The sequence below is a fragment of the Leptolyngbya subtilissima AS-A7 genome (assembly GCF_039962255.1).
GTDB lineage: Bacteria > Cyanobacteriota > Cyanobacteriia > Phormidesmidales > Phormidesmidaceae > Nodosilinea.
Window position 1 is genome coordinate 57,672 of sequence record NZ_JAMPKY010000006.1, and the last position, 111,647, is coordinate 169,318.

At 56.8% G+C, this 111,647-nt stretch carries 109 protein-coding genes (2 of these 109 cut by a window edge); 59 read left to right on the plus strand and 50 right to left on the minus strand.

The genetic code is table 11. The features are described from left to right. Both moeB and NC979_RS13995 read left to right on the plus strand, forming a co-directional pair. On the plus strand, positions 1-309 hold the final stretch of the coding sequence (gene moeB, locus NC979_RS13990; protein ID WP_190515610.1) for a molybdopterin-synthase adenylyltransferase MoeB. Its footprint begins 864 nt before the window's first position; only the last 309 of its 1,173 coding nucleotides appear in the window; its start codon lies off the left edge, out of view; its stop codon occupies positions 307-309. A 117-nt stretch (positions 310-426) separates the two neighbouring features. Then, positions 427-1,062 carry a hypothetical protein gene (locus NC979_RS13995; protein WP_348253723.1) on the plus strand — a complete coding sequence of 212 codons (636 nt, stop codon included), beginning with the start codon at positions 427-429 and terminating at the stop codon, positions 1,060-1,062. 2 nt (positions 1,063-1,064) lie between these two features. Here the strand turns inward: NC979_RS13995 and NC979_RS14000 are convergent, their stop codons facing one another. The 3 genes from NC979_RS14000 to NC979_RS14010 all read right to left on the minus strand — a co-directional run bounded on the left by NC979_RS14000 (position 1,065) and on the right by NC979_RS14010 (position 3,504). Further along, positions 1,065-1,940, minus strand: a complete 876-nt coding sequence (locus NC979_RS14000) for a M56 family metallopeptidase (RefSeq protein ID WP_190514980.1) — start codon at positions 1,938-1,940, stop codon at positions 1,065-1,067. Next, positions 1,940-2,383 (minus strand): BlaI/MecI/CopY family transcriptional regulator, encoded by a 444-nt coding sequence (locus tag NC979_RS14005; RefSeq protein ID WP_190514981.1) that lies wholly within the window; start codon positions 2,381-2,383, stop codon positions 1,940-1,942. The genes NC979_RS14000 and NC979_RS14005 overlap by 1 nt, the downstream gene beginning before the upstream one ends. A gap of 212 nt (positions 2,384-2,595) precedes the next feature. Further along, positions 2,596-3,504 carry an alpha/beta fold hydrolase gene (locus tag NC979_RS14010; protein WP_190514982.1) on the minus strand — a complete coding sequence of 303 codons (909 nt, stop codon included), beginning with the start codon at positions 3,502-3,504 and terminating at the stop codon, positions 2,596-2,598. Between the two features lie 133 nt (positions 3,505-3,637). Here NC979_RS14010 and NC979_RS14015 point away from each other — a divergent pair, with 133 nt between their 5' ends. Next, the gene (locus tag NC979_RS14015) at positions 3,638-5,122 is read left to right on the plus strand and encodes a hypothetical protein (RefSeq protein WP_190514983.1); all 1,485 of its coding nucleotides are present in this window, start codon (positions 3,638-3,640) and stop codon (positions 5,120-5,122) included. Positions 5,123-5,327: 205 nt separating this feature from the next. After that, entirely contained in the window at positions 5,328-5,921 is a 594-nt protein-coding gene (locus NC979_RS14020) for a hypothetical protein (protein WP_190514984.1), read from the plus strand. 237 nt (positions 5,922-6,158) lie between these two features. Here the strand turns inward: NC979_RS14020 and NC979_RS14025 are convergent, their stop codons facing one another. Continuing rightward, positions 6,159-6,428: a hypothetical protein gene (locus NC979_RS14025; protein WP_190514985.1), complete on the minus strand. Its 270-nt coding sequence runs from the start codon at positions 6,426-6,428 to the stop codon at positions 6,159-6,161. A gap of 502 nt (positions 6,429-6,930) precedes the next feature. On the opposite strand from NC979_RS14025, the gene NC979_RS14030 reads away from it, so the two are divergent. Further along, entirely contained in the window at positions 6,931-8,193 is a 1,263-nt protein-coding gene (locus NC979_RS14030; RefSeq protein ID WP_190514986.1) for a DEAD/DEAH box helicase, read from the plus strand. A 203-nt stretch (positions 8,194-8,396) separates the two neighbouring features. Here the strand turns inward: NC979_RS14030 and ppk1 are convergent, their stop codons facing one another. Beyond that, entirely contained in the window at positions 8,397-10,556 is a 2,160-nt protein-coding gene (gene ppk1 / locus NC979_RS14035) for a polyphosphate kinase 1 (protein WP_190514987.1), read from the minus strand. A 265-nt stretch (positions 10,557-10,821) separates the two neighbouring features. Here ppk1 and atpD point away from each other — a divergent pair, with 265 nt between their 5' ends. Together atpD and atpC are read left to right on the plus strand one after the other, a co-directional pair. Then, entirely contained in the window at positions 10,822-12,276 is a 1,455-nt protein-coding gene (gene atpD, locus NC979_RS14040) for a F0F1 ATP synthase subunit beta (RefSeq protein ID WP_190514988.1), read from the plus strand. Positions 12,277-12,347: 71 nt separating this feature from the next. Continuing rightward, the gene (gene atpC / locus NC979_RS14045; protein ID WP_190514989.1) at positions 12,348-12,755 is read left to right on the plus strand and encodes an ATP synthase F1 subunit epsilon; all 408 of its coding nucleotides are present in this window, start codon (positions 12,348-12,350) and stop codon (positions 12,753-12,755) included. 164 nt (positions 12,756-12,919) lie between these two features. Here the strand turns inward: atpC and NC979_RS14050 are convergent, their stop codons facing one another. Further along, complete coding sequence (locus NC979_RS14050; RefSeq protein WP_431191071.1) at positions 12,920-13,261, minus strand: 30S ribosomal protein PSRP-3; 342 nt, start codon at positions 13,259-13,261, stop codon at positions 12,920-12,922. Between the two features lie 44 nt (positions 13,262-13,305). Between NC979_RS14050 and NC979_RS14055 the strand changes: the two genes are divergently transcribed. Next, a complete protein-coding gene (locus NC979_RS14055; RefSeq protein ID WP_190514990.1) occupies positions 13,306-14,118 on the plus strand; it encodes a TIGR01548 family HAD-type hydrolase in 813 nt (270 codons plus the stop codon). Positions 14,119-14,212: 94 nt separating this feature from the next. Here the strand turns inward: NC979_RS14055 and NC979_RS14060 are convergent, their stop codons facing one another. Further along, a complete protein-coding gene (locus NC979_RS14060; protein WP_190514991.1) occupies positions 14,213-15,019 on the minus strand; it encodes a DUF4114 domain-containing protein in 807 nt (268 codons plus the stop codon). Positions 15,020-15,420: 401 nt separating this feature from the next. Between NC979_RS14060 and NC979_RS14065 the strand changes: the two genes are divergently transcribed. Further along, positions 15,421-16,374, plus strand: coding sequence for a LysR family transcriptional regulator (locus NC979_RS14065; RefSeq protein ID WP_190514992.1), 954 nt, complete (start codon positions 15,421-15,423; stop codon positions 16,372-16,374). 156 nt (positions 16,375-16,530) lie between these two features. Here NC979_RS14065 and thrC read toward each other — a convergent pair whose 3' ends face one another. Beyond that, complete coding sequence (thrC, locus tag NC979_RS14070; protein WP_190514993.1) at positions 16,531-17,643, minus strand: threonine synthase; 1,113 nt, start codon at positions 17,641-17,643, stop codon at positions 16,531-16,533. Between the two features lie 290 nt (positions 17,644-17,933). On the opposite strand from thrC, the gene NC979_RS14075 reads away from it, so the two are divergent. The 3 genes from NC979_RS14075 (at position 17,934) to NC979_RS14085 (ending at position 19,967) form a co-directional block, all read left to right on the plus strand. Continuing rightward, on the plus strand, positions 17,934-18,236 hold the full coding sequence (locus tag NC979_RS14075) for a hypothetical protein (protein WP_190514994.1): 303 nt from the start codon (positions 17,934-17,936) through the stop codon (positions 18,234-18,236). A gap of 175 nt (positions 18,237-18,411) precedes the next feature. Continuing rightward, positions 18,412-19,263, plus strand: coding sequence for a hypothetical protein (locus NC979_RS14080; RefSeq protein WP_190514995.1), 852 nt, complete (start codon positions 18,412-18,414; stop codon positions 19,261-19,263). A 191-nt stretch (positions 19,264-19,454) separates the two neighbouring features. After that, positions 19,455-19,967: a DUF2396 family protein gene (locus NC979_RS14085; RefSeq protein WP_190514996.1), complete on the plus strand. Its 513-nt coding sequence runs from the start codon at positions 19,455-19,457 to the stop codon at positions 19,965-19,967. A 34-nt stretch (positions 19,968-20,001) separates the two neighbouring features. Here the strand turns inward: NC979_RS14085 and NC979_RS14090 are convergent, their stop codons facing one another. Together NC979_RS14090 and NC979_RS14095 are read right to left on the minus strand one after the other, a co-directional pair. Further along, positions 20,002-20,937 (minus strand): hypothetical protein, encoded by a 936-nt coding sequence (locus NC979_RS14090; RefSeq protein WP_348253729.1) that lies wholly within the window; start codon positions 20,935-20,937, stop codon positions 20,002-20,004. Positions 20,938-21,178: 241 nt separating this feature from the next. Then, a complete protein-coding gene (locus tag NC979_RS14095) occupies positions 21,179-22,156 on the minus strand; it encodes an RluA family pseudouridine synthase (protein WP_431191066.1) in 978 nt (325 codons plus the stop codon). Positions 22,157-22,183: 27 nt separating this feature from the next. Between NC979_RS14095 and NC979_RS14100 the strand changes: the two genes are divergently transcribed. Together NC979_RS14100 and NC979_RS14105 are read left to right on the plus strand one after the other, a co-directional pair. Continuing rightward, a complete protein-coding gene (locus tag NC979_RS14100) occupies positions 22,184-22,648 on the plus strand; it encodes a VOC family protein (protein WP_190514998.1) in 465 nt (154 codons plus the stop codon). Between the two features lie 243 nt (positions 22,649-22,891). Next, positions 22,892-23,302: an ExbD/TolR family protein gene (locus tag NC979_RS14105; RefSeq protein ID WP_190514999.1), complete on the plus strand. Its 411-nt coding sequence runs from the start codon at positions 22,892-22,894 to the stop codon at positions 23,300-23,302. A gap of 60 nt (positions 23,303-23,362) precedes the next feature. Here NC979_RS14105 and dxs read toward each other — a convergent pair whose 3' ends face one another. Next, entirely contained in the window at positions 23,363-25,270 is a 1,908-nt protein-coding gene (gene dxs / locus NC979_RS14110; protein WP_190515000.1) for a 1-deoxy-D-xylulose-5-phosphate synthase, read from the minus strand. A gap of 297 nt (positions 25,271-25,567) precedes the next feature. On the opposite strand from dxs, the gene NC979_RS14115 reads away from it, so the two are divergent. After that, on the plus strand, positions 25,568-26,011 hold the full coding sequence (locus NC979_RS14115; protein WP_190515001.1) for a hypothetical protein: 444 nt from the start codon (positions 25,568-25,570) through the stop codon (positions 26,009-26,011). Here the strand turns inward: NC979_RS14115 and NC979_RS14120 are convergent. Beyond that, on the minus strand, positions 26,008-26,790 hold the full coding sequence (locus tag NC979_RS14120) for a DUF362 domain-containing protein (RefSeq protein ID WP_190515002.1): 783 nt from the start codon (positions 26,788-26,790) through the stop codon (positions 26,008-26,010). The two genes, NC979_RS14115 and NC979_RS14120, sit on opposite strands and share 4 nt — an antisense overlap. A gap of 357 nt (positions 26,791-27,147) precedes the next feature. Here NC979_RS14120 and rpsN point away from each other — a divergent pair, with 357 nt between their 5' ends. Continuing rightward, positions 27,148-27,450, plus strand: a complete 303-nt coding sequence (rpsN, locus tag NC979_RS14125) for a 30S ribosomal protein S14 (RefSeq protein ID WP_190515003.1) — start codon at positions 27,148-27,150, stop codon at positions 27,448-27,450. Positions 27,451-27,577: 127 nt separating this feature from the next. On the opposite strand, the gene NC979_RS14130 is transcribed toward rpsN, so the two are convergent. Continuing rightward, positions 27,578-28,153 carry a Uma2 family endonuclease gene (locus NC979_RS14130; protein WP_190515004.1) on the minus strand — a complete coding sequence of 192 codons (576 nt, stop codon included), beginning with the start codon at positions 28,151-28,153 and terminating at the stop codon, positions 27,578-27,580. 30 nt (positions 28,154-28,183) lie between these two features. Then, on the minus strand, positions 28,184-28,582 hold the full coding sequence (locus NC979_RS14135; protein WP_190515005.1) for a DUF8822 family protein: 399 nt from the start codon (positions 28,580-28,582) through the stop codon (positions 28,184-28,186). Positions 28,583-28,720: 138 nt separating this feature from the next. Between NC979_RS14135 and aat the strand changes: the two genes are divergently transcribed. Beyond that, entirely contained in the window at positions 28,721-29,308 is a 588-nt protein-coding gene (gene aat / locus NC979_RS14140) for a leucyl/phenylalanyl-tRNA--protein transferase (protein ID WP_313887290.1), read from the plus strand. Here aat and NC979_RS14145 read toward each other — a convergent pair. Continuing rightward, complete coding sequence (locus tag NC979_RS14145; RefSeq protein ID WP_190515006.1) at positions 29,282-29,671, minus strand: winged helix-turn-helix transcriptional regulator; 390 nt, start codon at positions 29,669-29,671, stop codon at positions 29,282-29,284. The two genes, aat and NC979_RS14145, sit on opposite strands and share 27 nt — an antisense overlap. A gap of 178 nt (positions 29,672-29,849) precedes the next feature. Here NC979_RS14145 and NC979_RS14150 point away from each other — a divergent pair, with 178 nt between their 5' ends. Further along, a complete protein-coding gene (locus NC979_RS14150; protein ID WP_190515007.1) occupies positions 29,850-30,458 on the plus strand; it encodes a flavodoxin family protein in 609 nt (202 codons plus the stop codon). 96 nt (positions 30,459-30,554) lie between these two features. On the opposite strand, the gene NC979_RS14155 is transcribed toward NC979_RS14150, so the two are convergent. Continuing rightward, positions 30,555-30,890: a winged helix-turn-helix transcriptional regulator gene (locus NC979_RS14155; RefSeq protein ID WP_190515008.1), complete on the minus strand. Its 336-nt coding sequence runs from the start codon at positions 30,888-30,890 to the stop codon at positions 30,555-30,557. A 116-nt stretch (positions 30,891-31,006) separates the two neighbouring features. Here NC979_RS14155 and NC979_RS14160 point away from each other — a divergent pair, with 116 nt between their 5' ends. Next, positions 31,007-31,750, plus strand: coding sequence for an SDR family oxidoreductase (locus tag NC979_RS14160; RefSeq protein ID WP_190515009.1), 744 nt, complete (start codon positions 31,007-31,009; stop codon positions 31,748-31,750). A 22-nt stretch (positions 31,751-31,772) separates the two neighbouring features. Here NC979_RS14160 and NC979_RS14165 read toward each other — a convergent pair whose 3' ends face one another. Further along, positions 31,773-33,062 carry a Glu/Leu/Phe/Val family dehydrogenase gene (locus NC979_RS14165; RefSeq protein ID WP_190515010.1) on the minus strand — a complete coding sequence of 430 codons (1,290 nt, stop codon included), beginning with the start codon at positions 33,060-33,062 and terminating at the stop codon, positions 31,773-31,775. Between the two features lie 134 nt (positions 33,063-33,196). Further along, positions 33,197-35,110: a putative bifunctional diguanylate cyclase/phosphodiesterase gene (locus NC979_RS14170; RefSeq protein WP_190515011.1), complete on the minus strand. Its 1,914-nt coding sequence runs from the start codon at positions 35,108-35,110 to the stop codon at positions 33,197-33,199. A gap of 349 nt (positions 35,111-35,459) precedes the next feature. Between NC979_RS14170 and NC979_RS14175 the strand changes: the two genes are divergently transcribed. Then, entirely contained in the window at positions 35,460-35,666 is a 207-nt protein-coding gene (locus tag NC979_RS14175; protein WP_190515012.1) for a hypothetical protein, read from the plus strand. Positions 35,667-35,807: 141 nt separating this feature from the next. On the opposite strand, the gene NC979_RS14180 is transcribed toward NC979_RS14175, so the two are convergent. Continuing rightward, complete coding sequence (locus NC979_RS14180; protein ID WP_190515013.1) at positions 35,808-37,286, minus strand: SGNH/GDSL hydrolase family protein; 1,479 nt, start codon at positions 37,284-37,286, stop codon at positions 35,808-35,810. A gap of 72 nt (positions 37,287-37,358) precedes the next feature. After that, complete coding sequence (locus tag NC979_RS14185) at positions 37,359-38,252, minus strand: DMT family transporter (RefSeq protein WP_190515016.1); 894 nt, start codon at positions 38,250-38,252, stop codon at positions 37,359-37,361. Positions 38,253-38,448: 196 nt separating this feature from the next. Here NC979_RS14185 and groES point away from each other — a divergent pair, with 196 nt between their 5' ends. The 3 genes from groES to NC979_RS14200 all read left to right on the plus strand — a co-directional run bounded on the left by groES (position 38,449) and on the right by NC979_RS14200 (position 43,016). Continuing rightward, complete coding sequence (gene groES, locus NC979_RS14190) at positions 38,449-38,760, plus strand: co-chaperone GroES (RefSeq protein WP_190515018.1); 312 nt, start codon at positions 38,449-38,451, stop codon at positions 38,758-38,760. 198 nt (positions 38,761-38,958) lie between these two features. Beyond that, positions 38,959-40,590 (plus strand): chaperonin GroEL, encoded by a 1,632-nt coding sequence (groL, locus tag NC979_RS14195; protein WP_190515021.1) that lies wholly within the window; start codon positions 38,959-38,961, stop codon positions 40,588-40,590. A gap of 287 nt (positions 40,591-40,877) precedes the next feature. Further along, positions 40,878-43,016, plus strand: a complete 2,139-nt coding sequence (locus tag NC979_RS14200; RefSeq protein WP_190515024.1) for a cation:proton antiporter domain-containing protein — start codon at positions 40,878-40,880, stop codon at positions 43,014-43,016. A gap of 98 nt (positions 43,017-43,114) precedes the next feature. Here the strand turns inward: NC979_RS14200 and NC979_RS14205 are convergent, their stop codons facing one another. Then, positions 43,115-43,564, minus strand: a complete 450-nt coding sequence (locus tag NC979_RS14205) for an SRPBCC domain-containing protein (RefSeq protein WP_190515026.1) — start codon at positions 43,562-43,564, stop codon at positions 43,115-43,117. 188 nt (positions 43,565-43,752) lie between these two features. Between NC979_RS14205 and NC979_RS14210 the strand changes: the two genes are divergently transcribed. Then, positions 43,753-45,144, plus strand: coding sequence for an NAD-dependent malic enzyme (locus NC979_RS14210; protein WP_190515029.1), 1,392 nt, complete (start codon positions 43,753-43,755; stop codon positions 45,142-45,144). Positions 45,145-45,219: 75 nt separating this feature from the next. On the opposite strand, the gene NC979_RS14215 is transcribed toward NC979_RS14210, so the two are convergent. The 4 genes from NC979_RS14215 to NC979_RS14230 all read right to left on the minus strand — a co-directional run bounded on the left by NC979_RS14215 (position 45,220) and on the right by NC979_RS14230 (position 49,117). Further along, positions 45,220-45,687 (minus strand): GNAT family N-acetyltransferase, encoded by a 468-nt coding sequence (locus tag NC979_RS14215; RefSeq protein WP_190515031.1) that lies wholly within the window; start codon positions 45,685-45,687, stop codon positions 45,220-45,222. 7 nt (positions 45,688-45,694) lie between these two features. Next, positions 45,695-46,369 (minus strand): VOC family protein, encoded by a 675-nt coding sequence (locus NC979_RS14220; RefSeq protein WP_190515033.1) that lies wholly within the window; start codon positions 46,367-46,369, stop codon positions 45,695-45,697. Between the two features lie 26 nt (positions 46,370-46,395). Next, positions 46,396-47,619 carry an ABC transporter permease gene (locus NC979_RS14225; protein WP_190515036.1) on the minus strand — a complete coding sequence of 408 codons (1,224 nt, stop codon included), beginning with the start codon at positions 47,617-47,619 and terminating at the stop codon, positions 46,396-46,398. Between the two features lie 157 nt (positions 47,620-47,776). Beyond that, on the minus strand, positions 47,777-49,117 hold the full coding sequence (locus tag NC979_RS14230) for an efflux RND transporter periplasmic adaptor subunit (protein WP_190515038.1): 1,341 nt from the start codon (positions 49,115-49,117) through the stop codon (positions 47,777-47,779). A 148-nt stretch (positions 49,118-49,265) separates the two neighbouring features. Here NC979_RS14230 and NC979_RS14235 point away from each other — a divergent pair, with 148 nt between their 5' ends. The 3 genes from NC979_RS14235 (at position 49,266) to hppD (ending at position 52,661) form a co-directional block, all read left to right on the plus strand. Next, complete coding sequence (locus NC979_RS14235) at positions 49,266-50,366, plus strand: Gfo/Idh/MocA family protein (protein ID WP_190515041.1); 1,101 nt, start codon at positions 49,266-49,268, stop codon at positions 50,364-50,366. A gap of 136 nt (positions 50,367-50,502) precedes the next feature. Then, positions 50,503-51,300 carry a hypothetical protein gene (locus tag NC979_RS14240; protein ID WP_190515043.1) on the plus strand — a complete coding sequence of 266 codons (798 nt, stop codon included), beginning with the start codon at positions 50,503-50,505 and terminating at the stop codon, positions 51,298-51,300. Positions 51,301-51,548: 248 nt separating this feature from the next. Next, on the plus strand, positions 51,549-52,661 hold the full coding sequence (gene hppD / locus NC979_RS14245) for a 4-hydroxyphenylpyruvate dioxygenase (protein ID WP_190515046.1): 1,113 nt from the start codon (positions 51,549-51,551) through the stop codon (positions 52,659-52,661). A gap of 138 nt (positions 52,662-52,799) precedes the next feature. On the opposite strand, the gene NC979_RS14250 is transcribed toward hppD, so the two are convergent. Then, on the minus strand, positions 52,800-53,408 hold the full coding sequence (locus NC979_RS14250) for a CPP1-like family protein (protein WP_190515047.1): 609 nt from the start codon (positions 53,406-53,408) through the stop codon (positions 52,800-52,802). A gap of 270 nt (positions 53,409-53,678) precedes the next feature. Between NC979_RS14250 and NC979_RS14255 the strand changes: the two genes are divergently transcribed. Next, a complete protein-coding gene (locus tag NC979_RS14255; protein ID WP_199308655.1) occupies positions 53,679-55,307 on the plus strand; it encodes a cation:proton antiporter in 1,629 nt (542 codons plus the stop codon). 34 nt (positions 55,308-55,341) lie between these two features. Here the strand turns inward: NC979_RS14255 and NC979_RS14260 are convergent, their stop codons facing one another. Then, positions 55,342-56,019, minus strand: coding sequence for a potassium channel family protein (locus NC979_RS14260; protein WP_190515050.1), 678 nt, complete (start codon positions 56,017-56,019; stop codon positions 55,342-55,344). A 183-nt stretch (positions 56,020-56,202) separates the two neighbouring features. Between NC979_RS14260 and NC979_RS14265 the strand changes: the two genes are divergently transcribed. The 3 genes from NC979_RS14265 (at position 56,203) to NC979_RS14275 (ending at position 59,368) form a co-directional block, all read left to right on the plus strand. After that, a complete protein-coding gene (locus tag NC979_RS14265; RefSeq protein WP_190515053.1) occupies positions 56,203-57,012 on the plus strand; it encodes a glucose 1-dehydrogenase in 810 nt (269 codons plus the stop codon). A gap of 209 nt (positions 57,013-57,221) precedes the next feature. Continuing rightward, positions 57,222-57,650 carry a photosystem I reaction center subunit II PsaD gene (gene psaD / locus NC979_RS14270; protein ID WP_190515055.1) on the plus strand — a complete coding sequence of 143 codons (429 nt, stop codon included), beginning with the start codon at positions 57,222-57,224 and terminating at the stop codon, positions 57,648-57,650. A gap of 188 nt (positions 57,651-57,838) precedes the next feature. After that, positions 57,839-59,368 carry an anthranilate synthase component I family protein gene (locus tag NC979_RS14275; protein WP_190515058.1) on the plus strand — a complete coding sequence of 510 codons (1,530 nt, stop codon included), beginning with the start codon at positions 57,839-57,841 and terminating at the stop codon, positions 59,366-59,368. 25 nt (positions 59,369-59,393) lie between these two features. Here the strand turns inward: NC979_RS14275 and NC979_RS14280 are convergent, their stop codons facing one another. Next, the gene (locus NC979_RS14280; RefSeq protein WP_190515061.1) at positions 59,394-60,134 is read right to left on the minus strand and encodes a hypothetical protein; all 741 of its coding nucleotides are present in this window, start codon (positions 60,132-60,134) and stop codon (positions 59,394-59,396) included. Between the two features lie 227 nt (positions 60,135-60,361). On the opposite strand from NC979_RS14280, the gene NC979_RS14285 reads away from it, so the two are divergent. Next, entirely contained in the window at positions 60,362-61,270 is a 909-nt protein-coding gene (locus NC979_RS14285) for an S-layer homology domain-containing protein (RefSeq protein ID WP_190515063.1), read from the plus strand. Between the two features lie 50 nt (positions 61,271-61,320). On the opposite strand, the gene NC979_RS14290 is transcribed toward NC979_RS14285, so the two are convergent. Both NC979_RS14290 and rpsF read right to left on the minus strand, forming a co-directional pair. Beyond that, positions 61,321-61,866 carry an Npun_F5560 family protein gene (locus NC979_RS14290; protein WP_313887080.1) on the minus strand — a complete coding sequence of 182 codons (546 nt, stop codon included), beginning with the start codon at positions 61,864-61,866 and terminating at the stop codon, positions 61,321-61,323. Positions 61,867-62,149: 283 nt separating this feature from the next. Beyond that, positions 62,150-62,536, minus strand: a complete 387-nt coding sequence (rpsF, locus tag NC979_RS14295; RefSeq protein WP_190515065.1) for a 30S ribosomal protein S6 — start codon at positions 62,534-62,536, stop codon at positions 62,150-62,152. A gap of 159 nt (positions 62,537-62,695) precedes the next feature. Between rpsF and NC979_RS14300 the strand changes: the two genes are divergently transcribed. Beyond that, a complete protein-coding gene (locus tag NC979_RS14300) occupies positions 62,696-63,472 on the plus strand; it encodes a fumarylacetoacetate hydrolase family protein (protein WP_190515067.1) in 777 nt (258 codons plus the stop codon). Here NC979_RS14300 and NC979_RS14305 read toward each other — a convergent pair. The 4 genes from NC979_RS14305 to rimO form a co-directional block, all read right to left on the minus strand. After that, positions 63,469-63,963, minus strand: a complete 495-nt coding sequence (locus NC979_RS14305; RefSeq protein ID WP_190515070.1) for a Tic20 family protein — start codon at positions 63,961-63,963, stop codon at positions 63,469-63,471. The genes NC979_RS14300 and NC979_RS14305 overlap by 4 nt on opposite strands. Positions 63,964-64,112: 149 nt before the next feature. Then, complete coding sequence (locus tag NC979_RS14310; protein ID WP_190515072.1) at positions 64,113-64,310, minus strand: hypothetical protein; 198 nt, start codon at positions 64,308-64,310, stop codon at positions 64,113-64,115. Between the two features lie 197 nt (positions 64,311-64,507). Then, entirely contained in the window at positions 64,508-65,917 is a 1,410-nt protein-coding gene (locus NC979_RS14315; protein ID WP_190515074.1) for a DEAD/DEAH box helicase, read from the minus strand. Positions 65,918-65,963: 46 nt separating this feature from the next. Then, entirely contained in the window at positions 65,964-67,316 is a 1,353-nt protein-coding gene (rimO, locus tag NC979_RS14320) for a 30S ribosomal protein S12 methylthiotransferase RimO (RefSeq protein ID WP_190515076.1), read from the minus strand. A gap of 354 nt (positions 67,317-67,670) precedes the next feature. On the opposite strand from rimO, the gene btpA reads away from it, so the two are divergent. The 4 genes from btpA to NC979_RS14340 all read left to right on the plus strand — a co-directional run bounded on the left by btpA (position 67,671) and on the right by NC979_RS14340 (position 70,769). Continuing rightward, positions 67,671-68,516 carry a photosystem I biogenesis protein BtpA gene (btpA, locus tag NC979_RS14325; protein ID WP_190515079.1) on the plus strand — a complete coding sequence of 282 codons (846 nt, stop codon included), beginning with the start codon at positions 67,671-67,673 and terminating at the stop codon, positions 68,514-68,516. Between the two features lie 117 nt (positions 68,517-68,633). Continuing rightward, the gene (locus NC979_RS14330) at positions 68,634-69,548 is read left to right on the plus strand and encodes a vitamin K epoxide reductase family protein (RefSeq protein WP_190515081.1); all 915 of its coding nucleotides are present in this window, start codon (positions 68,634-68,636) and stop codon (positions 69,546-69,548) included. Between the two features lie 192 nt (positions 69,549-69,740). Continuing rightward, entirely contained in the window at positions 69,741-70,127 is a 387-nt protein-coding gene (locus NC979_RS14335) for a ribosomal maturation YjgA family protein (RefSeq protein WP_190515083.1), read from the plus strand. Positions 70,128-70,217: 90 nt separating this feature from the next. Further along, complete coding sequence (locus NC979_RS14340) at positions 70,218-70,769, plus strand: tellurite resistance TerB family protein (RefSeq protein ID WP_190515086.1); 552 nt, start codon at positions 70,218-70,220, stop codon at positions 70,767-70,769. 152 nt (positions 70,770-70,921) lie between these two features. On the opposite strand, the gene NC979_RS14345 is transcribed toward NC979_RS14340, so the two are convergent. The 3 genes from NC979_RS14345 to NC979_RS14355 all read right to left on the minus strand — a co-directional run bounded on the left by NC979_RS14345 (position 70,922) and on the right by NC979_RS14355 (position 75,353). Continuing rightward, on the minus strand, positions 70,922-71,320 hold the full coding sequence (locus NC979_RS14345) for a hypothetical protein (protein ID WP_190515088.1): 399 nt from the start codon (positions 71,318-71,320) through the stop codon (positions 70,922-70,924). A gap of 387 nt (positions 71,321-71,707) precedes the next feature. Then, positions 71,708-73,318, minus strand: a complete 1,611-nt coding sequence (locus NC979_RS14350; protein WP_199308656.1) for a CapA family protein — start codon at positions 73,316-73,318, stop codon at positions 71,708-71,710. Between the two features lie 325 nt (positions 73,319-73,643). Beyond that, positions 73,644-75,353 (minus strand): serine/threonine-protein kinase, encoded by a 1,710-nt coding sequence (locus tag NC979_RS14355; RefSeq protein ID WP_190515091.1) that lies wholly within the window; start codon positions 75,351-75,353, stop codon positions 73,644-73,646. Positions 75,354-75,707: 354 nt separating this feature from the next. On the opposite strand from NC979_RS14355, the gene NC979_RS14360 reads away from it, so the two are divergent. After that, on the plus strand, positions 75,708-76,187 hold the full coding sequence (locus NC979_RS14360; RefSeq protein WP_190515093.1) for a GNAT family N-acetyltransferase: 480 nt from the start codon (positions 75,708-75,710) through the stop codon (positions 76,185-76,187). 88 nt (positions 76,188-76,275) lie between these two features. Here NC979_RS14360 and NC979_RS14365 read toward each other — a convergent pair whose 3' ends face one another. Then, positions 76,276-78,129, minus strand: a complete 1,854-nt coding sequence (locus NC979_RS14365; protein ID WP_190515095.1) for a tetratricopeptide repeat protein — start codon at positions 78,127-78,129, stop codon at positions 76,276-76,278. Positions 78,130-78,390: 261 nt separating this feature from the next. Here NC979_RS14365 and tilS point away from each other — a divergent pair, with 261 nt between their 5' ends. Beyond that, on the plus strand, positions 78,391-79,401 hold the full coding sequence (gene tilS, locus NC979_RS14370; RefSeq protein WP_190515098.1) for a tRNA lysidine(34) synthetase TilS: 1,011 nt from the start codon (positions 78,391-78,393) through the stop codon (positions 79,399-79,401). A gap of 72 nt (positions 79,402-79,473) precedes the next feature. Continuing rightward, positions 79,474-80,478, plus strand: a complete 1,005-nt coding sequence (locus tag NC979_RS14375) for a hypothetical protein (protein WP_190515101.1) — start codon at positions 79,474-79,476, stop codon at positions 80,476-80,478. Between the two features lie 163 nt (positions 80,479-80,641). Here NC979_RS14375 and NC979_RS14380 read toward each other — a convergent pair whose 3' ends face one another. Beyond that, positions 80,642-80,989: a DUF6679 family protein gene (locus NC979_RS14380; RefSeq protein ID WP_431191067.1), complete on the minus strand. Its 348-nt coding sequence runs from the start codon at positions 80,987-80,989 to the stop codon at positions 80,642-80,644. A gap of 308 nt (positions 80,990-81,297) precedes the next feature. On the opposite strand from NC979_RS14380, the gene NC979_RS14385 reads away from it, so the two are divergent. The 3 genes from NC979_RS14385 to NC979_RS14395 are packed head-to-tail and all read left to right on the plus strand — an operon-like array spanning position 81,298 to position 82,602. Next, positions 81,298-82,047, plus strand: a complete 750-nt coding sequence (locus tag NC979_RS14385) for a creatininase family protein (protein ID WP_190515104.1) — start codon at positions 81,298-81,300, stop codon at positions 82,045-82,047. Positions 82,048-82,066: 19 nt separating this feature from the next. Next, a complete protein-coding gene (locus tag NC979_RS14390; protein ID WP_190515107.1) occupies positions 82,067-82,369 on the plus strand; it encodes a hypothetical protein in 303 nt (100 codons plus the stop codon). Continuing rightward, entirely contained in the window at positions 82,360-82,602 is a 243-nt protein-coding gene (locus NC979_RS14395; RefSeq protein WP_190515110.1) for a DUF2283 domain-containing protein, read from the plus strand. The genes NC979_RS14390 and NC979_RS14395 overlap by 10 nt, the downstream gene beginning before the upstream one ends. 191 nt (positions 82,603-82,793) lie before the next feature. Here the strand turns inward: NC979_RS14395 and NC979_RS14400 are convergent, their stop codons facing one another. Next, positions 82,794-83,441, minus strand: coding sequence for a GNAT family N-acetyltransferase (locus NC979_RS14400; protein WP_199308658.1), 648 nt, complete (start codon positions 83,439-83,441; stop codon positions 82,794-82,796). Between the two features lie 116 nt (positions 83,442-83,557). Here NC979_RS14400 and purH point away from each other — a divergent pair, with 116 nt between their 5' ends. Together purH and NC979_RS14410 are read left to right on the plus strand one after the other, a co-directional pair. Then, positions 83,558-85,105: a bifunctional phosphoribosylaminoimidazolecarboxamide formyltransferase/IMP cyclohydrolase gene (gene purH, locus NC979_RS14405; RefSeq protein ID WP_190515112.1), complete on the plus strand. Its 1,548-nt coding sequence runs from the start codon at positions 83,558-83,560 to the stop codon at positions 85,103-85,105. Positions 85,106-85,205: 100 nt separating this feature from the next. Then, positions 85,206-85,874: an MOSC domain-containing protein gene (locus tag NC979_RS14410; protein WP_190515115.1), complete on the plus strand. Its 669-nt coding sequence runs from the start codon at positions 85,206-85,208 to the stop codon at positions 85,872-85,874. A 39-nt stretch (positions 85,875-85,913) separates the two neighbouring features. On the opposite strand, the gene yidD is transcribed toward NC979_RS14410, so the two are convergent. From yidD to NC979_RS14430, 4 genes are all read right to left on the minus strand, one after another. Next, positions 85,914-86,159, minus strand: coding sequence for a membrane protein insertion efficiency factor YidD (yidD, locus tag NC979_RS14415; protein WP_190515117.1), 246 nt, complete (start codon positions 86,157-86,159; stop codon positions 85,914-85,916). 95 nt (positions 86,160-86,254) lie between these two features. Then, positions 86,255-86,614 (minus strand): hypothetical protein, encoded by a 360-nt coding sequence (locus NC979_RS14420; RefSeq protein ID WP_190515120.1) that lies wholly within the window; start codon positions 86,612-86,614, stop codon positions 86,255-86,257. 91 nt (positions 86,615-86,705) lie between these two features. Then, on the minus strand, positions 86,706-87,755 hold the full coding sequence (locus NC979_RS14425; RefSeq protein WP_190515123.1) for a serine hydrolase domain-containing protein: 1,050 nt from the start codon (positions 87,753-87,755) through the stop codon (positions 86,706-86,708). Beyond that, positions 87,727-88,566, minus strand: a complete 840-nt coding sequence (locus NC979_RS14430; protein ID WP_242023854.1) for a LysR substrate-binding domain-containing protein — start codon at positions 88,564-88,566, stop codon at positions 87,727-87,729. Before NC979_RS14430 ends, NC979_RS14425 begins: the two co-directional genes overlap by 29 nt. Before the next feature lie 200 nt (positions 88,567-88,766). Here NC979_RS14430 and NC979_RS14435 point away from each other — a divergent pair, with 200 nt between their 5' ends. From NC979_RS14435 to NC979_RS14450, 4 genes are all read left to right on the plus strand, one after another. Then, positions 88,767-89,213 (plus strand): ester cyclase, encoded by a 447-nt coding sequence (locus NC979_RS14435; RefSeq protein ID WP_190515124.1) that lies wholly within the window; start codon positions 88,767-88,769, stop codon positions 89,211-89,213. Positions 89,214-89,375: 162 nt separating this feature from the next. Next, positions 89,376-90,275: an SMP-30/gluconolactonase/LRE family protein gene (locus tag NC979_RS14440; protein ID WP_190515127.1), complete on the plus strand. Its 900-nt coding sequence runs from the start codon at positions 89,376-89,378 to the stop codon at positions 90,273-90,275. Further along, positions 90,272-90,823, plus strand: a complete 552-nt coding sequence (locus NC979_RS14445; RefSeq protein ID WP_190515129.1) for an antibiotic biosynthesis monooxygenase — start codon at positions 90,272-90,274, stop codon at positions 90,821-90,823. Before NC979_RS14440 ends, NC979_RS14445 begins: the two co-directional genes overlap by 4 nt. Positions 90,824-90,850: 27 nt before the next feature. Beyond that, the gene (locus NC979_RS14450; protein ID WP_190515132.1) at positions 90,851-91,501 is read left to right on the plus strand and encodes an SDR family NAD(P)-dependent oxidoreductase; all 651 of its coding nucleotides are present in this window, start codon (positions 90,851-90,853) and stop codon (positions 91,499-91,501) included. A gap of 93 nt (positions 91,502-91,594) precedes the next feature. Here NC979_RS14450 and ffh read toward each other — a convergent pair whose 3' ends face one another. Then, a complete protein-coding gene (ffh, locus tag NC979_RS14455) occupies positions 91,595-93,067 on the minus strand; it encodes a signal recognition particle protein (RefSeq protein ID WP_190515134.1) in 1,473 nt (490 codons plus the stop codon). A gap of 293 nt (positions 93,068-93,360) precedes the next feature. On the opposite strand from ffh, the gene NC979_RS14460 reads away from it, so the two are divergent. Then, positions 93,361-95,652, plus strand: coding sequence for a GAF domain-containing protein (locus tag NC979_RS14460; RefSeq protein ID WP_242023855.1), 2,292 nt, complete (start codon positions 93,361-93,363; stop codon positions 95,650-95,652). Between the two features lie 105 nt (positions 95,653-95,757). Here the strand turns inward: NC979_RS14460 and NC979_RS14465 are convergent, their stop codons facing one another. Together NC979_RS14465 and NC979_RS14470 are read right to left on the minus strand one after the other, a co-directional pair. After that, positions 95,758-96,168 (minus strand): hypothetical protein, encoded by a 411-nt coding sequence (locus tag NC979_RS14465; RefSeq protein WP_190515137.1) that lies wholly within the window; start codon positions 96,166-96,168, stop codon positions 95,758-95,760. Between the two features lie 90 nt (positions 96,169-96,258). Continuing rightward, positions 96,259-96,669, minus strand: coding sequence for a thiol-disulfide oxidoreductase DCC family protein (locus tag NC979_RS14470; RefSeq protein ID WP_190515139.1), 411 nt, complete (start codon positions 96,667-96,669; stop codon positions 96,259-96,261). A gap of 278 nt (positions 96,670-96,947) precedes the next feature. On the opposite strand from NC979_RS14470, the gene NC979_RS14475 reads away from it, so the two are divergent. Next, positions 96,948-98,897, plus strand: coding sequence for a tetratricopeptide repeat protein (locus NC979_RS14475; RefSeq protein ID WP_190515141.1), 1,950 nt, complete (start codon positions 96,948-96,950; stop codon positions 98,895-98,897). Here the strand turns inward: NC979_RS14475 and NC979_RS14480 are convergent. Next, on the minus strand, positions 98,894-99,100 hold the full coding sequence (locus NC979_RS14480; protein ID WP_190515143.1) for a hypothetical protein: 207 nt from the start codon (positions 99,098-99,100) through the stop codon (positions 98,894-98,896). The genes NC979_RS14475 and NC979_RS14480 overlap by 4 nt on opposite strands. 308 nt (positions 99,101-99,408) lie before the next feature. Here NC979_RS14480 and hpxO point away from each other — a divergent pair, with 308 nt between their 5' ends. Next, positions 99,409-100,569, plus strand: a complete 1,161-nt coding sequence (hpxO, locus tag NC979_RS14485; protein WP_190515145.1) for an FAD-dependent urate hydroxylase HpxO — start codon at positions 99,409-99,411, stop codon at positions 100,567-100,569. A gap of 45 nt (positions 100,570-100,614) precedes the next feature. Here the strand turns inward: hpxO and NC979_RS14490 are convergent, their stop codons facing one another. Further along, the gene (locus tag NC979_RS14490; protein ID WP_199308659.1) at positions 100,615-102,459 is read right to left on the minus strand and encodes a CASTOR/POLLUX-related putative ion channel; all 1,845 of its coding nucleotides are present in this window, start codon (positions 102,457-102,459) and stop codon (positions 100,615-100,617) included. 743 nt (positions 102,460-103,202) lie between these two features. Next, positions 103,203-105,887 carry a DNA mismatch repair protein MutS gene (mutS, locus tag NC979_RS14495; RefSeq protein WP_190515149.1) on the minus strand — a complete coding sequence of 895 codons (2,685 nt, stop codon included), beginning with the start codon at positions 105,885-105,887 and terminating at the stop codon, positions 103,203-103,205. Positions 105,888-106,011: 124 nt separating this feature from the next. Here mutS and NC979_RS14500 point away from each other — a divergent pair, with 124 nt between their 5' ends. The 7 genes from NC979_RS14500 to NC979_RS14530 form a co-directional block, all read left to right on the plus strand. Continuing rightward, complete coding sequence (locus tag NC979_RS14500) at positions 106,012-106,215, plus strand: hypothetical protein (protein ID WP_313887081.1); 204 nt, start codon at positions 106,012-106,014, stop codon at positions 106,213-106,215. 124 nt (positions 106,216-106,339) lie between these two features. Further along, positions 106,340-107,116 carry an MOSC domain-containing protein gene (locus tag NC979_RS14505; protein WP_190515153.1) on the plus strand — a complete coding sequence of 259 codons (777 nt, stop codon included), beginning with the start codon at positions 106,340-106,342 and terminating at the stop codon, positions 107,114-107,116. A 36-nt stretch (positions 107,117-107,152) separates the two neighbouring features. Next, on the plus strand, positions 107,153-108,370 hold the full coding sequence (gene hemW, locus NC979_RS14510; protein WP_431191068.1) for a radical SAM family heme chaperone HemW: 1,218 nt from the start codon (positions 107,153-107,155) through the stop codon (positions 108,368-108,370). Between the two features lie 232 nt (positions 108,371-108,602). After that, complete coding sequence (gene serA / locus NC979_RS14515; protein WP_190515155.1) at positions 108,603-110,183, plus strand: phosphoglycerate dehydrogenase; 1,581 nt, start codon at positions 108,603-108,605, stop codon at positions 110,181-110,183. A 156-nt stretch (positions 110,184-110,339) separates the two neighbouring features. Further along, positions 110,340-111,242 (plus strand): 50S ribosomal protein L11 methyltransferase, encoded by a 903-nt coding sequence (gene prmA, locus NC979_RS14520; protein ID WP_199308660.1) that lies wholly within the window; start codon positions 110,340-110,342, stop codon positions 111,240-111,242. 4 nt (positions 111,243-111,246) lie between these two features. Further along, positions 111,247-111,456 carry a hypothetical protein gene (locus NC979_RS14525; protein ID WP_190515158.1) on the plus strand — a complete coding sequence of 70 codons (210 nt, stop codon included), beginning with the start codon at positions 111,247-111,249 and terminating at the stop codon, positions 111,454-111,456. Positions 111,457-111,464: 8 nt separating this feature from the next. After that, on the plus strand, positions 111,465-111,647 hold the 5' end (the start) of the coding sequence (locus NC979_RS14530) for a homocysteine biosynthesis protein (RefSeq protein WP_190515161.1). The gene runs 1,002 nt beyond the window's last position; the window shows 183 of its 1,185 coding nt (coding positions 1-183); it begins with the start codon at positions 111,465-111,467; its stop codon lies off the right edge, out of view.

The window sequence follows — 111,647 nt, forward strand, 5'->3', positions numbered from 1 at the left end:
CTGAAGCAGGTGCTCGACAGCGGGGCCGACGACGTAGTGCTGCTCGACGTGCGCAACCCCAACGAGTACGAAATTGCCCGCATCCCTGGCTCGGTGCTGGTGCCTCTGCCCGATATCGAGAACGGCGACGGGGTTGATAAGGTCAAGAGCCTAGTCAACGGCCATCGCCTGATTGTGCACTGCAAAATGGGCGGACGATCGGCCAAAGCTCTAGGCCTTCTCAAGCAGCACGGCATTGAGGGCACCAATGTGAAAGGCGGCATCACCGCCTGGAGCAAAGAGGTAGACGCCTCAGTTCCCGAATACTAAGCTGCTCACGTTAGCCAAATGCCCCGGGGGAATTTTTCTCCGGGGCATTTCTGTTGATTCGTTCTATTCCAGAGTTGTTATCATCGGGAACGGGTTCCTTGGGAGGCAGGATAGATGATGCGGTTTAAACGTAGTCTTGGGGGTGCGATCGCTCCGAAAATGGGGTCTTCGGCGATCGCCATAAAGAGCGGATCTCTAGCTCTCGCTGCCCTCGTCCTCACCGCCCATCCCGGCTGGGCACTGCCAGGGCAAACGGTGAACCTAACCGAGTCGTGGATTCGCAACAACCCTACCCTCAAGCCTACCCCCAGCGATCGCTTAGCGATCAATCGCCTGGTTGCCCCTGGGCAGCGGTTCACCTTCCAGGCGTCTGTGTTTCCGATCAGTGGCGTATCGCCCAATCAAGACCCTCGCCAGATTCGCTCTGAGCGCTTTAGTTTGTCCGACCACGCCAACCCTATTACCGTTGACCGGCTCGATGAGTCGTTGCGGGCTATCTACGGGCAGGAGATTTTCAACGATTATCGCCAAGCAACGGTGCTGCTACGCTACCCGGCTCGAGGCAGCAGGACCAATCTTACTGACAACCCCAACCTGGTACTGCGGGGTGAAGTGCGGCAGGGAGAGCGCTTTGCCTACTGGCAGGAAATTGCCTACGATCGCGCCGGCACCGCCTATTTAGGCCGCATGGCCGTTTTCGTTAAAGAAGACCTGCCCACTTTACAAACTCAGCTGGCTCCCTACGGGGAATGAGCTTACGTGTGCAGCCAAGTGACCACCAAGGGCAGCATCGCAACCATCAGCCAAGCCAATTTGACCTGACGTTGTTCAGAAACTTTGGCCACGGGGTCTGGGGTTACCAGAGCGTTGACGCGCTGCTCCAGGCGAGTGAGCGACAAAGCCTGATTGAAGCCCACTCCGGTCTCAAGCCAGTGCTCTGAAGACTGTGAATAGGTGACCAGGGCCATCTGTCGAGCAAATTTTACTAGCAGCTCTGCCAACACAAGGGGATCACTGGTGTTGGCAGCCTGGCGATCGGCACGCAGCTCTCGCAGCAGCAGCAGTTCTTCCCACAGCGCTTCGGTGTTGGGTAGCCAGCCGGTGAAGCGCCGCACAACACCTAACCAGAAAAACCAGAACGGGTCACGATGATCAGCGTGGGCCTGTTCGTGGGCTAACATGGCCTGCTGTTCGATCGCCGTCAGCTGCTCTAGCCAACCCCGACTAACCAGCAATGACGATCGCCACAGCCCGACCTGAGCTGCCAGCGGTAGGTCGATGGGCAAACAGCGGGCCTGCTCTCCTTGGGGAAGCGAGACCATGGCGTACTGGCGCAGCCCCCAGGCGGTATGCGTCGCTCGACCTAGCGAGTAGGCTAGGATGCCAGTGGCAAAGGACAATATCCCAAGGCTAACCCAGCACCCTACTGGGCTGACCACCTGACCCATCATGGTGCCGTGGTGGCCCATGGAAAGCACCGCCGCCGCGGCCAGCATAATCATCAGTGGCGGCAGGCAAAAGGCGCTGAGGGCAGACTCCCAGCGGACTAGCCAAGGGCCATCGCACTGTCGCCATCGCCACCGCCAAACTGCGGCCACCACAATCGTGAGCACCAGTAGACTGCTGTGCATTACGCATCCTCCCCTTGGGTCTGGGTATGGCGCAGGGCGCGTAGACGGGCGGCGATCGCATCTATCTTGTCCAGCTCAGCGACATCTAGGCTATCGGCAAAGGCGGCCACTAGATCGGGGCTACCCACCGCCAAAAAGCTTTGGAGTTGCTGGTGAGCAGTCAGCAGTTCAGCCTCTTGCTGCGAAACTATAGGCTGCCAACGGAAAGCACGACGGGGTTTTTCTGGCTGCACGGCCTCGCGCCGCAGCCAGCCTTTCTTAGCTAAGCGTTGAAGCACCGTCGTCACCGAAGCCTGGGTCAGGTCGCGATCGGGGTCGGACAGAATGTGGTCGTGAATATCTTTGACGGTGGCTCCGTTTTTTTCCCAAACGATGGCCAGAATCTCAGCCTCTAGGGGGCCTAGGGAAAGATGTCGGGGGCGATGGCGCGGAAGGGGAGACATGGGTGGATGGTTGGGGAGGATAAGCCCCAGTTTAGGGGAAGCGGGAGGCACTGCCCAAAGCGCGGGTTTGTATTCTGTAATAGTCGACCAGCTATCTTCCGACTACGCCTGATCCCAAGGCCAACCTCATTTGCACTACTACATCTTGATCCTGCTTATCAAGCGACAAGTTCTCGCCCTGTCCCTAGGGTAAACGCGAGATAGGCACAACTTTACGCTCTCTCAATTACCGTCTTTAACACCCAATCTCGCAGTAGGCTATTGACTTGGTCGGGAACCTCATCGTGGGGGCAGTGACCGGCCTGTAGGTAGTGTTCTGTCAGTCTGGGGTAGTGCTGACGGAACTGCGCCCCCTTCACGCGACAGTTCATCCAGGGGTCGCCTTCGCCCCAGAGCATGAGCAGGGGGCAGCTCATTTTTTGCAGCAGCACGTCTACGTTCTCGCCCTGGCGCGACTTGAAGACCGAAGCGAACACTCTGGGGGCACCGGGATCAAGGGCGGGGCGGCGAATGTCTTCGACTAGTTGGTCGGTAATGACCGATTTATCGAGATAGACCTGCTCCAGGGTGCGCCGAATGATGGCAGGCTGGCGCACATACTGAAACAGCACCCAGCTCGGCAGCGGCTGCAGCATGAGCGATTGAATCAGCTTTGCGATCGGGTTTGGCGCTGGGGGAGGGGTTTGAGCGGGGGAAGAAAATGGGCCAGCGCTATTCAACAGCACCAGTCCAACAGCTGACTCAGGATGGTTGGCTGCCACACAGAGGGAGGCATAGCCGCCGAGGGAATTGCCTGCCAGCACTACCGGACGACCGATCACCTCAGTGATGAAATCGTGGAGCTGCGCCTGCCACAGGTCACCGCTGTACTGCCAGTCGGGCTTGGCCGATCGCCCAAACCCCAGCAGGTCGATCGCCCACACCTGAAAGTCGGCCTGTAGGCCCTGAATATTTTTGCGCCAGTGGTCGGTAGACGCACCAAAACCATGCACCAGCAGTAGGGGAGGGCGATCGCTATGGGCATCTCCGGCCACCACGTAGTGAATGGCCTGGTCACGCCAGGTCCAGTAGGTGCTGGGGGGATTGTTGAGGGGCTGAGGGGCAAAGACGGTAGCGGTCATGGTGGCTTCAGGGGATCAGCTTGTAAACATATATTAATTATGATGGTAGCGAATCTGAGCCGCCCCAACCCTAATGGTGACAAACGGGCGAATACCAGGCATTGTTGCAGAGGAATGCGTTAAGCCTGGTGCCATGGCTGCCCTATCTCGCCCTCGCCGATCGACTAACGGCCGCGAATTTTCTAAACACGATGCCCGTCGTTTAAGGCGACGCTGGTTTGAGCGGATTATGGCGACGATGGCTCTGCTCAACCTAGTGCTAGTGATTGGCGACTTGAGCTACATTCCCCTGCGGGATCTGTACTTGCGATTGCTGCCGGGCTTGACAACCTGGTATGGCGAAACCTTCAAAGGCATTGAGCCCCACCGCTTCACGGCCAACTACCTCGACACGGTTGACGCCCTTGAGGAGCAGGTATCCCAAACCGGGCTGACCTCAGCTCAAGCGCAGTCGATCTTGAGCGATTTGCAGCAGCAGAGCAGAGCGATGATTTCGGAGAATCCATTTCAAATTGCCAATCGCTCGGGCAATCTGGAGCAGATTAAAAACGAGATGCGCGATCGCATCGGGTTAGAATCCGCCACCGAATCCATGACCGAGTTTTGGAGCGTCGACCACCTCAGCGAAGCTGGATTTTCTGACGAGATGGCCTTCTTTAGAAGCGAAGTGCAGCCTCTGGTCGAAACCAACTTTTTTCGGCGCATTGCTGTCCACGGCGGCTTTGTAAACCAGTTTTGGCTTATCGACATCTGGTTCAACCTGCTGTTTGGCTTAGAGCTACTGGCTCGTAGCGTTTACCTCGATCGCCGCTACAAAAATTTCACCTGGCGCGATGCGATTTTGTGGCGCTGGTACGACATTCTGCTGATCATTCCTTTCAGCGCCCTGCGATTGCCCTGGCTGGCCCTAGCGCGCCTGATTCCAGTCACCATTCGCATCAACCAGTCAAACTTAATCAACTTAGAGCCCATTCAAAGCCGCATTAGCCGCTTTGTCATCAGCCAGGTTGCCGTCGAAATTACCGAAATTGTGGTGCTGCGCATTATTGACCAAATGCAGTCGCTGGTGCGCGATGGCAGCGTGGCCAAAACGCTACTAGCCCCTAAGCCACAGCGCTACATCGATGTCGGTGACGTCAATGAATTAGAGGTGATTTCCCAGCGGCTGGCTGCGCTCACGGTCTACAACGTGCTGCCCCAGGTCAAGCCCGAAGTAGATGCCCTGCTCAAGCACACCGTTACCCAAGCCTTCGATCGCACCCCCGGCTACCAGGGGTTTCGCCAGCTGCCCGGCATCGGCGACCTCCCCGATCAACTGACCGAACAGGTTGTTTCTCAGCTTTCGGCCAACCTCTACGATGCAATGAAGGGGGCTTTAGAAGACAAATCTGGCGGCGATCTGACCCAAGCCCTCGTGCAAAAGCTCGGCGAAACCTTCAGAGCTCAGCTCAAAGAGAACGAGAACGTTGAAGAGATCGAAGCTCTAGTCGTAGATTTTCTCGAAGAATTTAAGCTCAACTACGTCAAACGCCTAGCAACTGCGGATGTCGATCGCCTAATCGAAGAGCGCTACCAGCTCTACAACGTTTCCCAGGGCAACCTCAAAGGCGATCGCTGATATAGCCTTTGCAACCCGCTTCATCTACCCAGAGCCTATCTTCCCTAGGGTAGACGGTCCGAGCGCCTATCTATTCCTCTTACCTCTCCACCTGGGTAGAGGGAGATGCACTGTGGCCATTGTTACATTTGACACAGCTGACAAGGGCATCTACAGATAAGAACACCTATCTAAATCGTCTATTAACTTGGAGTTCAATACTATTATGGCTACTCGCAATACCAATCCTCGTAACCGAGATTTCGACACATCAATCAATGCTCGACCAGCAACGCCGGACGAAGTTGCCTACCGCGATGGCTATGTCAGTGGTAAGTCGACCGAGCAGCTAGAGCAGGAGCGCCGCCGGACCGAGGAAGCCAGAATTTATGAAGAAAACGCCAGGCTACGGGCCGATAACGGAATCTCTACCGGTCTCATTCTAGGTATGGTACTAGCCGCTGTAGCCGCTATAGTTGGTGCGGTCGCCTACGTCTACAGTGACGCCAACGACGGCAGAATAATTCCTGTCCCTCAAGCCCCGGCACCCGAAGCCCCAGCTCCAGAACCAACTAACGAGACCACCATCATCGAGCGCACTATCGAGCGCACCCAAGAAGCTGTGCCTGTCCCTACCGCCCCCGCGCCCAGCGCCCCCGCTCCCGCTGTCCAGCCCCCCGACATCAACGTTGAGCTGAACAATCCTGTCGCACCGGCTCCTAGCGAAGCCCCCGAAGCTCCCAGCGCGGCTCCCGAAGGCCAAGCCCAGCCTGAAGCTGAGTCCAATCAACCGGCGACCCAAGATACTGAGCCCCAATAGCTGCACTAAACTTGGCCTCTTGACCGGCCAAGCCCAAGGCATTCGAAGAGAAGTCACTATTAGTTGCGACTTGCACAAGCTAAGGAGAACTGTCTATGACGGTTCTCCTTTTTGCTGTGGTGAGAATTTCAAGGCTGCAGCTATGGCGGAGTGAAATTCATTGAGACCGTTGCCCATGAGGTTCTAGAGCCAGAACCCTAGGGGCGAACAGCTATAGACTCCGAGCTGATCTAAGCGTTAAGAGTCAGCGAATACGTAGCGAGTCAGCACCCGCATTGATTCCCGCTGGCGATCGGTTGGAATAGGTTTGCTCCACTCGATTGAGTCGGAGAAACCCACATGGCTCATTTCTGAAATCACTCGATTTACGGCTGTGGGGCGGCCAATCACAAGAATGCGAACTTTGTCGCGATGGTCGGAAGCCGGCCCTTTGGGCTGCTCATCTCCCGAAGAAGACGTAGCCTCATGCTCTGACGAGGCGCTAGCATACAAAAAAGTTTTAGGCATAGTGGGTTATGGGACAGGGAGTTCAACATACATCTGCGGTGACGACTCAGGCAGCGATCAAGACGTTGAATACCCAGTTAGGAAATGGCTAAAGCCGTATTCCCAAGGCATGGAGGTACACCTATCCCCAGCGTATTCACAGTAATAGCTAACGGTATTTCTCATCAGTGAATTTACGGAGACTTTAAAATTGGCGAAGGCGGCTTTCGGGTCGAATTAGGCCAATAACTCTTTCTAAAGATGAAATCTGCTCTGAAGCTAGCGGTGGCCCTGAGCTTGTGGCCTCATCAGAGCTTTGCAAGAGCTGGCGGAGTAGGGCGTTTACCTGCCTGGCGTCAATCTTTCGACTTATCTGCTAGGATGTAGCTTCGTCCAGCCATCCGGTCTGCGCTGGCCAACAGAATTTGCTTAGCAGCCGTTCTTTTGATTAAATTCACTGCTCTTATGACTGGGCCCAGGTACTTGATTTGGGATAGGGGCACCATTCGGAGCAAAAAACTAAATGACATTTGAGCAACTCGGTCTTGCGGCCGGTCTACTGCGCGCGGTTGCCGATCAGGGTTACACAGAACCCACGCCGATTCAGCTAAAGGCAATCCCTGCAATTTTAGACGGGCAAGACATTTTAGCCAGCGCCCAAACGGGTACAGGCAAAACCGCAGGCTTTACTCTGCCTATGTTGCAGCGGTTAGCCGAAAACAAGAGCACAGGGCGACGCCTGCCTCGCGCACTGATTCTCACTCCTACCCGTGAGCTGGCCGCTCAGGTGGGCGACAGTGTAACGACCTACGGTAAGCACCTGCCCTTTAGAGCAGCCATGATCTACGGCGGCGTTAGCTTTGGCGGCCAAATTCGCCAGCTGCGCCAGGGCGTCGATATTTTGATTGCCACCCCGGGCCGTCTACTTGACCACGTCAGCCAGGGCACCATTGACCTCAGTGCAGTGGAGATTTTGGTGCTGGATGAGTGCGATCGCATGCTCGATATGGGCTTCATCCACGACATTCGCAAAATCATGGGTCGCCTGCCCGACGAGCGCCAGACGCTGATGTTCTCGGCCACCTTCTCTAAGCCCATTCAGCAGCTGGCTCACACGTTGCTGAAGTCGCCGGTGCAGATCGAGGTTGCTCAGCGCAACACCACCGCCGAGCGGGTCGAACAGGTTGTCCATCCCGTCGATCGCCACCGCAAGCGGGAATTGCTGTCCCACATAATTGGCTTTCACAACTGGCAGCAGGTGTTGGTGTTTACCCGCACCAAGCACGGTGCCAACCGTCTAGCTGAGCAGCTGGCCAAAGACGGCCTTAAAACTGCCGCCATCCACGGCAACAAGACTCAAGCGGCTCGCGCCCGTGCCCTGAAAGATTTCAAACAGGGTCGAGTGCGGGTGCTGGTGGCCACCGACGTAGCCTCCCGCGGCATTGACATCGATCAGCTGCCCTACGTGGTCAACTTTGAGATGCCCAATGTGCCCGAAGACTATGTGCACCGCATTGGCCGCACCGGCCGGGCGGGCAACGAGGGTCGTGCTGTGTCGCTCATTAGTGATGATGAGCTACCCCTGCTGATCAGCATTGAGCGCATGCTCAAGCAGACAATCACCCAAGACATAGTGGCTGGCTACGAGCCGTCCTTTTCCTCTGATACGACTAGGGTTAAAGCTGCCGCGGCTCCGGCTAGCCCTCGTCGCCAACGTCCCCGTCGCCGCAGTGGTGGCAGCAGCCCTAGCGCGCCCCGCCGAGCTGGTGCTGGTGCCAGAGGCTAATTGACCTTGCCTGGGGACGAATCAAACCTTTCCTGGCAAGCTAAACCGCACTGACTAAGATCCCCTTTGCCTTTTCATTGAGAAAGCAGAGGGGATTTTTGATGACAAGCAGATTAGAGGACGCACGGGGCGATCGCATCTTTTCCCCAAGCCAAGTTCGAACTCAATAGGGCGTTGTTGAATTGAGGAATGAACTTAAACTCCTATGTTATGCTGTCGCGCTTTAGGGCGTAGGCCATAAGCGTGGCGTGGGTGCCGCGTTCCTCCTGATCGAGGGGGCGGCGCTGGGTATACGTCCCGTCAGAGGACATCTCCCAGGCCTGGCGGTTATCGGCCTGTAAAATATCGAGAATGTTTTGCAGCTCCTTGATTAACTTCGGGTCTTCAATCGGTACGACCGCCTCCACTCGGCGATCGAGGTTACGGGTCATCCAATCGGCGCTGCCGATGTAGTACTCGGGCTGTCCACTGTTGTGGAAGCAGAAAATGCGGGAGTGCTCTAAAAACCGACCAATGACGCTAATCACGCGAATGTTCTCGCTGACGCCAGGCATACCGGGTCGCAAACAGCAGGTGCCGCGCACAATTAAGTCAATTTCCACCCCTACCTGGGAGGCTTCGTAAAGCAGCCTAATAATGCGACCATCAACCAGGGAATTCATCTTGGCGACGATTTTGCCCTGGCCGCCGCTCTGGGCATGATCGATCTCGCGGCGAATTAGGTCTTCCATGCGATCGCGCAGCGTCAGCGGTGCCACCAGCAGCTTGCGGTAAGCCTTCTGGCGCGAGTAGCCGGTGAGAAAGTTGAACAAATCGCTGAGGTCAGCCCCCAACTCCTCCTGACCGCTAAACAAACTGAGGTCAGTGTAGAGCCTCGAAGTTTTGGAGTTGTAGTTGCCGGTGCCAATATGCACATAGCGGCGAATGTTGTCGCCCTCTTCGCGCACTACCAGGGTAGTTTTAGTGTGGGTTTTAAGCCCCACAATGCCGTAGACCACGTGCACCCCGGCGTCTTCCAGCTTTTTAGCCCACTCTATATTGTTGGCCTCATCGAAGCGAGCCTTGAGTTCGACCAGAGCCACCACCTGCTTACGATTTTCTGCCGCTGTGATTAGCGCTTTGATAATGGGTGAGTCACCGGATGTGCGATAGAGCGTTATTTTGATGGTCAGCACCTTGGGGTCGACGGACGCCTGGGTGATAAACTCCTGCACCGAGGCTCGAAACGACTCGTAGGGGTGGTGCACCAAGATATCGCCATCTCGTAAGGCGGCAAAGAAATTGGGCGGGTGTTCAGAATAGTTTCGGTTGCCCTCGTCGTCGAGCATCATCACCGGCTTGAGCCGCGGGGGGACTAGGGGCGTCCAAGGTTTATCTTTGAGCTCCGGCAAGGGCAGCGATAGAAAGAAGAATAGATCTCTCAGATTCAATAGGCCGTCAATTTCATAGATGCGATCGCTGCCTACCCCTAGCTCGCGCATTAATCCTTCTTTTAGATCAGCGGGCATAGTGCTTTCGATCTCAACCCGACAGATAAAACCCTCTAGTCGCCGCTTGCTGATTTCTTTTGCGATCGCCAGCAGCAAGTCATCGGCTTCATCCTCCAGCACTGGAAAGTCGGCATCACGGGTAATTCTAAATAGGTGATGGCTGACAATCGTCATGCCCGGAAACAGATAACCCAAATTTTCGGCAATCACCTGCTCCAGGGGCACTCCAATCCAGACGCAGGGTTTGCCCTTATAGGTGCACAGCGGCTCAGGCATCCCCACAAACCGAGGCAGGTTACTGGGCACTTTAACGCGGGCAAAGCGCTCCACCCCGGTTTCAGGATCGGTGACCTTGACCGCCAGGTTCAAGCTCAGGTTCGACATGCGCGGAAATGGGTGCGACGGGTCCACGCTAAGCGGCGTCAGCACCGGAAAGATCCGCTTCTCAAAGTAGTCTTTCAGAAAAAAGAGCTGCTCCTGGGTGAGGTCGTGATAGTTTCGCAGATAAACCCCGTGCTTGGTCAAAGCCGGTCGCAGCTCGTGCTCAAAGGTTTGGTTCTGTAGCGCGATCTTTTCAAGCAGGTGCGATCGCATAATCTCCAGCTGCTTGACCGGCGTTACCTTGTCCGGCGTCTCAGGATGCACACCCGCCTCAGCCTGCTCCATCACGCCTGAGATGCGCACCATAAAAAACTCGTCCAAGTTGTCGCTGTAGATCGCCAAAAGCTTTAGCCGCTCCAGCAGAGGAGTGCGAGGGTCAAGGGCCTCGTGAAGTACCCGCTCATTAAACCCCAGCCAGCTGATCTCGCGGTTGATGTAGTACTGCGGGGCACTCAAATCAGCGCTCTGGTCGGCCACCTTCACTTTAGCCATGGCTTTCCTTACCCCCCCAAGATTGTTGTCAGGGCATTTTAGCGATGCAACCTAATGGTTTGGTTAAGGCGCAGCGCTGCACCAGCCATAGAAACCTCGTAGCAACCCAGTCGTGTCTTAACCAAACCAACCCAAGGTTCAGATAAAGTCAGTGCGATCGTCGTAGGCGGTAACGCTCTAGTGATACTCTGAATGATGGCGCTTTAGAATGTAACAGTTAATTAAAAGCGACCGAAACAGCTGATCATACGGAATAGGCGCAAGCATGGTCACCACAGCAGAACAAACCAACGTTGGCTACATTACTCAAGTTATTGGCCCAGTTGTAGACATTAAGTTTACGGCTGGTGAAATGCCAAAGATCTACAACGCTCTCAAAATTCAGGGCACAAACCCCGCTGGCAACGAAGTTGCCGTTACCTGCGAAGTGCAGCAGCTCCTGGGCGATTCCCAGGTGCGGGCCGTTTCGATGAGCACCACCGACGGTCTAGTGCGGGGCATGAAAGTTGTCGATACTGGCCTTCCCATTAGCGTGCCCGTAGGCGCTGCTACCCTGGGCCGAATTTTCAACGTGCTGGGTGAGCCCGTAGACGAAAAAGGGCCTGTCAATGTTGACACCACTTCCCCTATTCACCGCTCTGCTCCTAAATTCACCGAGCTAGAGACTCAGCCCACGGTGTTTGAAACCGGCATCAAGGTGATTGACCTGCTGGCTCCCTACCGTCGCGGCGGCAAAGTCGGTCTGTTTGGCGGTGCGGGCGTGGGTAAAACCGTATTGATTCAAGAACTGATCAACAACATCGCTAAAGAGCACGGTGGTGTTTCAGTGTTTGGCGGCGTCGGCGAGCGCACTCGCGAAGGCAACGACCTCTACAACGAATTCATCGAGTCCGGTGTGATCAACGCCGACGACCTGGGCAAGTCTAAGGTAGCCCTAGTCTACGGCCAGATGAACGAGCCCCCCGGGGCACGTATGCGTGTAGCGCTATCGGCTCTGACCATGGCCGAGTACTTCCGCGACGTCAACAAGCAGGACGTGCTGCTGTTCATCGACAACATCTTCCGGTTTGTGCAAGCTGGTTCTGAAGTATCTGCACTGCTGGGCCGGATGCCCTCCGCTGTAGGCTACCAGCCCACCCTGGGCACCGACATGGGTGACCTGCAAGAGCGGATTACCTCTACTCTAGAGGGCTCTATCACCTCCATTCAGGCCGTGTACGTGCCAGCGGACGACCTCACCGACCCCGCTCCGGCAACGACCTTTGCCCACCTAGACGCCACTACCGTGCTGTCTCGGGCCTTGGCTTCTAAGGGTATCTACCCAGCTGTGGATCCCCTCGACTCTGCTTCCACCATGCTGCAGCCCAGCGTTGTGGGCGAAGAGCACTACAGAACCGCTCGTGCCGTGCAGTCCACCCTCCAGCGCTATAAAGAGCTTCAGGACATCATCGCCATTCTTGGTCTAGATGAACTCTCTGAAGATGACCGTCTGGTGGTAGCCCGCGCCCGCAAGATCGAGCGCTTCCTTTCCCAGCCCTTCTTTGTGGCTGAGGTGTTTACCGGTGCCCCTGGTAAGTACGTTTCTCTGGAAGACAACATCAAAGCCTTCAACCAGATTCTCTCTGGCGAGCTAGATGATATTCCTGAGCAGTGCTTCTACCTCAAGGGCGGCATCGAAGAAGTGCTCGAAGCTGCCGAAAAGATCAAGGCTGAGAAATAGCTTCTGCTGTTGGGGGCTTGGCGTAGTTCTGGCCCCCAACATCCTGTCATAATCCCTATTGCATTCTTGCTATGGCATTAACCGTTCGTGTGATTGCCCCAGACAAAACCGTCTGGGACTCTGAGGCAGAAGAGGTCATTCTGCCCAGCACCACTGGTCAGCTGGGCATTTTAGCTGGCCATGCGCCCCTCCTCACCGCCCTCGACATCGGGGTGATGCGGGTGAGAGCTGATAAAGAGTGGGTGCCCATCGCGCTGATGGGTGGTTTTGCTGAAGTTGACAGCAACGAAGTGATTATTCTGGTTAACGGCGCCGAGCGGGGCGATGCCATCGATCTCGCCCAGGCCCAAACCGCTTATCAGGAAGCTGAGGCTCGTCTGAATGAGGTTAACTCAGAAGATAAGTCGGCCACGATGCAGGCTCGTCAGGGCCTCAAGCGCGCCAGAGCTAAGCTTCAAGCAGCTGGCGGACTCAAGTAGCCCGTTGGCAACAATCACTCATTCACATTCAAAAGCCCACCGGTTGCTCAACCGGTGGGCTTTTGAATGAGTTCATAACTTCAGTGGAGGTTTAGCAGCGAGGGATATTCTAAACCGAAGCTCCTAGCCAGAATTTGATTCCTAGCTGAACGCTGATCAAACCATCACGAACTACCGGTAAAGGTAATTTCGGGAAAGCGATCCTGGGCCTCGGTCAGGGGCTTGCCCTTACCTTCTTCCTGCCAATAGTTAATGATTTCGGTAGCCTGGTTGAGAATTTCAACCCGCTCCTCCTCTTCGATCCAGGGCTTGCTCTCAAGCTCTGTTTTCATTTGTTCCCAGGCATCGTTACGGGGCCAGAAGAAATAAGAGGTGAGCGGGCTAGTGCCCTTGCCTACCACCTGATCAACCGCCAGCGCAACGTCGCCTTCTAGCCAGAGTACTTTTAGGACAAATCTGGACAAGTAAACCTCCGCTGCAATTCCAAAAATACTACAGTCTATAATTCTATCACCTTGCTTCCCTGCTCTCTACCCTAAGTCTGCATTCTATGACCTCTTTGGCTGCCCCTCGGGCGATCGCGGTGTTTGATATTGACGGCGTACTGCGGGATGTAAGCAATTCTTATCGCCGCGCCCTGGCCGATACTGTAGAAAAGTTTACCGGTGGTCAATATCGACCTACATCGGAGGATATTGACGAATTGAAAGGCGAGGGACAGTGGAATAATGACTGGGAAGGCTCCCAAGAGCTGGTCTATCGCTATTTTGAGCGTCGGGGCAAGGGTCGAGATGCGATCGCTCTCGATTACGACCAGATTGTCGAGTTCTTTCAGCAGCGCTACCGGGGGCCTAACCTCGAAGATCCTAACCAATGGACCGGCTACATTACCCAGGAGCCGCTGCTGGTGGATGCGGCTTACTTTAATGGGCTGACGCGCGATCGCATTCCCTGGGGATTTTTTAGCGGGGCTACCCAGGGGTCGGCTCGCTTTGTGCTGGAGCGGCGTCTGGGACTGAGCAATCCGGTGCTCATAGCTATGGAAGATGCCCCTGGTAAGCCTGACCCCACCGGGCTGCTAGCCGTGGCAGAGCACCTGACCGAGCTGCACGGGCTCCCCGCTGACCTGCCTGTGATCTACGCTGGCGATACCGTCGCCGATATGCAGACCGTTGTGCAGGCCCAGGCCAACTATGCCCAGCGGAAGTGGCTAGGGGTGGGGATTCTGCCGCCCCATGTGGTAGCGGGGGCCGCCTCCTACCGCGATGCCTACCGCGATGCCCTCAAAAAGGCTGGGGCTAACGAAGTGGTTAGCAGCATCACAGAGCTAACGGCCAGCGTTATTCATGCACTGGAGTGCTAAAGAAAACGGGAGGTGAGATGTCTCACCTCCCGACTACCATCAGGGTGTATGCCAAAAACTAACCCAGCGGTTCTATTCACCGGGGCCAGCCAAACTACGCGGCGGTGGCCTTGCGGCGGCGCAGGGTGGTAAACCCACCGATACCTAGGGCCGCGATGCCGAGCAGGGCAGAGGGCTCAGGAACGTCCTCAGCGGGAGGTGCCCCATGCTGAATGCCGCGCACTGCGAAGATCACGTCGTTGTAGTCGCGATCGCCGCCGCCGACAATATCCTCAAATCCCAGGATGATCCAGTCTTGGTGCTGGAAGGCAACCACGTGCTGTAGCCCGTTGGGGTTAGCCGCAGCGTCGGTGCCTAGCATCGTGTTGCCGCCGTTTTTGCCGTTCGACTTAATCATAAAGTCGAGCTGAGTAGCACCGACGAACGCCCCGAGGCTAGCACCTTGGCCTAGGGCCAGGGGACCATTGCTCTCGCTCAGTTTGCTATCGCGAGACGAAATGTCATCGAAGATTTTGCCACTGCCGGTCAGGCCGCCGTTGGCATCGGTAGCGGTGTAGAAGAGCTGGTTGCGGTAGCCCGCGCCTTCGTTGATGAAGTAGACCTCAACCGGGTCAACCCCATTCCAAAACAGCTTGCTGGTATCGAGCTCATACTGGGCCAGAAAGCCTTGAGATAGGGCGTTGGCCTCGTTATTGATGAGTTTTTTGAGCTCCTCTAGGCTGGTAGAGGGCTTGGTAATGTTGAGGCTCTTGAGGTTGTCAAACCCGAGGTCAGTGGAAAACTGATCGGGGGTGAGGCCGGCAGCAGGTAGCTGAGCCTGGGCCGGAGCTGTGGCCATGACGCTGACACACACTGCGGCCGCCGCGAGTCCGGCTTCTAAAAGGTGACGGTTGATGAACATCTCCTGGTACCTGGCTAAAAGGTGGATGGGTTACATAGAACACCTGCCCCTAAGGGAGGATCTGGGGGCAAGCAGACTACATCGCAGTGGCGAGTTAGGCTGCCCTAGGGCCAGTGATAGTTGCACGGCTTGGGTCTAATCTATCTGGCTACTGTGGGAAGAGCCTGAGTAGATCCCCTGGACGTCAGATAAAGATTCAGTAATTCGAGTGGGATCAGGTCATAAAAATTGCCAAAAACACTGAGGCCATTGCCCTGGCAGTTTAAGACCGCCGGGGCAGTGGCTAAAACACGTTATGGGCTAGGAAGACTGGAGAACCGCAGAAATTGCAGGGGGTCTCTTTCGCTTAGCGGCAATCAAGGGTTAGTGTCTAGCTTATCCACGTCGAGTAGGACAGCCCCATGGCTAAAGCTGACCCCCATCGCCTAAAGCTCTCTCAACTGCGAGCGCTCGTGGCTATTGCCGATCGGGGTTCGTTTAGTGACGCCGCTCTGCACATGGAGCTTTCCCAATCGGCGGTAAGCCACGCCATCGCCACTCTGGAAGAGGAGCTGGGAGTGTCATTGCTCAGCCGAGGCCGCCAGGGGGCGGTGCTGACGCCAGTGGGTGAACAAATCACTGAGGAAGCCCGGCAGGTGTTGCGATTGCTCTACACCCTATGCAATCGAGCTAACGAAGCGAGGGGGCTGCAAACGGGTGAAGTGCGAATTGCGGCCTTTCGCAGCGTGGCGACCCACATTTTACCGGAGGTGATCCGCCAGTTTCGGCAGCAGTACCCTGGGGTAGCCATTGCCATTGATGAAAAATCCCACTATGAAATGGTGGAAAGCGATCTGCGCCAGGGAAGGGCCGATGTGGGGTTTACCTATTTGCCCAGCCGCGATGAGTTTGAGCAGTGGGAACTACTGCGCGATCGCTACATCATCATCCTGCCGCCTAGCTCCCAACCCCATGCTCCCCTTCCCCAACCCTTCACCTGGCAGGACCTGGAGGCTTATCCACTGATTTTGACCCCAACTGACGATGGCGATCGCCAGTACCTCGATCGCCTGTTGCACAGCTGGGATCAGCAGTTGCAGCCCGCCTACGCCGTCCGCGAAGACTCGACTATTCTCAGCATGGTGGAGCGAGGGTTGGGGGCCACAATCATGGCATCTTTGGCAGCGGAGCCTATCCCCCCAGGGCTACGGGTAGCGGAGTTGCCCCAGCCTCTAGAGCGTGTGATTGGGGTGATTGTGCTGCGGGATGCGCTCTTGCCACCGCCAGTGTATGCCTTTTTGGAGCGGCTTAAGGCGGTTTGGCTCCAGTCCCAGGCGGCTCAGTCTGCCTCTGATCTGGCCTCAGGAAGCCGATAATCCGACATCCCACTGAAACAAAAAATGCCTCGGCGCTAGGCCGAGGCAAACAGGTCGTTGTTGCTCTGGAAGGACGTTGAACGCGGTTCACATTCTCCAGATATTTCTACAGCAGCACACCTACCGATTTCGGACGGTAGCAAATATTAACCGGCATTAAAAGCCCATGGCCTTGGCTAGGATATCAGGGTCTGGATTCAGCCCCCCTTTGACCTGGTTGTTGCTGTGGGCGATCGCGGTGTCAGGGTCTTTCAAGCCGTTGCCGGTCAACACACAGACAATATCGATACCAGCGGGCACCTGGTCTTTGACCTTCAGCAGCCCTGCTACCGAAGCGGCGCTAGCGGGTTCACAAAACACCCCCTCTAGGGCTAGTAGGCGGTAGGCGTCCAAAATTTCTGCATCGGTAACGGCGTTAAACTCACCCTGGCTGGCATCGCGCACCGCTTCGGCCTTGGTCCAGCTAGCGGGGTTACCGATGCGAATAGCGGTGGCGAGGGTTTGTGGGTCGCGCACCACGTGACCATTCACCAAGGGGGCGGCCCCGGCGGCTTGGAAGCCCATCATGCGGGGTAGGCGACTGCACTTGCGCTGCTGATGGTACTCACAAAATCCCATCCAATAAGCGGTAATGTTGCCCGCGTTGCCCACTGGAATACACAGCCAGTGGGGGGCATCGCCCATGGCGTCAATGATCTCAAAGGCCCCGGTCTTCTGCCCCTCTAGGCGGTAAGGATTGACTGAGTTGACCAGGGTAATGGGGTAATCCTTCGCCAACTCCTGCACCATGGTAAGCGCATCGTCAAAGTTGCCGTTGATGGCTAGCACTTCGGCTCCGTAGAGCAAGGCCTGGGCCAGCTTGCCGAGCGCCACATAGCCATCGGGAATCAGCACAAAGGCACGCATCCCGCCTCGGCGGGCGTAAGCGGCAGCGGCGGCAGAGGTGTTGCCCGTGCTGGCGCAAATTACCGCTTCGGCCCCGGCCTCTTTGGCCTTGGAGATAGCCATGGTCATGCCCCGATCCTTGAAGCTGCCAGTGGGGTTGAGGCCATCGTACTTGACCCACACCTTTACATCTTTACCAATGTGTTGGGCTAGGACTGGCATGGGAATCAGCGGCGTGTTGCCCTCGCACAGGGTAACCACCGGGGTCTGATCGGAAACAGGTAAATACGATCGATAGGCCTCAATCAAACCTGGCCAGGGCTGGAGCCCGGCGGTGAGAGAGCGGGAAACGGCTGTGGCGGCTGGGTTTACGCTTAGGGTCACGGTAGGTTGACGATAGGGATAGAAGGCTAGAGACCTAGGGAGTGAGACCTAGCCCAAGGCTCAGCCTTTGTTTTCTAGTTTACCGTGAGCCTTGACCCCAACCGCTCAAGAGCGGTGTTTTTAGCACCAATGGAGCTGAGATTTGTGCCCCGCGGAGGATTTCCAGTTCACGAACTGCCCCAGGCCGACGCTGCGGTTTGCGATCGCCTGGTTTAAGATTGGTTGCTGGACAGGACGGTTAAAATGTCTTAACTTTCTGACTGAGTACAATTCTCTACCCAACTTCGCCCATGAACGCCTCCGTAGACCGCGCTAACGTTCAGGCAACAGCTCTATCCAATGGAGCAGACCTAGAACCAGCGGCAGCCCCCCAGGAAGCTCTAGGAGCTGTAGCCCCAGTTGCCCTTGAAACAGTCCCCGCTGCCAACGATAAAATTTGCTGGATTGAAGTGCGCCAGGCTCCCTACCACCCCAATCAACAGGTCGAGCTGCTCCACTTGCAGGCCGAGGCCGAGGCTTTGCTATTGCAGCTGCAGGCTAAGCACCAGCGGCGCCAGAGCACCCCGAGCGGGGCTGTAGAGTCTCTCGTCTAACACAAATGGCGCTGTTGCCCTGCGATTTTCGCCGGGATGCTCGTTCCGAGCCGGCTCCCGTTTCTGGGATGCCGTAGGCTTTACGCTCCTCGAATTGCCCCCAATCCCTAACGGAAATGCGCCACTTTCTGAGAAATTCGCTATGGTTAGGGGGATTTTGTGGGGAGATGCTGCGATGACCTACTCTGCCAAGCCAAGGCAAGCTAGAGAGCCCAAGCTAAAAAGCCTAGCCAACCGGAAGCTGTACTCTGCGATCGCAGGGGGCTTGCTGCTGGCGATCGCGGCTGGGGCTACCATAAGACTCACCACAGCCGACTCCCGCAGCAATGAGGTTACCGAGGTCGCTCCGGTTTCCGACCAAGCCGCCGATAGCGCTCTGCCCCCCGCTACTGGGGAAGCGGCTACTCCCTTTCAATCAAAACCTTTCCATGCGGCATCGACCCCGCTGAGGCTGGCCGACCCAAGCCTGCTGCGCTCTACCTCTCCTCAGGCTCGAGTAGAAGCGATCGCGGCCGGTCGTTCTGATCCGTTTGCCTCAGTGGTGTTGCCAGGCCCTAAAGTATCGCGTTCCAGACCCGCTGCAGCCGTGTTGACGCCAGCACCTGCTACGGCCAGAGGTCAGGCGCTACCGACGGTGCCAGTGTCGGCAACTCAGAGTTTGCCCCCTCTGCCCCAAGTGACCCAATCTGTGACCCTGCCTAACCTACCGGCCCCCTTCCTACCCGGTAACGTGCCGCCTACTCCCACAGACCTTGCTGTTGCACCCACCGGCAGCCCGGCCTTTCAAAATCTGGTCGACCAGGTGGTGGTGAGCGGCGTAGTTCAGGTAGGCAGCGGCATTAGCGTGATTATCACTGAGCCTGGTAGCACCGTCAGCCGTCGCGTTGCCCAAGGCGACATGCTGGCCGGCGGCCGCATTAGACTTAAGTTAGTGGATATGTCTGGGCAAGAGCCCATGGTAGTGCTGACCTATGACGGTAAGGACTACACTCGTACTGTTGGGGCTCCCATGGTGAGTGCTCTCTAGCGGTTTGGCACTCCCAACCATAGCTGTAACGCTGGCAAAGCAAAGTTTTGCTTAAGTTAGGCGGCTCACCCAACTCAGGATTGATATACAGAAGGGGTTAGCCAGGTGGCTAGGAGCCGATAGCGCTAGTCCAATCAGTTAGTAGCGCTTGACACCCTAGCGGTCAATCAGTCGGCTTGGGGGAGTTACCTATGGGCGGTAGTCAGACATCTTTTGGTAAAAAAGGGGCACCGCGATCGCTGGGGCTTGAAGGGGACGCCTACGAGTGCCCAGTCTGCCGTCATGGGCAAATTCAATCAATGACATTGATGGATACCTACGCCTGTAGCTTCTGCCGCCACATTTTTGAAGTCAACCTCGACCAGCAAACAGTGCATGTGGTAGACAGCGTGCAGCCCATGGGCTGGCGCTGGCAGGGTTGGCGTTGGCAACCGCTTTATCAAAGCCGGGGAGACCTCACTCTAATTCTCTGGCTAGTAGGGTTGGCCCTGGTCATTCTCCCAGCCGGTCTAGTTGCCTTGGGGGGCTACGTGTTCCCACCCCTAGAGGCTACGGGAGTGAACTGGTCTCTGGTTTGGGCGATCGGTACATTAGCGGCCCACGGCGCCATGGTGGGCTGGTTGATCGCCGAGCATTACCAATTTCCGCTCTACGTGATGGCCAAAATTCGTTTGCAAAGATTGTTAGAACGCCTGCCCGACTAACCGACACAGCTGGCCACCAAAACAATTCTTGTCTCTATTGGCAGTCGGTTGATGAAAACCAAACCAGAGGAATCTTGGCGTCGCTGCGCCAGCGGACCCAGCCCTCTGAGATGCTAGAGCCAGGCAGTGCAGTACACCCTTGGGCCGGTTGAGTAACCCGCACCCGCAGCCAGTCGCCTTCGAGATCGAGGGGTTGAATGATGCTGTTAGAGCCTATCAGGGCTTGAAGCGGGGCGGTACCGCTGGGTGCCAGTCGCATAGGTTGGGCCAGGCCCGGTCGCCGGAACTCAATCCGGGAGGCATCTTGCATAGATGACTCCCAAGTTTCAACAGTGAGAGGCAGGGTACCTAGCTCCAGGTGAGAGATGTGGGCCCAAGCGGCTCCGGCAGGAGTGTATTGAAAACGAAACCAACCATCGGAGCGAATTTCTAAAACTGGAAAGGTGTAGATCTGCTGCTCAGTTTGCACCATAGAGAAAGCAGCATCGCGGCCAATAGCTAGAGGGGTCCCGCCGTTGGGCACAAGCCAGCCGTTGATCAGCCATCCCCAGTGGGCACTGTCTGGACTGGGGTAAATGGGTAGGGCTACATCTCGAAGCCAGCTAGCGCCCGAGAGGCCCTCCGTAGTACCGGTTGACAGGTTGACGGGACGCAGGTGCCCAATCCCGATGTCGTCGTTGGCGGCTGGGGTAAGGCCAATGATGCCCGTTGCGTCTGGGATAATGGAGTCGGGAAGAGGCGTCGGTAAGGGCGGCAGACTAGGAGTCGAAGCGTCTTGTTTGCCCCTAAGGTCTTGGGTAATGGAGAGCGGTTCTGGTGCAGCCCAAAGAGAGTTGACTGTAGCCGTTCCTAACCAGGTGGTGGCTAAGAACCCGATCGCAAAGGTGAGCAACCGGTCTGAACGGCCTAGTCTGTTTTGTTCTGAAGTATTGCCCAAGGGCCGTGGCAGATGAGACAGAAGAGGACGCATAGCCATCACAACTTGGAAGGGTAAATGTCAGAACTTGGTAGCGGTACGGCTGCGATCGCCGTTTGGATGCCCTAGACCGACTCGATTATGGTTTAGTCTGCCCATCGTAAGCCGCTTGCCGGGCTCGCTTAATCAACACTTAACTCCATTGTGACCGATGTAACACGGTCGCCCATAAAACATTCTGTAATTGCCGCTAGCGCCGATCCACTCAACCCCACTGCCTCAGGCCATTGTTTGGTTAAACCGACCGGCTCCTGAGCACGGTCAACAACTTGAGAAAGTGCTCGGGGAGGGGGGCTATCGCCACTACTGTCTCCCCCGTCACCGGATGGCGCAGCTCTAGTCGCTCGGCATGGAGCGCCTGACCGGGCAGCTTCACCCCCACATCGCGCCCGGTGCCGTAGGTGGGATCACCAACGATGGGATGGCCCATGTGGGTACTGTGAACCCGAATCTGGTGGGTGCGCCCAGTTTCTAGACGAAAGCGCAGCAGCGAGAAGTTGCCCAAGCGTTCTTCCACCTGCCAGTGGGTAACGGCGGTGCGACCTTTCTCTAAGGGAACGACGGCATGCTTTTTGCGATCGATGGGATGGCGGCCCAGGGGCGCGTCAACGGTGCCGGAGGTGGTTTTGGGCGCACCGTAGACTAAGCCCAGGTATTCGCGGCGGGCGGTTTTGGCTTTCATCTGGGCTTGCAGGTCGCTGTGGGCCAAGTCGGTTTTGGCCACCACAATCGCCCCAGTTGTGTTTTTGTCTAGCCGGTGCACAATGCCGGGGCGCTGCACGCCGCCAATGCCCAATAGCTGATCGCCGCAATGGGCCAGTACGGCGTTGACCAGGGTGCCGCTCATGTTGCCAGGGGCAGGATGCACCACTAGTCCAGCGGGCTTATTGAGAATGATTAAATGCTCGTCTTCGTAAAGAATGTCGAGGGGAATGGCCTCAGCAGTTAGCTCCAGCGGGCTGGGTTCAGGAATGGTGAGGTGAATGCGATCGCCCACCTGCACTGCCTCTTTCTTGTTGGTGCAGAGCTGCCCGTTGAGCTGCACATGTTGACAATCGATCAGCTTTTGAACGCGATTGCGGGAAAGTTCGTCCACGTTGGCGGTCAGCCAGCGATCGAGCCGTTCGGGGTCGGGGACAGTGACGGTGAGTTCGAGGGTTTGGTCGGCGATGGCTGAGAGTCTGAGCGCGGTAGGAGTTCTATAATCCATCATAATTCGCTCTTTTCTCGGACGCGTTCTATGAGCACTAGCCCTGCAACGTTAACCGCCCTCCTACCCGGTCAACTGCGCCGCATTCACCACCTGGCGTTGAATGTAAAGGATATGGATGCCTCGCGGCGCTTCTACGGCGGACTGCTGGGCCTCAAGGAGTTAACTGGGGATGAAGTGGACGACACGCTTAAGGAACTGGTAGCTACGGGCAAGGTCGCCAACTTTGTTACCCCTGATGGCCTGATTCTCGATTTGTTTGGTGCCCCCGATTTGGAACCACCCGATCCCGATCCCGAGAAATCCTTTACTCGTGCTTACCATTTGGCCTTTGATATCACCCCGGCGGAGTTCGATCAGGCGTTGGCAGTCCTGGAGGTGAATGGGATTGCGATCGCCCACGGCCCCGTCACCCGACCCACCGGACGCGGCGTCTACTTTTACGACCCCGACGGCTTTATGGTAGAAATTCGCTGCAACCCGGTTGAGACCTAAAGCATGGAAGCATCGAAGGACGCCTCGCTATGCGACTGGTATCGCCACCTTCGCCCTGCCCAGTTTCCCCATGACGAGACGGTTGAAAGGTGCGATCGCACAACTACTCCCTAACGTTCCAGTCGCTAGGTCAAACGTGAATGGAGGAGTTCTTGAGTCAGCTAAAGGGTTGCTATGATTAAGCGGTCAGGATTGGAGTTCGCTTGACTCATCTATTCTTCTAGTAACGCCTGAAGGACCTCCATGCGATTTAAGGCTCAATCTGACAAACGTGATTTGCCCGAGATCAACCTCGTGCCTATGATGGACGTCTTAATGACGATCCTGGTATTTTTCATCATTATTTCGATGACGGCTGAGTTTAATCAGCAGGCAGTCGATGTTCAGCTGCCCTCGACCGAATCGGGCAGCAGCGCCGTTGACCAGCCAGACCCGCTCATCGTTGAACTAGACCAACAAGAGCAGCTTTACCTAGCAGGGCAGCCCGTTGATCCAGCCACGATGGCCCAGCAAATTCAGCAGTATCTCGCTGAAGATCCGCAGGGCGTTATTGTCTTAAAAGCCGATTATCAGCTGAGCTATCAGCAAATTGTCGAAGTGCTCGGGCCAATGCGAGCCGTGGGCGGTGCCCAGGTTTCCCTAGCGATTGAATAGTAAATCAGCGAAAAACACAGTCCCCAGTGAGTGATTCACTGAGGGACTTTGTTGTACAGGTTATCGAACCAGGGCAGGTTTTTCGACCTGGTAGGTGGCGAGAATGCGCTCAGCCATCTGGGGCGGAGTTAGGCCCAGAGAGGCCTTCGACTGGTCGGGGGAGGCATGATCCACCAGCACATCGGGTACGCCGATACGCAGCACTGAAGCCTGCACCTGGGCATCCATGATCGATTCCACCACGGCGGAGCCAAAGCCGCCCATTAGGCAGCCCTCTTCGAAGGTGACCACCTTACCTATTTCCCGAGCCAGGGGCAAAATCAGCGCCTCGTCGAGGGGTTTGGCGAAGCGGGCGTTGACCACAGTGGCCTCGATGCCGTGCTCGCTAAGAATTTCAGCGGTTTGCATGGCGGGGTAAACCATCGAGCCGTAGCCCAGCAGCAGCACATCGTCGCCCTGGCGCAGCACCTCGGCTTCACCAATAGGTAGGGGCTCCCAGCCCTCTTCCATTAGCGGGGCACCGTAGCCGCTACCTCGGGGGTAACGCATGGCGATCGCACCCTCTTTGTAGTCAATCCCGGTCACCATCATCCGCTGCATCTCGGCCTCGTCTTTAGGAGCCATCAGCACAATGTTGGGAATGCAACGCAGGTAGGCGATGTCGTAGAGCCCCTGGTGGGTTGGCCCGTCGGCCCCGACAATGCCCGCCCGGTCAAGGCAGAAGAACACCGGCAGCTTTTGAATGCACACGTCGTGAACAATCTGGTCAAAGCCGCGCTGCAGAAAGGTGGAATAGATAGCAGCGACGGGGCGCATGCCTTCGCAGGCCAAACCAGCGGCCAGGGTAATGGCGTGCTGTTCGGCAATGCCCACATCAATGTACTGCTTGGGCAGTGCCTGCTGAAGCTTGTCTAGCCCCGTGCCGGTGGCCATAGCGGCGGTGATGCCGACAATTTTGGGGTTGTCTTCAGCCAACTTGATCAGGGTTTCGGCAAACACCTTGGAGTAGCTGGGAGGCTTGGGCTTGGTAGAAGGAATGCCCTTGCCGGTGGAGAGGTTAAAGGGCGACTGGGCGTGGTAGCCGACCTGGTCTTTTTCGGCGATCGCATAGCCCTTGCCCTTGGTAGTTGCCACATGTACCAGCACAGGACCGGTATGCTTATGAGCTTCTTTGAAGGTAGTGATTAGCTCTTGCAGGTTGTGGCCATCCACCGGCCCCATGTAGGTAAAGCCCAACTCCTCAAACACGGCCCCCACTTTGGGCACCGCCAGGCGCTTCATGCCTTCCTTGACCCGGTCGAGCTCAGGAGACAACGACTCACCTAAGAAGGGCAGGTGCTTGAATTGCTCTTCAAGGTTGTCGGTGAGAAACTGCACCGGCGGGCTGAGGCGCATTTTGTTGAGATAGCGCGGAATTGCCCCGACGTTGGGCGAGATCGACATTTCGTTGTCGTTGAGCACCACCAGCAGGTTGGTGTGGGGCAGGTGCCCGGCGTGGTTGATGGCCTCTAGAGCCATACCGCCAGTCAGCGCACCGTCGCCGATAATGGCAGCCACCTTGTAGTTGTCGCCGGACAGATCGCGGGCCAAAGCCATGCCCAAGGCCGCTGAAATACTGGTGGAGGCGTGGCCGGCGCCAAAGTGGTCAAACGTGCTCTCGCTGCGCTTGAGGTAGCCCGCCACCCCATCCTTTTGGCGCAGAGTGTGAAAGTCGTGGTAGCGGCCGGTAATCAGCTTGTGGGGATAGGCTTGGTGGCCCACATCCCAGGTGACTTTGTCGCGATCGAGGTCGAGGGTTTGATATAGGGCCAGGGTCAGCTCCACTACCCCTAGCCCAGGGCCCAAGTGCCCACCGCTGGCCGCCACGGTTTCCAGGTGCTTTTCGCGAATCTGGCGGGCCACGTCTTCGAGCTGGCGAATAGATAGACCGTGGAGTTGATTGGGGTGAGTTATGTCACTCAGGTGCATACTGCCTTAACCTCTGCGTCACGAAATTGAGTTTTTCCTGCTACTCTTCACTGTAGAAGATTCAACGACCAGAAACATTGAGGAGGGCAAGCATTGGTTAAAGCCAATGAAGCCCAAGCTAATCTAGAGGACTAATCCTCTGTAATTAATTGACCAACAGACTGTAACCGCTAATTACGCCCGTTAACCAAGCGATATAACCTTTAACGTTCTGTTATGGTTCACTTTCTAACTTCTGTTACCCATCGCCAGTGCCTTGCAATACCGTTTGCCCTGATCACAGGGCTGACAACTTCCATGGTGATCCTCTCTGCCCCTCAAGCGATCGCCAACGATTTTGAATCCTGCGCCAGCCGCTTAATTGGGGCTGGCATTGCCGGGCCGGATGCCGCCGGGGCCTGTGGTCAAGCCCTATACCCCGTCGATCTGGCTAGCTGCACCGTTGACGTCATTGGTGTCACCGAAGTAGAGGCCGAGCAGGCTCTAGTGGCCTGCCAGAGCGATCGCCGTCCCCAGGAGCTAGCCACCTGCGTCAGCGACATTCACCAGGGTCTAGAGGTCGCCAACTCTACCGCCGTGCTAAACAACTGCCGCCGCAGCGTGCTGCCCGTGCGGTTTTCTGACTGCGTCGTGGGCGTGGCTACCGCAGCTAGCTTAGCTGTGGCCGACTCCATGAGCCAATGCATTGCTGCCGGCTACCGTCCAGAGGATGTCGCTCCCACCTTCATTTTTTCTCGTTAGCCCTGGCGCTGATGCTCTAGAACAGTGATGTAATCGGGGACATCTTCTTGCCCCACTTGGCAGGCTGTTCTGTCTACCGCTAACAGGTCATCACCGTAGATCACCTGGCTAATGGGAACACCGTCGCCGCGATCGGGCTTCCAGTCACGGCTGATGAACTTTTCGGTGCAATCCACCACTCCACCCGCGAAGAAGTGGCCCAGGGTGTAATAGACATCTTGCAAGACCAGGGGCACCGATGGGCGATGTAGCTGTCCACGTGAACTGGCGCTACGGGCTTTGTATTTCTCTCTAGGAAAGAGGCCGTAGAGGTTTTTGAGGGACGCTGAAATCAGCGGTGTGCCTTTCAGCTGAGTGCGCTTAAAGGCGCTAACTGAGAGGCAGCAATCGACCTCTTGCAGCAGTTGAGGTGCCCATATGGTTTTAAACCGCACCGGGCTGGGAGAGCGGTTAGGGTATTCGGCCAGCTCTAGCTCATCGGCATTGAGCAGCTGAACCTTCGTCGACAAAAGCTGCTGGACACCAAGCTTAGCCATCACGGTGTCGAAGGAGACTTTAGAGCAAACCCCTTCAACGATGAAGATTTCAGCGCTGGGGCTGTATTCCTGAAGCCCTCGTATGACTGCTTGCAGCACCGCCATGCTGACGGTAACAGGTGGCCCAACGGGGTAGCCCAGATTGGGTTTGACTAGAATGCGTTGAGCCGCGTGAGCAGAGGCGGGAGGGGTATAGTGGAAGTGATCGCTGGGAGCAGCCACCACCGAGGCTAAAACAGACATAGGGCTGCACTGAAGTACGGGTGCTAACTGCTAACTAATAAACTGCACCACAATAATGCCAATGGCCCAGGCAAAGAAAATCCAGGTGATTAAGCTTGTCATCGTTACTCCTGCTAAACAATTCTTTCAGCAATAAAAAATCCTCTCGTTCTAATGTAGTTGGCTATTTCAGCCATTTAGAGGGCAGAAAACCGAACCCGTTCCATAGGTGGAGTCACCCATGAGATAGTTCCACCTGGGGCCACCGAGAAAAGAGCCGGGAAAAACCTGGGTGCTGGGGTTTACTCTCCTGGGTTGAGTCGCGTATAGTAGTAGACTGTGTCTGTGATAAAAAGGTCTTACGGCTAGAGAAACCAAATGGCTAAGAAAAGCATGATTGCGCGGGAGCGCAAGCGGGAAAAGATGGTAGCGCAGTACGCCAAGAAGCGTGAGGCTCTGCTAGAAGAGTTTGACAAAGCTGCCAACCAGCAAGAGAAGGTGGCAGTCCACCGCAAAATTCAGCAACTTCCCCGCAACAGCGCGCCGACTCGCCTGCACAATCGCTGCTGGATGACCGGTCGCCCCCGGGGCTACTATCGCGACTTTGGTCTGTGCCGCAACAAGTTGCGCGAAATGGCTCACCAGGGTATGTTGCCCGGAGTCGTCAAGTCAAGCTGGTAAGGCAGACTTTCGCTTTTTGAATCAACCTAGGGCTTCTGTAAAAGTCTTTAGAGTTTGTTTTTCGAAAGGGTCTTGAGCAATGCTCAAGACCTTTTTGTTTGGGAATTTATAGAAATTGCGTAACCATCTATCCCCAAATCTCGGCCATCACCAGCACAAAACCGGGCAGAACCTCTTCTCCAGAAAGCTGTTCCGGCTGGCTCAAATACTCTGGAGGTCGCCCCAAGCGGTAGATTTCTACTCGTTTCTCTTTAGGATCAATTAGCCAGCCTAGCCGCACGCCGCAGTCGCGATATTCTGCCATCTTGTGCTGAAGGGTAGCCAGCTTGTCCGTCGCCGATCGCAACTCAATCACAAAATCGGGGGCTAGGGATAAAAACTTAGCCGGGTCTGGGGCCAAAGCTTCAATACGCGATTTTGCTACCCAAGCGACATCGGGCGAGCGATCGGCTCCGTTGGGGAGAGAGAACCCAGTGGAAGAGTCAAATACAAAGCCTGTGCCATCTTGCTCGGCCCAGGCACCCACCCGTAAGTTGAGTTTAGAATTTTGACGACCAGACTCCCAGCCGGTGGGTGGCATGAGAATTAAATCTCCTGTACTGCTGCGTTCAAGGCGAATGTCATGGTTAACTTTGCACAGTTCATAGAACTGTTCGCGGGTAAGCCGCACCACCGGGTCGAGGGTTAGGGTCAGTGAAGTCATAGCCCTAGGATAACGACTGATCGCTTTGGGTTAGGTAATCTCGCTCTCGGTATCGCCGCCATCGGATAGCTTGCCCACGCGGCTGGCCTCCAGGGTAGTGGAGCGGCCGCAGCAGCGATCGATCCCCAAGCTATCGAACAGGAGGTCACCCACGGCGTTGGCGACGGTAAACTCGCCGTAAAAACTCTCAGAAAAATCGAAGGCTTGCAGCTCAGTCAAGATCGCCATCACTAGCGAGCCGACATCGTTTTCGCCCTCCATGCGCTGGCGGACAAACACCTGCGAAACACGCTCGGCGATTTTGCGGTTGGCCGGTTCCGGCAGATACTCTGCATTCAGCCAGGTCAACAACGCTGCCTTTAGCCACTGCCCCTCCTGTTGAGCATCCTCTGGCGGCGGCAGCATAATGGGGCTAAGGGGGTCAGTCATCTTGAGTGGTGAGGAAACCAGGAAAACCTTTTGTACACTCAATACTACCGTCTTAGATTCCTGCCTTAGAGTGAAGGCGGATAAGCGTCAAAAATCATTACTTGCCCGCACCTTGAGCACCCATCTACTCAAACCATTGTGACCTCCATCAAGTACGACCTAGACGCCATCGTTCGCGGTTACTCCCAAGGGTATTTTTTGATGGCCGATGGCGAGGGCGATGACTTGGGCTGGTACTCTAGCCGCCAGCGTACGCTGATTCCGCTGGACGATCGCTTTCGCTATCCCAAATCGCTGCGGCGATCGCTCAACCAAAACCGCTTTCGAGTCGCCATCAACCAGGCCTTTGAGGAGGTAGTCAGCGGCTGCGCCGATCGCGACACCACTTGGATCTCAGACGAACTCCGACAGGTCTATACCGAACTCCACCAGGCGGGCTGGGCCTACAGCTTTGAGACCTGGCAGGGGGATGAGCTGGCGGGCGGCATTCTCGGCCTAGTGATTGGCGGCGCGTTTATTGGCGAGTCAATGTTTTTTCGCATTTCTGAGGGCTCTAAGGTGGCGATGGTCAAGCTGGTCGAGCACCTGCGGCAGCGACACTTTGCCCTATTCGATGCCCAAATGATGAACCCCCACCTGGAGCGGTTTGGGGCTTATGTCGTCGCCGATCGCGAGTACAAAAGCCAGCTCAAAGTAGCCTTAAAGCAAAACTGTAGCTTTCTCTAGCGCCTCTGGTTGGACCTGGGATGACCCACAGCTAGACAAGTCGCCGTACCAGCGCTGGGCTAAGCCATTGAGCTGGTCGAGAATGGTCACCAGTTCGCCCGCGCGCTCCGTCAGGCTGTAGGTCACCTGGGGCGGCACAGTGGGCTCGTAGTGGCGGTAGACAATGCCCTCTTGCTCTAGCATCCGCAGGCGCTCAGTGAGCATTTTGGTTGAGATTCCTTCCACCTGGCGGCGCAACGCTCCAAACCGCGTGGGGCCACTGGTAGAAAGCGTCCAGATGATGTACATAGTCCAGGGCCCTGACAGCAGGTTCATCAAAACACTGACGGGGCAGGGACTGCGATCGTTGGTCAATCGGGCCATAGGAGGTTGGGGACGGTTCAAAATGACGTGAGCAGGGCGTGGGCAGGTCTTCACCCGTTAACCCGCTCTTCTACCAGAATACTTCCTCCTGCAAGCCACTGGTTACTTTGGGGTTCCTACTTTACTTCAGTAAGTAGTTACTTTTAGTATCTAGGCGTAGCTTTCGCCGTACCGCCCTATGTCAACCATCGCAATTGTTTATTTTTCTGGGGGTGGGCACACCCACCTCATGGCCGAAGCGATCGCCGCCGGAGTGCGCACAGCAGGCCACACCGCCGACCTACTGCGCATTACTGGCGGGCAAATCACGGCTGGTCGCTGGCAAGATGACGCATTTATGGCTCGCCTGAGCGCTGCCGACGCCATTGTGTTTGGCTCCCCCACCTACATGGGCAGCGTAGCGGCCCAGTTCAAAGCGTTTATCGACGGGGCTAGCTCGGCTTGGTTTGTGCAGCAGTGGAAGGACAAAATCGCCGCCGGGTTTACCCACTCCAGTTCTCCCAGCGGCGACAAGCAGGGCACGCTGCTGTATCTATCCATCAACGCGGCCCAACACGGCATGGTGTGGGTGGGAGCAGCCGACATGCCCAGTCAGTATCAGGGCAAAACCGACGGCATCAACCGCTTGGGGTCATTTTTAGGGATTATGGGCCAAAGCCCCATGACGATGGACAGTAGCCCTGCCACCCTCGACTCGGGCGATCGCCTCACCTCTGAGTTGTTTGGCCAGCGCATCGCCGTCGCCGCTGAGCGCTGGACCTCGCAAAAAGTAGCTGTTGCGGCTTAGGCTCAGACACGTTTTATACCAAGAAAACTTTGGTTAAGAAGGCCGAGATATCACGACAGGTAGACTTTCGAACCCCGAGAACGCTGCCTGTCGCGATCAGGAGGGAGCACGGTAAAGAGCCAAATGCGCTTCTCCCCATTGGCACAGCGACTGCAACACCGGCACTAAGCTTCGACCGTAGTCGGTGAAAGAATACTCTACCTTGAGTGATTTGCTCAGGTGCGAAACCCGCAGCACAATGCCGTCACCCTCTAACTCTCGCAGCTGCTGAGTCAAAACTTTTTCACTCACTTCGGGCATGAGGCGCTTTAGCTCACTAAACCGCTTTGTTTCATCGCGCAAATGCCAGAGAATCAAAATTTTCCACTTGCCGCCCAGCACCTTCAGAGTTGCTTCAACAAACTCTGTTCCTTCAGGAGTTGTCTCTGACATAGTCAAATGTTGGCCGATCGCAGCGGTGATTAGATACTTACGAGAAAGTAAGTACTTTGCAAACCTTGGCACCCAGTATACCGTTGTGAAAATGGGTTAGAAAAAAGGCCGCTGACATGCAGGTAGAGAACGCTGTAGCACTGGTAACTGGAGCGAACGGTGGTATAGGGCAATACTATATCGACAGCCTGCGATCGCTGGGTGCAGCCCGAATTTATGCTGGGGCGCGCAAGCTGAGCAGCTTAGATAATTTGGTGGCTATCGACCCAGACCGCATTATTCCTGTAGTGTTAGATATTACCGATCAAACCACCGTAGAGGCTGTCGCCGCCCAGTGCAGCGATGTCAATTTGTTGATTAACAATGCCGGCATAGGCTTACTCAAAGGCTTTATCTCTGCCCCCGATCTCTCCGCCGCGCGAGCCGAAATGGAGGTAAATTATTTTGGTACGTTGGCGATGTGTCGAGCGTTTGCACCTGTGCTCAAGGCCAATGGAGGCGGTGCGATCGTCAACATGCTGAGCATTTTAGGCCGAGTGAATTTTCCCATGAATGCCTCCTACAGCGCGTCTAAAGGAGCGGGCTATATCTTGACCCAGGGGGTGCGGGCCGAGCTGGCGGCGCAAAACACTCTGGTAGTCGGCGTCATGCCAGCCACGGTAGACACCAAGGGCAGCCAAGATTTTCCGCCGCCCAAGGTAGCCCCAGAGACAGTGGCCCAAGCCGCGCTGCAAGCCGTCATTGATAGCCTTGAAGATGTCTACCCCGGTGAACAGGCCCAGGCGATCGCCGCCCAACTGCTCAGTGACCCCAAGGGGTTAGAGAAAGCAATGGCGGCGATGTTGCCCCAGTCAGCGTAGGCCTATCCTGCATGCGCTGGGTCTAAATGCCGCTGACGTAGTAGTCGCGGGTGCCCTTGGCGTTAAGGGCATCGCCCAGGCGATCGAGGGCGTGCACGTAGGCAGCAGTGCGCGGAGAAATTGCTAGCTCCTGGGCAATTTGCCAAATGCGTTCGCCCTCGGTCACCATCATGGTTTTGAGGCGAGCGTTGACATCCTCAACCGACCAGTAGAGACCGCTACGGTTTTGCACCCACTCAAAGTAGCTGACGGTGACCCCGCCCGCGTTGACCAAAATGTCGGGGAAGACGTAGATGTCTTTGTCTTCTAGGATGCGATCGGCCTCGGAAGTCACGGGGCCGTTGGCTACCTCAAAGATATAGCGAGCCTGAATGCTGTTGGCATTCTCAGCGGTGATTTGATTCTCCAGCGCCGCCGGGATCAAGATATCAACATCCAAAGCCAGCAGTTCTTCGTTGGTGACCACGGAGTGATCGTTCACGATGTTGCACACGGTGCCTTCGCAATACACCGCTTTGAGGCTGCGAGTTGAGGTCTTAAACTGCTGAATGCTAGGAATATCCAGCCCTGACGGGGAATACACGCCGCCTTGGGAGTCGCTAACCGCCACCACCCGATAGCCAGCATCGAATAACAGCCGGGCGATCACGCTGCCGGCATTGCCGAACCCCTGCACGGCAACGGTGGTGTTTTGCGGCACCTGGCCAAACTTGGCCATCATCGCCTGCAGCACGTAAAAGGCTCCGGTGCCGGTGGCGGTATCGCGACCCTGGCTGCCGCCCATGCTGAGGGGCTTGCCGGTAATCACCGCCGGACTCAGCTTGCGGCAGATAATGCTGTACTGATCCATCATCCAGCCCATGATCATGGGGTTGGTGTAGACGTCGGGGGCGGGCACGTCGACATCGGGGCCGATAAAGTTGGCGATCGCATCAATGTACCCGCGGCTCAAGCGCTCTAGCTCAAACTTTGACAGCTCCTTGGGGTTCACGGTGACGCCGCCTTTAGCTCCACCCAGGGGCAAATTTAGCGCCGCGCACTTAAAGGTCATCCAAAACGCTAGCGACTGGACCTCGTCGAGATTGACATCGGGGTGAAAGCGAATGCCGCCCTTGGTGGGGCCGCGCGTGTCGTCGTAGCGCACTCGGTAACCCTGAAAGACCTTTAGGGTGCCGTTGTCCATTCGCACCGGAATCGACACGGTGAGGCTGGCCTTGGGATAGCGCAGCCGTTCGGAGGCATCCTCAGAGATCGAAACGTACTTGAGCGCCCGCTCTAGACGGCGGTTAGCATCAGACAAAATAGAGGCCATAGACAAACACCAGGGATGAAGGGATTGGTGAGCAGCGAATTGTGCTGCTGTTACTAAGGTGCCGCTAGGGCGAATCGGCTCCGCCAATTAGCAATATTTTGTATTGTCAGCTACCGTTTTTCTCGCCTGCCCTTTCACAGTGCGGCCAAACAGGTTCCTTCCCGCAGCAGGGTCGTCAAGTTTAGGGCGGTCATGGGTCGGGAGAATAGATAGCCCTGGCCGTAGGCATAGTTCAGTGACAGCATGAGGTCGCGCTGGCTGGCCTGCTCAATGCCCTCAGCCACCAAGCTAAAGTTGATGCCCTCTGACAGATTTGCGATCGCCCGGCAGATCGCCACTTTCTCCAGATTTTGAGCATTGGTCGGAATGAAATAGCGATCGACCTTGACCTCATCAAAGCGAAACTGCAACAGCTGGGCCAGGCCCGACTGCCCCATACCAAAATCATCGACCTTGAGCCGCAGCGACATATCCCGCAGCCCTTGCAGGCTTTGCAGGTAGCGATCGAGGTTGTTGTAGATGCCGCGCTCGGTGATTTCGATGCCAAAGTGGTTGCTAGCAATGCCCGCTCCTGATACCCGCTGCATGATGCGGTCCAAAAAGTCGTCGTCCTCAAGCTCCAGGGGGCTGATGTTGACGGAGAGCGTAAACTGGGGGGCAATTTCCTGCCACTGGGCCAGTTGCTCTAGCGCATGGCAGAGCACCCAGTCGCTAATGCGGTGCACTAGCCCAGTCGCTTCGGCCACAGGGATAAACTCTGAAGGTGAAACTCTACCCAGACGAGCTGAATCCCACCGGATGAGAGCTTCGGCCCCGACAATGGCGCCGGTGGTCATGTTGCAGATGGGCTGGTAGGCAAGCCAAAACTCGGCTTCGCTGCTGCGCTGCTCTAGGTAGGCTTCGAGGGTGATCTGGCGCAGTCTTCGCCGGGCCAGGTCGCTGTTCCACATCTGAATGCGGTGCTGAGGTAGGTTAGAGCGGCGATTGCGCTTGGCCTCTCGCAACGCGGTTTCGGCGGCCTGGAGCAGTCGGTTAATCGAGGTATCTTCCTCAAAGGCGTCGATGGTGCCGCTGGCCACGCCGATGGAAGCCCCGACGCTGGCCCCTTCGACTTCGATCGCTAAAATCGCTTCGAGCACGCTGGTGGCAATGGCCACCGGCATTGGGCAGGGCTCAGGTGGAACCGGATTGGAATCGGGTAGCAGCAGCAAAAATTCATCGCCACCGTTGCGCACCGCAATGCCGTTGTAGGTCTGGGCATGGTCTTGCAGCACCGTTGCCACGGCCTTAAGCAGCTCATCGCCCAGGTAGTGACCCCGCTGATCGTTGATCAGCTTAAAGCGATCGAGATCGATAAAGAGGCACACCTCCCAAGCCTCTAGCTCCATCTCCAGCACGCGACGGTTGTAAAGACCGGTCAGCGGATCGTGGATCACACCGCTCACCTCCGTAAAGGTCATGTAGAGCAGGTCTGGGGAGAGCGGGGTAACCAGGGTCATGTACCAGCCAGAAATTTCGCCCTTGTACTGATATTCAAGCCGCTTGGGCTCACCCGACTCCAGGGCCGCCAGATACAGGTCAATTAGCGAAACTTGATAGGGGTAGACCTGCTCGCGGTGGGTAGGCATTTTTTCGCAGAGGCGATCGCCCGGCTTGAGCAGATCTTTGGTGATCGCCCTGGCGGCGGGGTTGAGCTTGAGCATGGTCAGGTCGTCGCCGGTACGCTGGCAGAGCAGCTTGCCGGTGAGCGCCTGTTCCCAGGTGGCCTCTAGCAGGTGAAAGGTTTCCCCCAGATAGCGCAGCCGGGTCTGGCTGGTGAGCAAAGTTAAGACCGCCGCCCAAGATACCCCCGCCGTTACCCAATGCCAGAAGACGTTGTGGAGGTTCATGGCGCTGAGGGTGTGGCCGATGCCGCAGCTAAAGATGAACAGGATCAGCAGCAGCAGATTGAGCCAAATGTCGCGCTTGGCCTTTAGCAGCACCGGCAATAAAGTCAGGGGAATAATGAAATACGCCGCCGCGATCGCGCCATTGGCAGCAGTCTCCATGCTTGACTCTCCCCTAGAACAGTGCCCCTTTCCTATTCTCAGCCTATGGCCTGACCGGGCCATTAAGACGGGAAACCTCCAATTATTAACTCGTGGCAAGTAAAACATTCACCGGGGAAATGCCGAGCAATTCAAGCTAGCTTCACGGCTTCTACAGAGCACGATCCAGTAAATTTCTGCTGGCGTTAAGTGCAACGTCCTATTGCGAAGCACAACAAACTTTATCGAGGCGTAAAGGTTCAGCCTGAACAGTGGCCGATATCGGTAGGTTCCCGGAGAATGGGGTCATGTACCCAGGTCCGGTGCCCCAAGGCTGGCCTGGTTCCTCTTATGTATAAGGACTATCGTTATGAACAATCCCCAAGAAGTGCTTGAGCACCTAAAGCAGCTCGAAAAAGTCGGTACAGTACAAAGCGCCCTATATCGTGAAGAAGCCCAGGCACTACTGGCCGACGACACCGTTAGTCTCAAGTGGCGACGGGCGATCGCCGATCGCCTCAACCGAGCCAACCACGACCTGGCCCTGCACACAGTCAGCAGCGAAGACAGCTACTAAACATCCAATAACCCTCGGCTGAACCCAGCTCATTCACAACTGGAGTTAGCCCAATGACGCCCGGCGGAGCAAGTCTCCGCTGGGCGTTTGGCTGGGTTCCCAAAGGGCGGCCAGGTCGGATCGCCCCAACCATGTATAGTCTCAAATCACTGCAGGAGCAGGCTGAAGAGCACTGAGGGAGGTCGCAGCCCAGCTACTTTCCCAATCGGAGATTCCCAGAGTTTCACTTTGGGCAACCGCTCCAGACAGCGCCAAATCATCGGCAGCCAGCGCTGGCATCGCACCATTACTGGGCTGCAAGTACCCTGCCTCTAGGAGGCTAGTCTGAAACACATCTGCCAGCAGCGCGTGCACAGTGGTAGTCGGGTGCTGCTGATCCCACCAGAAGTAGCCGGGGTCGTCAAGTAGCCCTTGGTTCAGCAGCGGGTCAGTGACATTGGTAAAACCGAACTCCGCTGGAGACCCAATAATTTCATTGGTCAGCCCAAACAGGTCGACCGGAATAATGTCGATCGTAGCGGACAGACTTTGCTCCAGCGCCTCTAGCGTACTGGCCAAGCCAGCATTAAACGCCTGGCTGAGCGCCGTGGCCTGGGCACTGGTGCCATCACCCAGGGCGCGGGGCGTCAGGCCTAGGTTGGGCAGGTTAGGCACTAAAAATGTATCGGCCCCCCGCGCCGCTAGGCTGCCAATCGCCGTGGCAATGTTCTGCAACGAGTTGGCCAAAAAGGCTGGAATTGCATTGGGGTCGCTAGGCAAATTAAACAAATCGTTGGCCCCGGCCCACACTACATAAAGACTGTCAGGGTCAGCCGCGCCTTCCCCGATGCCGCCCAGATAGCTGTCGATTTCGTCGAGCAAGCCCGGTAGGTTAGTCTCTGTGCCCGTGAGCGAGGTAATTAGGGGGTCGAGGCCGTTGTCTCGGCCCGTGGTGGCTCCCCCCACGGCAAAGTTTTCCACCTCGGCAGGCTCTAGTCCGATATCGCTAGCCAGGTAATCAACCCAAAGATCGCCATTCGCAAATCGGCCTTCAGAATAGGGAAAGGGCGGGAAAAAGCCCGTCAGCCCAAACAGGTTGCCAGGGTCTGACAGACTGTCGCCAAAGATCGTCAGACCATCAAAGCTGGGCACCAGCGCCTGGGCTTGAAAATTCTCGGCAGTAAGGCTGGTCGCTTCCACATTCAGGAGAATGACGCTGGGCTCTGGCTGATTCAAGTAGCGCAGGGTGGTGTTTGCCCCCTGCTGGGCGATCGCAATCTGCCCAAAACTCAAGCCCCCTGGCAGCAAAAAGCGATCGCTTCCAGGAGCAAAATCCACCACGGTATCGACCCGGCCATCGTTTTTGAGCACCACGGTATCCTGCCCCGGCCCGGTAAAGAGCTGGTTATTGCCCAAACCCCCATCGAGAGCATCATTGCCCAGGCCACCCAAAAGCCAGTCATTTCCTTCGGCCCCAAACAGCTGTTTGTTGCCCCAGAGGCCTACTAAAATTTCGTCTTCCGTGCCGCCATTGAGCACGTCATCGCCAAAGCCACTGACTAAAACGGTGCTGCCAAAAATATCAAGGGGATTGAGACTAGTAAGAAACGGATTCAAAAAAGACGGTAAAAGCGATGCCATAACGCCTCCAGAAAGTGCAGTGGGTTGAGTAAAAAGCTATGCCCAGAGTAGCGAATAGCACACCTGACTGACTCATAGTCTAGGTTGACTGAGCACCACATTCACGCCCAGCAAAATTAGCCCCATGCTAGCCACCATCGTCGCCGTCAGGGGCTCTCGAAAAAACAGCCAGGCTAGCCCCGCCACAAAGATCGGCACCAAACTATAGACGACGCTGGCGGTGCGGGTGGGGCCAACCTGCTGAATGCTGAGGTTAAACAATAGATAGGCCACACCCGACGCTGCCACACCCATGTACAGAATGGCGATCGATGAAGCCAAAGAAAGAGTCGCCAGCTGTAGCCACCAGCGTTCTAACGAGGCCAGTACTAGGAGTTGCCCAACGCCGGCCACAGCGGCATAAAAGGTAATCGTCAATCCCGAATACCGCTGGCTCAGCTGTTTGATGATTAAGGAATACACCACCCAGCACAGCACGGCGCACAGCATCAGCCCATCGCCCCGGTTGAGTTTTAGGGTGAGCAGGGTGGTAATGTTGCCCCGAGTCAGCAGGGTTAGCACCCCCAACAGCGCCAGCGCTATGCCGCCGTACTGGCGGCGGCTCAGCCGCTCACCAATAAACAGCGCCGCCATCACCCCTGTCACCACTGGATTGAAGGCGTTGATAATGGCGGTGTTAGCCGTAGCCGTGTAGCGCAGGCTGCTAAAGAAAAAATAGTGATAACCCACCACCCCAAATAGACCCAATAGCACCATCGATCCCCAGTCGGCGCGGGCGACGGTGAGGGCTTTAACCGGCTGGGCACTGCCGCTGATAAATAGACCCAAAACTCCCATAGCAATGACGTAGCGCAGCAGCGAGGTAGTCAGCGGCCCCAGATCGACCGTAGTGTATTTGCCCGCCACAAAGCTGCCCGCAAACAAAAAGCTGGTGAGAATGGGCAGCAAAACCTTGAGTTTGAGCATCGATCAATCCTACACAGCGCCAACCAGTTCGGGAACCCGTACAGGGGGCTTTGTTGCGATCGCCCCCCTGGCGTCGTAAATTAGCACTCGGAGCTTGCGAGTGCTAAGCTTCGAAAGTTCGTGTAATGCGTCTGAGCGGGGCCGAGTGCTAACTCCCCCAGACGCTGTCTTAATAGCAAATCCGGAGAAGCATTGTATGGCAGCTATCACTTTGGCGGCATCTAGCGTTAAGCCCCTAGCCGATCGAGTTTTGATTAAAGTAAGTGCGTCCGAAGAGACCACTGCTGGCGGCATTCTGCTACCTGACACCGCCAAGGAAAAGCCTCAGGTGGGCGAGATCACCGCCGTAGGCCCCGGTAAAACCGACGACAAAGGCACCCGCCAATCGCTGGAAGTCAAAGTTGGCGACAAGGTGCTCTATTCCAAGTATGCCGGCACCGACATCAAGCTGGGCGGCGACGAGTTTGTTCTGCTGTCTGAGAAAGACATCCTCGCCGTTCTCGGCTAAACCGATTCTGGACTTGGAATTTTGGAATTGGCCGTAGGGTGGGCAGTGTCCACTGCTAACTGTGCCGAGTTTGGTTGGGTTTCGCTACTGCTTCACCTAACTGACTAAGCTTCCAAACTTTCATTCCTAGCATCTGAAACTCTCTTCCCTTAACGTTTTCACATTCACTCCTAAATCTTCCCGGAGAACATTGAATCTATGGCTAAGCGCATTGTCTACAACGAAAACGCCCGTCGCGCCCTCGAAAGAGGTATGGACATTCTGACTGAGGCCGTGGCCGTCACCCTCGGTCCCAAAGGCCGCAACGTGGTGCTCGAGAAGAAGTTTGGCGCTCCTCAGATTGTTAATGACGGCGTCACCATCGCCAAAGAAATTGAACTCGAAGACAACATCGAGAACACCGGCGTAGCCCTGATTCGTCAGGCCGCTTCCAAAACCAACGACGCTGCTGGTGACGGCACCACCACCGCTACTGTCCTGGCCCACGCCATGGTTAAAGAAGGGATGCGCAACGTCGCCGCTGGCGCCAACGCCATCTCCCTCAAGCGTGGCATCGACAAAGCCACTGCCTTCCTGGTTGAGAAAATTGCTGAGCACGCCCGTCCCGTCGGCGACTCTAAGTCCATTGCTCAGGTGGGTTCCATCTCCGCCGGTAACGACGAAGAAGTGGGCGCCATGATCGCTGAAGCCATGGAGAAAGTGGGCCGCGAAGGCGTCATCTCACTAGAAGAAGGCAAGTCGATGACCACCGAACTGGAGGTCACCGAAGGGATGCGCTTTGACAAGGGCTATGTCTCCCCCTACTTCGTCACCGACACCGAGCGCATGGAAGCGGTGCTGGATGAACCCTACATCCTGATCACCGACAAGAAAATTGCTCTGGTGCAGGATCTAGTGCCCGTGCTGGAGCAAGTCGCTCGTTCCGGTCGTCCCCTGATCATCATTGCCGAAGACATCGAGAAAGAGGCTCTGGCTACCCTGGTAGTCAACCGTCTGCGCGGTGTGCTGAATGTGGCCGCTGTGAAAGCGCCTGGGTTTGGCGATCGCCGCAAAGCAATGCTCGAAGACATCGCTGTGCTTACTGGCGGTCAGGTGATCTCTGAAGACACCGGCCTCAAGCTCGACAACACCAAGCTTGACATGCTGGGTCAGGCCCGTCGCCTCACTATTACCAAAGACACCACCACCATCGTCGCCGAAGGCAACGAGCAGGATGTCAAGGCCCGCTGTGAGCAGATTCGTCGCCAGATCGACGAAACCGAGTCGACCTATGACAAAGAGAAGCTGCAAGAGCGCCTGGCTAAGCTCTCCGGCGGTGTCGCCGTCATCAAAGTCGGTGCCGCCACCGAAACCGAGATGAAGGACCGCAAGCTGCGCCTTGAAGACGCCATCAACGCCACCAAGGCAGCTGTTGAAGAAGGCATCGTCCCCGGTGGCGGTACCACTCTGGCCCACCTGGTGCCCGACCTCACCACCTGGCTCGAAGCCAACCTCACCGCTGAAGAGCACACTGGGGCTGCGATCGTGGCCCGTGCCCTGGCCGCTCCTCTGATGCGCATTGCCCAGAACGCTGGCCAAAACGGTGCCGTAATCGCCGAGCGCGTCAAAGAGAAGGACTTCAACGTCGGCTACAACGCCGCCAACGGTGAGTTCGTCGACATGTTTGACGCCGGTATCGTTGACCCCGCGAAGGTGACCCGCTCTGCTCTGCAGAACGCGGCCTCCATCGCCGGTATGGTGCTGACCACCGAGTGCATCGTGGTCGATCTGCCCGAACCCAAAGAAGGTGCCCCCGCAGGCGCTGGCATGGGCGGCGACTTCGACTACTAAGCGGCTGCGTTAGCAACCAGACGAGATTAGGAAAATGCCACAGGGCTGCTACTTTGTAAAATCTGGTTTCTAGCAACAAGCCGCTAACATAAAAGCCGTCCTAAACTATAGGGCGGCTTTTTTGTTGTAAACGAGGTGTAGCGCCAAGTTCTTTCTTCAGGCAGAGAGACAGAGTTAGCCTAGGAGTACGACCCTTAGAACAGCAGACTCAATCAAAGTCACTATTTAAGTAACACCGATAGCCAGGTCTTGAACGTCCTGGCTCTCTTTATGCCAAGGGCCGCATTATGTTTCTCTTCCTAGTAGAACCCGTCTCAGAAACGTTAAAAGAACCAATTACAACGTTTGTGTTGTTACTGGCGATTGTGCTGATCACACCGCCCATTTTTGAACGGTTCAGGCTACCTGGATTAATCGGACTATTGCTAGCTGGGGTGTTATTTGGCAGCAGCGGCTTGGGGTGGCTAAATGCTGACGCCGACATCATGAAACTGTTTGCAGAAATCGGCAAAATTTATTTGATGTTTGTGGCTGGTCTTGAAATTGACCTAGCCCTATTTGAAAAAACGCGCGATCGCTCCCTCGGCTTTGGGATGCTAACCTTTGCTGTCCCGATGCTGGGCGGGATTGCGGTTGGTTTATTCTTTAACTTTGGCTGGTTGGCGGCGGTGTTAATTGGTTCGCTGTTGGCCTCTCACACGCTGCTGGCTTACCCCATTGTGCAGCGGTTTGGCATTGTGAATAATGAAGCAGTGACCGTCACCGTTGGAGCGACAATCTTTACAGACATTGGGTCGCTGCTGGTGCTGGCCATCTGTCTGGGTATCAATCAGGGAGACTTTTCAGCGCTTAAGCTAGCCACGCTGTTGGGGTCACTAACTCTATACACGATCGCAGTCTTAGTGGGTCTCAAACAGCTCGGCAGGCTGTTCTTTAGCAAAACGGGTAAAGACGAGGGCAACCAGTTTCTGTTTGTGATGCTCTCTGTGTTTCTCTGCGCCTTGGGAGCCCAGCTAATTGGGGTAGAAAGCATTATTGGGGCTTTTCTGGCGGGGCTAGCTATCAACAGCGTCATTGGCGATGGCCCGGTTAAAGAAAAAACAGAATTTTTGGGCAGCGTTTTATTTATTCCTATGTTTTTTGTGGCCATGGGGCTGCTGCTCGATTTAGAGGCCTTTGGCGACATTCTGCGATCGATCGAACTGCCCTTGATCATCGTCGGTATGCTGTTGCTCACCAAGGGGCTGGCCTCGCTCGGTGCCCGCATGCTCTATGGCTACACCTGGCCCGAGACCTGGACTATGTGGTCGCTGTCGATTCCGCAGGTGGCCGCTACACTGGCGGCGGCACTAGTGGGCTACGAAGCAGAAATCATTAACTCACAGGTGTTCAACAGCGTCATTTTGCTGATGCTAGTGACGGCCATTTTAGGCCCGCTGGTCACCACTAGGGCCGGCAAACATCTGATCGCTGTAGACGGCCTGGGAGAAAACGAAGTGTTCGACTGGCTGCCTGCCCCCAGCGACATTCCAGAATCGTTTACGGTGGTGGTGCCGATCTACAACCCCAACACTGAGCAGTGGTTGATTGAGTTGGCGGCGGCGGTCGCTCGTCATGAAAACGGGCGGGTGATCCCCCTGGCGGTGGCCCTGGCTCAGCCCCAAATGGATTCGCCCCAATTGTCCAGGGCCATAGCCCACAGCCGCCAGCGGTTAGAGGCTACTCAGGCGATTAGCGCCGCCCTAGAAGCCGAGATCGACCCCAGGTTGAGAATTGACTACAACGTGGCCCAAGGCATCTCTCACCTCAGTCGCGAGGAAAATGCCAACCTGATTTTGCTGGGTATGGGGCAGCGATCGCGCCTAAACACCCGACTATTTAGCAACATTCAGGACAGTATTCTTTGGGCCGCCCATTGCCCAGTGGTGGTGGCCCGTCTGCTAGATTCGCCTACAACCTTTAAAACCATTTTGCTGCCCATTGAGAATCCCTCTCCTGCTAACCTTCGCACCCTGCGCTTTGCCCAGGTGCTGGCCAAAACCTACCAAGCCAAAATTACGCTGCTGCATGTGCACGGCTCGCGGGCCTCAGAACTCCAGCGCAGCCGGCTGGCCAAGCAGCTAGAGCTGCTAGTTGACCGTTTTCCCTCCTCAGATAGTGATATCGATATTCGCCTCGTAGCGGGAGACAACGCGGTGTCTACCATTGTCAAAACGGCGTCGCAGCACGATGTGGTGATGCTGCGTCTACAGCGTCGTCGAGTTGGTAATGGGCTGTCTGTGGGCTCACAGACGACGTCTCTAGTCGATCAGCTGACCGGCTCGGTCATTCTGGTGGGCGAACCCCATCCTCTGCGCAGCGATCGCCCCACCCGCTCTGATCGAGCTACCTTCAGGCTCAATTCCAAGCTTTTGACCTCGTCCTAGGGATCGCTTGCAATTGCAGTCAAGATCTAATCTGGACAGTGGCTCACTGAGGCATACAAAACCCATACACCCCAATACTCATCCACCCCTAATGCCCGTCACCACTGTCGCCGGTAGTGGTGCTCCACGTAGCGCTTAATCTGCCGGGCCATGCGGCGAATGCCTTCCTTTTCGTCGCGGCGAATGAAGGGCAAAAACACCTGGGAGAGCAGGCCAGAGAGGCGTTCCTGGTGGATGTATTTGGTGCGGTTAGGGCCAACATCCTCCAGTTCAAACACATGCTCGCTTTTGAAGCCGGGGCCCTTAGCAATCCACCGCAGGCAGTGGTTGGGCTGCACGACCACGATACGGGGCTGAAACTCGGTTTCGTCTTCGCCCTCAAGGCGGCGCAGGGCGAGGAAGATTTCGCCGCCGGGGCGGATCGGCAGATTGGGATCGCAGTCGTAGAGAAAGGTATTCCAACGGTGCCACTCTTCTTTGCGGACGAGGGCGTCCCAAACGGCAAACCGGGGAGCGTTAATGGTAACTTCGCTATAGAAACTGGGCATGGCGGTGAGGGGGTTAGCCAGGAACCGGGGGCTAGAAACCGTGCATAGGTAACAGACGCTACTGCTATCTTCACACACACTGAGAGACACAGACGGGAGAGACTTAGTCGCCTAAACTAGGGAGCTGGTCTTAATATTCCCTCAAGACAGCAGTCTTGTTTCGCTGGCGATCGCCCAAAGGTTCTGGCATGGCAACTCTTACCCCTAACCCTAGTTATAGTCTCAGTCTACGGCTCAAAATTCCCAACAAAACCGGTATGCTGGCGCGAATTACCCAGGCCATTGCCGAAGCCGGGGGCAATTTGGGCGATTTTGAGCTGATTAGCCGCAACCGCCGCGATCTGGTGCGGGTGCTGCACGTCGACGCTTCTAGCGAGGCCCATGTCGAAGACATCATTACGGCGGTCAAAACCGTTGAAGACATCGAGATTTTGGAGATCTGCGATCGCACCTTTAAAATCCACGAGGGCGGCAAGATCAGTGTGGAGAGCAAGCTAGAGCTGCACAGTCAGGATGACCTCGCTATGGCCTACACCCCTGGCGTCGGGCGAGTGTGCGTCGAAATTGCCGAGCACCCCGATCGCGTCTTTGACCTTACCATCAAGGGCAACACGGTGGCGATCGTCACTGATGGCAGCGCCGTCTTGGGTCTGGGGAATCTTGGCCCCGCCGCCGCCCTGCCCGTGATGGAGGGTAAGGCGCTGCTGTTTAAGAAATTTGCTGGGCTGGATGCCTTCCCCATCTGCCTGGATACCCAGGACACCGACGCCATCGTCACCGCCGTCAAGCAGCTGGCCCCTGTGTTTGGCGGCGTCAACCTCGAAGATATCAGCGCTCCCCGCTGTTTTGAGATCGAGGCTCGCCTGCGCCAGGAGCTAGATATTCCCGTGTTCCACGACGACCAGCACGGCACCGCCATTGTCACCCTGGCGGCGCTGATCAACGCCCTCAAGCTGGTCAACAAATCTCTCACCCAGGTCAAGGTGGTGATCAACGGCGCTGGAGCGGCGGGGGTGGCGATCGCCAAACTGCTGCAAAAGGCCGGGGCTACCGCCATCGTGCTGTGCGACTCCAAAGGCATTCTCTCGCTGAGCCGCGACGACCTAAACGACCAGAAGCAAGAATTTGCGGTGGAAGCATCGGGCACCCTGGCCGACGCCATGGTGGGAGCCGATATTTTCCTGGGCGTCAGCGCGCCGGGGGTCGTGTCGGTGGATATGGTGGCCTCCATGGCGGCAGACCCCATCGTGTTTGCCATGGCTAACCCGATCCCTGAAATTCAGCCCGAACTGGTGACCCACAAAGTGGCCGTGATGGCTACGGGCCGCAGCGACTACCCCAACCAGATCAACAACGTACTGGCTTTTCCAGGCGTGCTGCGGGGAGCGATTGACTGTCGCGCCCAGGAGATTACGCCGTCGATGTATCTAGAGGCAGCCTACGCGATCGCGGCCCTGGTGAGCCCTCAGCAGCTCGATCGCGAGCACATCATTCCCTCGGTGTTCGACGAGCGCGTGGCGGCAGCGGTCGCCTCGGCGGTCAAGCATGCGGCACGGGTGGATGGGGTAGCTAGGAAGTAAACGGGGTTTAGGGTTTGAGGTATAGGGTTCAAGGGGCGGCCCTGTACCTTAAACCCTAATACCCACTCCCCCGGTCTAATCCAACTGTCGCTCCATCAGATAGCGTGTGAACTGAACGCCGTTGCGATCGACCACTTCGGTGTCGTACTGGCTGAAGCCAAATTTTTGGAATAGCCCCAGGCTAAACTCGCTGGCCTCGGTGTAGAGGCGCTGGATGTGCTTCTCCTGGGCATGGGCGAGCACCGCCTGCATCAGCAGCGAGCCCACGCCCTGGCGCAGACAGTCGTGGCGCACGTAGGTGGAGGCTACATAGCCGTTGTCGTCAACGCCCGCAAAACCGAGGATGGCGGTATCATCATCCTCGGCCACGTAGGTGGTCACCCCTAAGATGAATTGGTGAAACCGAGGGCTAGCGGCATCGACGGCGGCCCAAGCCTCAACTTGAGCCTGACTGTAGTGCTGCGGGCCGTTAACTAGCACCGTCTCTCGAAATAAGGTTGCCAAAGCCGGTAAATCGGCTTCAATTGCGGTGCGAAGATTCATGCTTGAGTTACCAGTGGACTATCAGCGGTAGGGCGGGGCGAAAGTCGCGGTGCTGGGCCTGGGTCTCGCCATCAAAGCCAAGTTCCATGAGATAGGCCGGGCCGGTTTGGATTGCGATTAAGTTGGTGGCAGAGAGCGCCTCTAATTCCCTCGATCGCGGCGGCGGTTGGGTCAAGGTCAAACTGACCCGCGTTACCTCGCGTAGCCCAAAGGCATGATCAAGGGGTTGTGCCTTGGCTTCAGTGTAGCTATCTTGTCGCGTGGCAAAGGGCAAACGAAATAGCATCGGCTCGCTCAGCATTGATATGTTGGTCGCTACCGGTATGGCTACGCCCGCCGGCAAGTAAGCGGGCTGGTAATTCCATGTGGGGAAGGGAAGGGTTGCGGAGGCTTGGCCTGCGATCGGGCGTAGGCATACTCCGAAGGGGCAGGTGCCCTGGGCCAGACCAGACCAACGTTCCCACAGATAGGTGGGGCGAGTGTTGTCAGACTGGGCCTCAGCGGCATTGTGTACCCACAGCAGCTCCAGCATTAGGTTGTGAAAGAAAAAGCAGCGGTTAGCCGTGCCTTGGCCAGCATGCACGTTGGCTCTGCCCTCCGCTAGCCCAAACTGGAGCAGCTGTTCGGCAGCAGGGGCGTTGGGAGCAGTGTAAATAAACAGGTGATCGAGTTCAAACGCCATGTCGTTATCCGCAACGGCACTCACTGTTAAGCCGTTCTTAAGGCCACAATTGGGTCCAGTTTAGCGGCCTGACGGGCGGGGAACACACCAAAGAACAGGCCAATTCCGCCAGAAACACTCACTGTCAGCAGAATCGCCCCCGCCGAAATGCCGGCTTCAAAAGGAGTCAGCAACCCAATCAGCAGAATGCCGCTCACCCCCACGGCGGTGCCGATCACGCCCCCTGCGATCGACAGAATGATTGCCTCAATTAAGAACTGCCCCAAGATGTCGCCCTGGGAGGCGCCGATCGCCTTTCTCAGCCCAATCTCCTGGGTGCGCTCTCGCACCGACACCAGCATGATATTCATAATGCCGATGCCGCCGACAAACAGGGAAATGCCGGCGATCGCCGCCAGCATCAGCGTCAGCGCCCCGGTAATCGTGTTGGCAATGGTGAGCAGCGAGTCCTGACTGCTGATGTAGAAGTCGTCTTCGTCGCGAATGTTGTGGCGCAGGCGCAGCAGGTTGGTGATCTGAAACTCGGCAGTGTCCATGCTGGTGCGATCGCGAGCCGACACGGTGATGAACGAGACCTCAATGCCGTAGGGCGATCGCTCGCTGCCGCCCAGGCGGCTAGCTTTGGTGGTCAGCGGCACCATCACCGCGTCGTCGTAGTCAAGGCCCAGGTTAGAGCCTTTTTTCTCCAGCACGCCGACGATGTCAAAGTTGATGCCCCCCACCCGAATCTGCTGACCCAGGCCTGATTCGTCATCAAACAGGCGCTCCCGCAGGGTTTCGCCCACCACCGCCACCTGAGCACTACGGGTGACGTCCAAATCGCTGATGAAGCGCCCGTTGGCCACCTCAAAGCTGCGCACCGCGAGAAAGTCTGGCGTAGTGCCCACTACATTGATGTTGGCGTTGCGGTTGCGAAAGGTGACGAGCTGACGACCGCTCGACTCAGCCGCCACGCCACTAACCGAGGGCACTTGCTCAGCGATCGCCGTCGCGTCATCCAGCACCAGCGTGCGCGGCACCTCTAGAGAACCTAGCTCGCGAGTCTCGCGGCTGCCCGGCACCACAAACAGCACGTTTGGCCCTAGGGTTTCGAGCTGGCCGTTAACATACCGCTGCGCCCCTTCGCCAAGTCCCACCATCGTAATCACCGAGGCATTGCCGATGATAATGCCGAGCATGGTGAGGGCGCTACGGAGGCGGTTGGCCGCCAGGGTCTTGGTCGCCATCGACAGGCTTTCTTGCAGGTTCATAGAGAAAATATGCCTAGGAATTTGTCAGGGCAGCTAAGAATTGAGACTGGGCTTCTCCAGCTTCTAGCTGAACACAGCGATCTAGCAGCGCAATATTTAGATCAAGAAGCCAACGGCTGCGATTGGCAAGCTGATAGGCAGGTGCATTGGCAGTTTGCTACTGCTCTTGGCGAACGGTGATGTTTTCGAGGGATTTGCCGGGGGGTAGATCGACAAAGACGCGATCGCCCTCCTCAACACCATCCAAAATTTGAATCTGGTCGCCTACCTGAGGGCCGAGGGTCACGGGCTGAAACACAATATCGCGGTCATCGCCGGGCACTAGCACGCCGCTTTCTCCTGCCTGGGTCACCACCGCCACCGTAGGCACCACCAGGGCATCGGCCAGCTGATCGCCGACAAAATTCACGTTGACGTTCATGTTCGATCGCAGAATATCTTTGCCGTCAGTTAGCTCGATGCGCACCTGAAACAGGGTGACGCTTTGCCGCTCGATCGCCTCGGGGGCCACCAGCTTAACTCGACCGGCAAAGGTCTGATCCGGGAAAGCATCGGCCACCACTTCTACGGTCTGCCCCGGCTCGATCAGGGCAATGTCGGCCTCGGGCACCTCGGCCAGCACCTCTAGATCTTCGGCTAGGGCCACGATCGCTGTGGAAGTGGCCGACGACAGCTCAGAAGCCGAGGTGGTAGGGGTAACAAACGCGCCCTCGGTAGCAAATTTTTGGGTAACAATGCCGCCAAAGGGAGCGCGAATCAGGGTTTCATCCTGTCGAATTTGGGCACCGTCGAGCTGGGCACGGGCCTGACCCAGGCGGGCTTCGGCCTGGGCGATCGCCTCCTGGCGCGGACCACTGCGCAGGTCATCCACTCGCCGCTGTGACTCGGTGACGCGGGCCTGGGCCTGCTCTAAGGCTGCCTGGGCGCTGCGCTGCTCGCGGGCGGCAGTGTCGAGATCCGTCGCCGCCACAGCTCCCCGATCAAACAGCTCCTGGCGGCGAGCCAGATCGCTGGTGGCGAGATCTAGACGGGCCTGGGCGTCGCGCACTTGAGCGCGGTTGGCCTCAACGGTCGCCTCCGCCTGGGTAATTTCGTCGGGGCGGCTGCCCTGGCGCAGTTCAGCCAGAGCCGCTTCGGCCTCAGCCACGGCGGCCTGATTTTGACTCACCTGGGCAGCGGTGTCGCGGCTTTTCATGCGGGCGATAACCTGACCAGGCTCGACGCGATCGCCCTGCTCTACGAAGAGTTCTTCCAAAACACCGGCATTCTCAGGGCTGAGGTTCACCGTCTGCACTGGCCTCACCGTGCCACTGGCCGCCACCCGCACCGTCAAGGGCTCGATCGCCGCCGGGGTTGTAAAGGCCTCGACATCGTAAGCGCTCTGGCGACTGCGCCAAACCCCAAACCCTACCGAGCCCGCCACTACGGCCGCCGCCGCTAGCCCGGCCAACAGCCACACCAGCGGACGACGCACCTTACCAATTAAGGGAACCTGCATAAAAACTTTTTAGATTTTGGCCAGAACTAAACTGCTCAGTTTAATTGTAGCGATCGCAGCTCGCCCCTTACTCTGGGGTAGGGCATTGGCTATCTAGCCCGCCCCCTGCATTGATAAGAGCATCGACAAGGGCATGGATGAGGTCGCTATGGCAGAAACTCCGATTCAGGTGGCGGTGGTGGGCACCGGCTTTGGCCAGAAGGTTCACATTCCGGGGTTGCAGGCCCACCATCGCACCGAGGTGGTCGCGGTGTATCACCGGGATTTAGCGAAAGCGCAGGCGATCGCGGCCGAGCACGGCATTCCCCACGCCTGCGACAGCATCGAGGCGATCGTGGCCCTGCCCGAGGTGCAGGCGGTGACCGTTGCCACCCCGCCCTTTCTGCACTACTCCCAGGCCAAAACCGTGCTTGAGGCGGGCAAGCACCTGCTGCTCGAAAAGCCCACGGCGCTGTCGGGGGCGGAGGCCGAGGCGATCGCCGAACTGGCGCGCGATCGCAATCTAGTCGCCACCATGGATTTTGAATTTCGCTTTGTGCCTGCCTGGCAGCGGCTGGCCGAGCTGCTGACCGAGGGCTACGTCGGCAACCTGCGCTTCGTCAACATCACCTGGACCGTGCCGGGCCGCGCTGACCCCAGCCGCCCCTGGAACTGGTATTCTCGCCAAGACCAGGGGGGCGGTGCCCTGGGGGCCTTTGCCTCCCACAGCTTCGACTACATCACCTGGCTGTTTGGCCCCATTCAGCGGCTCAGCGCCCGCCTCAGCACCGCCATTCCTCAGCGGCCCGACCCCTCTGGCCAACTCCAGCCGGTCGACGCTGACGACACCTGTAGTTTGATTCTCGATTTGGCCAACGGTGCCCCCTGCCAGGTAGCGATCAGCTCCGTTACCTATGCTGGGCGGGGCCACTGGGTCGAGGTCTACGGCGACGGTGGCACCCTGGTGCTGGGCAGCGACAACCTCACCGACTACGTCCACGGCTTTCGCCTCTGGGGCAGCCAAGGGGGCGCAGCCCTCGCAGAACTGCCGATTCCCGATCGCCTCCAGTTTCCTACCACCTACAGCGATGGCCGCATCGCTCCCTTTGTGCGCGTCGTCAATCATTGGGTCAGCGATATCGATCGGGGCCTGGCTACCGAGCCGTCGATTTGGGATGGGGTGCGATCGCAGCACCTGATGGATTTAGCCCATCAGTCTCACCGCCAAAATGCCTGGGTTGAGGTGCCCAAACCCCTATTTCAGGTGTAGAAATGTTCGTGATTTAGGCAGGCCTACCGTTCAGAGTTGGGGGTAAGGGGTATCCTCAGGGCATCCTTAACCTATAAACGGTGCAGCGTTCTAGCCAGTTCTATCACCTCATCCTTAGCCACCGCCCCGGTGATCCATGTCGTTTCAAAGATATCCCCTAGCTACAGTTCAAAAAGTTAGCCAGTTTATTCGCGAGACTCTGGTGCTCCCCCCCCACGAACAGCAGCCGAGCGTCAGCGGAGAAGAGGTAGACGATGGCCCCCTACCAGACTCACTCAACGCCCTAGGCGACCTGTTTCGAGTTGGGGATATGCCCGAGGACAACATTCCGGCCCCCAACACCCAGGGGCGCTGGTTTGTCAGTACCCTTGACCCGGCCGAGGCGTTAGTCAAGCTGCCCGGCCTATGGATGCGCCCTGGCACACGCCTGGTGACCTACCTGCGCCAAGACGCCAACGGCGGCATGGGCACTACCGTTGCCCTACCCGGCCTGCTCAGCACCACAGAATATCTAGACGACGCGATCAGCAAAGTGACGGCCCCCGACCAGGTGCCTAAACCCATGGGAGCCCTACCCAACCTGATGGCGGGTATAGACGGCGACGGTTCGCTGGCATCCTTTCTGGCGGCTTCAATTTTTACCCGCGAGGTGCGGGAGTTTGGCCGCTTCAACCGCTACGCCCGCTGGGTGCACCATCGCTTTGTAGCCGCGCCTCCCCAACAAATTCCGTGGCAGTGGCGCACCAAAATTCCCGAAGACTTTTCTCCCAAAGTGGTTCTCCGCCAGGATGCCGAGATTATTGTCGAGTTTTACACCTGCCGGGTGCAGAAGCCTATTGCCCTGTTCCGCCATCTCGATCGCTACCCACCCAACAGCTACACCGCCGAAAACCAAGATCAGGTAATAGCGGTGGCGGGGAATGCCGCCAGCTAGGTAGCACGGCAGACGGATAGGTAGAAAAAATTGCTGCTTAGTCAAGGCTCACCGTGGTTTCCTCCGACCATAGCGGTGAGAGATTGGGCAGGAAGAAACGCTGGCTGAAATAAGCCCTTGAAGCTGTAAAAAAGGCATTGAAAACAGCAAGTTATTAAGTATCTAAACGAAAATATTCTCAGGGGTGAGACTTGAAGGGGTAGGTTTGTGCTCCAATAACAGCGGGATCAGCACGGTGACATAGCCCTATGGAGTTCAACCATCTGAGTTTTTACGTGGATGAGGTGGCCCCCTGGCGCGACTGGTTTGTCCATGCCTGGGGGGGTGTTTGGGTTGGGCCAGAGCTGAGCCCATCTCCAGGGCAACCGGCTCAAGACAAAGCCCTGGTCTATGTGGGGCAGGTGCCACTGCTGATTGTGGCTGTGCCCTCGACAGTAACCCAGTACCTGCAACACCACCCGCCGGGCATTGGCGATATTGCCCTCCGCGTGGCCGACCTCGAGCAAACTCTGCGTCGGGTGGCCGCCGCCGGGGGCAAGGTCATCCAGCCTATCCAAACCGATGCTTGGGGGCGAGGGTGCTGGGGACAAATTCAGGGCTGGGGCTCCCTCAGCCACACCCTGGTAGAGACTTGGCAGGGAGAGGTTTGGGTACCGGGCATTGCCCCCAGCGATCGCCAGCAGGCAGCTTGTTCCAGCAGCTTAGTGACGGCGATCGACCACGCCGTGGTCAACGTGCCCACAGGAGAACTGACCCAGGCGGTGGCTTGGTACACCAGTCAGCTCGGTTTTCAACCCCGGCAGCGATTTGCTATTGATACCTCTCGCTCAGGCCTGCGAAGCCAGGTGCTGGCCCATCCCGAAGGCAGCGCTCAGCTCCCCATTAATGAACCGACCACAGCCAACTCCCAGGTGCAGGAATTTCTCGACTACAACCGAGGCGGCGGTATTCAGCATGTGGCGCTCCACACCGAGGATATTGTCCATACGGTCGAGCAACTGCGCAGCGGCGGAGTGAGTTTTTTGCCGGTGCCCCAAAACTATTACGAAGCCCTTGAGCAACGCCCGGGGTACCAAACCCAGGGTGATATGCCGTCAGAGTGGCTCAGCCAGCGGAAAGCCGCCATTGCTCGACTACAAATTTTAGTGGATTGGGATCCTCATTTGCCCCAGGCTCGCCTGCTGCAAACTTTTACGCAGCCTTTTTTGAGCATTCCCACCGTCTTTTTTGAGCTGATTCAGCGGCAGGTAGTACGGGTCAACGGCGACTTAGCCAAGGCTCAAGGGTTTGGGGAGCGCAACTTTCAGGCCCTGTTTGAGGCGATTGAGCGAGAGCAGATGAAGCGGGGCAGTCTCGCTTAGGAGACTGCCCAAGGAAAGGCCAGGGAAGGACTAGCAGGGGTACAAAGTATAAGGTGCAGGGCCAATCTTGAGCCTTGCACCCTACACCTTAAACCTTGAAATACATTAGACCTTGAGCCGGCAATTCTCTCCAGGCAGCTAGCGCAGGAAACTGCTGATCGTCCACAGCGCCAGGCAGGTGACCGCTGCCGCGATCGCATCGGGGGTGGCCCAGGCGAACTGCGCTCCCTGGGGAATGAGCAGCTGCCCTACGGTCATGCCGAGGGCCAAACCAGCAGCCAGGCCACCGATAGTGAGCAGCACCGATCGCCAGAACTTATTTTCTTTGCGGTTGAGAAAGTAGATGGCAGCCCCAATAGCTACCGCCAGCGATAGCGACGGCGCGGCGAAACCCAATAGGGCTAGCCCTGCATAGGTCACGGCAGGCCAAAGAATGTCGTCGCGGCTGGGGGTGTCGACTAGGCCATTGAGCCAGTCGGGTCGGGGTAGGGAGGGGGTAGCTTTGGCTAGGGGCGGGGTTTCGGGGACGTTTTCGGCAAAGCGAATGCGATCGGGCACCTTGATCTTGCCCTCTTGGCGCAGGCGCAGGCGCTCCATCAGAATGGCATCGTAGGCCGCTTCGACGGCAGCCTGCTGCTTGGGCTCTTCGGCATAGTGATCGACCAGGCGATCGCGGGCCGCCTGAATTTCTTCAAAGGTTGAGGCTTCAGTTAGCCCCAGCAGTTCGTACGAATTTTGGTCGCTCATCTGCAAAACTCCAAAACCCCCAGACGACTTGACAACAACAGCCTGTCCTGATCGAATCTAAACCCAAGCCCCATGACAGTTGCTAAACCCAGTGTAACCAGCGACCCCACAAATAGGGAACACCTGTCGAAATGGGTACTCCCCTAGGGCACATCTTACGGCCTAGGCTGCCTGAGAAAGCCCTACGCAATTTTTGTTTGCGTGGTGCGAGGGCAGAGCTACCCCCTTAGGATGGGGAGTAGTTTTGGCGTTTTGCGGATATTTGCCCCGATGGGTACAACGTTAGCAATGGGTTTGTGGCTGGCCGAGGAGCCGTTGGAGGTAGGGGCACTGGCAAATACCACCAGCGACGTTACTGGCTTGGTCAATGCCCTGATCGTGCTGCTGCTGATGGCTACGGTCGTCGCCCTGATTACTCGCCGGCTGCGCATTCCCTACGTGGTGGGGCTGGTGCTGGCGGGGCTCAGCATTACTCAATCGGTGCTGCCGGAGTCAGTGGGGCTCAACCCGGAAATCATTCTCAACCTGTTTTTGCCCATTTTGATTTTTGAGGCGGCCATTAACACCGACATCAGTCGGCTGCGCAGCACCATTAAGCTGATTGCCTTGATCGCAGGGCCAGGGGTGCTGCTGGCCGCAATGATTACTGCGGCCATACTCCAGTGGGGACTGGGATTGGCAACCATTACCGCCGCCGCCATCGGCGTAATTTTGACCATTACCGACACGGTTTCGGTCATTGCCGCCTTTAGAACGGTGCCGGTGCCCCCTCGGCTGGCCACCATCGTAGAGGGCGAGAGCCTGCTGAATGACGGCACGGCCCTGGTGCTCTTGGGCCTGATCACCACCGTTCACACTCAGGGATCGTTCACGGTAGGGGAAGGGTTGCAGCAGATCGTTATCGCCTTTGTGGGAGGCGGGGTGCTGGGCCTAGGCCTGGGTTACCTGTGTGTGGGGCTATTTCAACAGCTCGACGATGCTCTCAGCAATATTTTGCTGACGGTGGCAGTATCCCTGGGCACGTTTCAGATTGGGCACGAAATCGGTGTATCGAGCGCGATCGCCGTCGTGGTCGCTGGGCTGGTGATTGGTGAATTGGGCTTTCGCCAGACCTCAGCCTCAACCAAGGTCACTCTGCTCAACTTTTGGGAGTATGCAGGCTTTGGGGTCAACACCTTTATCTTTTTGCTGGTGGGTATTGAGGTCGATCCAGAGGTGCTGCTGCAAACCATTCCAGCGGCACTGTTCGCGGTGCTGGCCTATCAAACCGGCCGCGTTCTGACGACCTACCCACTGCTGTACCTGCTGAGGTTTTTTGATCGCCCCCTGCCCCTGCGCTGGCAGCACGTGCTGATTTTGGGCAATGTCAAAGGGTCGTTGTCGATGGCGCTGGCACTGAGTTTGCCCGCCGATCTGCCGGGGCGATCGCAGGTGGTCGCCCTGGTATTCAGCACCGTATTGGTGTCGCTAGTGGGTCAAGGGCTAACCCTGCCATGGCTGGTGAAGCGGCTGCGCCTCACAATCCCCTCAGCAACCAGGCAACACCTCGAAACGCTACAGCTCAATCTGATTGCCGCCAAAGCGGGACAGCAAGAGCTAGCCGCCCTGCTGCAATCGGGCAGCCTGCCCAAAAACCTCTATGAAGAGTTGTTTGCCGCCTACCAAGCCCAGATTGCTAGCGCCGACCGCGAGCTGCGTGACTTCTACAACCAGCGCCCCCTTGACGACAACGCCCACCTCGAAGACCAAAGTCATCTAGACGGGCTGCGCCGCCGCCTTTATCTAGCTGAGAAGGGGGCCGTCAACGACGCCCTGCGCAAAGGATTGTTATCTGAAGAGACCAGCCAGTCCTACGTTAGGGCCCTCAACGAAAAGCTGCTCGCCCTGAAAGATGACTGACCCCAAAGAACACTGTTGTCGCTCACTCCAGCCCTCAGGCGCAGAGCCCCATGAAGTCGAGCATCTGTCGCACTAGACCGGGCTTAGTCACCGCCAGAATGGTCGAGCCGCTCTCAAGCACCGTGCTGCCGTTGGGAATGGTCAAATCTTCGTGGGGATGGGCCTGGTAACCGATGATTAGCGTGCCTGCCGGAAAGCGAGTATCTTGGGCAATTTCGGCCACGGTGCGACCGACAATGGTGCACTGCTGCGGAATGGGCAGCTTGAGCACTTCCACCTGGCCTTGCTCAAAATGCATCATGGCCTCCACTTGGGGATACTCAATAGCATTCACAATGCGGTTGATAGTGAGTTCGGTGGTGCTCACGGTGTGGGTCGCCCCAGCTAGTTGGTAGGGCTCAGCAAAATCGCGATCGCTCATACGCACCACTGTCTGGGGCACCCCGTAGTGCTTCGACAACGTGACAATGGCCAGGTTGAGAGCATCCTCGGGCAGGGCTGCAATCACCGCATCAGCCTTGCGAATGCCCGCCTCCAGCAGAGTAGTGGTATTCACAGCACTGCCCTCGAAGGCCATGACGCCAATCTTTTCGCGGGCATATTGGCAGGCCAGCGGGTCAGGGTCGACCACGGCTACGGTATGCCCCTCTCCTAACAAGGTTTTGGCCAAGTCAAGGCCCAACATGCCAGCGCCGCCAATCAATACGTACATGCACAACCCCCTTAAGATCTAGTAGTCACGCTGGACCAGGGATATAACCCCCTAGGGGGATATACCAAAAATCAGCCTTTTAGTATGCTCACCGCATCCATTGTAGGGATGCAGACCGTTGTCTGGTCTAGGCCACAGCCCTTCCCTCTCACTCGCTCATTCTTCATCCTCCGGAGCTACTCTATGAAAGGACTTGTTGGCAAAACCGCGCTGATCACTGGCGCTTCGTCAGGCATTGGCCAGGCGATCGCCATTCGCCTGGCGGAGGAGGGCTGCAATATTGTGATCAACTACCGCAGCAACCCCGATGCCGCTGAAGACACCCGCCGCATAGCCATGGAAAAAGCCTGCGCCGACGTAGAGAACTGTGGCGTCAAAGCGCTGCTGCTCAAAGGCGATGTCTCTAAAGAAGAAGATGCGATCGCCCTGGTGCAGCAGACCATCGAGCACTTCGGCCAACTCGACATCTTGATCAATAACGCTGGTGTTCAGGCTGACAGTCCATCGGAGGCGCTTGAAGCCGACAGCTTTGATTGGGTGTTAGGGGTCAACCTGCGGGGGGCCTACCTATGCGCTCGCGAAACCATTAAGCACCTGCTAGCCAGCGATCGCCCCGGCAGCGTCATCAATATTTCTAGCGTGCATGAGATCATTCCCCGACCCCAGTACCTCAGCTACTCCATCAGCAAAGGGGGCATGGGCAACATGACCCGCACTCTGGCTCTGGAATATGCGGCCAAGGGCATTCGAGTTAACGGCATTGGCCCCGGGGCCACCGTCACCCCCATCAATGACGAATGGACCGACGATCCCGCCAAAAAAGCTGAGGTCGAAAGCCACATTCCCATGGGTCGGGCCGGCACCAGCGAAGAAATGGCCGCCGCTGTAGCGTTTCTGGCCTCCGATGAGGCCACTTACATCACCGGGCAGACCCTCTACATCGATGGCGGTCTCACCCTCTACGCAGACTTCAGGGAAGCCTGGTCGGCCTAAAAAAAGGGGTTGAAGGTTTAGGGTTTAAGGCTTACGGCTACCCTGAAACCCTAGGCCCTGCACCTTACACCTCACCATCAACGGATCCACCCATTTATCAAGTCTTCCAACCCTTACCTGAAGAACTGTTACACTTCCTCAACAATCGGTATTACCCCCTGCTCTTGCGATGATACGATGCCCATCAAACGGTTGAGAGATAGGACTTCATGACTGAATCGCTAACAGGTCAAACACCTATTTTTGGAGGCAGCACCGGCGGTCTCCTCACCAAGGCTGCTGTCGAAGAGAAATACGCCATTACCTGGACCAGCCCCAAGAAGCAGGTTTTTGAAATGCCCACCGGTGGCGCTGCCTTCATGAACGAAGGGGATAACCTTCTTTATCTGGCCCGCAAAGAGCAGTGCCTTGCCCTTAGCAGACAGCTGCGCAACAGATTTAAGCCCAGAATCGAAAACTACAAGATCTACCGCGTTTTCCCCAGCGGTGAAACCCAGTATCTGCACCCCGCCGACGGCGTCTTCCCTGAGAAGGTGAACGAGGGCCGCGCAGCCGTGGGCAGCATCGGTCGCAACATCGGGGCCAACCCCGACCCGTCCACCATCAAGTTTAGCGGTAAGACTACCTACGAGGTCTAGGCCCGTTTGGCTCGGTTTGCTGAGCCAACTGTTACCGAGTTCTGACTGTGACTGTTGTGTTGTAGGGGGGCGTAGCTGCGGCTAGGCCCCTTTTGCTATCTAGACGGGCTGGCCCATGGGTGGCGATCGCCCCCTCTGCCAGCTCTTAAACCATTGCGCTGCCCCAATCGCGCTGTAAAATAAGTGCCATGATTTTTCCAGCCTTTGAGCAGTTTCAAACCTACGCCACCCAGGGCAACTTTGTGCCCGTCTACCAAGAGTGGTTGGCCGATCTCGATACGCCAGTATCAGCTTGGTACAAAGTTTGTGCCGGACAGCCCTACAGCTTTTTGCTGGAGTCGGTAGAGGGAGGCGAAAGCCTGGGCCGCTACAGTTTTTTGGGCTGCGACCCACTGTGGGTGCTAGAAAGCCGGGGCGACCAGTCTACCCAAACCCACCGCGACGGCACCGTCATTGACCACCAGGGCAACCCCTTCGATACCCTGGCCGACTGCCTGGCCCCCTACCAGCCGGTGAAGCTGCCCGCCCTGCCCCCCGGCATCGGTGGCCTGTTTGGCTTCTGGGGCTACGAGCTGATCCGCTGGATTGAGCCCACGGTGCCCATTTACCCCCTCAACCCCGACGACCTGCCCGACGGTCTGTGGATGCAGGTGGATAGCCTGCTGATTTTTGACCAGGTACAGCGCAAAATCTGGGCAGTGGCTTATGCCGACCTGCGCCACCCCGGTACGGATGTGCAGGCGGCCTACGAGGGGGCCTGCGATCGCGTTCAGCAGCTGCTCCACAAGCTCACCTTGCCGCTACCCCCGGCCCAGTCTGCCCTGTCCTGGCACCCGCCCCACCGCGATACGCCCTCGGTCCAGTACACCAGCAATCGCACCCCGGCTGAGTTCTGCGCCAGCGTTGAGCAGGCCAAGGCCCATATCCAGGCTGGAGATATTTTTCAGGTCGTGATTTCTCAGCGGTTAAATACCACCTATGGGGGCAATCCATTCGATCTCTACCGCTCGCTGCGGCAGATCAATCCCTCCCCCTACATGTGCTACTTCAACTTTTACGACTGGCAGCTGATTGGCTCTAGCCCCGAAGTCATGGTTAAGGCTACCCTAGCCGACGACCCCAGTCAGCCCCGCGTGGCTACGGTGCGCCCTATCGCCGGCACCCGCCCCCGAGGCAAAACCGCCGCCGAAGACGTCGCCTACGAACAGGACCTGCTGGCTGACCCCAAAGAACGAGCTGAGCATGTCATGCTGGTCGATCTAGGCCGCAACGACTTGGGCCGCGTCTGTCTCAGCGGCACGGTGCAGGTCGACGAGCTGATGGTGATCGAGCGCTATTCTCACGTCATGCATATTGTCAGTAACGTGGTGGGTCACCTTAGCCCGAGCAAAACCGCCTGGGACCTACTCAAGGCCTGCTTTCCAGCGGGCACTGTCAGCGGTGCGCCCAAAATCCGCGCTATGCAGATCATTCATGACCTAGAGCCCTGCCGTCGTGGCCCCTACTCTGGGGTTTACGGCTACTACGATTTTGAGGGGCAGCTCAACACCGCCATTACCATTCGCACTATGGTGGTGAGGGCGCTGCCCGGGGGTGGTCACAGCGTTGCGGTGCAGGCCGGGGCCGGACTGGTGGCCGACTCTATCCCCGAATCAGAGTATCAAGAAACCCTAAACAAAGCCCGAGGCATGTTAGAAGCGATTCGATGCCTGAGCTAGCTCTGTTCAACAGCGGCGATCGCGCCTAGCCACAGCCTTCAGCCCAAGTCACCGAGGGAAACTGCCCGGCGCGGAACTGGGTAACGCGGCCCTGGTCATCGGTTTCGAATACCAGGCGATAAACGTCTTCACCAGGGTCTTGAGGGGTAAAAATAACTGTTTTACCGAGGGTTACTGGGTTGGCGGTGGCCTCTAGCTGCTCACCATAGACCCGCACTAGGTCTTGCTCGGTTGAACCAATCCGAATGCCGCTGCGGGTGGTCGTTAAACTGCCTGGCCAAATGTCAACCCGCAGCACCTGATTGTCAATGGCCATCAGCCCAAGGGGTTCCCCATGATCTTTAATACGATAGTACTGACATTGGCCATTGCTGGCGTCTTCGATCAGGACTGGAGTGAGCCCCTTTGCCCGCAGATTGTCTATCTCCATACCGACGCGAATGGGACCGAGCCCCGTAGTCTTGAGAGGCGCTGCTAGCAGCGCCAGGGTTGGCGCAACATCGGCATTGACCCCAGGGGCTAGGGCGATCGCTCGCTGCATCACCCGTAGCGAGCTGAGGGGAGCGAGCACACCATCAAGTAGAACACCGGCCTGGGGACTGTACGAGGGCAATGCTTGAGCGGTAGTCGCAGTGGTGCCAGCAAGGATGGCCTGGGCCTCCCCTTGGGACCGTTGACCGTAGCTGGCTGCTACCAGCCCAACTAGGGAGGTAAAGACCACGATCGCAGCCAGGGCTCCCCGGCGTTTTTGTTTCCCCTTGACCATTACTTCTAAGTCCGATACATGGCTTAACCAGCAACAAACTGGCGGCGTTCCACGTAATGCCGCCAGCCAGCCAAAACTTACGTTAGACCTAAACCGGCTCAACCCCTAGGCAAGACTTATCATAGGGGGGCAAGTCTGGTCAATGGTGTGACCTAACCTCGCTTTAGTGTAGCAGCCGCAGCCATCTGTCCCCAATGCCATTGCGTCCTTTGCCCCGGCGGTCCCAGATGCCGTCAACTTATCGCCCGCGGTGGTGCTCGCTGGTGCCCGCCGGGCTGTTGGTGATCGCCACCGGCCTAACCCTCATTGCCTGGACCAGCAAACAACCCATAGACGCTGGCGCCGCGTTGATACCAGCAACTAGTCCTGTGCCAGTGCGGGGCCTCAAGAGGCTGTTTCGTCGCCACCCTCAACCGTTGCCACTGACAGTGCCGCCCCCAGTGATACCTCAGCCCCTGCCGCCCCAGCAAGCCTGGCCCGAACTACCGCTGGTGCAGGCCCAGCCCAAATTTAACGACCTCAACAGGGCTCACTGGGCCTGGCCGCTGCTGGCCGACCTGGCCCAGCGGGATTTGGTGTCGGGTTTTCCCGACGGCACCTTTCGCCCCAGGGCGGCAATGACGCGAGCTGAATTTGCCGCCCAGCTGGCCCAGCTCTTTAATCTCCCCCCCGCTCACTCCTCGCTTCCGGTGCAGACCTCATACTCAGATTTGAAGCCAGACCACTGGGCCTACAGGAGCGTGCAAAAGTCAGTAAACATGGGGTTTCTCAGCGGCCATCCAGAAGGAGACTTCCTGCCCGACCAACCGATCAGCCGCATTCAAGTGATCACGGCCCTGGCTGATGGGCTAGCGTTAACGTCTAGCCGCGCCGCCACCGAAGCGTTGGTGCCCTACACCGATCGAGAGCAGGTACCAGTTTGGGCGATTCGTCAGCTAGTCGCAGCTACTGAAGCAGGCCTAGTGGTTAACTATCCAGAAATTACTACGCTGGCCCCCAACCGCCCCGCTAGCCGAGCCGAAGTGGCCGCCATGCTGCATCGATCGCTGGTCTACACAGGCAGTCTGCAAGCCATACCCTCGCCTTACATTGTGGAAAAGGCCAAGCTGCCATCATGGCATAGCGATAAGCCTTAGCCCTACTGGAGCCCAGGTATGCCGACAGCCGAGAAACTACACCAGATTTCTTAAAACGATGGTAGCGAGATGCCATCTAGGCCATCTTGCTCTAGGGTAGGCAGCTCTAATCGCTGGCTACGACGGGTACGCATGGCCAAGCGGTAGCTGACGCTTTGAAGCTCGGCTTGAAGCTGACGATTTTCGCGCTGAATTTCGGCTACCCGCTGCTTAACCGCCGCCATGCGGTCAGCAAACTTTTGTCGATAGACCGTGGGAAGTTCTTGTACGACCTGCTCCAACATGCGGGTGCGATCGGTCAACTCCTGCACCGTTTGCCGCAGCTGCAGCACTTCGCCGTCACGTTCTTCCAGCTGCCCTTGGTAAAAGTCAATCTGCTTTTCAACCCCCCGCAGCTGTTCGCGCAGAGCGGTCATCTCTGCCTGGTGCTGTTCAGACATCTCGGGGCTGGGCACAAACCCAGTGTTGCCTTTCACTAGGCGAAACAGTTCCTGAGAAAGCTGCTGCACTAGCTGGTCACGAATGGCCAGCTCAGATTCGAGCCGGGCAATTTCTGCCTGCTGCTCGTTCATATCAGCATATGAAGACTGCGCCACAAGATTACTCCCACACCAAACGACTAACCTGCTACCCAATGCACCAAAAGCCTGAATTATGCCCTCTATCCCGGCTCAACTAGCTGCGCCCAAAATAATGTTGGGTGACCACAGCAAGACTTTGGCAGGGTTGGATTGAGTTGCTGCTAATTTATAGCACCTGTTTGAAAAGTTGGCACACTCAAAATTAAACTGGCCGACCTCTAAATCAAAGCCGCTGGTCAATCTCTTCCCTAAGGCAGACTGACCAGCGGCAGATAGACATTTTACGGTGAAGTCAGTTCTACTCTTCTTCGCCAGTAGCGACGGTGACGTCGTCAGCGGCAACAGCGGCAACGGCCTCAGCGGGTTCTTCGACCGCTTCAGGCAGAGGTTCGTCAGACTCTTGCTTAACGGTCAGAAAGCGGATAACTTCCTCACTCAAACGCATGGCGCGCTCGAGAGGTGCGATCGCCCCCCCAGGCCCGGTATAGTTCATCTGAATATAGATGCCTTCGCGGTGGCGATTAATTTCGTAGGCCAGACGGCGCTTGCCCCGGTGCTGGGTCTCCAAAATTGAAGCACCCTGGTCCTTCAGCATGGTTTGATATTTGCCAATAGTCGCATCAATCGCCTCATCATTTAGATCGGGGCGCAGGATGTACATTGTCTCGTACATGTAGGCTGTCATGAAAACTCCTTGTGGACATAATGGCCTTTGCAGCCAAAAATAGGCATAAATAAGCCTTTGTAGCCGCTTAGCCACTCGCTTACCCATGCCTCACGTATTGGCGCAAAGACAAGGATCTACAATCATACCAAGAATTAGCAGGCCAAGAGTTAGAAAATTATGGCGCAACGCTACGTTAGGGTTCAGTCTCAAACCGGGCAACTGCATTATGGCCTGCTGCGCCCCGATCGCAGTGTGCAGGTGCTAGATGCACCCCCCTGGTTACAGGGACAGCCTACCGAGGTCGAGCTATTGCCCGGCAGCTATGACCTGCTGGCCCCCTGTGCTCCTTCTAAGGTAGTGGCTGTGGGGAAAAACTATGCCGCCCACGCCGCCGAGATGGGTACCGAAGCCCCGCCCGAACCCCTGCTATTTATCAAACCCTCGACGGCGGTTACCGCCACTGGGGCTCCCATCTACTACCCGCCCCAATCGACCCAAGTCGATTACGAAGGCGAGTTGGCCGTGGTAATCGGCGATCGCTGCGCCCATGTACCGCCCGAAGCCGCCCGCGCCAAAATTTGGGGCTACACCATCGCCAACGACGTTACCGCCCGTGACCTGCAAAAGCGCGACAGCCAGTGGACCCGCGCCAAGGGTTTTGATACCTTTTGCCCCCTCGGCCCCTGGATTGTGCGGGAGCTCAGCGCTGGAGCGCTGCTTCAAACCTTTCTCAACGGCCAAGCAGCACCCGTACAGTCAGCCTCGATCGAAGAAATGATCTATAGCCCTGACTATCTGGTGGCCTACATCAGCGAGATCATGACTCTGCTGCCCGGAGACGTGATCCTAACGGGTACCCCAGCCGGGGTCGGTCCGCTTAGGGTTGGTGACCAGATCAGAGTAGAAATCGAAGGTATTGGCGCGCTCGAGAATACTGTGGCTTTGCGCCCCTAGCGCACCTGCATGTGCACAGCCTCGGAAATCGTTGGAATCTCGGCATAGAGACCCCGGAAGGTCTGCACCAAAGAGTAGCCAACCGAAATCAACATGCCGAGAAACAACATATTGGACAGTGTGCTAAACAGCAGTTCCCCGAACAGGCTAGGGTCTAGCAGGCTGAGAATGAGGCTAAACACCGCCAAAATGATGCTTAGCAAAATCGCTTGCATAGTGTTGAAGCGAATAAATCGGCTGATGTTTTCGTTGCGCACAACCAGCAAGATTAACGCAAAAAACACGATTAGCCCAAAGAAGGGAATTGTGCTTTCTAGGGTGCCATAGACGGCAATTAGGGGAGACAGGGGCAGCAGCAAAAACCCAAACACCGGAAACTGGCTGATTAGCTGAAGGCCGTAGGGTAGCCCAGCCGTAACCGGCAAAATATAGGGCAGGGCCGCCAGAATGCGATCCAAGATAGTGGGATTTGGGGAACTGCTCCAAGTCATTGGTTTTCTCCAGACAAACGCTAAGGGCTACCAGGCTATAGCCTTACCATATCGTAAATCTATGATTTGCCGGAGAGACGAGGTATACGGTTCAGGGTACGGAGAACAACCCTATGGGGTTCCGTATCTCCACCCTCAACTTGTGATCTTTAACCAATATCAGCCACCCGAAAGCCCATCTGGCACTCAAATTGAGCGGGCTGAGCCTGGTCTAGACTGGTCACTGGGCGACCACAGCGCAGTTTACCCTGCTGCCAGCGGGGCTGCCCGTGGCGATCGGCCATCAGGCAGTTGCAGCACACGGTCTGGGGCGAGATGAGTTGGTTGTCGGTCATTAGCACCAGCATAATGGTCACCTCCCTAATTTCGGGGTTAACCTGACCTTTCCCTAATCTTAGGATGCCTTACGGGAGATGCTGTGTGCTGGCATACGCAATCAAACTCAATCGGTCAACGCAACCCACAATATAAATTGTTGAGTTAGGAAATCGTTGTCGGACGCTGCGTGCAGCGTCCGACAACGATTTGCCGGCAAGTAATCCCTCTATTCCTTAGCCTTGCTGACTTCGCGCGGCTCGGGGGAGATGCCTTTGCGTTTCTTGGGTAGGGGCACACCACCCTCAGACACCTCGGGTTCGCTGCTGTGGTGCTCGCGCTGCCAAGCTGGGACAGTCTGGTCGTAGGCCATCTGCAAAGCAGCAGCAGCGACGGTACGCAGGTCGTACTCTTCACTGAGCTGAGACACTATCGGCAAAAATGACGCCAGCCGCTCACTGGTAATTGCCTCGCGCACCTGACTGCGTAGCCGCTCCAGGTTGCGAGCGGCAATTTCAGCCCGGGTGGGAATTTTGACCAGAGTCATAGGCTGCTTAGTATGGCGCTCAATCTGCCGCAGCTTGTACTTTTCTAGGGGTGTCACCAAGGAAATCGCAACACCTTTCTTGCCCGCTCGTCCGGTGCGGCCGATGCGGTGCACGTAGCTCTCCATGGCATCGGGCATGTCGAAGTTGATCACGTGGGTGAGATCGTCAACGTGCAGACCCCGGGCAGCGATATCGGTCGCAACTACCAGCTTCACCTGCTGCTGGCGAAACCGCATCAGCAGCCGTTCACGTTGGGACTGGCTAAGGTCACCGTGGTACTCATCGACGCTGTAGCCCGCCGCTTGAAGCTGGCGGGTGAGATCGCCAGCGGTGCGACGGGTACGCACAAAGATAATTGCGGTTTCGGGATCCTCTAGCTCCAGGATGGGCTGGAGGGCGCGCACCTTGGTCCAGCCCCGGGGCACGATGTAGCTCACCTGCTGAATCTGCTTAGGCGAGGCCTTGGGCGACTGCACCGTGACGGTCACGGGAGACTGCAAAAACTTGGTGGCCAGCTCCCGAATAGCGGGAGCCATGGTGGCAGAGAAGAAGGCCGTTTGCCGCTCGGCGGGGGCTTTGCTGAGAATTTTTTCAACGTCTTGAATAAAGCCCATGTTGAGCATTTCATCGGCTTCGTCAAGCACGAGCCAGCCCAGGCTTTTAAGGTTGAGGCTGCCTCGATTGAGCATGTCGAGCACGCGGCCTGGAGTGCCCACTACAATCTGAGTCCCCCGCCGAAGCTGCTCCTGCTGGCGCTCGATGGACTGGCCGCCGTAGATGGCTAGCACCTTAGGGCGACCGTCGATGCGAAAGCCGCGCATGGCTTGGCACACCTGAATAGCCAGCTCGCGGGTGGGTGTCAGCACTAGCACCTGCACGGCGGGATTACTGGCATCGACCTGCTCCATTAAGGGCAGAGCAAAGGCAGCAGTTTTGCCGGTGCCGGTTTGGGCCTGACCGATCAGGTCTCGCCCTGAGAGCAGGTGAGGAATGGCCTCTGCCTGAATAGCGGTGGGTTCGTCGTAGCCCATGCTTTCGAGATGGCTAACACGGGCTGCAGATAACCCCAAACTGGCAAACGATAAGGTCATGATGATTCCTTGAAGCAGTGGACAAAAAACGAAATATTGATAAAACTCAGCGAGCCAGGCTTAGCAAGGACTCTGCGGATGGGATCGCGACGATTTCGCCAAACAAGTCGTAGGTGTCAGCGGCAGTAATTTTCACAGGGACAATCTGGTTGAGGGGAGCGGTGCCGGTCACGTAGACCAGACCGTCAACCTCAGGAGCAAAGCGATCGCTACGACCGATCGCCATGCCCGTGGCTGGGTTCTCTTGCTCAATCAACACATCTACTACGCGGCCAATGTGGGCGCGGTTATGCTCCCAAGCAATGGGCTGCTGGGCCAGCATGAGCGCCTCACGACGGCGATCGCGCTCGTCCTGGGGTACCTGGTTGGGCAGGCTGTAGGCAGGGGTGCCTTCCTCAGCGGAGAAGCTGAACACGCCAACGTGGTCAAAGCGATGGCGCTCTACAAACTCCAGCAGATGCTCAACGTGGGCCTCGGTTTCACCAGGAAAGCCAACGATAAAGGTGGTGCGCAGCACAGCCTCGGGAAGAGCCTCTTTAATACGGTGGATAACATTGTCGTTAACCTGTCCCTGCCACGGACGGTTCATGGCCCGCAGCACCTCGGGGTGCGAGTGCTGCAGGGGCAGATCGAGGTAGGGCAGCACGTTGGGGGTTTCTCGAATGGCGGCCAGCACCTCGGGAGTGAGGCCGGTGGGGTAGGCGTAGTGCATGCGCACCCAGGGCACGTCTACTTCACCCAACGCCCGCAGCAGCTCGGCCAGGCGAGGCTTGCCGTAGAGGTCCATGCCGTAGTTGGTGGTAATTTGGGAGATCAGAACCAGCTCCTGTACGCCCTCGGCAGCCAGCTGGTGGGCCTCGGCCACGATAGACTCAATGGTGCGCGATCGCTGGTTGCCGCGCAGGTGCGGAATAATGCAGAACGCGCAGCGGTAGTCACAGCCCTCCGCCACCCGCAGGTAGGCCACGCTAGAGGCGGTAGTGCGGTAACGAGGCACGGTTTCATCAGCAATGTAAGTGGGTTCAGGAGAAACAATCTTCACCCGCTCGCCCGCTTCGGCCCGCTCAATCACTTCCACAATGCGGTTGTAGTCGCCAGTGCCGACTAAGGCCACGGCCTCAGGAATTTCTTCTAGCAACTCATTTTGAAAGTGCTGGGCCAGACAGCCTGTGATCACGACTTTCTTTTGAGCAGCAGCCAGCTCAACCAAGGTGCGCACCGACTCTTCCCGCGCTTCTTGGATAAAACTACAGGTGTTGACTACAACGTAGTCGGCCAACTCTTCGTTGGCATCGACTTGATAGCCCGCCTGCACTAGCAAACCGAGCATGTGCTCGGTATCAACCCGGTTTTTTTCGCAGCCCAGGTGGTTAAACGCAACCGTTGGCTTCAGCCCCATGGTGTCTCTCAGTGTGTAACATGCCAATCATGCCAAAAGCTTTGGGTTGTAGAGTAGACTTAACCACGCTAAGCCACTGGTAAACCGTTCCATCTCGGTACCAGCACCACTAACACCATCGCTCAGGCATCCATCAATCCTGTGTTGACGAATTGCCCAGCAAATCTTTTGGCCAATGGCACCAGGGGGCAATACAAATTAACACTCATAAATAATACATCACAAAAGCAGGGGATGGCCTAAATCGCGTCCCCGGGATTGATATGCTGATAGGGTGGGTTGGGCCTGAGTCTGCTGCGGCGGGCTAGGTCAACCTGAAGTTCTATACGTTAGGCGAGTCCAGGCAAAATTCACGTGGACTTAATCAAAGTCTTTAACACCCACAACCCGGTCATTGGGGTATTGCACCTGCTGCCCCTGCCAACGTCTCCCCGCTGGCAGGGAGACCTACAGGCTGTTGTCGATCGCGCCGAGCAGGAGGCCACGGCCCTCGCCTCGGGCGGCGTGCACGGCATTATTGTGGAAAACTTTTTTGACGCCCCTTTTACTAAGGGGGCCGTGGACCCAGCGGTGGTCAGCGCCATGGGTCTGGTGGTGCAGCGCTTGCAGACCCTGGTCACAGTGCCCATCGGTATCAACGTACTGCGCAACGATGCCCGTAGTGCTCTAGCGATCGCCACTTGCACTGGGGCTGCTTTCATTCGGGTCAACGTGCTTACGGGCGTGATGGCTACTGACCAGGGATTGATCGAAGGCTGCGCCCACGATCTGCTGCGCTACCGCAAAGAGCTGGGCAGCTCAGTGCAGATTCTGGCCGATGTGCTGGTCAAGCATGCCCGACCCCTGGGATCGCCCAACCTCACCACGGCGGTGCAGGAGACGATCCACCGAGGTCTGGCGGACGGCATTATTTTGTCGGGCTGGGCGACGGGCAGCCCGCCCAGCCTAGAAGATTTAGAACTGGCTAAGGCTGCAGCGGGCGATCGCCCTGTCTTCATTGGTAGCGGTGCCGATGTCGACAACATCGGCACTCTAATGAAAGCTGCCGACGGCGTAATTGTCGCCAGCTCCCTCAAACGCCAGGGCGACGTTAACCAGCCCATCGATCCCATTCGCGTGGGGCAGTTTGTAGAGGCCATGCAGGAAAGCCTGCAAGCGCTGGAGGGCAATCTCACTCTACCGACCATGGTGGCCTCCTAGGGGTTGCGGCCCATGCCGGAACTGAGGCATTAAGATAGACACTAAACGGGCGGTAACACCCCGCTATTTTGTGTTGCTGTAGAGTTTGGGTTAGCTGTTTTGGAAGAGAGGCGCATCATGAGACGTCGTCGTCAAGAAAGCCGTTGGATTCATCGCTGGTCGCGCTGGCTGGTGGCGGGGATCGCTTTGATTGGTGTTCTGGGTACGGGTTATCTGACCGTTGCCAAGCTGACTGGCGGGGGAACCTGTCCTACAGAAGGGTGCGATCGCGTGCTTTCTAGCCCCTGGGGCACCGTATTTGGCCTACCCCTGACGCTGTTTGGCTGCTTGGCCTACGGCACCATGCTAGTGCTGGCCGTTGCCCCCCTCCTAGTTAACGCCGATACAAACAAACCCCTGCGCCAGAAGCTTGAAACTTGGACCTGGCCGCTGATGTTTATGCTGGCCTCGGCCATGCTGGTGTTTAGCGGCTATTTGATGACGGTGCTGGCCTTTGAGCTACAGGCGGTTTGCCCCTACTGCATTGGCTCGGCGCTGTTCGCCCTCTCCATGTTTGTGATTATTTTGCTGGGCAATCGCTGGGATGACCTAGGTCAGATCGCCTTTATTGGCCTGATTGTGGGTGTCGTCACTATCATCTCTACTCTGGCTGTTTACGCCCCTATCAACGCCGCAGGTAGCCCTAGCAGCAACGTTGCCGGGCAGGCTGGGCCACCGATTACCAGCGCCTCTGGCCCCGCCGAAGTTGCCTTGGCTAACCACCTTAAAGAGGTCGGCGCGACGATGTATGGCGCTTGGTGGTGCCCCCACTGCCACGACCAAAAACAGCTGTTTGGAGCCGAAGCTGCCACCGCAATCAACTATGTAGAATGTGCAGAAGACGGCCAAAATTCTCAGGTCGCTGTGTGTCGATCAAAACCCGAAATCACCGGATTCCCCAGCTGGGAGATCAACGGCGAGTTTTATCCGGGCACCCAAAGCCTGGAGCGTCTGGCGGAGCTGACAAACTACAGCGGGCCAACAAATTTTTAGCGATAGAGGTTCGACCTCATACAAATCGCGCTAGTGCTTTGAACGGCTGGTACCCAAAGACGACCTGGGCACCAGCCGTTTTAGGTTTGACTGTCTACAGTTGTGCACTGGCAAGCTGCACTAAAACTAGATCATGCCTTGGCTGGCGACAGGGTTTAATCAAGAGGCGGGGGCTGATTATGTATAAATCCTATGAGCAAATTTAATGCCAAGTATTTCTATCTCGCGGTTTTGTTGTTTCTGGTTGAAACCTTGATCGCGATTTTTCTAGACGATCGCATCATTCGCCCCCTCATTGGCGATATTTTGGTTGTCGTTCTTATCTACTGCTTCATCAAAGTCTTTTGGCAAATTCGGCCTATCACTGCGGCATTGGGAGTCTTTGCCTTTGCCTGCCTTATTGAAGGGCTGCAATATCTTCAGTTGGTCGATCGCCTCGGACTGCGCGACAACCGGCTGATAGCAACCGTGCTCGGCACCACCTTTGATAGCAAAGACATTTTGGCCTATGCGATCGGTGCTGCCCTAGTGCTGATTGCCGAGTATCGCTCTGCGGCACCTGGCCGATGGAACATGTAGGCTTACCAAACGCCATCGTGCAAACTGTTACTCAACTTTATTTATTTGCCCAGAATAGTTCCGGGCTGTGCGACCCGTCCCATTCTGGGAATGCTGAAGCTAAGCCTGGTTGACCATCAACCGACCAAGGGCCGCACAACATTATTAATGGATTGGAGAAACATGCCTAAACGCAGATTACCGCGTGGTGGTGGTACTCAAGTTGCCTTGAGCCCAGAGCTAGCAGTGGCCATGATTGGTCTATTTTCAGCGTTTGCCGACGGTGAAGTGTCTAGCGATGCAGAAGCCTATGCGCTGGGTGAGATGGTCAGCTGCATCGATCTCTATTCTGAATATACGGAAGAAGACTTTGCCGACTTGGGTGCTGAGATCGGCAACCTCATCAACGAAGCTGGGGTTGAAGCTGTCGTCTCCCAAGCCATTGAGACGATTAAAGATGAGGGCGTAGAAGAAGCCGCCTTTATTATTGCGCTAGTTGTTCTCGTTGCAGACGGCGAAGTGCCCGAAGATGAGCAAGAGTTTATCGATGACTTGCGCCAGGCCCTCCGGATCTCTGTTGAACGAGCCGACGAAATCGTGAGCGAACTTTTCTCTGAAGCAGAGGAAGAGGAAGAATACGACGAGAGCGAAGAAGAAGAGTAAATTCTGTGCAATTCCTGTTAATGGCAAGAAGCTTTATGCCATTGATACGGTGTTTGTAGGCTCTAATAACGCATTAAGTGGGCATTGGGCATGATGGCGTAAGCCTTCTTAACCCAGTGCCCACTAATCTTATCTATTTAGAGAAAAAGCTTCTATTTCTCTTGAGAGTTGGTTATTGTTTCTACAATTTCGTTCTCTTGGGTAATCTCATCGAGGTTGAGTTTCTCTTTGATTAACTCACCAGCTGAGCTTGTAGATTTCTCGTCTGTTTCAGCAGCAGCGGCGGCGGTAGTAGCGGCTCGGTTTTGCCACTCTCGGCGCTGCTCTCTCATCTCACTGAGTTTTTCTTCAGAAATAATTGGCTTTTGGGCTTGAGATTCTGTTTGAGCAGCAAAGCTAGACGATGCTGCTAGGGCTACTAGTGAGCTAGGGGTAGGACTAGCTAGAGCTGTCATTTGGGAGAAGCCAAACAGTGCAACTACAGTCACAAACAGCACTGTAAGGCGCTTGGCGATCATCTTTAATGAGATATACAGCTTACGAGTTGTCATGTTTTTATCCTTCTAAAAGTAGAAATAAAACTGCGCAAAATACCGCTGAGTCACAGATTTTTTCCGTGAAACGGAAATATCTGATAACTATGAAAAAGCGATCAATCAGTCTACAAGCTCACAGCTAATGACTTCTCAGATGTAAGTAGCGTAAGTAAAAATACGGCCTCCAACGTCTTCCTGAAGATAGAAACGGAGCAGAAGGTCGATTTGGTATGACTAAATTGAGGCGTGAACTGGCAGGCAGCAGAGATTGCATCTGCCTAGAGCCGCTAGTTATAAGGAACTGTGAAACCTTGCTTCAGGCATGGTCGTACGAAGGACAAAGAGTTTAGAACTTTGCCGGTTCTCTTCATTACACTTTTCTCGTCAGGTGCGGTGCTGATATTACCGGGGCCAGATGTAGCCCAGATCATCGAGCGCTAAAGGTGTATCAGGAAAGTCGCGTTGGGTAAACTGGCGCACCAACACCACGCCGCCAAAGTGATCGTCGAGGTAGGGGACGCCGTTGCGATCGAGGGCGACGGGGATGATGCGGCCGCTAACGAAGTTGCCCTGGGCATCGAGGTTGGTTTGCAGAATCAGCGAGGTGCCCAGGGGGCCAACGGTAGAGAGGCTGCGGTAGCCGAGGAAATTTCCGAGGGAATAAGCAATCAGCTTGTTGCTGTACAGCTCGATCGCTCTGGGAACGTGGGGACCATGGCCCAGCACTAAGTCGGCTCCGTGGTCAACAACGGCGCGAGAGAAACGCACGACGTTGCCGCGATTTTCGGAGTAGAACAGCTCGTCTTGATCGCGAGTGACGGTGGCATCGGTACCCTCTTTACCGGCGTGGAAGGAGACGACGACGATATCGGCCTGGGCATTGGCGGTCTCTACTAAGGCGATCGCAGCCTCTATATCCTGCACCTGGTTGTGCTCTTGATAGTTGCTAAAGCCGATGAACGCTACGGTTTGCCCCTGGGCTTCGACGTACAGAATTTCGCCTTTGCGGCCCACGGCCTTCATACCCGCCGCTTCGATGTGGGCGATGGTATCGGTAAAGCCCTGCTCAAAGAAATCCATGGAGTGGTTGTTGGCCACGCTCAGAACGTCAAAGCCGGCTTCTTTGAGTACACTGGCGTACCAGGGCGGGGTGCGAAAGGCGAAGGTATTGGCACTGCCTGTATCTTTGGCGCTGCTGGGCACTTCGGTGAGGGTGCTTTCAAAATTGCCGAAGGTAATATCGGCTTCGCCTAGGTGGTATTGAATGCTGCCGAACAGGTATTGCCAGTCTTCGGGTAGCCGGTAGCGCTGGTAGTCAGTACCGGGAATGATGTCGCCCACGGCTTTGATAGTTAGGGCTACGGGAACTGCCAGATCGGGGAGCGCCAAGGCTGCGGTAGATGCTGCCGGCAGCAGGGGCACGATCGCCTGAGACACACCATCTGCTGCAGGGGCAGGTAGTGACTGGGTTGAGCTAGGTACGCGTTGCTGGTCGTAACGCCATTGAGTAACCCCAGCGGCCAAGCCAAACCCGAGCACCATCACTATAGGCAATGCTCTCCAGCGCCAGCGGTGAGGACTAGAGGCCGCTGGCGCTGGCGCTGATTCCACTGAGCGGCGATCGATGGTGGGCGCGATTCCCGCGGCCCGCTCCTCCGGTGACGGCTTATCGGCAAGGGCGGTGACTGAAGGCGTTGAGGCAGCGGCATCTAGGCTAAAGACCTGCTGCCAACGGTGTTCCAGGGGGCGATCGGTGCCATCTACCACCTTGAGTTCGGCGATGTCAGGCAGAGCGAGGGCTGTCACTACGGCGTGAATGCGATCGAGCTGCTGGGACAGTCCATCGCGGTGAGGGGTGGTGAGCAGTACGTAGAGGGTGCGATCGCGCCAAGAAACCTCTACTCGCAGCGCTGGATCATCCAGGGCGGTGGTGAGCAGATCGGCGATCGCGGCCATGTTGCCCCGCTGAGCCTCGGGCCATTGAGACAGTTGGGTCAGGTCAGCAATAGTCACAAACGAAAGGGTATCCAGGCTCCAAAGTTATGCAAATCATACCGGTGGAGCAAAAAGAAATTACTAACCTCACAAAAAACTGCCCTGCTAGACAGAAGCCAACGGGGCAAAGATGGGTCTATAGAACACTGGCAAACTTAGAGGGATCTCCACTTTTGCCACAAGACATAGGACTTTTCAAACATCCTCTCAGCGAATTGCCGAAAGGAAAGTTGTCTCTCTCTGGTCTAGACGACCTCAACAGAGGTAAAAAACACGGTGGATGCATTGCTAATCGCGATCGCCTCAGCTCACGCAACAAAAGCAGGCCCAGATTTAACCTTGCCTACCGAGACTCCAGCACCCCGCCAAAGCTAGAGCCAACAATTCGAGGCTGCCCGTCCAGCATTTGTACCGTGAACGATCGCTGTTCTCGTTGGGTAGAGCCATCGGGATAAACATAGGTGTTCTCGCCCACAAACTCAACGCTGTCGGCAGTTTGCCCCGTCACTCGCAGATTCTCAACTGAAACACGATCAAATTGGGCAAAAAAGCCTGGGTCAAACTGCTGCGCTAGCGGACCGCTAAACTGCGATCGCGCCGCATCCCAAGATTTACTCGAAACATGGCTATATAGAGTTGCCACCGTCGCCTGAGCTGCCTCGGGCGTTAGCTCGCCACCCTCTGGAGCTGGTGGAGCCGGTGGTTCAGGTTCTACAACCTCTTCTTCTGGCGCATCGACCACCTCTGGCTCTGGGGCAGTGGGTGCCTCAGGCTCGGCCTCAGCCGATTCGACAGCTGCCTCGGGGGGTGCGGCAGGCGCTTCCACTTCGGGCTCAGATTCAACGACTGTAGGCTCAGCTTCGGCCGGTGCCTCAGCGGAGGGAGTCGTGGCCACAGGGGTTTCAGCCTCTGGGTCTGAGGAGGCTGAGCGCCACGCCTGCCAGCCGAGCAGACCGGCAATCGCCAGCACAGACGCCGCCAAGGCTCCTGCCGCTAAGGGCAACCAGCTAGCTGACGACGACTCTCGCCGCTGCATCGGCGCCTTAGCTGCTGGCACCCTAGCTGCCGGCACCTGAGCCGCTGGCACCTGGGCTGCTGCTGTCAGCTGAGTTCGTTCTCGCGGCCGCCCTACCGCCACGGTGGCAACAGTGGTGCGGGGAGACTGCCCTTGGGGCGTCGGAGCAGCTGGCACATACCGACTCAGAGCTGGGGGCAATTTTCTTAAGTCAGCCAGAGCCTCGACAGCGGTGGTATAGCGGGTGCGAAAGTCGTAGCGCACCATCACCTCCAACACATCCAGCAAGGCAGGATTAGCCTGGGGCGCGTAGTGCTGCCAATCTAGCTCACCGCTATGGGGGTCGGGATGCAGCTCGGTCGGCGGGTAGCCGGTCAGGGCCTGAATGCCTAAAATTCCAACGGCATAGATATCGCTGCTGAACTGCGGCCGTCCGGCCACCTGCTCACTGGGCATATACCCTTGAGTGCCAATGGAGATGGTGTGGCTGAGGCCAGAGCGCAGGGCGGTGGCCTGGGCGCTCACCTGCTTGACTGCGCCAAAGTCAATCAGGACGAGGCGGCGATCGCTGGCGCGGCGGATCAAATTCGAGGGCTTGATGTCGCGATGGATGACACCGTGGGAATGAACAAAGGCCAAAATTCCTAGCAAATCGCCCAGGAAGGCGGCGACCTGGGCCTCGGTCCAGGGGATGCCCAGTTCCTCTGCCAGGGAGTGACCTTCGATTAGCTCCTGCGCCAGGTAAAACTCTTGCCCTTCCTCAAAGTGGGCCAGCAGTCCCGGAATCTGCGGGTGCGTCCCCAGCTTATAGAGGGTCTGAGCCTCAGTATCAAACAGCCGCCGCGCCGTTTGCAGCTCTTCAGCACTGGTCACCTGAGGCTTGAGCTGCTTTACCACGCAGAGCGGATGCCCCGGCAGATGCAGGTCTTGGGCGCTAAAGGTTTGACCAAAACCCCCAGAGCCCAAGGGCTGCACGAGCCGATAGCGGCCCCCCAGCGGTCTAGATTCTGGCGGAAGGTTGGGAAACGAAGCGGTCATAGCCATGGACGAGTGACGTTTGAACTATTAGACGACAGTCTAGCGGGTATCGTTACCCCCCCTAGGGTAGCGCTCAGCAGCATAACCCTAAATATAGCGATGGCCACAGATGCCGACTTGGCCGATTTTAGGGTGACGCACGGAACCGTCGGCGGGTTCCCGAGGGAGGCCACGGGGTGACGGCAAAAGAATAAAAATAGAAGAGCGAAAAAGGTTCGCTAGATTGAATCGTAATAGCTTGGCCGTTCCAACCCGACTTCACTAGCTGTAGGCTTTCAGAACTGCTAGAGCTATAGAAATTCGCCCTAAAATAGGTTCGCCAAAGTCATCGGCTCCAAGTTTTGGTTGCAAAACATGGAAATCGAACCCTATGCCTCTCACCACCTCGATGCAGTTGTTCGGCTGGCGCTGCGGGTCTGGGCACCCGTCTTTGATTCAATTCAAACCACAATGAATGCCGAGGTGTATCAAGCGTTCTATCCCGATCAGTGGCGGAGGAGTCAGCAAAAGGCTGTCGAGGACGTCTGCGCTGGAGAAGACACCCATGTGTGGGTTGCCAAAGACGCCGATTTTGTTGTGGGGTTTGTCGCCGTCAAGCTGCACCCGGCAGACAGTATGGATGAGATCTATATGGTTGCCGTCGATCCAGAGTTTCAGGGTCGTGGCATTGGCAGCGCTCTGACAAACTTTGCTCTGGGCTGGATGAAAGAGGCTGGCATGGCGATCGCGATGGTTGAGACCGGTGGTGATCCTGGCCATGCCCCAGCCCGACATACTTACGAAAAGGCAGGCTTTGATCTGTGGCCAGTCGCTAGATACTTCAAAAAGCTCTAGTGCGATCGCCGCCACCCCGGTCTGTGGCACCATGCTCACACTCTGGGCCAAGCAGATTCTCTAGAAGCCATTTCCTTTGCCCCAGCCCCTACTCCAGCGACTCGCGATAGCGCGCCAGCAGGGGCTGCAAAAAGTCGTAGCCATCGACGCCAATCACGGCGAGAAACTGGCGACGGTGGTCGGCGAGAATGCCCTCAAAGGTCTCTGGCCCCAGTTGCCCATAGAGAATGCTGAGCAGGGCCGCGGGCTGCCGCCATTCGGGGGAGTCGATCTGGTGATGCAGGTACATGCCGAGGCAGCCGCTGAGCACCGCTTGTTCGAGGTTGCCATCGCCCTGGTAGGCGGCGGCGAGGTGGGCAAAATTGGAGGCCATTAGAAAGCGATCGCCGATTGCCTGGGCTACCTGGAGTCCTTGCTGGAGAGACTCGATCGCATCCCGATATTGCCCGAGCTTTAGCTGGGCGATGCCGAGACTGTTGGCGCAGAGGGCCTGGCTGGGGCGATCGCCCACCTGCTCCGACAGCGCTAGCCCCTGCTCTAGGTAGCTGAGCACGGTTTCGTACTGTTCGGCTTCCAGCAGTTGAGACTGACCCTGGGCGACCTGACTGTAGCCCACGTTGGCCAGGGCGTTGGCTTGACCGATGCGATCACCGCTCTGGCGGGCCAAAATCAGCGCCCGCTGGCTGTGACCCTGGGCGGTCTCAAAGTCTTGCTGGGCCACCGAGGTGCGACTGAGATGGTTGAGACTGGCGATTTCGCAAGGCACATCGTGGGCCTCGCGGGCCACCTCCAGGGCCTGCTGGTGAAAGCGCTGGGCCTGGCTATAGTTGCCCAGCGCCCGCTGTGAATAGCCCAGCAGGGTGAGAATGCGGGCTTTTACCGCCGTGTTGGGCACGGCTTGCAGGGGTTGATCAAGATACTCTAGCAGGGCGCGGAGGGGTTCCCCAGATAAAGCGGTAAATAGACCGCCGTAGAGTGGGAAATAGCTCTGGTTAGCAAACTGCCGCAGCCCCTGGAGCGCCAGCTGAAACGAGCCCGTCGACAGAATGCGCTGCCCTTGCTGGCCCAGGCGGTCAGAGATCTGTCCCCAGACCACGGCAAAGGTGAGAAAGGTCGCGATCGACAGCCGCTTGCCAGATTGGGGGTCGTAGGGCTGGCGATCGAACCAGTTCACCAGGGCCAGCTGCAGGCGCTGCAAAACCACCCCCCAGGCAATCCAGTCGGTCACGGCTAGGGGAGCCGTCACGCCAGCGGCAGTGACCGTTTGATGCTGAGCCAGATCAACAAACAGGCGTTTTAGCGCCAGGTTATTCACAATTTTGCCCCAGTGCTGCCACGGACCAGACTGCTCGCCAGGTTCACTAAAGCCCAGCTGCTGGCCCTGGGCATAGATCCACCCCACCACGTCGCCTTCGAGCTGCTGCCAAGCGGCCAGCCCCTGGTCAAGCCCATCAGCCAGGGTAGCCAGGGCTGGGGCAGTCTCGGCAGCTGAGACCGATTCGGACGGCACAGGAGCCTGCTTGAGTGCCCGCACCAGCTGTCCCAGCTGTTCTCGAGAGAGGGGCTGATCGCGGTTGGGGTCAAGGGCGGCGAGGAGGCGAGACAGCCGTTCTTCAGGCGGTGCGTTGAGAATTTCGGCTTCTACGCCAGTCAGCACCGCTGTAGCCTGGTTGCCGGCCTGCCAGCGCTCCCATTCACCCTGAATAGTGCGGAGGGCACGCTGTTGGCGCAGGGCTTTGGCCTGCTTAAATTCGTCACTGCCGGGGGCCAGGTCAGGCTCTAGAGCCGCCAGCGTCGTGGCCAAGGCCCGCTCAAACAGTTCGCCACCGCCCGGCTCGATGCCTGCTTGCAGCATGCGGTAGACCTGCTGTTTTGACTGAATTTTGCCCTTGAGGGTAGCGGCCACTATGTCATCAATGAGGGCCTGGTAGGGTTGAGCCATAGATCGCCATGCCGTTAAAACTGTGGAGGAGCCGTTGCCCAAGTGTGCCACAGATTTTTCTGAGATTCAGCCCGCTAGCGGTAGAGTGCCATAGCCGGTGAAGCCTGGGCTAGGACAGCCTAAAACGCCAGGATTCAGGCCCATCGAGTATTTTTTCGTTTTTCGCTCTTCTACTTTCTTTTTTTGCCACAAGGAAACAAAGCCCGGCGAAATCCTAGGGTAAGGTAGCCTGGGAAAAGCGCATTCAATTCCCTTAAAGCTATGGGTGGGGTTCCGTGGAGCACGACCCACGCTGGGGTGCATCGGCTGCTGAAAGTTCGTCCGCTGCTACCGCGAGGGGCGACAGGGTTGTTGGCGGTCTCGGGCGGGCAAGATTCGGTGTGCCTGCTCAAACTGCTGGTCGATCTGCGGCCCAAGTGGAGCTGGCAGCTACGGGCGGTGCACTGCGATCACCGCTGGCGGCCCGACTCGGCGGCCAACGCCAATTTTGTGCGGCAGCTCTGCGAAGGTTGGGGCGTTCCCTGTGAGGTGGTTACCGCCGATGCCGACTACGCCACCGAGGCCCAGGCTCGGCACTGGCGCTATTGGGTGTTTGAAGTTTTGGCCAGACAAGCACGCTGTAGCCACGTGGTGACGGGGCATACGGCAAGCGATCGCACCGAAACCCTGCTCTACAACCTGCTGCGGGGCAGCGGCACCGATGGCCTTCAAGCCCTGGCCTGGCAGCGGCCCCTCTCCCAAGACAGCCCCGTTGCCGTGGTGCGCCCCCTGCTCGGGCTGACGCGTCAGCAGACCGGAGAGTTTTGCCGCCAGTTTGACCTTCCCATCTGGCCCGATGCCACCAACCAAGACACCGGCTATGCCCGCAACCGCATTCGCCTAGAGCTATTGCCCTACCTGCAACAGCACTTCAACCCCGGGGTAGACGTGACCCTGGCCCATACAGCGGAACTGCTCACCGCTGAGGTTGAGCTGCTAGAGACGATGGCAGGCGAGTTGTATGGGGCATCGGTTTCCTTTCCCACTGGAGATAGCGAAGCGTGGAGAGTTCAGCGATCGCCCCTCAAAACCGCGCCGTTGGCCCTCCAGCGGCGGGTGCTGCGGCGGCTGCTTCAGCAGGTGACCCCAGCTCAGATCAGCTTTGAGCATGTTGAGAAACTCGTCGCCCTGCTTGCCGCCCCGCAGGGCAGCCAGAGCGATCCCTTCCCCGGTGGGCTGGTTGCCGTGGTGGAGGGCGACTGGCTGGTGCTAAAGCCATCCCACGCTATGTGAGGCTGCGGCATGGGATGGTGGAGGTTCTAGAATGGCAGTAGTTCTATTCACCTTGTCTACGCGGGCTAACCCATGACTTTACCCCCCGCACTACGCTATCGCTTGGTCCGCCTGCAATTCTTGGGGCGATCGCTTAATCGCCCGACGGTGTGGGGCGGCCTTGGCCTGCTGGGGCTGCTAGCCGTGGCCGTGCCCCAGTACTGGCGCAATCCCGAGTGGCGCAGTCAGTACAACCCCGCCGTTGACAGTGCCGCCGTTGACCCCAACACCAATGTGGGCGATTTATCGAGCGACGATTTGGCCGATCTGGCCGAAATTGACAATTTAGCTGTGTTGCTTGACCAAATGCAGCCCACCACGGCTACGGCTTTAGAGGAGGAGGAGGTGCGATCGCCCAACACTGATGCCCTGGCGCTGCCCACCGCGACAGAAGAGCAGCAGGCCCCCACTAGCCCCTTTGCCAACTATTTAGAGCGCAGCCGCTTTCGATTTAGCCCCTCAGCCAGCGGCAGCGAAGCCAATCTAGATGCCACCCGATCGCTTGGTCCTTCGTCAGTCGATCTGGCAGCGTCTGGCGAGAACGCACTACAACCCAGCGCCCTGCAACAAGCGCTCAACCAGCGCCGTGCCAACACCGTTCCTCCCTCCGAGACAGTATCCGAAGAGCGCAATCCGGTAGCTGAAGCTGCCCCTACCGACAATCTCACGTCCTCGCCCTGGATGGTCGAAGGCAGTCTGCCTGGGGTAGACCAACGATTTATTCGCACCACCCCACAAATGTCGCCACCGCCGGGGACAACAGGTTATACATTGCCGCCAACGCTAGCGCCTAGCCCAGCCGCAGTTGCGCCAGCGGCGCCAGTGGCGCCAGCTGCGCTCAACTTAAACCTTGGGGCTCCAGCCGCCACGCCCTCTGCGGGGGTAACGGCGCAGCCTACGTCTGGTGTGCCAAGCAATGTCCCTAGCTCCACTCTTCAACCAGAACCTGCTCCCTTCTCAGCGCCAAGGCCACCCGGCGTTTACACTGGCAACGGCTATATCAACACGTTCTCAGACCCAAGCGGGCCAGCAAATTAGACAAAAGCGACAGCCTGATTAACCCTTTCAGGCGGTTCACTCGGAAGTTCAACGGTGAAGTACGCATCGAAGCATACTGACACGGCTTATTTCTCAATACAAAAAGAGGATGACTAGGCCTCTACCCAGTCATCCTCACTAAGAATTTCAAAAGATGGCGGATCTAGTCAGCGTTTGACTCTGGGTAAGGGTCACTCAGTTGCTCAGTCTCGGGGCAATCTTCAGAGACATTAATCTCGACATCGCCTCGGGGGACAGCGGCGAGGCGCTTGGTGACTGCGCCAATGCTCTCTAGACGCACCATTTCTTCCCAAGAGCAAATCTCGTCTTCTTCCTCAGTTTCGTAGCGAAAAGTGACCAGATCGCCTTCAATGTCTAAAATCTTCGCCCGCTCAATCCAACGCTGTTGATCCCGTAGAAAAATCCACACATCTTGACCATCACAACAGAGTTGATAGATCTTGCGGTGTAGCATAATCGCGGCTCCTTCACAGGTAACATCAACGCTCATATCGCTTCACTAGCGGAGGGGAGCGCTCACCCAGCTGAAACGAGGTTGCCCTACATCATAGGCCTTGCCTTACCACGTAGTTGTGCCCTCGCTCTGGCTAAACTACGCATCAGCAGTTTGGGTAGATGACCAGCAGCTACTGGTCGTAGCTAATCCTGGTTCTGTACCTTAACATTCCCCGAGGCATTCATTCTTCTCATATCAGTGAAGCGAAGACTGTAGTGTAACAAGCCTTACGTTCGCTTGCCCACAGGGGGCTGGGGCAGAGCGCTATAGTGAGAAATTAGCCCTATTCTCGGTCTTGCCCTATGCTGCTGCACCTCTGCACCTGGCCCGAAGTTGAGGCCTACCTGACTCAGTCGTCGGGCATTATTTTGCCGATTGGTTCTACAGAACAGCACGGCCCCACTGGCCTGATTGGCACTGACGCCATCTGTGCCGAGGTGGTGGCCAAGGGCGTAGGAGAAGCCGCCAATGCCCTGGTTGGCCCCACCATCAACGTCGGCATGGCGCTGCACCACACGGCCTTTCCCGGCTCTATGACCCTGCGCCCCAGCACGCTCATCGCCGTCATTTTGGATTACCTCACACCCCTGGTGCGCCACGGCTTTACTCGGTTCTTTTTTGTCAATGGCCACGGCGGCAATATCGCTACTCTGAAGGCGGCCTTTGCCGAAGCCTACACTGCCCTAGCCCATGACCAAATTCCCAATGCTGAGCGGGTGCGCTGCAAGACGGCCAACTGGTTTATGGCGCGATCGGTCTACACTCTCGCGAAGGAACTCTACGGCGACCAAGAAGGCTCCCACGCTACCCCCAGCGAGGTGGCTCTAACTCAGTACGCCTATCCTGATTTCATTAAGCAGGCTCCGCTAGAGCCGCAGGTAGCTCCGTCGGGCCATGCGATCTACAGCCCGACAGACTTTCGCTTGCGCTACCCCGATGGCCGCATGGGCTCGAACCCGGCTCTAGCCACCCCCGAGCATGGGCAGCAGCTCTACGAGGCAGCGGTGAAAGAACTCACCAGCGACTATCTGGCGTTTTTAGCGGCAGAGTAAAGGTCGATACGCCTCATAAATGACTGACACCGTCAATTCTCTCAATGGCATTCCTATTCGCCTGCCTGACGAGCGGTGGCAACATATCATTCAACGCCATGCTGACATTGCCGACCGGAAGGACTTGGTTCTAGGAGCGATCGCAGCACCAGAGCGTTTGCTGGCAGGCAACGAGGGTGCATTGATGGCCATTCAAACGCTAGAGATTGGTAAGTGGCTTGTAGTCATTTATAAAGAAACGCAGCAGGATGGCTTTGTGGTGACCGCGTTCTCAACTCGCAAGGCAAACTCACTCAACCGGAGACAGCAGCTATGGCTATAGCCAACTATCAAGAAGCCCTACCTTACCTCAGATTTTTGCCCCTGCTGCACGATCTGCCTAAGCAGCCTTTCTTTGTGGTGTATGACGCGCAGGCTGATGTTCTCTATATTGACTTCAACAATCCGCCTCAGTCTGCGGGCGATAGCGAAATCACCGATGATGACATTGTGATCCGCTACAACGATGCCGAAGCCATCGTTGGACTGACTATCCTCAATGCAAGTCAGCGTTAGTGGAGGGAATGCCATCTGGGGCAGTAACAGGCCTAAGCTGCCCTTTTCCCAGGGCAATGCCGATAAGGGATGTGCTTGATCTGCACTGTGATACTGCAATGTCGGGCGATGCTATAGCAATGCAAGGCGGTGACAGGCTTAATTTTTGACTGCACGACATTGCCAGCTTAGACATTCTCAGTGCTAAAAGTTTAAGGCTCTGGCATCTGCCAGTTGGGGTTGATCAAGCTGGTCATCACGTGGTCTTGCCACTGGCCGTCGATGAATAGGTAGTCGCGGGCAATGCCTTCGATCTGAAAGCCTAGCCGTTTGAGCACGTTGGCGCTGCGGTGGTTGTGGGGCATATAGTTGGCCATTACCCGGTGCAGATTGAGATTGTCAAAGGCGTAGGCAACGATCGCCTTGCCAGCCTCGGTCATATAGCCTTGGCCCTGGTGCTCAGCAGAGAGGCCATAGCCCAAGGTAGCCCCCTGAAACGCGCCGCGAATGATGGTGTTGAGATTGATGGTGCCCATCACCTGGCTCGGCTCATCGCGAGAAAAGATAAACAGCTTCACCGCCTGACCAGAGTAGAAATCGTTGCGGCGGGCATTCAGCACATTTCGCCAAAAGTCTGGGGTGTAAAAGTCGTCTGGCCGCTGGGGCTCAAAGGGTTGTAGATAGTCGCTGTTGTCGTGGTAGTAGCGCAAAATCTCGGTAATGTCGCTGGGTTTGCCAAGCCGCAGCCGCAGCCGTGGGGTGTTGAGCGTGGGCTCTTGAGTGATCATTGATGCCCATAGTAGTGGCCCACCGAGGTTTGAGCTGAGCAATGGAGTGCCATCCTGCGGTGAGAGGAGCATTGCTATGGTGCCATAGGAGGGGGTAAGGGAGACGGGGAAGTGAGGGAGGTGAGGAAGATGGGGCGGGCAGGCTTTTTCGGTATAGTAGGGGTCTGCAAAATCGAGGATGGAGAGCTATGGCGCGCCTGGCACTGTTGAGCGTATCGGATAAAACCGGGCTGGTAGAATTAGCCAAAACTTTGGTAGAAGAGTTTGGCTTTGACCTAGTCAGCAGCGGCGGTACGGCGAAGGCGATCGCAGCGGCAGGCCTCCCCGTCACCAAAGTCTCTGACTACACCGGCTCACCCGAAATCCTTGGCGGACGCGTCAAGACGCTGCACCCCAAAATCCACGGCGGCATTTTGGCGCGGCAAGACCTGGCCGAAGACCAGAAAGATTTGGCCGACAATGGCATTCGCCCCCTAGATCTGGTGGTGGTGAACCTCTACCCTTTTGAGCAGACGATCGCAAAAGAAGGCGTGACCATGGCCGATGCGATCGAGAATATCGACATCGGCGGGCCAGCCATGCTGCGGGCGGCCGCCAAAAACCACGCCCACCTGACCGTGCTATGCAGTGCCGAGCAGTATGAGCCTTATCTGGAGGCGCTACGCGCTAGCGATGGCCAGGTGCCGCTAGAGTTTCGCCAAGAGTGTGCGCGGGCGGCGTTTTGGCACACGGCCAGCTACGACCAGGCGATCGCTACCTACCTCACCGCATCCACTAGCGAACCAGATACCCTACCTCAGCAGTGGGCCATGACGGGTCGCCAGCAGGCGACATTGCGCTACGGCGAGAATCCTCACCAGACCGCTGCCTGGTATCGCACGGGTTCCACTCCCACTGGGTGGGCTGGGGCCGAGCAGCTCCAGGGCAAAGAGCTGAGCTACAACAATCTGGTAGATCTCGAGGCAGCGCGGCGGATTATTGCCGAGTTCCCCAGCGATCGCCCCGCCGCCGCCGTGCTCAAGCACACCAACCCCTGCGGTGTGGGGATGGGCGATACGCTAGCTAGCGCCTACCGCCGCGCCTACGATGCCGACGATGTCTCGGCCTTTGGCGGCATTGTGGTGCTCAATCGCCCCATCGATGCCGACACCGCCGAGCAGCTGACGGGTACGTTTTTAGAGTGCATTGTGGCTCCGGGGTGCGATCGCGCCGCCCAAGACATCCTCGCCAAAAAGCAAAACCTGCGAGTGCTGGTGCTAGAGGATCTACTGACCGGGCCAACCCAGGTGGTGAATGCGATCGCAGGCGGCTTCTTGCTCCAGGCTCCCGACACCTACCGCGACGACCCCGCTACCTGGCAGATTGTTACGGAGGCCAAGCCCACCGAGGCCGAGCTGGCCGAAATGCTGTTTGCTTGGCGGGTGGTGAAGCATGTGAAATCGAATGCGATCGTCGTCACTCACCAGCAGCAAACCCTCGGCATTGGGGCCGGGCAGATGAACCGCGTGGGCTCCGTCAGCATCGCCCTAGCGCAGGCGGGGGCAAAAGCCCAAGGCGCGGTGCTAGCCAGCGATGGCTTCTTTCCCTTCGACGACTCGGTGCGCACCGCCGCCGCTGCAGGCATTCGGACGGTGGTGCAGCCCGGCGGTAGCCGCCGCGACGACGACTCGATTAAAGCGGCCAACGAGCTGGGCCTGATTATGGCCATGACCGGCGTACGGCATTTCCTGCATTAGAAATTGTCCAGTGGTGCATCGCTGCGCGGATGCACCCTGCTTAGAAGAATGGAGCTACCCTAGACCTTATTGCTGCCCAGCCATCAGTGGCGTAGTACCGATGCAGATTCTATCTATCAACAGCGGTCGGCCCGAAACCATAACCATTGGGCAACGGGTCGCTACCACAGGCATCTTTAAGACACCGATCGCAGGGCAGGTGCACGTCAGTACCCAAGGGCTGGTGGGAGATACGATAGCCGATACAGCCCACCACGGGGGCGTAGACCAGGCCGTTTATCTCTACAGCGCCGAAGACTACGCTTGGTGGGAGGCTGAGCTACAGCGCCCGATTCCCTTTGGTACTTTTGGTGAAAACCTCACACTCTCAAGCTTTGGGCCTCAACCACTCCGGGCTGGCGATCGCATCGCGATCAACGCCGTCTTGCTTGAAGTCACCTTCCCGCGCATTCCATGCTCCACCCTCGCAGCCCGGATGAGTGACGCCACTTTCGTCCAGCAGTTTATCCAGGCCCGGCGACCGGGAGCCTACACCCGAGTGTTATCAACCGGCGATCTACAGGTAAACGATCCAGTCACCATGGAGTATGCTTCCCCCGGCTTTCCGACCCTAACAGAACTATCTGACCTGTGGCATGACAGGGATCGCCACCCCGATCTGCTTCGCAAAGGGCTCAACGCCCCGATTGCAGAACGGTTCAAAGCAATCTTTCAGCAGTGGCTAGAGCGGGGCTCAACGCCTTCTGATTCTGTGGCACATGAGGACTAAACCCCAGTCGCGTCATTGGGCCCGCTCAAACCTGCTCGTCTACTTTTGAGCGATATCCGATTCAGCGGCGGGCTCTTCAGGAACCGGGTCGTAGCCGCCGGGATGAAAGGGGTGACAGCGCGTAATCCGTCGAGCCGCTAGCCAGCTCCCCTTCGCCGGGCCAAACCGCTCGATCGCCGTCAGCGCGTACTGAGAGCAGGTCGGGTTAAACCGACAAGTGGGCGGAAACAGCGGCGACAGCAGCCGTCGATAGCCATGGATGAGGAGCAGCAAAACTTGCTTCATAGCCCCATTTTAGCGAGCTTGGGTGCAGGGTTCACGGTGCAAGGTACAGAGCCGAAGAGGGACCTTATACCCAAAACCTTGAACCCTTACACCCTCTAATAATCCAACATCAGCGTGTTGTAGTCTTGCGGAGCCTGGCGGCTGTTGCGTTCGGGCAAATACACGTTGGTGCTAGGGGCAAAGTTTAGCCCTTGGGGCCTGGGGGCAGCAGCAGGCTGGGTGGGCTGGCGCAGAGTGGTGGCTTTGGCGTCGAGCCCTGCGGTTGCCTGCTCAATCTCAGCGAGGCGATCGCACAGCTGCTGACGGCGACCGTCGATATATTCCAGCTCCTGCTCAAGACGCGTCTTCTCAACGGTGAGCTTGTACATATCGAGATACTGGGCGGCCTCAGTGGCCGGGCGCGGCATCGTGCTGATCTTAGGAAAACTTCGGCGGGGGGCGCGTTTGATGCTCATAAGCTATCCGAGGGCTGACCTAGAGTTCACAGCATTAGCTTGCCCACCTAGGCAAACGAATTCCCAGCGGCGCACGATTTGTAGCAATGGGTCACGCTTGGGCTAGCACGTGGGCTAGGGCGTAGACCACATTTACACCCACGTTATCGCCTTCTTTATTGGTGGCGGCAGCGATGGTGGCGGAGCGACCGGCTAGGGCCGAAAAGTGAAAAGCTGCGATCGAATAGCCTGGCCCGCCACCGTTGTGCCCCGCGACTCGACCATAGGGCGATGCGGTATCCACAAACAGTCCTAGCCCGCAGCCCACATTTTGCAGGGGTGAGTACGGCCCCAAGCTGTGAACCGGCTGAGCCATCTGCTCTACCAGCGTTGGGTCGAGAATATGACCTGTGATTAGGGCATGCATCATCTTGGCCAGCTCTGCTGCCGTAGACACCACTACTCCATGGGAAACCCAGCCGGGATGGTAGCGCTGCGACATATCCTCAAGCTCATCGCCAAATATAGACGTATAGCCTGGCGTCAGGCCCGTGACATCGTCTAGCGAAGCGGCGACAAAGGTCTGCTTCAAGCCCAAGGGCGCAAAGAATAGCTCGTCTAAATAGCCCTGCATAGATTGCCCTGTGACCTTCTCTAGCAGCAGCTTGAGCGCTAAATAGCCAATGTTGGAATAGGACCAGCCCTGGCCAGGGTCAAACAGCAATCCTCGACTAGAGGCCACCTCAAGAAAGGCCTCGGGCGACCAGGGAGCACTAGGGGTTGCTTTTACCGCCTCGTTGTAGGCCGGCAGACCACCGTAATCGGGCAAGCCGCTGCTATGGCTGAGAATCTGACGCAGGGTAATGGGCGTTGCGACTAGAAAATCTAACCAATAATCTTGAATAGGTGTGTCCAGACTAAGGCATCCTTCGCTAACTTGGTGCAGAACCGCCGCCGCAATGAGCGATTTAGTCACACTGTAGATATAGAAGCTGGCGTCGGTGGAGAGCGGTATCGTCTGGCTCAGGTCTTGATGCCCTACGCCCATAGCGAGCGAGGGCTTGCCTTCTATACGAATGGCGATCGCCGCCCCCAGCATTTGAGCCTGAGTCAGCGTTTGGTCAACCGCTTCTTTAAGCGCCACTTGCATGCCTTGATCCATACAATTCAAGCTCGATACTTTGACAGACTTCTCGAATGGTTTGCCGCAGCCACAGATTGGCCGCATCGCGATCGCTGAGTTTGCTCCAAGCCATCGAGATTACCCAGTGGGGCACATCAAGGGGGAGTTCAAAGACCTGTAGGGGATAGTACTGGAGAAAGTGCTGTTCTAGGCAGGAGGGAATGGCTGCAAGGAGATCAGAGGTGGCGATCGCCGTTGGTAATGCCAACCAGTAGGGCACCGTCAGCGCAACGCGCCGCTGTAGACCTTGCTCAGCCAGAATTTGGTCAACAATACCGACGGCATCCCGCCGCAGCGTAAAGAGCGCGTGGGGAAATGCAACAAAATTCTCTAGGCTAACTTTGTCATTTTCAAGGGCGGGATGATTTAATCGACAGACTCCAAGGAATCGCTCCATTAGCAGGTTTTCTTCAAGAACATGGCTGGGCAAATCTGCAAACGTTCCCAGTGCCAAGTCGATGATTTCACCTTCAATTAACTCTACAAATGACTCTTTTTCGACAGTAATCAAGCGTAGACCAATGTGCGGTGCTTGTTGCTTAAATGCGACTAGTATTTTTGGCAAAATCAAGTTGGCAAAATAGTCAGATGTAGCGAAGGTAAATACCCGTTGCGAACTGAGCGGGGTGAAGGAGTGCGGTTCTGCCAAGGTGGCTCGAATGGTATCTAGGGCTGCGGTGATCTGGGGGGCGATCGCATTAGCCTTGGCGGTAGGCCGCATTTCTCGCCCTACCCGCACGAACAGGTCGTCATCAAAGAGCGATCGCAATCTGCCCAAGCTTGCGCTCATAGCAGGTTGCCCTACATGAAGGCTTTTGAGCCGCTGCTGTAACGCTTTTCGAATCATACAGCGCCTCAAAAGCCACCAATAGGTTGAGGTCGATAGCCCCTAGCTCAATCATTTTGGTTGATGGATTGCATCTTAACTATCAATTTGATTTATTTTAATCCTGCCTCTATCGTGGGCGTAAGGCGTAAAGAAAGCAAACCATGAGTGATATAGAATCTCAAAATTTGGCAATTGCTCATCGATTTGTCGCCCAATTTCTGGGGAAAGGCGATCTGAGCATCGCAGCGGAACTACTCGATGAAAACGTGCAGGTGACTACTGGCTTGAAGCCCAGCGGCCCCATCAATGGTATTGAAGAATACACACAGGTGTTTTCTGATTTCTACGCGGCCTTTCCCGATGTGGAACCCCTAACTATTGAAGACGGTTTTGCGGCAGGCGATCGCGTAGTAGTGCGCTTCAAGTCATTTCAGCAGCATGTGAAAGACTATTTTGGCATTCCCAAGAGCGATCGCGTCATTACCTTTCACGAAACTCACGTTATGCGCATTCTCAAAGGCAAGATTGTGGGAAACATTGTCAGCGCTACGAACTTAGAATTTGAAATGCTGATGGCTCCTGTGTTAGCGCCTTTGATTCTTAACTAACCGTTTAGAGAATGTCATGACATCTTCTATGAAGTCAGCAGCTACCTAAATTAAAAACTGCTCAACTTTGTCGGATAGGATACATGACTATTTGTTGGTTATGCGCCAACATAACTTAACGATATCTAATGCCCGAACTGTATTCTGTTCTGCGCTATAGCTATGGCCCTTCCAGATCTCTATGCCAACACACCCGTTGAGCTAGTTTCAGCTCAATCTCTAGCGACTTTTCCAATCAATACGTTTTTAGAAAACCTGGCGATCGCCCCAAATGGCGATATCTTTGTCACTAGCCACGAAGCCGGAGAAATTTTTAAGCTCGACACCCATCACAACCTCACTCAATATGCCAAGCTTGACGGCAAAGTCACGGGCATTGTTATCACCGGGTCAGACAACCTTTTGGTCAACGGATGGACTGCGGAGGGTGTGCCATTGATTGCAACGCTAGCGCAAGGAACGGTTCAGTCGTTGCAAACTGTTCCTGAGGGCGCTTTTCTCAATGGCATTACAGCCATCGCACCCGACTTGTACCTCATGGCCGATTCCTACCGAGGAGCAATTTGGCTCTTTGAATTAGCAACTAAGGCCGTTAAAGTTTGGCTAGAGCACCCGCTATTGGCCCGTAGCGACAGCGATGATCCCTTCCCAGCCGCCAACGGGTTGAAGCGATTTGGAAACGATTTATATGTATCTAACACGCAGCAAAAGCTGCTGCTGCGCATTCCCCTAAACAACAATTTGGCACCCCAAGAGCCCAAAATTTTTGTGTCGGACACTAATATTGATGATTTTGCCTTTGATGCCCACGGCAATCTCTATGGGGCAACCCATGTCTACAACAGCGTGCTGCGCATCAAGCCCGATGGCCAAACGACAATTATCGCTCAATCTGAGCAGGGGGTCACTGGCTGCACCGCTGTAGCCTTTCACGGCACAGATTTGTACGTTGTCAACAATGGAGGCATGTTTTTACCGCTACCAGGGGGCGTTGAGCCGGCCCAAATCGTACGGCTTGAGGTGGGCATTACCGGCGCACCCCACTTGGAAGCCACACCATGATTAGTGACCTTCCCGTAACGGTGGATGTAATGCAAAGCGTCAGACCCGGCAAAGACCGTGAGTTTGAGACTTTATTAGAGAAAATTATCGGCACCGCCAGCACCTTTGAAGGTTATTTAGGCTCCTCGGTCTTTCGACCTAATGAACAAAACCCGTCGGAATATCGCATCATTTTCAAGTTTGATCGGCTAGAAAATTTGAAGCGTTGGGAAAACTCCACCGCTCGTCAAAAGTTTTTGAGCGTAGCCAAAGAACTCACAGTTGATGATGGCACATTCTCAATTATTACTGGCTTAGAAACCTGGTTTACGCTGCCTGCGAAACCAGGTGTGAAACCTCCCGCCCGTTACAAGATGGTTCTAGTTTCTGGAGTGGCCATTTTTGCCATCAACCGGGTGCTGGTGTTGCTGCCTACAGCCTGGTTAGCACCATTTCCGCCGTTGGTGCAGTTACTAATTTTAGTGTTTATTACAACGGCGCTAATGACCTATGTAGTCATGCCTAGGCTGACCAAGTTACTAGCTAGTTGGCTCTATCCCCAGCTTTAGTTACCCACTCAAACCAGGAGAAAAGTTATGGCAAAGTTGTGCGTCATTGTAGGTATGGGTGAAGGCAACGGCATGGCGATCGCCCGCAAGTTTGCTAGTCAAGGCTTTGCGATCGCTATGGTCGCCCGTAACGAAGCCAAGCTGAAAGCCTACCAAGCCACCTTTGAAACCGAGGGTATCACCTCCCACTATTTCTTAGCCGATGCAGGGGATGAGGCCGCCCTAACGGCTGCGTTTGCCGCTATTCAAACCCAGTCGGGCACGCCAGAAGTGCTAATCTACAACGCCGCGGTGCCCCGCATGGAAAGCGTATTGCAGACCAGATACGACACCTTGGTCAACGACTTTAAAGCCAATGTAGCGGGGGCGATCGCCTGCGTTCAAGCTATCCTGCCCGCGATGCAGACTGAGCAAAAAGGCACGCTGCTGTTCACGGGCGGCGGGTTTGTCCTCTACCCCGACCCCAACTTTGTCTCTCTTTCCTTAGGCAAAGCGGGCATTCGGGTGCTGGCCAGTACGCTCCACGCTGCACTGAAGGATTCGCCAATTAAAGTCGGTACTGTCACCATCTGCGGCACAGTCAACGGCGATGACCCCAAGTACAGCAGCGACCTGATTGCTGAAGAATACTGGAAGCTCCACATTGCTGAAAATGGGGAATACGAAACGATCTATTGATCTAACATCTAGCCCATCCACTACCCCAGGTATTGGGGTGGTGGATGGGCTAGATCTGAATTTGTGGCGGCGGTCGCAGCCACCTTAACTAGCCTAAAGCTGGCCAAAGCCCTTCTTTTTCTTATGAGCTTTTTGCTTCTTATTGCTGGGGGCACGAAACCCTGGCTGAGGCCCGCCGCCCATGCCCGGTAGCCCCGGCATTCCACCGCCCATACCCGGCATACCGCCACCCATGCCGGGCATACCACCCATACCAGGGAAGCCACCGCCCCGACCCATCTGCTGCATCATAGTGCGCATTTTAGTAAAGTCGCTGACCAGCTTGCCCACGTCTTTTTCTTGATGGCCCGAGCCTTTGGCAATGCGGCGGCGGCGGCTGGGTGAGCTAGAGAGCAAGTTGGGCTGCTTGCGCTCCTGGGTGGTCATGGAGTTGATCATGGCTTCGCAGCGCTTGAGCTGAGCCTCGCCCTGTTCTAGCATGTCTCCAGTAATCTGCTTGCCCATACCTGGGATCAGCTTCATGATGCCGCCCAAGGAGCCCATGCTCTTCATAAAGCGCATCTGCTTGAGAAAGTCGTCGAAGTCAAACTCGGCTTCGAGAATTTTCTGCGTCAGCTTTTCGGCATCGGCAATGTCAACGGCTTCCTGAGCTTTTTCGACCAGAGTAAGCACATCGCCCATGCCCAAAATGCGGGAGGCCATGCGATCGGGGTAGAAGGGTTGCAGAGCCTCTACCTTTTCGCCCACACCAATGAACTTGATCGGCTGGCCCGAAATTTGCCGCACCGACAGGGCCGCACCACCGCGGGCATCGCCATCCATTTTGGTGAGAATGGCCCCGGTAATGCCAATCTCGTCGTGGAAAGTGCGGGTGAGGTTAGCAGCTTCCTGGCCGGTCATGGCATCGACTACCAGCAGCACTTCGTCGGGGTGAATGGCAGTTTTGATGTCGGCCAGTTCGGCCATCATTTTGGGGTCGATCTGCAAACGACCGGCGGTGTCGACAATGACAGTGTCAACGCCATCGGCTTTGGCTTTCTCAATGCCCTGGCGAGCGATATCCACTGGGTTGGCGTCGGTGCCCAGCTCAAACACGGGCACGTCGATCTGCTTGCCGAGGGTGACCAGCTGATCGATCGCCGCAGGGCGATAAACGTCGGTGGCGACCAGTAGGGTGCTGCGGTTTTCTTTGCGCAGGTGCAGGGCCAGCTTGGCAGTAGCAGTGGTTTTACCCGTACCCTGAAGGCCCGCCATCAGCACCACGGTGGGCTTAGTCGGAGAGTCGGCCAGAGGGGCGTTGGTGTCGCCCATGAGCCGGATGAGTTCGTCGTTCACCACTTTGATGAACTGCTGGTCGGGGCTTACCCCTTTGACCACCTCAATGCCCAAGGCGTTTTCTTTGACCTGGGCGATAAAGTCTTTGATCACCTGGAGGTTGACATCGGCCTCTAGCAGGGCACGGCGCACCTCGCGCAGGGCGCTGTCGATGTTGGACTCGCTGATTTTGTCCTGGCCACGCAGGCTTTTCCAGGCAGACTCAAGGCGATCGGACAGGGCTTCAAACATGGTTTAACGAAGAGAATAATCCTGGGGCGGAAATTCTATTCTAAGGGGTGAAGGTCCTAACCAGGAGCGCAGCTCGCCCAGCTGGGAATGACGCGCCGCGATTGGGTACCATAAACATAAACGCAAAACTCAGTCCAGGTGAGCTGACACAAATACTAGGCTGGTGTTGCGTCACAAGGGTAGGGTTTATCCCATCTCTAAAAACTCCTAGGATTCCGCAAAGATGTCAGGGCTGCTGCGGAATTCTTCTGGGTTGCTTTGTAAGACTTTTGAAGGGTACATCAAGAGCAACTATGGCAAACGAATCGTCTCGCTGCATCGATACTGATCGAATAGTTGCCCCTGAGGGGGGACTACTGATAGATATTTCGTATAGTCTGGGCGATCGCGATGAATGCGGCCAGGAGGGTGAGACCCCTGATCAAATGATGGCTCAACCAACCTTGCCCTGGCTAGAGCTGATTCAGAACTACAGCCACTTTGCCATGGCGGTGGTGGATGTAGCTACGACGATCGGCACCCCCACCCCAGCCTATCCGGTGCTGTTTGCCAACCGATACTTTTGCCGGCTGACGGGCATTTGTTCTGAGGGGAGGCACCTCGACCTCAGCTTTTTTGACCGGCTCTCAGCAGCGGATCAAAAGGGGTTGCGGGAGCAGTTTCGACGGAATTTTTTAAATGCGGTGCTGCGCTATGCCTATGGGTCAGACGACTTAGTTTCACAGCGGCTGCTCGACGAGCCGCTGGTAGTGTCGCTGGCCGACTCTGAAACCGGCGAAACCCGCCAGATTGAGCTCCGGCTGCGCACGGCAACGGGGGGCTTGCAGATAACGGCGATCGCCCCCGAGCTTCAGGCTTGCCTGGCAGACTGCTGGCCTGTGGCCCCCAGCCGCGAGCAGGTAACCAGCCAGCTGCTCGGCCAAGAACCCGCCTTTAGACAGCTGATTGCGGCCCTCAAACCAGGCCAGTACAGCGCTAGCGGCCAGATTTTGATCGAGGGCATCGACGTCACCGAGCAGGAGACCTCCAAGGCGCTGATTGAACTGCTGGTGGGTCACGAGTCAGTGCTGGGAACACGCCGCTTTGAGCAGGCCAACGAGCTGATGAAGCAGCTGTTTAGCGCTACCGACAGCTTTTTGCTGAGCGCCGAAAATAGCCAGGCCCAGCTCTTTACTCAGCTCAACCAGCCCGAGTGGCAGACTGCCAACTACGCGATCGCAGAGTTGCAGGGATCAGTCTTTTTGCGGGCAACCGATCGCCGTGAGGTGGTCAATGTGTCCGACCTCAGCCTCGAGTGCACTACGGCCTGCGAGGCCGCGATGCTAAATCAGGGGGTGCGATCGCTGCTGCTGATCCCGCTAGTGATGCGCACCGCCCGGCTGGGCGACAGCACGGCCCAGATGGTGGGCCTTGTCGGCCTCACCAGCCCTAGGCCCTACGCCTTCGACCAAGCCGATTGCAGCCGCGCCACCACGCTGATTCCAGCGCTGACGGCGGCTATGCGCCATAGTGTGCAAGACCGCTTCACCAACATTCACCCCTCAGTGCGGTGGCGGTTTGAGCAAGAGGCCGAGCGCCTGAGCCTGGGGCTGCCCCCCGCCCAGATTGTCTTTGAGAATGTCTACCCGCTCTACGGCATCTCTGATATTCGCGGCTCATCTGATGAGCGCAACCGGACGATTCAAAAAGATCTGCTAACCCAGTTTCGCCTCGCCCTGGCGGTGGTGGAAGCAGCGGGCCGGGCCGTCAACAATGCCCTGGTGGGGCAGCTGGCCCTCGATCTGGCCGACCACATTGCTTGGCTGGAGAAAGGGGTAACGGTCGATTCTGAGGTGACGCTGCTGCGCTATCTGCAAGGGGAAGTAGAGGTGCATTTTGCCTATTTTGCCCAACACAGCCCCGAGGCCGAAGCCGCGATCGCTCAGTACAAAGCCGCCATTGACGCCAACCACGGCTGCGTCTACGCCGCCCGCGCCCTGTATGACGAAACCATTGGCCACATCAACGGGCTGCTGCGCGATACCTGGACCCAGTGGCAGCAGTCGATGCAGGCGATTACCCCCCACTACTGCGATCTAGAGGCCACCGACGGCATTGACCACATGATCTACACTGGTCGGGCCATCGACCCTAATTTCACCGAGTTTCAGCTCAAGTCACTGCGCTATGAGCAGCTGCGGGCGGTGTGCGACTGCGCTCGCAAGGGGTTTTTGCTCAAGGCCGCCTACGACACCGACATGACCATTACCCACCTGGTGCTGGTGCAGGGCTACACGGTGGATATCGTCCACGACGAATCGACTGAACGCCTGTTTGATGTGCGGGGCACCCGCGACACTCGCTACGAAATCGTCAAAAAGCGCATTGACAAGGCCCGCGATGCGGAAAAGGGCGATCGCATTACCCAGCCCGGCATGCTGACGGTGGTCTATTCGACCAGCGAAGAGTGGCAGGAGTATGAGCGCTACCTGCGCTACCTGCACCGCGAAGGCATTGTGGCAGGCGACATTGAGCAGGGCACGGTAGAACCGCTCCAGGGAGTTAGCGGCCTCAAGTTTGCTCGGGTAAGGGTGAACCCTGAGTAGGGGCAGCTGCCGTAGAAATAGGCCCCAAAAGGGACCGGGTGCCTGAGAATCGTCCATTCACGCGTTGGACAACTCAACAGGCACCCGGTTCCTATCAGTCTTGATCTAGCGGCTGCGTTGCAGACCGGGAGGTAGGCCACGGTCACTGTCAGCCTGGCGTTGAAGGCCGCGGGGCAGGCCGCGATCGCCATCGACCTGGCGTTGCAGACCCGGAGGTAAATTCTGCTCCTCTGAGGCGGTGGTGACTACAGCAGTCTCAGACTCAGGGGTCTCAACTTCAAGCGGTTCGACGAGAACGGCCTCGACAGTTTCGAGCGTGACCTCGGAGGTTTCTACCGTCACGGCAGGGGATTCTACCTGGGGTACCACCTCTTGCACTGCAGATGCGCTGGGCTGAGGACGCTGCCCTTGGTCTTGTCCAGGGCGGGCGTCTGCGGCGGTGGCGGCTAGGGCAGCGGTGGCCAAAATGCTGAGGGTAGCTAGGGCAAGTTGCGATCGCAGGCTCATGATGGTCATCCTTGGGTCAACAACGAGGGAGCAGCACGCCCAATTCCGTGTGAGCCGCTGCCTTTATGTATCCAAGGTAACCGTGGGGGGTCGAACCCCTCATCTGTGGATACACCCATCTCCGTCGCAGAGGGGATAAACCGAGTCGTAGCGCGCCTGACGCTTACCAAACAGCTCGTAGCGGCGATCGCGCACCACGGCGTAGATCGAGTCGCCCACCGCCTTGGCTCCAGGCAGCGCTCGATAGGCTTGGATAAAGGGGTTGCTCAGGGGCAGCAAACGGCCAATTTCTTCGGCGGCATCACTGCCCTGCCAGCGGCGCTCAGGGGCCTGCTTGTCAATCACAATCATGCCGGCTTCGCAGTCTTGGGAACTAATGCCGTAGAGAGCCAAAGTAGCCTCGTCCTGCATGGGCACGTACTGAAACTGGGTGCCCTGATCGAGCGACTCCAGCAGTTGCACTAGACTGACGCAGAGGTTACAGTTACCGTCATAAATCACACAGTACATAGTAGTATTGCTGCTGATGGGTCGCCTTATTATCTTAGCCATCCGCTGATTGAGTTTCAGCTGTGGGGTAGATTAGCTCGCACTGCTTTCTTCCTGAAATCGACGCTATATCTTGTCTTATCTCTTTGGGATAGCCGTTGGCCCTTAAGTAGGGGTTTAAGCTCTCTGAGGCGTCCACTTCAGAGCACCGACGAGATCGGGCAGCACGCTAACGCATGACCCACGGCCTAGGGTTGCGGGCAACGCCCTAGCCGGTGCATTTACCTCAGCAAAAACTAATGGTTGTGAAAAGACTGATCGATGGACGGTTTCAGTTCATTCGAGTTGTCAGTACTAAGGCCTACACCAAGACCTACCTGATGACCGATCATGGCGATCCGGCAAAGGCGAAGTGCATTGTTAAGCATTTGCAGCTGCCCTCTCACAACACCATTACCCTAAAATTTCTCAACGATTTGCTGGCCAAGCGGGTTAACCTGCTCAAGCGCATGGGCGATCACGAAGCGATCGCCAAAAACCTCTCTACGGTTCAGGAGGGGCAAGACTTTTACTGGGTGCGCGACTATGTTGCAGGCCATTCTCTCATGGCTGAACTGGCTGAAGGCAAACCCAGATCAGAGGCCGAGGTACTGCGCTTTTTAGTCGAGAGCCTGGAAATTTTAGACCTGATCCAACGCCACGGCATTGCCCACCAAAATCTGCACCCCAACAACCTGATTCGGCACCGCGATCGCGGCCACCTGGTGCTGGTAGATTTTGGCCTGATTCAGGATGCGGGCACTCCAGAGCCGAGCTTGGACAACGGCAACTCCGCAACTCTCACCGCCGAGTCAGCCTACTTGCCCCAGGTCAAACACCGCCAGTACACCCGCTTTGCTACCGACCACTTTGCCTTGGGCATGATTGCCATGCAGATGGCCACGGGCCTGTCTAACGAGGCAATTCCTCGCCTTAACCAGGATGATTTCTTAGCCCAGATCAAGCTCCAACTTGACGAGTGCTCAACCCTGGGCAACCCCCTCAAAGACATTCTGACCAAAATGGTGTCGCCTCAGCCCGAGACGCAGTATCACCAGGCCAAAGACGTTTTGCTGGACCTAGCCGAGCGAGTGGGCCCCGCTGCCCCAGCGGCTGCAGCCGAGCCCACTAGCCCCCCGCCCCCGGAGAACGGCGCTGTGGATTCAGAACGGTTAGCGTCAATGCCGACTCCGGCTTCCCGTTCCGCCCGCCTTAACCGTCGCCCCAAGGTCTGGCTGGGCGCGGGGATCGCGATCGCCCTGCTGACGGTGGCGGGGGTGTTTTTGCTACGCATTCCCCAACGCATGACGGTCAATGGCTTACTGCAGCAGGCCGAGGCCGCTAAGCAGGTGGGGCAAAAGAATGACTCGCTCAACTACCTCAACCAGGCTATCAATCTAAAGCCCGACCATGGCAAGGCCCTAGCCCAGCGCTCTACGCTGCTGTGGGAAAATGGGCAGTCGGAGGAGGCCCTGCAAGACCTGACCAATGCCATTCAGAACGACCCCGACACGGCCGCCTGGTACTTTCAGCGGGGCAACCTGCGCTTTCACCTAGGAGATTTGCAGGGGGCGATCGCCGACTACGGCGATGCCCTAGAGCGCGAAACCACCTACGTTGACGCCCATATCAACCGGGGCAATGCCCGGGCCGAGCTGGGGGACGAAGAGGGAGCCCTGCAAGACTACACCGCCGCCATCAACCTGGCCAAGGATCCGGAAAGCAAGGCCGATGCCTACCTCAATCGGTGCCTATCGCTTTCCAATTTGGCAGACCACGCCGCTGCCCTCAACGACTGCACCGAGGCCGTCAACCTGCGCCCCAACAACAGCCTGGCCTACGAAAACCGAGGGCTAGTCAAGCGGCGCCTCAACGATTTTCAGGGGGCGATTCAAGACTTTACGATCGCAATTCAGATCAATGCGGGCAGCCCGGAGCCTTACTACAATCGCGGTTTGACGCGCCAAGATCTGGGCGACTACGCTGGAGCCATGGCCGATTTCAATCAAACGATTCAGCTCAATCCCGATCATCCCTTTGCCCATTACGACCGAGGGTTGCTCCATGCGGAGCTGGGGGATATTGAGAGCGCGATCGCTGATTTAGAAACCGTAGCTAGCGCCTGTCTCGACGTCAGCCGCCTGGGCTGCTTTGACGACGCCAAATATCAGCTAGAAAAGCTCCGAGCTATTCAGGGAGAAGAACCCTAGCTGCCGCGCATCTGCCGCCGCCCGCTGCCCGACCGTTTTTTACCTTGAACGTAGCTGCTAGCAACCGTATCCGCGTTAACCTCAGCAGCCTCTACGGGAGCTAACGGGGCAGCAGCCGTCTGCGGAGACAGCGCCACATAGCTCAGTCCACCCACGCCACCAACTAAAACAGCAGCCAACACTACAGAGAAACGATGCCACATGATGGTATTCCAAATCTGGACAGTTACCTCTTCTCTGTGGCCGAAAAAAATCCAGCTGTTTCTGATGTAGCAAAAGTGACAAGTTGGTGAACTATTGAGCGGGTTCTTAAAGATTGAGTACAAATACTGCTCAGCCCACTTTGGCAGTTGACGACCCTAAGTACGGTTGTTAACCTAGCCGCCTTTTGCTGTGCACTGTATACAGAAGCGTTCTTTATAGTGAGAACTATCGACGATGAAACCCAAGGCTCTGCGCCAGCAGGCCACAGCCCTGGCAATATGCCCATCCCAGCAGTTAGGAGCGATCCATGTACAACCTGAAGGCGGTGATTATTGGAGCCGGCATTGGTGGATTGACCACGGGCATCGCCATGCGGCAGGCAGGGTACCAGGTTGAAATTTACGATCGCGCCCAAGAACTGCGACCCGCCGGTGCCGGTATCTCGCTCTGGTCGAACGGAGTCAAGGTGCTCAACCGCTTAGGGCTGGGGGAAAAGCTCGCTGCCATTGGCGGCGAGATGAACGCTATGGAGTACCGCAGCCACACCGATGAATCCCTGAGCTACGTCGATCTGCGCCCCCTGTTTGAGCGGGTGGGCCAGCGCCCCTACCCCGTAGCCCGTACCGATCTGCAAACCATGCTGCTCGAAGCCTTTGGCCCCGAGGATGTGCACTTGGGCATGCTCTGCACCGGCGTTGAGCAAGATGAGCACAGCGCCACCGCCGTTTTTGAGACTGGGGAGCGGGCGAGCGGCGACCTGGTAGTGGGGGCCGACGGCATTCATTCAGCGGTGCGGACCCATGTGGTAGGACAGGTCGATCGCCGCTATGCCCGCTACGTCAACTGGAATGGCCTGGTCAAGGCTGACCCTGAACTGTGCGACCCAAACCTGTGGGTGCTCTACGTGGGCGATAGCAAGCGCGCCTCGATGATGCCGGTGGGGGGCGATCGCTTTTACTTTTTCTTTGGGGCACCGATGGCTGAGGGCACCCAGGTTGAGCCCACCTACCGCCAGGATGAACTGTCAAAAATCTTTCAGGGCTGGCCCGAGCCGGTGCAAAAGCTCATTCAAGCCCTTGACCCAGAGCAGACCAATCGCCTAGAGATTGGCGACATCGACCCGCTAGATTGCTTAGTGAAAGGACGCATTGCCCTGGTAGGCGACTCAGCCCACGCCACCACCCCCACCTTGGGCCAGGGCGGCTGTCAGGCGATCGAAGATGCCGAAGTGCTGACCCGCTACCTGCACACCACCAACATTGGCGTGGCCGACGCCCTCAAGCGCTATGAGACGGCCCGCAAAGACCGCACCGCCGAGCTAGTGCTCAAGGCCCGCAAGCGCACCAGCATCATCTACGGCTATGTACCCAAGGCCACCCAGCAGTGGTACAGCGACCTCAAGCAAGAGCCGCCCGAGGCCGTCATTGACGCCCTGGCCAAGGTGATTTTAGCTGGCCCCATGGGCTAGCAAGCGCGTATTGGAACTAGCGGATTGTGAGTCTTCTCAGCGCCATCAGGATTCTGCTAGCAGAATAATCATGTCCTGGGGCTGAAACTCAACGGGCTGATCCTTAGGGGGATTGAGCACGACTCCGTAGGATTGGGCTAGGTTTTTGGCACTGGCTTTACGCCGATATCCAATGGCTGATTCTCCCCGCTGTCTAGCAGCTTCTACCACGGTATAAAAATTGACGGGGCGATCGCTAGTTACATAGTGACCAGCCGGTTTGAGGTAAATTTCTGACCCTTCTGGGCTAAAGAGATCGGTCAAGACCGCATTAATATTTTTTTGTTCTGCAACCTGCGCCAGCATGAGGCTAATGAGCTGCTCACTAATGACGAAATCATCTGGGCGGGCGACCTGCGCCAGGGTTTGATTGCGAACATCTAAAAATTCGGTGACGATCTGGCAATCGTGGTGATGGCGATCGCAAATATCCCGCAAATGCAGAAGCGTTACCAGCGTATGGGCATCGGCTTGATCGGCATTAAGGGCCGAATTACACAGCACAACGGCATGGTTATACTGCGTTAAATTGAGATTTTCTAGCACATCGCGATCGGTAGGATCCCCTTGCTGATAGCTGACCGTTTGTCGTTGAAGGCGCAGCGTTATCTCCGACAAATTCGCCTCTGCGGCGGGGAACTCTGCAACAACCATGACGCTTGAACCGGGAGCCACGTATTGATCTAAAAGTTGAATAATGGTCTCGGTGCGGTCATTCCAGCCCAAAATTAGGGTGTGCTCGGCTGCGGCTGGGGTGAGCTCAGCTAACTGAATAGCTTGATGATCAATTGGAGCATCGGCTGATTGATTTAAGTAAGTTGTATCGTCATCTTCACTAATAACAATCAAGCGCTCTGAAGTCTGCAAGCGCCGCTCACTGGGAGGGTTGAGTTGAATATCACCATCGACATTTTGAATGCCAATTACGACTGAGTTGTTGTAGGCCAAAAGTGCCTCACCATAGGTCTTGCCATATAGTGCAGGCTCTTCTCGAAAGTAAATTTCATCGCCGCTGAAGTTCAACAAATCGATGTAAACCGTTGACAACCCCGACTGTCGACAGGTCTGCACAACAATGCGCGAAATTAAGTCGTTACTAAGCAAAGGCTCTATATCGTCATGGGCAATTAGCTTAAGAACATCCAGGGTTTTTGGGTTTTGTACCTGGGCGACTAGGTGATAGGGCTGGGGATGCGATCTAGGAATCGTAGTAATCGCTAACAATGTTTTGACTAACTGCGCATCTCCGTGGTCTACGGTTGGGTTCAAGATCACAATAGAACGCGCCGTTTGAATATTTACAATGCCCAGATCGGCCATATTGCTGGGGCTGCCGGTGCGGCATACTAGACGAATCCGAGGTAATTTCCCCAGCACTTCAGCTAGGGCCATTTCCATCTCAATTTTGTCTTTGTCGCTGAGGATCACAATGCAGGTGTCTGAGCGGTTGGCATTAGCCAGCGATAACTCTGAAATGAGGGTAAAAATTTGCAGCGACCAACCCAAAATCACAATGTGGTCGGTTTCGATGACGCGCGATCGCCCTTTGCGCAGGTCTTCTAGCTTGGCATCAATGCCGCTGCTGAGCAGACCAATGAGCGTGCTGACGACAAAGATGCCGCCAAAAGTGACAAACAGCATAAGCAGGCGAAACCCCCAGCCTGTGTCGCCCCCCACTGCGCCTGAGTCAAGGGTCCGCATCAACACGCCCCACAGGGCTTCGGGAAGATTGAGGCGATCGCTGCCCTCTGGTGCAAGCCCCGAGAGGCTCACCAAAATCGCCATCAGCACAATAAATACTAGGGATACCAACGCTAGGCCACTCACCAGCGCCACGGTCCCTCGGGCCATGAAGTTGTCAAACCTGTAGCGCAATCGGCCACCAAGCGTGCTGTTGTGCTGTTTGTTGCGAAGTGTTGAGCGGCGATGAACGGATTTTGACATAGAGGGGTTGGCTAACCAGTTGGCATTGAATGTTCTAAGACATTCAGAGTATGCAATAGTTTTCCCGGTTAATTATTGATTGCACCGCCCTGACTCAGTGTTTACAGATATATCTTGGGTGCAGAACGACGCTTCTCTAGCCAAAATTCATGAACTAAAACCGTCCATATTGCAAGAGGACGATTCAGACCAATAACAAAATTTAGCAATAGTAGATCAGCTTTGCTCATTTGCTGCCACAGATTGTTAACTACGTATCTAAATATGTTATTGAATGCTATGAAAAGCCAAGTTTGATTGGTCGATTTGATAACAGACAAGCTTTAAGCATTATCCTACTGAGGGCTAATACCACATCCGAATCACATAGCCCCGACTCCCAAGAAGCCAAACTGTAAGGGGCAAACTTTGAAGTTTCAAAACTTTATTCATCGGAATCATGATTAACTCTGAAATCAGAGGTATTACTAGCACTTTTGAGAGGCAAAACCGCCTGATTCCAAGGGTATTTCACACTTCGCTATAGAGCTTAAACCGCTACACCTGCTCGACTAGGTGGACAAGTCAGTCAACTCCAGCATTTCAGCTCAAGACCGAAATGTTTGAAATTCACGACCGAGCAATGGGCGCTTTGGTGGCCTAGGTCAGAGTCAAGGTCTCCCAAACAGATCGAGCTGTTCTGAAGGGTCATAAGCACCTGCCAAATCTTTTGATCGGCGGCGGGGCTTACTCGGCTGAGGCGCTTCACCCCGTAATCCTACGGCGATCGTGCTGTTGCGCTCAATTTCGCGCATCACATCGCGAGCCCGCTGGATGACAGAGGTGGGCAACCCCGCCAGCCGCCCTGCCTCAATGCCGTAGGATTTGTCGGCTCCGCCAGGCTGCACCTGGTGCAAAAAGATAATCTGGTCAGGCATTTCTTTGACCGTCACCTGGTAGTTGGCCACGTTGGGAATCAGCGCCGCCAGCTCGTTCAGCTCGTGGTAGTGGGTGGCGAAAATGGTGCGGGCTTCGATCTCAACTGCCAGGTGCTCAGCCACCGCCCAGGCGATGGAGAGGCCGTCGAAGGTAGCGGTGCCCCGGCCAATTTCGTCGAGCAGCACCAGGGACCTAGGCGTAGCGTGGTTCAAAATGTTCGCCGTCTCATTCATTTCCACCATGAAGGTGGATTGGCCGCTAGCCAGGTCGTCAACGGCACCGACGCGGGTGAAGATGCGATCGCACACCCCCAGCCGCGCCCCCTTGGCAGGCACAAAGCTGCCCATTTGCGCCATCAGCTGAATTAGCCCCACCTGGCGCAGATAGCAGCTCTTGCCGCTGGCGTTGGGGCCGGTAAGAATGATCAGATCTTGGGGATGGTCGGCGTCGCGATCGCTCGGGATCGTTCCCATGTAGTTGGAATTGGGCACAAAGAACCCAGCCGGGAGCAGCTGTTCGACCACGGGGTGGCGGCCCTCGGTGACGGCGATCGCCCGCGACTCATCCATCTCGGGACAGCAGTAGCCTTGGAAGATGGCCACTTCTGCCAAGCCGCACAGCACATCGGCGGCCGCTACTGCTGAGGCCACTTTGCGAATCAGTTCGACCTGCTCGCCCACCTGCTCGCGTAGCCGGTTGAAGATCTCGTACTCCAGGGCATTGATCTCAGACTCAATGTTGAAGACCCGCGTTTCCCGCTCCTTGAGTTCGGGGGTGATGTAGCGCTCTTCGTTGGTGAGGGTCTGCTTGCGGATGTAGTCGTCGGGAGCCTGGTCGGCGCGGGCGCGGGAAATGCTGATGTAGTAGCCAAAGGCTTTGTTAAAGCCAACTTTGAGCGTGGAGATGCCGGTACGCTGGCGCTCGGCGGGTTCTAGCTCCGCAATCCACTTTTGGTCGTCCACCGCTTGCTGGCGCAGGTCGTCGAGCTGGGTGTTGACGCCATCACGAATTAGGTGGCCTTCGGTGAGGTAGAGGGGTGGGGTCTCGACCAGGTGCGATCGCAGCGTTTGCCCCAGCTGCTCTAGCTCCGGCGGCACGTACTGCAAGGCTTGCAGGTAAGGCGAGGTCGCTTTTTCTGCCAAAGCTGCCAAGTCAGGCAGCCGCAAAAACGAATCCGCCAAGGCAACGAGATCCCTGGCGTTGGCGGTGCCAGATCCAGCTCGACCCGCTAGCCGTTCTAAGTCATAGATCTGCTTCAGCTTGTGCTGGAGCATCTGCCGCAGGTTGCCGTCCTGCAACAGTTCCACGATTGTGGACTGCCGCTGTTGGATGCCCTTCACGTCCAGCAGCGGTTGCAGTAGCCAACGGCGCAGGGTGCGCCCGCCCATGGCCGTAACGGTGCGATCGAGCGCCCACAGTAAAGAGCCGTTGTAGGTGCCATCCCGTGCCGTCTCGGTAATTTCTAGATTGCGGCGGGTCTGGTGATCGATCACCAAGTAGGCGGCTAGGGTGTAGGTGCAGAGGGGCTGAAGCGGAGCCTGCACGGTCTTCTGTGTCTCTTCGACGTAGTGCAGCAGGCCGCCCGCTGCCCGCACCGCCAGGGGCAAGTGGTCGCAGCCCAGCCCTTCTAGTGACCTGAGCCGAAACCGCTGGAGCAATCGCTGCCGCGCCTCGCTTTGGCTATAGGGACCTTGGGGCCGCAGGGTGTAGCAAAACTGACGCGGCAGGCAGTCCGGCAATTGGTCAGACTGATCTCCCGGACGCAGCATTGCCCCCAAGTTGGGCGCATCCACCGGAAAAAGCACCTCGGCGGGCTGAAGCCTGAGCAATTCCTGACAGAGCTGATCGAGGTCTTCCCCTTGGGTAGTGAGAAATTCTCCAGTGGAGACATCGGCATGGGCCATTCCCCAGTGGTGACCAGCCACCACTACAGAGGCCAAAAAGTTGTTTTGGCTGGCGCTCAGCATACCCTCTTCGATCACGGTGCCGGGGGTGATGACGCGGGTGACTTCGCGCTTGACCAATCCCTGAGCAACCGCCGGATCCTCAACTTGGTCGCAGATGGCGATCGCATAGCCCCGTTCAACCAGCAGCGTGCAGTAGCGATCGAGGGCGTGGTGGGGAATGCCCGCCAGCGGCACCCGGCCAATCTGCTTGCCCGCCTCTTTGCTAGTCAGCACCAGCTCTAGCTCGCGGGCGATCGCGATCGCATCTTGAAAAAAGGTTTCAAAAAAGTCGCCCACCCGGTACAGCACCAGGGCGTGGGGATACTGCTCCTTCATTTCCACGTAGTGGCGCATCATCGGCGTCAGGTCATCCCAATTTACCGAGTGGTGGTCGGCGTAGCGCACCGTGTGCTTGGCCAACCGCTCGGGAATGGGGGGCGGGCTATCAGCGGAGGGGGAAGAACCGGGCATGGATTGTGTCAGATGTTACGCACCGTTAAGCTTCGTTGCACGGTCCGTAAGGGGTACAGAGCCTATGTTAGTTTCGATATCGTTGCATATGTTATCGATGTTTAATAGAAGAGAGGTTGTTTCCGTGGCCCTGTCAGAAAACTTTGCTCCAGCCCTGACCGAAACCCGCGAAGACTTTTCCGAATACGTCGCCCATCTCCAGCTCCACATGACGCTCCAGGCCCGTAACCTGGTGCCTTCCCTCAGCAATACCGGCGATAGCCGCCACCACCTGCTGCACCAAACCCAGGCCGATATCGAGAAATTCGTCTCCCGCCAGGGGTTCTAGAGAACTCGTTTAGAGCAGTTGTTAAACCGGAATTCTGGGCTGTAGCCGCGTATTGAGGCCAGCCCAGGGTTCCGTTTTTTTGTAGGCCGCATTGCCCGGTTCAACCGCCTACCAACCTTCAGCTATGACCTGCCATCTCGCCCGCATCGATCGTTTTCCCGTCAAATCATTAGATGGGGTTTCGGTGTCTCAGGCCACGGTATTGGCCAGTGGGGCACTGGAGGGCGATCGCACCTACGCCATCTTCGACGCCCAAAACCGCCTAATCAACGGCAAGCGCAACGCCGCCATCCACCGTCTGCGCGCCACCTTTACCAAGAATGGCGAGGTGATTACGCTAGCGATCGAGGGGGATAACGCGTCAACCACGTTTCGGATGCAGGAGCAGGAATCGCAGCTCGAAGCCTGGCTGAGCGACTACTTTCAGCAGTCCGTTACCCTGCGAGAAAACCATAACCTGGGCTTTCCAGATGATACCAACGCCGCCGGACCAACCATCGTCAGCACAGCCACGCTAGCCGCCGTCGCTGCCTGGCACAACCTCACCCTTGAAGAAACCCGCCGCCGCTTTCGCACCAATTTAGAAATTGACGGTGTCCCCGCCTTCTGGGAAGACCAGCTCTTTAGCCCCGACTCAGCCCCTGTACGCTTTACGATCGGGAATGTGGTGCTAGAAGGCATCAACCCCTGCCAGCGCTGCATCGTCCCGACCCGCGACGCCCTAACTGGCAACGCCACCACCAACTTTCAAAAAACCTTCTCTCAACAGCGGGCCGCCACCCTGCCCGACTGGGCTCCCTCGTCACAGTTCAATCACTTCTATAAGCTAGCGGTCAACACCAACATCGTCGGCCAGGGCGGCCACACACTCAAGGTGGGGGATAGTGTTAGCTTGATTTAAGCGGCGTCCCTTGCCCAACGTTTTCCAGGGATAGCCATGCCCATGATTGCTAGCCCGGCCTCTGCCTACGTTCACATTCCCTTTTGCCGCCGTCGTTGCTTCTACTGCGACTTCCCTATCTCAGTGCTGGGCAATCAGCAGCGGGGCGAAACCTCCGGCACAGTCGAGAGCTACGTAGACCGGCTGTGCGAAGAGATTGCAGCGACTCCAAAGCTCAACGAGCACCCCTTACAGACCGTATTCTTCGGCGGCGGCACCCCTTCTTTGCTCTCCGTCCCCCAGCTCAAACAAATTCTCGCCCAGCTCGACCAGCACCTCGGCATTGACCCCACAGCCGAGATCTCCATGGAAATGGACCCTGGCACCTTTGATCTAGAGCATCTTCAGGGCTACCTAGCCGCAGGCATCACCCGCATCAGTCTCGGTGTGCAAGCGCTGGACGACACAACGTTGGAGAGCTGTGGCCGCTATCACCGCGTTGTTGATGTCTATCGCGCCGTGGACTGGTTACACCAAGTCGCCATGCCCAACTGGAGCCTAGATTTGATTTCGGGACTGCCCTATCAGACCCTAACTGATTGGGAAATTGGCTTGTCTAAGGCGGTAGCCCTCCACCCCCATCACCTATCAATCTACGATCTAACGGTGGAACCTCAGACAGTATTCGCCAAGCGCTACCAGCCGGGCGACCAGCCTCTGCCCACGGATGAGCAAACGGCGGCGATGTATCAACTCGCCCAAGCGTTTCTCACTGCCCAAGGCTACGAGCACTACGAAGTCTCTAACTACGCCCAGCCAGGCCACCAATGTCATCATAATTTGACCTACTGGCGCAATCAGCCCTACTACGGCTTTGGCCTCGGAGCGACCAGCTACACCCAGCTCCAGCGCGTTAGCCGTCCCCGCACCTTGGCGACCTATGGCGACTGGGTAAACGAGTTTCAGGCTGCTGAAGGAATCCACAGCGAACCTCCGACACCAACCCTGGAGCAACTGCTGGATCGGCTGATGTTGGGCTTGCGATTAAAGGAGGGGATCAGTGGGGATGAGCTGCGATCGCTCTGCGACCCCACCACTTGGGACACCCTGCGCTCAGCCCTCAACCTCCACATCGCTCAAGGCTGGGTAATTCTAGACGGCGATACCTGGGATACGCTTCAGCGCCTAAGCCTCAGCGATCCCGAAGGTTTTTTGTTCTCTAACGTTGTGCTCTCTGACTGCTTTCGTGCGATCGATGACTTGGTTGACAATTGAAGTTTTAGGGAGCTGAATCTGAGCCTTAACTTGCGAAGCAGCTTGCGAGATTAAACACCTTAAATGGTGCATCGCTCTGCGGATGCACCCTACATCCCTACACTACCCATCCACCCGCCCACGCATCCACCCTCCTACCCATCCACACACACCGCCAAAAGTAACCACACACTAATGCCCCGCTCCGCCTTTGCAGTAAAGTAGATCCCTGTGACATTTTTATGGCTGACCCATGCCCAAGGTTCTAGTTTCCGACCCCGTTGACCAGGCGGGCCTCGATATTCTTTCCCAAGTTGCTCAAGTAGATGTCAACACCAGCCTTTCACCTGAGGAACTGGTGGCTGCCATCGGCGACTACGACGCGCTGATGATTCGCTCTGGCACCAAGGTGACCAAGGCCGTCATCGATGCGGGGCAGAACCTAAAAATTATTGGTCGGGCTGGAGTTGGGGTCGATAACGTCGATGTGCCCGAGGCCACCCGGCGGGGCATTGTGGTGGTCAACTCCCCAGAAGGCAACACCATTGCCGCCGCCGAGCACGCCCTGGCCATGATGATGTCGATGTCGCGCTACATTCCCAGCGCCGATCGCTCCGTTAAATCTGGCGAATGGAAGCGCAAAGACTTCACCGGGGTCGAAATCTATAAGAAAACCTTAGGAGTGGTGGGCCTGGGCAAAATTGGCTCCCACGTGGCTACCGTAGCGCGGGCCATGGGCATGAAGCTGCTAGCCTACGACCCGTTCATTTCGGCGGAGCGGGCCGAGCAGCTGGGCTGCCGCTTGGTGGAGCTAGACCTGCTGTTCCGCGAAGCCGACTACATCACCCTGCACCTGCCTAAAACCCCCGAGACCACCCACCTGGTCAATGAAGAAGCCCTAGCGACCATGAAGCCCACGGTGCGCATCATCAACTGCGCTCGGGGCGGCATCATCGACGAAGCTGCTCTGGCTAAAGCCCTGCGCGAAGGCACCATTGGCGGGGCCGCTCTGGATGTCTACGAATCTGAACCCCTGGGCGATTCAGAGCTGCGAGAGCTAGATAAAGCCATTATTCTCACCCCCCACCTAGGAGCCTCCACCGAAGAAGCCCAGGTGAATGTGGCGATCGACGTGGCCGAGCAAATTCGCGACGTGCTGCTGGGTCTCCCGGCGCGATCGGCGGTGAATATCCCTGGTCTGCGCCCCGAGGTAATGCAAAAGCTGCGCCCCTATCTGCAACTGGCTGAAACCCTAGGCAACCTAGTGGGGCAACTGGCTGGGGGCCGGGTTGAAGAACTGACGGTGCGCCTCCAGGGCGACATTGCCGGGGGCGATACTCAGCCGATTATGGTGGCGGCGCTCAAGGGGTTGCTCTCCCACGCGCTGCAGGAGCGGGTCAACTACGTCAACGCCTCCATCGAAGCGAAAGAGCGCGGCATTCACGTGATTGAGACCCGCGACGCCGACATTCGTGACTACACCGGCTCGTTAAACCTGTCGGCAAAGGGAAGCCTGGGCGAACACTCCGTTACCGGCGTGCTGCTCGGGGGCAGCGAAATTCGCGTCACCGACATTGACGAGTTCCCCATCAACGTGCCGCCGACCCAGCACATGCTGTTTACCCTGCACCGCGATATGCCAGGCATTATCGGCAAAATTGGCTCGCTGCTCGGCAGCTTCAACGTCAACATTGCCAGCATGCAGGTGGGCCGCAAGATTGTGCGCGGCGACGCGGTCATGGCCCTCAGCCTTGATGACCCTCTGCCGGAGGGCATTCTGGATGAAATTCTCAAGGTGCCGGGCATTCGCGATGCCTATACGGTGAATCTGTAGGCTTGAGGAACCCTGTAGGATAGGCAAGGGCAACAGCGCTTGGCCTTGACGGAAAGTGGGTGGTGGGCAGTGCCCATCCTACAGGGTTACGATCAGGAGCGCATCGTAGAGATAGAGTGTTAGCCCAATTTTGATAGTTGCGAGGCAGCCCCTAGAATGGCCGTGGTTAACACCTGGTGGGAAGTAAAGGTACTGTGCGATCCATCTTTGGAGGACACAGTCTTTTGGCGGTTTGACAGCTTTGGCAGCCAGGGCACCTCAACCCAGCAGCGGGGATCATCCTGCGTGGTGCAGGCCTATTTTCCCCAGCATCGGCTAGAGCTGCTTGACCTATCGGCCATGGCCCTATTGATTAAGCAAGACGCTCTCTGCAACAATCTGGTGCTGCCCCGCATCAGCTGGCAGCTGATCGACGAAGAAGACTGGTCTAAAAGCTGGAAAGACCACTGGAAACCAGAACCAATTGGCGATCGCTTCTTGATTACCCCCGCTTGGTTAGAGCCTCCGGCAGACAACCAGCGGCTTGTGCTGCGCCTCGACCCCGGCGTGGCCTTTGGCACCGGCAACCACCCCACCACTCAGCTCTGCCTAGAGTCGCTCGAAATGCGGCTTACCTACGAAAAAACCGACGTTACTATTGCCGATATTGGCTGCGGGTCTGGCATTCTCTCGATTGGGGCGCTGCTGTTAGGAGCTAGACGGGCTTACGCCGCCGACACCGACGACTTAGCAATTCATTCGGCCGTCGGCAACCGCACCCTGAACGGGCTGACGGAGGAGCAACTACCGCTGCTGCACGGCAGTTTAGACACCATTGCCCAAGCCATTGATGCTCCCGTAGACGGCATTGTCTGCAATATTCTGGCGGAGGTGATTATGGACCTCATTCCCCAGATGCACACCGTTGTCACTCCCGATGGCTGGGGCATTCTCAGCGGCATTTTGCTCGATCAGTCGAAACTGGTGGCCGATACCCTGGAGCAGCACGGCTGGGTGGTGGCCACCCTCTGGCGGCGACAAGAGTGGTGCTGTCTCAACGTGCGGCGATCGCCCGCCTAACCCCATGAATCGTTCTGATGTCAGCTTTGTAGCTAAAGTGATCGGGCTCTCGGCAGCCCTGAGCGCCCTGATTAAGTACGGGTTGCCTATGGTGCTGACCGGATCTCAGGTGGCTCAAAACAACCCTACCTTAGGCTTGGTCGTAGCGCTGCTATTGGCTCCCTCAGCACTGATGGGCGGCCTTTTCTGGCTGCGGCGCAGCTCTAACTCCTAGGCTTGCCCATGCGCACCATCGACAGCATCAACGCCAAAATTCGCGCCGGGCAGGTGGTTGTGCAAACCGCCGAAGCCTTTAAGGTGCTGGCCAAGGAGCAAGGCATTGCTGCCGCTGCTAAAGCGGTGGATGTAGTGGTCGCTGGCACTTTTGAGCCGATGGAGTCATCGGGCGCCATGCTCAACTTGGGC

What these genes read in the sequence shown, in the direction of transcription:
- NC979_RS13995 (WP_348253723.1), top strand. Translation starts at nt 427, where the DNA reads ATGCGGTTTAAACGTAGTCTTGGGGGTGCGATCGCTCCGAAAATGGGG.
- NC979_RS14000 (WP_190514980.1), bottom strand. Translation starts at nt 1,940, where the DNA reads ATGCACAGCAGTCTACTGGTGCTCACGATTGTGGTGGCCGCAGTTTGG.
- NC979_RS14005 (WP_190514981.1), bottom strand. Translation starts at nt 2,383, where the DNA reads ATGTCTCCCCTTCCGCGCCATCGCCCCCGACATCTTTCCCTAGGCCCC.
- NC979_RS14010 (WP_190514982.1), bottom strand. Translation starts at nt 3,504, where the DNA reads ATGACCGCTACCGTCTTTGCCCCTCAGCCCCTCAACAATCCCCCCAGC.
- NC979_RS14015 (WP_190514983.1), top strand. Translation starts at nt 3,638, where the DNA reads ATGGCTGCCCTATCTCGCCCTCGCCGATCGACTAACGGCCGCGAATTT.
- NC979_RS14020 (WP_190514984.1), top strand. Translation starts at nt 5,328, where the DNA reads ATGGCTACTCGCAATACCAATCCTCGTAACCGAGATTTCGACACATCA.
- NC979_RS14025 (WP_190514985.1), bottom strand. Translation starts at nt 6,428, where the DNA reads ATGCCTAAAACTTTTTTGTATGCTAGCGCCTCGTCAGAGCATGAGGCT.
- NC979_RS14030 (WP_190514986.1), top strand. Translation starts at nt 6,931, where the DNA reads ATGACATTTGAGCAACTCGGTCTTGCGGCCGGTCTACTGCGCGCGGTT.
- ppk1 (WP_190514987.1), bottom strand. Translation starts at nt 10,556, where the DNA reads ATGGCTAAAGTGAAGGTGGCCGACCAGAGCGCTGATTTGAGTGCCCCG.
- atpD (WP_190514988.1), top strand. Translation starts at nt 10,822, where the DNA reads ATGGTCACCACAGCAGAACAAACCAACGTTGGCTACATTACTCAAGTT.
- atpC (WP_190514989.1), top strand. Translation starts at nt 12,348, where the DNA reads ATGGCATTAACCGTTCGTGTGATTGCCCCAGACAAAACCGTCTGGGAC.
- NC979_RS14055 (WP_190514990.1), top strand. Translation starts at nt 13,306, where the DNA reads ATGACCTCTTTGGCTGCCCCTCGGGCGATCGCGGTGTTTGATATTGAC.
- NC979_RS14060 (WP_190514991.1), bottom strand. Translation starts at nt 15,019, where the DNA reads ATGTTCATCAACCGTCACCTTTTAGAAGCCGGACTCGCGGCGGCCGCA.
- NC979_RS14065 (WP_190514992.1), top strand. Translation starts at nt 15,421, where the DNA reads ATGGCTAAAGCTGACCCCCATCGCCTAAAGCTCTCTCAACTGCGAGCG.
- NC979_RS14075 (WP_190514994.1), top strand. Translation starts at nt 17,934, where the DNA reads ATGAACGCCTCCGTAGACCGCGCTAACGTTCAGGCAACAGCTCTATCC.
- NC979_RS14080 (WP_190514995.1), top strand. Translation starts at nt 18,412, where the DNA reads ATGACCTACTCTGCCAAGCCAAGGCAAGCTAGAGAGCCCAAGCTAAAA.
- NC979_RS14085 (WP_190514996.1), top strand. Translation starts at nt 19,455, where the DNA reads ATGGGCGGTAGTCAGACATCTTTTGGTAAAAAAGGGGCACCGCGATCG.
- NC979_RS14090 (WP_348253729.1), bottom strand. Translation starts at nt 20,937, where the DNA reads ATGCGTCCTCTTCTGTCTCATCTGCCACGGCCCTTGGGCAATACTTCA.
- NC979_RS14095 (WP_431191066.1), bottom strand. Translation starts at nt 22,156, where the DNA reads ATGATGGATTATAGAACTCCTACCGCGCTCAGACTCTCAGCCATCGCC.
- NC979_RS14100 (WP_190514998.1), top strand. Translation starts at nt 22,184, where the DNA reads ATGAGCACTAGCCCTGCAACGTTAACCGCCCTCCTACCCGGTCAACTG.
- NC979_RS14105 (WP_190514999.1), top strand. Translation starts at nt 22,892, where the DNA reads ATGCGATTTAAGGCTCAATCTGACAAACGTGATTTGCCCGAGATCAAC.
- dxs (WP_190515000.1), bottom strand. Translation starts at nt 25,270, where the DNA reads ATGCACCTGAGTGACATAACTCACCCCAATCAACTCCACGGTCTATCT.
- NC979_RS14115 (WP_190515001.1), top strand. Translation starts at nt 25,568, where the DNA reads ATGGTGATCCTCTCTGCCCCTCAAGCGATCGCCAACGATTTTGAATCC.
- NC979_RS14120 (WP_190515002.1), bottom strand. Translation starts at nt 26,790, where the DNA reads ATGTCTGTTTTAGCCTCGGTGGTGGCTGCTCCCAGCGATCACTTCCAC.
- rpsN (WP_190515003.1), top strand. Translation starts at nt 27,148, where the DNA reads ATGGCTAAGAAAAGCATGATTGCGCGGGAGCGCAAGCGGGAAAAGATG.
- NC979_RS14130 (WP_190515004.1), bottom strand. Translation starts at nt 28,153, where the DNA reads ATGACTTCACTGACCCTAACCCTCGACCCGGTGGTGCGGCTTACCCGC.
- NC979_RS14135 (WP_190515005.1), bottom strand. Translation starts at nt 28,582, where the DNA reads ATGACTGACCCCCTTAGCCCCATTATGCTGCCGCCGCCAGAGGATGCT.
- NC979_RS14145 (WP_190515006.1), bottom strand. Translation starts at nt 29,671, where the DNA reads ATGGCCCGATTGACCAACGATCGCAGTCCCTGCCCCGTCAGTGTTTTG.
- NC979_RS14150 (WP_190515007.1), top strand. Translation starts at nt 29,850, where the DNA reads ATGTCAACCATCGCAATTGTTTATTTTTCTGGGGGTGGGCACACCCAC.
- NC979_RS14155 (WP_190515008.1), bottom strand. Translation starts at nt 30,890, where the DNA reads ATGTCAGAGACAACTCCTGAAGGAACAGAGTTTGTTGAAGCAACTCTG.
- NC979_RS14160 (WP_190515009.1), top strand. Translation starts at nt 31,007, where the DNA reads ATGCAGGTAGAGAACGCTGTAGCACTGGTAACTGGAGCGAACGGTGGT.
- NC979_RS14165 (WP_190515010.1), bottom strand. Translation starts at nt 33,062, where the DNA reads ATGGCCTCTATTTTGTCTGATGCTAACCGCCGTCTAGAGCGGGCGCTC.
- NC979_RS14170 (WP_190515011.1), bottom strand. Translation starts at nt 35,110, where the DNA reads ATGGAGACTGCTGCCAATGGCGCGATCGCGGCGGCGTATTTCATTATT.
- NC979_RS14175 (WP_190515012.1), top strand. Translation starts at nt 35,460, where the DNA reads ATGAACAATCCCCAAGAAGTGCTTGAGCACCTAAAGCAGCTCGAAAAA.
- NC979_RS14180 (WP_190515013.1), bottom strand. Translation starts at nt 37,286, where the DNA reads ATGGCATCGCTTTTACCGTCTTTTTTGAATCCGTTTCTTACTAGTCTC.
- NC979_RS14185 (WP_190515016.1), bottom strand. Translation starts at nt 38,252, where the DNA reads ATGCTCAAACTCAAGGTTTTGCTGCCCATTCTCACCAGCTTTTTGTTT.
- groES (WP_190515018.1), top strand. Translation starts at nt 38,449, where the DNA reads ATGGCAGCTATCACTTTGGCGGCATCTAGCGTTAAGCCCCTAGCCGAT.
- groL (WP_190515021.1), top strand. Translation starts at nt 38,959, where the DNA reads ATGGCTAAGCGCATTGTCTACAACGAAAACGCCCGTCGCGCCCTCGAA.
- NC979_RS14200 (WP_190515024.1), top strand. Translation starts at nt 40,878, where the DNA reads ATGTTTCTCTTCCTAGTAGAACCCGTCTCAGAAACGTTAAAAGAACCA.
- NC979_RS14205 (WP_190515026.1), bottom strand. Translation starts at nt 43,564, where the DNA reads ATGCCCAGTTTCTATAGCGAAGTTACCATTAACGCTCCCCGGTTTGCC.
- NC979_RS14210 (WP_190515029.1), top strand. Translation starts at nt 43,753, where the DNA reads ATGGCAACTCTTACCCCTAACCCTAGTTATAGTCTCAGTCTACGGCTC.
- NC979_RS14215 (WP_190515031.1), bottom strand. Translation starts at nt 45,687, where the DNA reads ATGAATCTTCGCACCGCAATTGAAGCCGATTTACCGGCTTTGGCAACC.
- NC979_RS14220 (WP_190515033.1), bottom strand. Translation starts at nt 46,369, where the DNA reads ATGGCGTTTGAACTCGATCACCTGTTTATTTACACTGCTCCCAACGCC.
- NC979_RS14225 (WP_190515036.1), bottom strand. Translation starts at nt 47,619, where the DNA reads ATGAACCTGCAAGAAAGCCTGTCGATGGCGACCAAGACCCTGGCGGCC.
- NC979_RS14230 (WP_190515038.1), bottom strand. Translation starts at nt 49,117, where the DNA reads ATGCAGGTTCCCTTAATTGGTAAGGTGCGTCGTCCGCTGGTGTGGCTG.
- NC979_RS14235 (WP_190515041.1), top strand. Translation starts at nt 49,266, where the DNA reads ATGGCAGAAACTCCGATTCAGGTGGCGGTGGTGGGCACCGGCTTTGGC.
- NC979_RS14240 (WP_190515043.1), top strand. Translation starts at nt 50,503, where the DNA reads ATGTCGTTTCAAAGATATCCCCTAGCTACAGTTCAAAAAGTTAGCCAG.
- hppD (WP_190515046.1), top strand. Translation starts at nt 51,549, where the DNA reads ATGGAGTTCAACCATCTGAGTTTTTACGTGGATGAGGTGGCCCCCTGG.
- NC979_RS14250 (WP_190515047.1), bottom strand. Translation starts at nt 53,408, where the DNA reads ATGAGCGACCAAAATTCGTACGAACTGCTGGGGCTAACTGAAGCCTCA.
- NC979_RS14255 (WP_199308655.1), top strand. Translation starts at nt 53,679, where the DNA reads ATGGGTACAACGTTAGCAATGGGTTTGTGGCTGGCCGAGGAGCCGTTG.
- NC979_RS14260 (WP_190515050.1), bottom strand. Translation starts at nt 56,019, where the DNA reads ATGTACGTATTGATTGGCGGCGCTGGCATGTTGGGCCTTGACTTGGCC.
- NC979_RS14265 (WP_190515053.1), top strand. Translation starts at nt 56,203, where the DNA reads ATGAAAGGACTTGTTGGCAAAACCGCGCTGATCACTGGCGCTTCGTCA.
- psaD (WP_190515055.1), top strand. Translation starts at nt 57,222, where the DNA reads ATGACTGAATCGCTAACAGGTCAAACACCTATTTTTGGAGGCAGCACC.
- NC979_RS14275 (WP_190515058.1), top strand. Translation starts at nt 57,839, where the DNA reads ATGATTTTTCCAGCCTTTGAGCAGTTTCAAACCTACGCCACCCAGGGC.
- NC979_RS14280 (WP_190515061.1), bottom strand. Translation starts at nt 60,134, where the DNA reads ATGGTCAAGGGGAAACAAAAACGCCGGGGAGCCCTGGCTGCGATCGTG.
- NC979_RS14285 (WP_190515063.1), top strand. Translation starts at nt 60,362, where the DNA reads ATGCCGTCAACTTATCGCCCGCGGTGGTGCTCGCTGGTGCCCGCCGGG.
- rpsF (WP_190515065.1), bottom strand. Translation starts at nt 62,536, where the DNA reads ATGACAGCCTACATGTACGAGACAATGTACATCCTGCGCCCCGATCTA.
- NC979_RS14300 (WP_190515067.1), top strand. Translation starts at nt 62,696, where the DNA reads ATGGCGCAACGCTACGTTAGGGTTCAGTCTCAAACCGGGCAACTGCAT.
- NC979_RS14305 (WP_190515070.1), bottom strand. Translation starts at nt 63,963, where the DNA reads ATGACTTGGAGCAGTTCCCCAAATCCCACTATCTTGGATCGCATTCTG.
- NC979_RS14310 (WP_190515072.1), bottom strand. Translation starts at nt 64,310, where the DNA reads ATGCTGGTGCTAATGACCGACAACCAACTCATCTCGCCCCAGACCGTG.
- NC979_RS14315 (WP_190515074.1), bottom strand. Translation starts at nt 65,917, where the DNA reads ATGACCTTATCGTTTGCCAGTTTGGGGTTATCTGCAGCCCGTGTTAGC.
- rimO (WP_190515076.1), bottom strand. Translation starts at nt 67,316, where the DNA reads ATGGGGCTGAAGCCAACGGTTGCGTTTAACCACCTGGGCTGCGAAAAA.
- NC979_RS14330 (WP_190515081.1), top strand. Translation starts at nt 68,634, where the DNA reads ATGAGACGTCGTCGTCAAGAAAGCCGTTGGATTCATCGCTGGTCGCGC.
- NC979_RS14335 (WP_190515083.1), top strand. Translation starts at nt 69,741, where the DNA reads ATGAGCAAATTTAATGCCAAGTATTTCTATCTCGCGGTTTTGTTGTTT.
- NC979_RS14340 (WP_190515086.1), top strand. Translation starts at nt 70,218, where the DNA reads ATGCTGAAGCTAAGCCTGGTTGACCATCAACCGACCAAGGGCCGCACA.
- NC979_RS14345 (WP_190515088.1), bottom strand. Translation starts at nt 71,320, where the DNA reads ATGACAACTCGTAAGCTGTATATCTCATTAAAGATGATCGCCAAGCGC.
- NC979_RS14355 (WP_190515091.1), bottom strand. Translation starts at nt 75,353, where the DNA reads ATGACCGCTTCGTTTCCCAACCTTCCGCCAGAATCTAGACCGCTGGGG.
- NC979_RS14360 (WP_190515093.1), top strand. Translation starts at nt 75,708, where the DNA reads ATGGAAATCGAACCCTATGCCTCTCACCACCTCGATGCAGTTGTTCGG.
- NC979_RS14365 (WP_190515095.1), bottom strand. Translation starts at nt 78,129, where the DNA reads ATGGCTCAACCCTACCAGGCCCTCATTGATGACATAGTGGCCGCTACC.
- tilS (WP_190515098.1), top strand. Translation starts at nt 78,391, where the DNA reads ATGGGTGGGGTTCCGTGGAGCACGACCCACGCTGGGGTGCATCGGCTG.
- NC979_RS14375 (WP_190515101.1), top strand. Translation starts at nt 79,474, where the DNA reads ATGACTTTACCCCCCGCACTACGCTATCGCTTGGTCCGCCTGCAATTC.
- NC979_RS14380 (WP_431191067.1), bottom strand. Translation starts at nt 80,989, where the DNA reads ATGAGCGTTGATGTTACCTGTGAAGGAGCCGCGATTATGCTACACCGC.
- NC979_RS14385 (WP_190515104.1), top strand. Translation starts at nt 81,298, where the DNA reads ATGCTGCTGCACCTCTGCACCTGGCCCGAAGTTGAGGCCTACCTGACT.
- NC979_RS14390 (WP_190515107.1), top strand. Translation starts at nt 82,067, where the DNA reads ATGACTGACACCGTCAATTCTCTCAATGGCATTCCTATTCGCCTGCCT.
- NC979_RS14395 (WP_190515110.1), top strand. Translation starts at nt 82,360, where the DNA reads ATGGCTATAGCCAACTATCAAGAAGCCCTACCTTACCTCAGATTTTTG.
- NC979_RS14400 (WP_199308658.1), bottom strand. Translation starts at nt 83,441, where the DNA reads ATGCTCCTCTCACCGCAGGATGGCACTCCATTGCTCAGCTCAAACCTC.
- purH (WP_190515112.1), top strand. Translation starts at nt 83,558, where the DNA reads ATGGCGCGCCTGGCACTGTTGAGCGTATCGGATAAAACCGGGCTGGTA.
- NC979_RS14410 (WP_190515115.1), top strand. Translation starts at nt 85,206, where the DNA reads ATGCAGATTCTATCTATCAACAGCGGTCGGCCCGAAACCATAACCATT.
- yidD (WP_190515117.1), bottom strand. Translation starts at nt 86,159, where the DNA reads ATGAAGCAAGTTTTGCTGCTCCTCATCCATGGCTATCGACGGCTGCTG.
- NC979_RS14420 (WP_190515120.1), bottom strand. Translation starts at nt 86,614, where the DNA reads ATGAGCATCAAACGCGCCCCCCGCCGAAGTTTTCCTAAGATCAGCACG.
- NC979_RS14425 (WP_190515123.1), bottom strand. Translation starts at nt 87,755, where the DNA reads ATGGATCAAGGCATGCAAGTGGCGCTTAAAGAAGCGGTTGACCAAACG.
- NC979_RS14430 (WP_242023854.1), bottom strand. Translation starts at nt 88,566, where the DNA reads ATGAGCGCAAGCTTGGGCAGATTGCGATCGCTCTTTGATGACGACCTG.
- NC979_RS14435 (WP_190515124.1), top strand. Translation starts at nt 88,767, where the DNA reads ATGAGTGATATAGAATCTCAAAATTTGGCAATTGCTCATCGATTTGTC.
- NC979_RS14440 (WP_190515127.1), top strand. Translation starts at nt 89,376, where the DNA reads ATGGCCCTTCCAGATCTCTATGCCAACACACCCGTTGAGCTAGTTTCA.
- NC979_RS14445 (WP_190515129.1), top strand. Translation starts at nt 90,272, where the DNA reads ATGATTAGTGACCTTCCCGTAACGGTGGATGTAATGCAAAGCGTCAGA.
- NC979_RS14450 (WP_190515132.1), top strand. Translation starts at nt 90,851, where the DNA reads ATGGCAAAGTTGTGCGTCATTGTAGGTATGGGTGAAGGCAACGGCATG.
- ffh (WP_190515134.1), bottom strand. Translation starts at nt 93,067, where the DNA reads ATGTTTGAAGCCCTGTCCGATCGCCTTGAGTCTGCCTGGAAAAGCCTG.
- NC979_RS14460 (WP_242023855.1), top strand. Translation starts at nt 93,361, where the DNA reads ATGGCAAACGAATCGTCTCGCTGCATCGATACTGATCGAATAGTTGCC.
- NC979_RS14465 (WP_190515137.1), bottom strand. Translation starts at nt 96,168, where the DNA reads ATGACCATCATGAGCCTGCGATCGCAACTTGCCCTAGCTACCCTCAGC.
- NC979_RS14470 (WP_190515139.1), bottom strand. Translation starts at nt 96,669, where the DNA reads ATGTACTGTGTGATTTATGACGGTAACTGTAACCTCTGCGTCAGTCTA.
- NC979_RS14475 (WP_190515141.1), top strand. Translation starts at nt 96,948, where the DNA reads ATGGTTGTGAAAAGACTGATCGATGGACGGTTTCAGTTCATTCGAGTT.
- NC979_RS14480 (WP_190515143.1), bottom strand. Translation starts at nt 99,100, where the DNA reads ATGTGGCATCGTTTCTCTGTAGTGTTGGCTGCTGTTTTAGTTGGTGGC.
- hpxO (WP_190515145.1), top strand. Translation starts at nt 99,409, where the DNA reads ATGTACAACCTGAAGGCGGTGATTATTGGAGCCGGCATTGGTGGATTG.
- NC979_RS14490 (WP_199308659.1), bottom strand. Translation starts at nt 102,459, where the DNA reads ATGGCCCGAGGGACCGTGGCGCTGGTGAGTGGCCTAGCGTTGGTATCC.
- mutS (WP_190515149.1), bottom strand. Translation starts at nt 105,887, where the DNA reads ATGCCCGGTTCTTCCCCCTCCGCTGATAGCCCGCCCCCCATTCCCGAG.
- NC979_RS14505 (WP_190515153.1), top strand. Translation starts at nt 106,340, where the DNA reads ATGACCTGCCATCTCGCCCGCATCGATCGTTTTCCCGTCAAATCATTA.
- hemW (WP_431191068.1), top strand. Translation starts at nt 107,153, where the DNA reads ATGCCCATGATTGCTAGCCCGGCCTCTGCCTACGTTCACATTCCCTTT.
- serA (WP_190515155.1), top strand. Translation starts at nt 108,603, where the DNA reads ATGCCCAAGGTTCTAGTTTCCGACCCCGTTGACCAGGCGGGCCTCGAT.
- prmA (WP_199308660.1), top strand. Translation starts at nt 110,340, where the DNA reads ATGGCCGTGGTTAACACCTGGTGGGAAGTAAAGGTACTGTGCGATCCA.
- NC979_RS14525 (WP_190515158.1), top strand. Translation starts at nt 111,247, where the DNA reads ATGAATCGTTCTGATGTCAGCTTTGTAGCTAAAGTGATCGGGCTCTCG.